The sequence below is a fragment of the Candidatus Zixiibacteriota bacterium genome (genome assembly GCA_017999435.1).
In the GTDB taxonomy this organism is placed as follows: Bacteria; Zixibacteria; MSB-5A5; order GN15; family FEB-12; genus JAGNLV01.
This window is the reverse complement of sequence record JAGNLV010000003.1, coordinates 57,672-173,014: the sequence shown is the minus strand read 5'-3', so window position 1 is coordinate 173,014 and position 115,343 is coordinate 57,672. Positions and strand designations below refer to the sequence as shown.

The following is a 115,343-nucleotide window of genomic DNA, read 5'->3' as shown; positions in this document are numbered from 1 at the left end:
TCGGCCGCTACCAGACGGCCGCCGTCGGTCGTCCAGTACACAACGTCCGTCCCGCCCTGGTTCAGCACGACAAACACGCCGAAGCGCGTGTCGCCGAACACGCCGGTGGGACCCATGTTGCCGATATGGCGCGACCAGAGCAAGGCGTAGGTGTTGAAGTTGTAAGCCAGGACCTCGTCGTTCGTCCCGCCGGTCACGAAGAGCACGGGATCCGGGTAACCGGCAATCGTGGTTACCGTCGGCGTGCACCGAATGTCGCCGGGAGCGAACGGACCCGCCTGCGGCGTGATCGTCGTCAGAAGGGCGCCCGAGATCAGATCGAACACCTTGTAGTTGTTCAGGAACGAACAGACCACCTTACCATCGTACACCACCGGGCCGGCAAAGCCAACCGGGGTGGCCGCGGGGTAGGCCCAATTCAATGTCAGATCGCACCAGGCATCCGACATCTGAACAAACGAGGCGTTCGAGCGATTGTACCCGTAGCCGCGCGTAAACCAGTCGGTCGGCGTGGTGCAGGTACGCTCGCTGTACGGAATGCAGCAATGCTCGGACTCAATGACCATCGCCAGGTCTTCGTACCCGGCGCCGAAGCCCCAGTCAACATACATGAGGCCCCAGTCGCCCCAGTACTCCGCATAGCCTTCCATGCAGCCGCCGCCGCCGGCGTCGGACAGCACGGAAATACCGGTCAGTGTGTCCGCAGCATCCGAAATCACGCCCACCCAGTAGTCGCCGACGACGGTGATGCCGCCCATGTCATACGTGGCCCAGTGCGTGACTGAAGCCGTCGGAGTCGGGGTGGCGATGCCGTAATCGGCCGGGTTGACGGTGAGGGAGCCGAGTTCAGCGCCCGGCGCGCCGCCCGCATCCGCCCACACCTTGATGTAAGACGGAGTCGTGTAGCGCGGCCAGCTGTACTGCGCGCGGTTCCAGTACCAGGCGATCGTCACTGCATCGACCCGGCACTCCTCGCCAACCGAGGAGAACTTCTGCGCCTCTCCGTAATCGCCGTAGCGATCCGGCAGCTGCCAGTAGTACGCAGTGCCGTTGTAGCAGTAGTTGATCGAGCAGTCGGAGTACTCGTCCTTGCAGAGGTTCGCAACCCAGTAGAACTGGGCGTCCATACCCCAGCCATCGAGGAACGAGAACCATTCGTACCCGGTTCCTCCATCGAAGTAGGACGAAGACCGCCCGCTTCCATCCGTACCATCAGACGACAAGCAGGACTCCCAGCTCGTGGCAAAGACGCCGTTGGTCCCGAAGGACACGTGGAAGTCGTTGGTCAGTACGAAGTTGGCCGGCATCGGGACATTCTGCAGAGCCGGGTACAAGGCATAGGTGCCGGCCGGCAGAGTCACCGTCGTCAGCAGATCGCCGGGAAAGCCGGCGTTGTCGTCGTAGACGCGGATGTAAATGTCATTGTTACCAACGGGATCGGTGACCGAGCCCCAGGTCGCGCCGCCACCATAGATGGCGATGTCGATCGAGGTAAGGGTCTCCGGCCCGCCCACGTCGAACTTCTCAGCGTACTGCTCGTCCCCGTAGACCGGGTGCGGCGCGCGCCAGAAGTACGCGACGTTCTCAATGTAAGCTTGTGAATAGCAATCGGTAAAGGGTATTTCGGCGCAACAACGTTCCGCTTGGATAAAGAACGAAACGTCGAGGCCCCAGTCGCCTAACATCGTCCCCCAGGAAGTCCCGTAGTACTCGCTGGCGCGTTCTTCACCGGCAAACGGACCATCAGCAGCGTCCGAAATGACGGCGACGACCGAACCGGCCTGATCGAGCTGCGTGAACCCGAGGTGATAGTTCACACCATCGGAGAACACCCAGTCCGCAGCGGAGAAGTCCGCTGAGAGCCAGTACAGACCGCTGCCGCCGGCCGGCGGAGTCGCAATATCCACCGAGTCGAGTTTGTTTCCTGGAAAGCCAAAACCATCGTCGTCCCAGAGGTAGACTCTCAGTGTCGGCGACCCAACCTGTGCGTCGGCGTACATAAGAAGCCAGGCCACCTTCAGAGTACAGTCATACCCGGCGTCGGCCGTGAAGCGCATGTTGAACAGGTCGTCCCCGTACGCATCCGGAATCGTCCAGAAGTAAGCGGGCGAACCGCTCGTGTAATCCTGGACGTCGCAGAAGTAATCCAGCTTGAGAGCCGGAACCTGCAGACCGGGCGGCAGGAGATGCTGCTCGAGAGCTTCTGCCGGTTTCTTGAACGCCGAATGCGCCGGCCCGGCCGTCGTGACATCATCCAAACGCGGATGGTTGGGCACGATCTTCTCGACCGGATTCAGAGCAGACGACGGCTTGGCTACGTCAGAAAGTGCTGTACCGCTAAGGCCTACGACCAGACCCAAGACGAATACTGCTATGAACAGTCTTTTTAACATTTATTTCCTCCTTAAGCAAGGAAACTGGATGATTTGTTTGCCAAAGACTGACGGCTTGCCGAGCATACCGATTCTAGTATCGGCAGCCATGAGGCATTCCGCCATGTTCCCGCCGGTTGGTCTAGGGAAACTCGGGAACAAATCTTTGACACTCAGCATCATCTTCTTCCTTCCTATCTCTTGGAGTCGGAGCTTGGGGCTCCGGTGGAGTTGTGTTAAAAAGAACTTATGCTTCTGGGCTCGCGAACTAATCTGGTCTGTGTATCAGTATGTCACCTCCTGTTGCCCTGCCACGTCAACAACGGTTGCCCGCCGCCTCGTGGAGATGTCAAGGTAAAGGAAATAGTGAGAAGACGATTGGACGCTGGCCCGCAGTAGTGTCGTAAACAGCTGTCCGGGAAGCTCCGCCCGAAAAGAACAGAACCACCCAAACAAGCATGACGGGACCACCGAAGTAGGCCCGAGGTGCGTTAACTACTGCAAATCCGGTAAAGAGGTTTCGCGCGGTTTGCCAAGCGACGAATTCATAGTGTGGCTCTCGAACTCACCACCGGGCGTGACACACGCTCGATGCCAAAATACGAAATCCTCCCGTTTTGTCAAGGCCTAAAACCCGCTCCGGGAGCCCAAAAACTGCACAGCCGGGAAGAAACGGGATACTTTTTGTGGTATCTCCCGCCAGATGTCCCCCGACCCCCCGTCGATTGCCATGTCACTTTCAGCGTCCCCCCGCCCCGCCCCCCGACTAACAACTTGACTTGACCCCGCCCGCCGTCTTCTTTCTCGCCATGCGCCTGAGTTCACTTAAAATCCGAAATTTCCGGGTCCTGAAATCGGTCGACCTGACTTTCGCGGACGAAGTGATCGGCATCACCGGCGGCAACGGCGCCGGCAAGTCCTCCCTGGTCGAGGCGATCGCCTGGGCCCTCTACGGCAACCAGGCGGCCCGCTCCAGGCGGGAAGAGATCAAGGCGGCTTTCGCTCGTCCCGAAGACTTGTGCGAAGTATCCCTCGAATTCCTTATTAATGACGAAAAGTACCGTGTAATCCGCCGCCTCGTCGGGAAATCGGAGCGGCCGGAAGTCGAGCTCTACCGGGGGGAATCCTCGGAGTCGGTCGGCGTCAACGAGACCCGGAAATACGTGGGGGAGCTGCTTGGTCTGGACTGGCGGGGTTTTCTGACCTCGTTTCTCGCCCGCCAGCAGGAGCTCAACGCCCTCTCCGTCCTGCAGCCGGCTCGGAGGAAAGACCATCTGGCCGGGATGCTGGGAATCGACCGGCTCGAGCGGGCGATTGTCCGGGTCAAGGAAGATGTGAAAATCGCGGGCGGGCAAACCGAGCTCCTGGCCCGCCAGGTGGCCGACGGAGAGAGCCTCACTACGGCGATCGCCCAGTTGACGGCCCGCCGATCCGAACTGGAAGGGCTCCAGTCCGCTGCTGCGGCCGAGAGGAAAGCGGCCGAGGAGGCGTTTGCCGCGGCCCGCGCCGAGTATATCAAAGCCCAGGAGACCCGGGCCGCCTGGAGCGAACTCGGGGCGGGGCTCGAGGCCGCCCGCAAGACCGCCGCCGCGCTGGCGGTCCGCCTCAAAGAACTCGAGGCCGACACCGTTCAGTTGGCCCAGGCGGACTCGGCCGCGGCCGAAGTCCGGGCCCGTATAGCCGCTCTTGAGCCGGCCCGGCGGGAACTCGAAGTCCTGTCCGAGGCCCGCGCCCGCCGCCAACTGCTCGACCAGATGGAGCGGCAGAGAACCGAACTTCAGGCGGAACTCGACCAGACCGCGCGGGCGGTCGAGGAATCGGCCCGCGCGCTGGCCGGGCTGGAATCCGACCTCGCGGCCATTCCCGCATCGATCACCGCCGCCGCCGAGGCCGGCAAAGCCGACCTCGACGCCGCCCGGCAGGAGTACGGCCGCCTGCTGGCCGAACAGAAGTCAATCGAGGTCCAGAAAGAGAAACTGGCGGCGCAGATGCGGTCGATCGCCAGCCTCGGCCCCGATTCCGTCTGCGACCGGTGCCTCCGGCCGTTTGGCGATGATCTCCCGGCGATCCGCCGGCACCTGGCCGAGGAGCTCGAGCAGTTGACCGCCGCCTTTGCCGGGCTCGGCCGGGAGCTCGCCTCCGCCGCCGCCCGCGGCACGCAGCTCAAACAGCAGGCCGAGGCGCTGGAGGCTCGCTCGCTGGCCCGGCGGGAACTCGTGATCAGGCGGGAAGCCGCCGCCCGGGAGCGCGAAGCGCTCTCGGCGCGTCTGGCCGAGCTCGGGCGGAGGGGAGAGGCGGCCCGGGTCAAGATCGCCGAAATCGGCGAGGTGGTGTTCGACGAGGACCGGTTTGCCCAGGCGCAGCAAGCGGTCGCGGCGCTCGAAGCCGAGCACCGACAACTCCACCGCCTCGAGGGGCAACTGGCGCGGCGGGAGGCGGTCACCGCCGCCCGCGCCCGCACCGACGCGGCGCTCGTCCAGGCCCAGGCCGAGGCCGATACCCTCCTGCAGCGGCGCGACGGCCTCGGCTACGCCGAGGAGACATTCGCCGCCTGCCGGGAACGGTTCGAGGCGGCGCAGGCGCGGTTCGAAACGGCCCGCGAGGCGGCCGTCGGGGCGGTCAAGGAATTCGAACTGACCGGCCGGGAGCTCGACGGCAAGAGGGAGCAACTGGCCCGCCTGGAGGCCGCCCGCGCCCAGCTAGACCAGTCGCGCGCCCGCCAGTACTACGGCGAGAAACTGGCCGGGCTGTTCGCCGAATTCCGCGAACTCCTCATCTCCCGCATCCGCCCGACCCTCTCCGATATCTCCGGCCGCCTGCTGGCCGAGATGACCGACGGGCGCTACTCGATGGTCGAGCTCGATGAGAAGTACAACCTGCAGGTGCTCGACGACGGGCAGTTTTACGGCATCGACCGCTTCTCCGGCGGCGAAAAGGATCTGGCCAACCTCTGCCTCCGCCTGGCGATCTCGGAGGCGCTGCTCCAGTCAGCCGGCATCGACCGCTCCTTCATTATCCTCGACGAGGTGTTCGGGTCGCAGGACGACGGGCGCAAGGAGCTGATCGTACAGGCGCTCACCAACCTCACTCACCGTTTTCCCCAGATATTCCTCATCACCCACGTGGGCGATATCCGGGACCGCGTCGAGTGCCTGATCGAGGTTGCGCCCACCGGGCTGGGGTGGTCGAAGGTGACGGTGCGTGGCGAGGAAACGGAAGCATAAAGCCCGGCTGGCCGGACGGCTGGCGCTCCTTTTGGTCCTGATCGCGGCGGTCCTGATAGTCCGCCGCTCGGACATCGGCCGCGACCCGGCGCCGGTCCCCCTCACCACGGTGGTGAAGATAATCGACGGCGACACCATGGTGCTCGGCAACGGCGAGACGGTCCGCCTGCTGGCAATCGACACGCCCGAAGACGGGGAGCCGCTCCACGACGAGGCGGCCGCGCTGCTCGCGCAAGTCGCTCTCGGCAAAGAAGCCCGCATCGTTTCTTCCGGCCGCCGGCGCGACACCTACGGCCGCCTCCTGGCGTACGTGTACGTCGACGATACCCTGCTGGTGAACCGGGTGCTTGTCGACAGCGGCCTCGCTTACGTCTACCTGTTCCGGGACACCGACACCGGGCGCCCCGAGACCGACCGGATCATCGCCGCCCAGCGAGCCGCGCTCGACCGCCGGGCGGGGCTGTTCGCGCTCCCGCGGGCCGCGGAGCCCTACTATGTCGCCGGCCGAACCTCCTACCGCTTCCATCGTCCCGGCTGCCCCTCGACCGCCGAATTCACGTCCGGCCGGGCCCGCACTTTTGCGACCCGCCGCGACGCCCTGGCCGAGGGACTCTCGCCATGCCGTCGCTGCAAACCCTGAGCGCCGCGCCCGGACGGCCGTTAAGGCCGCGGACCAATCGGTCGATTATCGCCATTGACAGCCTCTGTAAGGAGACTATCTTTCTCTTGGCGGCGGGTTCTCCCGCAACCCGCCCGCCGCGCTTCGTCCGATGCAGGAAACCAGAGCTGTAGTGTATAGCTATCAGGAGGAGGTCTTCATGTCTTTTCGCACGATCCTGCCGGTGCTGTCGGCGGTCGCGGTTCTGCTGGCGGCCGCGACGATGGCCGACGCCCCCCGCGTGATTTCCTTCCAGGGCCGGCTGCTCGACGACGCCGGGGCGCCGCTGCCCGACGGCCCGAAGAGCATCCGCATCATCATCTGGAACGACCCCGCCTCCACCCTCCCCTCCCACGAAGTCTGGAACTCCGGTCCGCTGACGGTGGAGACGGCGGGCGGGCTGTTTTCGCTCAATCTCGGAGAAACGCCGATGCCGCCGCTCGGGCCGGGGTTGTTGGCCGACAGCGGGCTCTGGATCGGGATCACGGTCGGGGCGGAGGCCGAGGGATCCCCGCGCATCAAGATGACTTCATCGGCTTTCGCCTTCCGCGCCACCCTTGCCGATACAGCCGCATACGCCGACGAGGCGAGCTATGCCGGTGAAGCTGCCCATGCTGACGAAGCCAACCGTGCCGGCGCCGCGGTTCAAGCGGACAGTGCTGGGTATGCCGACACGGCCGCGTACGCCTTTTCCGCGCCTGTATCGGCCGTCGACCACGGGAGCCTGGCCGGGCTCGCCGATGATGACCACCCGCAGTACCTGCGCGCCGACGGCGGCCGAATGATGACCGGGGATCTCGACCTCGGAAAGCACCAGATCCACAGTCTGGAGGCGGGGACCACGTCATCGGACGCCGTGCGCTATGACCAGGCGGTGAAGGATGGGGATGCCGCGGGCGGCGACCTGACCGGAACCTATCCGGCCCCCCAGTTGGCGGCCGATGCGGTGGGTACCGCGGAGATCGCCGCCGGCGCCGTCGGCACCAGCGAGGTGGCCGACAACTCCCTTACCGCCACCGACCTGGCGAGCAGCTCGGTCAGTACGGCCGAAGTAACAAACAACTCCCTGCTCCACGATGACCTCGCCACCGGAGCGGTCCGCAGCGATGAAATCCAGGACGGGGCGATCGTCAACGCCGATATCAACGCGGCGGCCGCCATCGCCCCGTCCAAGATCGCCGGAACGGCCTGTGATCTTGCGACGGACCAGGCCATCACGGGGAACAAGACCTTTCGGGCCGCGACGTATTTCTATGACAGCACGATGGCGGTCGGCAGTTACTCCGTTTTGATCGGGACCGATTCCATCACGCCGCAGTGGACATACCCGCTGCAGGTAAGCCGGAAATACTCCACTTCGAACGTGACCCACGGTATCGATGTCCACCTGCGCAACGAGGGAATCGGGAACATCTGGGGCTACTATTCCCGGGTTGGCGTCAACGACGCCAGCTCCGGTACGCGCAGCGGAATTCAGGTCACGGCGGGTGATTCCTCCAACACTGTGGGTACCAGTTACGGCGTGCGCACCTACGCCTACGGCGGCGACCAGACGTACGGCATCTACGCACGGGCCAACGCGGGCGACATCGTCAATTACGCAGGGCTGTTCAGCGGCAACGTCGATGTTATAGGAACGCTCTCCAAAGATGCCGGCGCCTTCCGAATCGACCACCCCCTCGACCCGGACAACAAGTACCTCCAGCACTCCTTCGTCGAATCCCCCGACATGATGAACGTCTACAACGGCAACGTGACCACCGATGCCCAGGGCGATGCCGCGGTGGCGCTCCCCGACTACTTCGAGTCCCTCAACAAGGACTTTCGCTACCAGCTCACGGTCATCGGCCAGTTCGCCCAGGCCATGGTTGCCAGCGAGATTTCCGGCGGCCGTTTCACGATTCGGACCGACAAGCCGAACGTGAAAGTCTCCTGGCAGGTGACCGGCATCCGGAAAGACCCGTACGCGGAGGCTCACCGCATCCAGGTGGAGGTCGAGAAGCCGCCGTACGAACGGGGTTCCTACCGCTTCCCCGAGGGCTTCGGCCTGGGGAGCGAGCGGTCGGTCGATCGGGCCAATGACGCGGAGTTGGAGAATTCGGCGCCGGCCCCGGCCGCGCAGTAAGATGTGCGCCAGCGCCATGGACAACGGCGGACCCGTCGGGGTCCGCCGTTCACTTTTTCCGGATGGGAATGCGGCTCAGTTGAGGAATGTCCAGCCCACGGTGACCTTGAAATCCGGGGCGTCGGCCAGGCCGATCTTCCCCACAATGAAAAACCGGTCGCCGCTGGCCAGACCGCGCTCGATGCCGCCGATCAGGTTCACGCCCAGCTCCGTCTCCGAATGATTCCCGACTCCTTCGATATCGAAGCTGTAAATGTTGACGCCGAGACCGCCGCCGAGATAGGGCGACCAGACGTCCCAATTCGACGCAAACCGGTAGAGGGCGTCGAAATTGATCGCCGCCAGAGTCACGTTGTCGCCGAAGCCGAGTTCGAAATTCGGCTCGAAGCGGATGTGCTCGGCGAAATTGCCCACGTCGACGTGGAGGCCGAAATGGACCTGGTCGGGGTCGACCGTGGCGCCCAGGCGTGGGCCCCAGCCGCGAAAACCGGGCTGATTGTATGATTCCTGGGCCAGCGCACCCGGGACGGCCAGCGCCGCCAGCAACAGGATCGCCAGGCTGCCGCACAAAGCGTTCTTCATCGTGATTCTCCTCCGTGAAGGATTGCTGGGGACTAGTATCGGCATTTCGCCGGCTGCCGTTAGAAGAATGTCCACCCGATCGTCAGCTTCAAATCCGGGGCGTCGACCAGGCCGATCCTGGCCTCCCCGAAAAAGTGTGCGCCGCCGCGCAGCCGCCAGTCGAGCCCGCCCAGCAGGTTGACTCCCGGCTCGACGTCGGAGCCGTCGCCCTCGTCGCGGTCATCGCGCCGGCGCGCCGAAACGCCCCGATCGAAATCGTAATAGTTGGCCCCGATTCCCGCCCCGAGATACGGCATCAGGCGCGGATCGCGGGTCCGAAGGAGACACACCGCGTCGAAATTGAGCGCTATCGCGGTGACGTTGTCCCCGAACCCGAGGTCGAATGCGGGGCGGAACCGCACTCCCGGTTGCGGCGGGCCGACCTGCAAGTGCACACCCAGGTGAATCTGATCCGGGTCAACCGTCAGGCCGACATGGGGTCCCCAGCCGAGCGCGGTCGTTCCCGATGGCCCCGTCGGAGCTGCCGCCCCGGCGGGCGCAAGGAGCATCAGCGCCGGGCCAAAACACAGGAAGATAAGGCGGGCCGTCATCATGGAGGATCTCCTTTCCGTCAATCTCGTTCGCGATTGCCGGGTTCTCGTCAGTCCGCTTGCAGGGAGAGAAGCGCGGCGTGGTACTGCCGATCAAGATACGGCGCAAGCGCGCCGGGCGCAAGGGGGGCGTCGCGGTTCGGGGGCGGTGCCCGGCGGCTCTTCGGACCTTCCCTGCCCAACCCTTGCACACCCCGCCGCCCGCGCCCGGCAAATTCCTCCTGCCCCCTCCAAAACTATAGGATTCTTCCGATATATCCCTCGATAGCAGATTCCGAACCAGACAGGGAGCCAGCCGATGCCCAATATTCTCGTGGTCGACGACAAGGACTCGATGCGCAACATGCTCGCGGAAACGCTCAGCGAAGAGGGCCACCGGGTCGACGCGGCCCTGGACGGCAGGAGCGCGATCGACCTGGTCCGCAACAAGTCCTACGATCTCGTCCTCACCGACCTGAAAATGCCGGACATCAGCGGCCTCGAGGTGCTCACCACGGTGAAGGAAGTGGACAGCGAAACCGCCGTCATCGTCATGACCGCCTACGGGACGATCGAGGACGCGGTGGCGGCGATGAAAGCCGGCGCCTACGACTTCATCACCAAACCCTTCGACACCGAGCACCTGTGCGTGCTGATCAACCGCGCTCTGGAGAACCGCCGCCTCATGGCCGAAAACACGCTGCTGCGGGAGGAGGCGATGAGCGGCAAGGAATTCGCCAACATCATCGGAAAGAACCACCAGATGGCCGAGGTCTGCGCCCTGGTGCAGAAGGTCGCCGGGTCGGACGCCTCGGTGCTGCTCCAGGGGGAGTCGGGCACGGGCAAGGAGCTTTTCGCCCGCGCCATTCACGGCCTCTCGTCGCGCGCCAACGGCCCCTACATCACCATCAACTGCGCCGCCATTCCGCGCGAACTGCTCGAGAATGAGCTGTTCGGTTCCGAGAAGGGGGCCTTCACCGGCGCCCACGCCCGGAAAATGGGGAAATTCGAGATTGCCAATACCGGGACGATCTTCCTCGACGAAATCGGCGACATGGACATCGCCCTCCAGGCGAAACTCCTGCGCGTCCTCCAGCAGCGCAATTTCGAACGCCTCGGCGGAACCAAACCGATCGAGGTCGACGTTCGCGTGATCGCCGCCACCAACATGGATCTCACCGAACTCATCCGCGCAAAGCGGTTCCGCGAGGATCTCTACTACCGGCTCTCGGTTTTTCCGCTCACCATCCCGCCGCTCCGCGAGCGTCTCGACGATCTGCCGCTGCTGGCCGATTTCTTCATCGCGAAATACTGCACCGAGATGCGCAAGCCGGTGAAATCGCTCACCCGTCCGGCCCTGGAGCTGCTCCAGAAATACCACTGGCCGGGGAACGTCCGCGAACTGGAAAACACGATCGAACGCGCGGTCATTCTCGCCGAGGGCAAGAAAATCACGCCCGACCACCTGGCTATCCGCCTCCGCCGCACGAGCGAAATCCAGTTGCGCGACGGCGCGGGGCTCAAGGAGATCGGCGCCCTGGCCCAGATGCAGGCCGAGCGCAGCGTCATCCTCCGCGTCCTTAAAGACACGCGCGGCAATAAACGCAAGGCCGCCCGCATCCTCAAGATCGACTACACCACTCTGTTCGACAAGATCAAGAAGTACGACATCGAGAGCGCCCTGAACGAATAGGCGCGTCCGCCGGTCGCTCCAGTAAAATGCGAAAGGCCCCGCCCTCCGGCGGGGCCTTTGTGCTGACTGCGCCAATTGCAGACCGTAGGTATGCGCCGACCGGCCGCCGCTGGCCGGCGGCGGAGTCGTCGCGCCGAAGCAGACGCCGTGCACCGCCGGTGCGAAAGGGGAGAGGTCGCGGACGCCGAACGTCGTGAACCTTCGGTGTCCCCAGATTGCCGTTCGGAGTCCCTGTGCAAACACAGTCGAGCAGGTGGTCGTCACGGACGGAGCCATCGTACATACGCGCGGTCGAATGCTCCCAAGGGAAGCTGCTCCCCGGCAGCCTCGCCAACAGCCGGCGCGTCATCCTGCGGCGGCGCTGCGTTCAACATCCTGCGTCCTTGCCGTTCCGATCCCGGTTGTCCGCGTTGGCGGCCGGTGCGAAGATTCCGCTTGGCGAACCCGCCTGCCGGCGGTAAATTGACAGATGTTTCAGGGGGTCGCGCAGGGTGACTTGGTGTCTGCTCGACAACCTGCCGCACATCCACAGACTCAGGAGGTCTCATGTTCACCACCGGCCGCATCCGTCGCTTGGCGGTGCTTGCCCCCGTGGCGGCACTGGCGCTGATTTTCGCGTGCAGCGATTCGGGGACCGACGGTCCCCCCGTCGAGGGCGACTGCACGACTCTCACCGCCCAGGCAAACGCCGCCCTGGCCGCCCTCATGCAGGGCGACATCGACAGCATCATCAATCACGGCGACTCGACTTTTCGCCCGCACGACGTCGACTTCAGCATTCCCCACGGCCTCTACCAGCAGGCCCTGGCGGCCGATCCCAACTGCGCGGACGCCAAGATGGGCGCGGCATTCACGGGCGTCCTCATGTTCATGACCGACGCCGACTTCAACAGCCTGGTGGAGAAATTCAAGCACGCGTACGACACGCTGACGTTCAATCCGATGCGCCCGAACAGCCTCGCCCCCGCGGTCGGTTTCGGCGGCGACATTCTCACCGATGCTATTCCCCTCAAAGCGGGGCGCTTCACCGGCCTGATCCCCTCGCCGCTCGAGCTCGATCGCGCGGCGCTGCGGCTGGCGGCGGTCGATCCCGACCTCACCGCTCTGCAGGATCGGCTCGAAGAGTCGCTCCTGCCGAAAATCCGGAGCGCGCGCACCCGCCTGCTCGACCTGGTCGCCGATCCCGACTACACGTTCGAGATCACGCCGGCCATGCAGGGCAACGAAGGCGCCGAGCCCGTCCTTCTCGACCGGTCCGACATCCAGCTCTTTATCGCCATGACCTACGCTGCGGAGGCGGGGCTGGAGGTCTTTTTCGCCCGCAACCTTTCCCTTTCGGCCTATACGACGGCCGGCGTTGAAGAAGCCCTGGCCCGCACTTCGGAGTTCCTCAGCCTCAAGTCCGGCGGCGTCGGCACGCAGCACATGGGCAACGCCAAGCAGTGCGTCCTCGATGCCGTCAACGCCCTCAAGACCGCGATCGGCTACCTCCGCGCCGAGATCGACACCTACCAGCCCTACGATTTCATCGAAGTGTACGAGGAAGACCGCGACGATCTGCAGGACGCCGAGAACGTCGCCGATTCCGTGCTCGACTACTTCACCGGCCCGCGCCCGCTGCAGGTGACCTTCAACCGCGAGTGGGAGTGTGTCTGGGTCGTAGACCACGATTCCTGTTACTGGGTCGAGGACACGCTGCTCCTCGATGTCGACATCGCCGAGTTCTTTGACAATCCGATCACCAACTACAAACTCTTCGTGCCTCTGTACACGGTCACTGTCGATCCCCTGAACGACCTGTACAAGGCCCACGCCGCCGCGCATTTCAGCCGTGCGCGCTACTGGACGGCGCTGGGCGCTCTCCACGGCATAACTGCGCCCAATGACGCCGCCTACTTCGGCTACCACCTGCCCGACGGTGATACCGATGAGTTCTACCGTTTCCTCGCCGAGTGGCCGCAGTCTCACCAGACCGTGTTCGGGTGGGACGACGTGGAAAACTGGTGCGGTCCGGGCGATACCAACCTGACGTGCTACTTCTCCCTCAATGCGCAGAACCGTTATGAAAGGTACTGGGACTCTCCCGATCAAATACTCGCGTGCTACGACTGGGCAGCCGCCGACTTCGGTTCGTGGACCTTCCCCAACCCGACCATGAACGGTCTGCTGCCGGGCATGACCTCGGACCGACTGAAGGAAATCTGGTCCGTCGACCTCGGCTTTCCGTGGTATCCCTCCCAGTGCGACACCCTGGGGTTCGACTTCTGAGGGGATTGACCTCTGATGGCCTCATGTGGCGATAGTGATGCCCGGCGCTGCGTGCCGAAGAGGAGCGCCCTGGCGGCGCTCCTCTTGAGCCTCCTGGCGGGTCCGCCCGCCGCCGCGGTGCGCCTGGACGGCTCGTCCTCGGGCTACCAGACCATGGTGCTCTTCCGCGACTCTCCCGGCGAGCAATGGTCGGTCGGCCGCTCGCGCATGGAGGCCGCGGTCTCGGCGGACCGTTTCGGCGCCGGCTGGCAACTGCGCCTCGGCCACACTGTTCCGACGGGCGAGCTGCGCTTCGGCGACTACTCCGGCCAATGGCCGGCCGCGGCGCCCGGAGCGGCCGACCGCTTTCTCGGCCGCGTCGGACCGCCCCGACCGAGCACCGACGTGGCGCTGGCGGCTCGCTTCTGGCGGCGGCGCCTCGCGGTCGAGCTCCCCTGCCGCTTTCGCTCAACCGGCGACCCCGACTGCCGTCTCGACGTCTCCTTTTCGCCGCTGGAGTCGATCCGGCTCGGCCTCGCCTGGGGGCGGGTGACGCCCGATCCCGGACCGATCGACCTGTTCTACGAGTATGACGACTCCGGAGCGCGGGCCCGCGCGGGCGGCCGGGTGCACTGGTGGAGCCCCGCTCGGCTCGCGCAGGCCGAAGCGGAGATCGCCCCTCTGCCGCACCTGCGTCTGCGCTCGGTTGTCCGCGACCTTGACTTCGCGCCCGCCACGCCGGCATTCGACGGTGAGCCCGACGGTCTCTACCGGGCCTGCCTCGAGGGTTCGCTCCATGACGGCGCGCTCGGCGCCGACTGGCGCCTCGCCCGGGGTTGGCTCGCCGCCTACACCTACCGGAGCCTCCGCCTCGATGCTCGCCTCCAGGGGTACGACGGCGGCGTTCCCTGGGCTTACTTCGGCATCGTCCGCGGCGATCTGCATCAGCACGTCCTGAGCCTGCAACGGGGCGATCGCCGTCTGAGTTGGGAGTGGGGGAGAGGCGACGGGGCCGTCCAGGGGAGCGTCAAACTGCGCCCCTTCCTCGAGGGGCTCTACCGGCTCCTGGGCGAGCGGCGGCACATCGTCGCCTCGGGCGCGATCGACTGGAAACATCTGGCCCTCGAGAGCCCGCTGGTCTCGCGCGGGTGCGTCTCCCTTCGGGGCGCGCTCGACTGGCTGCGCGCCGAGCCGAGGGTCGAGTGGGTGACCTGGCGCCCGGTGCTGGGGCTCGGCATCGACGACCTCCGCACCGGCCGCTGGGACCTTGTGCGCGCCGATCTGCTGAGGGTTCGCCTGCTGCAGACGGTGCGCCTCGGCGCGGTTGCGCTCGATCTCGACGTCTCTCAGTGGCTCCCCCTCTCTATCAGGCGCGCCGGCGGAGCGTCGGCCGGATCGGGCGCCCCCGGCCCGGCCGACGGGTCCGTCTCCGAATCCGCCGGCGGCGGTCTGTGGAGTGGCTTCTCGTTCGCCGCTCGCGTGCGTCTCATACGTTGACCCGCCCTGTTCGGCCGCGCCCCGCCCCCAAAAACCTGTTGACCAAAGTCCGATCAGCCCATACATTCTCCCCGATGTCATGCCTCGAGGTACCCGCGGGGGCGACGGCGGCTCGTGACAGGCGCGCGGGGGGATGCCGGAGTTCCCGTTCCGGCGGCCTGCGGGGGAGCGCGCTCCGGTGCGCCGACGACCGCCCGGCACCGCCGACCCACTCCGCCGCCGGATCCGTCCGGGTCGTTCGAGCGTAAAAGGAGACAGATGCAGACATCATCGCTAGTCAACCGGCGCGTTCTGCTTTTGAACCAGAACTACGAACCGCTCTCGGTGTGTTCGGCCAAGCGGGCGATCGTCCTGGTCATCGAGGGTAAAGCCGAGATGATCGAGTCGGCCGACGGTCTCAAGCTGCGCACCGTGCGGACCTCCTACTCCCTGCCCAGCGTGGTTCGCCTCTGGAACTTCCGCAAAGTCCCCCTCAAACGGATCATGCTCACGCGGAAAAACATCATTCTCCGCGACGACGGCCGGTGCCAGTACTGCGGCGCCAACAAGGGGCCGATGACGGTCGACCACGTCATTCCCCGGACCGAGGGGGGCAGCGACTCCTGGTCCAACCTTGTGTGCGCCTGTGAGCGGTGCAACAACCTGAAAGGCAATCGGACGCCGGAGCAAGCCGGGATGGGGCTGCTGCGAAGACCGACCCGCCCGAGTTACATCACGTTCATCCAGCGCAACTACGGGGTCGCCGACCAGTGGCGGCCTTACCTGTTCCTCGACTACAACAACGGAACGACATACACAACGTAGGGGGACCGGCAGGGCAGAGGTGGCGCAGTGCCTGATCTTCTCTGGCTCACCGACATCCATCTCGACTTCCTTGATACCGACGGCCGACGGCGGTTCTTCCGCCGGATTGGGGAGAGCTGCGCCGACGGCGTGGTGGTCACGGGCGACATCGGGGAGGCGGATACCGTCGAGGGGCACCTCGCCGAGCTCGCGGAGGCGGCCGCGCACCTGTCCGAGGTTCTGCCGGGAGCCCTCGCCCGGTACTCTCGTCTGCTCGTGTTGACCCATGTGCCGCCTTTCCGCGAGGCCTGCCGGTACGCCGGACGCATCGCGGATGGCGATCATCTGCCGCACTTCTCTTCGCAAGTTGTCGGCGAGGTTCTGGAGGCGCACCTGCGGGCCAACCCCTCCCGGTTCGCGACCGTGCTCTGCGGGCACACTCACGGCGGCGGGAAGGCGGAGGTGCTTCCGAATCTCACGGTGTTTACGGGAGCGGCCGACTACGGCCGTCCGCGGATCCAGAAGGTTCTTCATCTCTCCTAGCTCCCCGCTGCCCTCTTTCTGCACATTCGCCCGGACCCCGCCAAAATCGCCGCGCCGACCGTCCGATAATTCGGGAAAACAGCATTCCTTTTCACGATTGAGGATAGAGGTATGACGCACCCGCAAGGCCCCCCCCCTTACCCGACCCAGGCCTACACCGCCGGATACGGCGACGCGGCCGGGAGCTGCCACACCTACGCCGCCCCGCCGCCGCCCGGCTACGCCCAGCCGCTCTCGGCCCGCGGGCGAGCCGTCGCGACCGTCTACGCCCTCGGCGTCACTCTCCTGTTCCACCTGATCTCGATCCCGCTCCTGCTCTGGGAGAACAGCCTGGTCCAGCGCTACGGCATGGCGATCTGGGACGGCGGCATTGCGGAGGGGGAATTCGGCGCCTGGGGGCTCGTGACTTTCGGCAACGCCCTGTTCCTGATCGCCGCGACCGTCACCACGGTCGTCCTCTTTCTCATGTGGATCCACCGCGCCTACCGGGTGCTCGAAGTGAATAAGGTCGCCGGCCTGAAAGCGACCGCCGGGTGGGCGGTCGGCTGGTGGTTCATCCCGATAGCCAACCTGGTGAAGCCGTTCGAGGTGACCAAAGAGATCTTCGTGCGGAGCGAGCGGCCGCCGGCTGGCGGAGCGCCCTGGGGAGCCGGTCCGACGCCGGCCCCGGCCGGGTTCGTCGTGAGCACCGCCCAGTCGAGAGAATCCTCGTGGATCGTCGGCGCCTGGTGGCTGACCTGGCTGGCGGCCTCGTTCGCCACCAACCTCTCCGGGTTTTTGTCGGGGGCGTTCTACGGACTGGGCGGCAACAACCAGCCGACCGCGGAGCAGTATGTCCGCGGCAACCTGCTGGACATCGGCGCCACCGTGCTGTTCATTTTGGCGGGCGTACTCGCCATCATGGTGGTCCGCGACATCGACCGCCGCCAGCACCGCGCTTTCAGCCAGCAGCCGGCCCCGCTGCCTCCGTCGGCCTGGCCGCGCTGACCTGTGGAACCGGGGCCGGGCCCGTCGGATCCGAACTCTTATCGGCAGTGAGGTCTCTATGCCGGAGAGCCTGATCGCCCTTCTCGTCTTCGGCGGCTTTGCCGTCGTCTTTGTCGCCGTCATCCGGGCGGCGCGCGCGCAGCGGCGCGCCCGGATCGCGCGCCTCCAGCAGATCGGCTTCTTCGAATGGAAGGACCCCGACCAAACCCTCGTGGCGCGTTTTGTGCCGCTGATCAGCGGCGGCGGCAAGAAAGCCCCGATCGGCACCGTCCTGCGCCGCACCTCCGGCGCGGGGGAGATGTACACTTTCCTGCCGCACGGCGACACTTCTGCCGCGGGAGTGCTCATCGGACGGGTTCCCGACCTGGCCCTTCCCCGCTTCCGCCTGATGCGCCGTCCGCCGATAAACGGCAGACTCGGCACCTGGGTGGTGGGGCTGGTCACGAAGCTGATGGGGGGAGACCTGCAGCCGGTGGCGTTCGCTTCCCGGCCCGATCTCGCCGAGCAGTTCCTTGCCTTCGCGGAGACCCCGGCCGCGTTCGAATCATTCGCGCTGCGCCACTGGGCGGACCTGCTGAAAGGCGCCCCGGTCGGTTTCGGCCTCGCCGGCGATCGCGACCTGCTCGCCTTTTCCTTCCACGCCGACCTCGACCGGTCGGCCCGCCGCCGTTCCGCACTGCCGGCGCTCCCTTCGACAGTGACAATGACCCGGGACCGCCAAGATCTTTGCGCCCGACTGGCCGAGTCGGTGCGCCAGGCGGAGCAATTCATCGCCGCCGCGCAAACCTCGTGGTCGGCACACACAGTGTGACGCCGCGGCGGCCGAACGCGACTTCCCCACGAAGCCGGCGAGACAGCAGGGCTCCTCGGAAACGCAGTCGCACACATTACACGCATTGAATCCACGCACGAGCCCAGGGCGGCTCTCCGGAAAATGTTAACAGACTGCCTCGTTGCCTCTTAACATTTCCGCATCGATCGTCACCAAAATTGTCCTCGTTTGACACCTTCGCCGGTCGATTTTCGTAACACTCTTCCGCGAAATTCGTTATCTTACGGCGGAACTATGGCTTCTCGTTACTGACGAATGTAGGTGAGGTCCAATATGGCGAAAATGCGATTTTCCACGATGACGACGCGACTGCGTCGCAGCGAGATCCGCGAACTTCTGAAACTCACGCGGACCCCCGGAACGATCTCGTTCGGCGGCGGCCTGCCCGACCCGGTGGTGTTTCCCCGGGAGGCGGTCGAAGCGGCATCCAAGCGGGCTATCCGGGAACGCGGCGATCTCGCACTCCAGTACAGTCCGACGGAAGGGGAACCGTTCCTCAAGGAGCAGCTCGCGGCGTACATGCAGCGCCACGACGAAATCGCCCGCCCCGAGGACATGTTGGTTGTCTCGTCCTCACAGCAGGCGCTCGACCTGCTCGGCCGAATCTTCATCGACCCGGGCGACCCGGTCCTTATCGAACGGCCCACCTATGTGGGCTCGATCCAGGCCTGGCGGGCCCTCGACGCCGACTTCCAGGGAGTCGACATGGATGACGACGGAATCATCCCGGAGAAACTTGACGCCAAGATCCGGGAGCTGGTCGATGGCGGCCGCCCGCCCAAATTCATCTACGTCATCCCCGACTTCCAGAACCCCTCCGGAATCAACCTCTCGCTGGAACGCCGCCACGAGGTGCTCGCGATTGCCTCGCGTTACGATCTGCCGATTATCGAAGACAGCCCCTACCGCGAACTCCGGTTCTCCGGCGAGCTGATCCCGTCGATGTACTCCCTGGATACCGAGCGGCGGGTGATCCTCATGAAGACGCTGTCGAAGATTTACACGCCGGGATTCCGCCTCGGCTGGATTGTCGCTCCGCCCGACGTGCTCGACAAGCTCATCATGGTCAAACAGGGCGCCGACCTGTGCACCTCGGCCTATGTCTCGATCATCACCGGCTACTTGTTCGAAGACGGGGCGATCGAGCGACAGGTTGAGCGCTGCCGCGATCTCTACGCCCGCAAGGCCGACGTGATGCTGGCGGCGATGGAGCGCGAGATGCCCAAAATCCCCGGGCTCTGGTGGTCCAAACCGACCGGCGGCATGTTCCTCTGGCTGCGCATGCCGAATCACATGGACACCATGGAAATGATCCACGATGCGATCAACCTGAAAGTCGCCTACGTGGTCGGCACAGCGTTCTACACCGACGGCTCCGGCCGCAACGAGATGCGGCTCAACTACTCCTACCCGACCGAAGAGCAGATCGAACTGGGCGTCGAACGTCTCGGCAAACTCATCCGCATGCGCGTGCGCGGCGAAAAGCGCGCGGGAAAGACGCCTGCCGACGACACCGACGAAGAAGAGTGTGCGGCTTGCGCTGACACCGGCGACCGCACATCGGAGCAGGATAGGTAGGGACCATCCGCCGGTGATATCGGCCCGCTCACGCAAAGTGGCGGGCCGCCCGTCGGTCGAGGCGCCCGACGCCGCGCCGTCGGCCTAGGCGAGCGGCATCTCCACCTGCTCCCCCGGTCCGATCTCGCCGTAGCTTACCTCCCACTGCACGGAGAGCGCGGTCGTCTCCTCGCTGAACTGCCGCACGCTCGCCGCCGGCCGGAGCACCATCCCCGTCTCCTGGCGGCTCACGCACGGCCACCCGTGGCGGCTCACTGTGAACGTCGGGGGCTTGCCCTCGGCCGTCCGCCGGCCGACCAGGGCCAGGTGGCGCTCGATCCGTTCTCTCAACACCTGTCGCGAGACCCCCGGCGTTTCCCCGAGCTGGCGCAGCAGCGCCGGGCGCAGACCGAACTCGATTTCGTAGCCGATGCTGTGGCGTTCGTTCGCCGCGGCGGCCAGGAGGGTTGTCCCGGTCCCGACGAACGGGTCGAGCACGACATCCCCCTTGATCGAGAACATGTTGACCAGCCGCCAGGCGAGTTCGAACGGAAAGGCGCCGCTGCGCGAGCGCGCCGCCGAGGCCAGTTTCTGCGGCGCCCCGGTGAGATCCGACCAGACGTCGGAATACCACCGGTTGCGCTCCTCCCAGAAAATGGCGCTCTCCGCCCGCCGTCTCTGCTCGTCAGGACTGCGGAACACCCGCTTGTCCCCCTTGCGGAATATGAGGATGTACTCGTGCTCGAGCGTCACGTAGGCTCCCGGCGGGAGCATCCCCGAGCCCATGAATTTGTTCGGTGCATTGGTCGGCTTGCGCCAGATAATGTTGGGGAGGTTGTGCAGCCCGAGCCGGAGGAAGGCATCGATCACCCGGGCATGGTTGGGAAAGAGGCGGAACCCGGACCCGATACTGCGGGCGGCATCGCCGATATTGACGCACGCGATTCCCCCCGGCGCGAGCACGCGGGCGACTTCCCCCCAGACGCGGTCCAGCAGTTGGTGCATGAGGGCAAAGGCCGCCTCCCCTTGTTCCTGCCGGAGAGCATCCCCAATCCTCTCGTCCTGATCGCCGAAGCTGTTGTCCCACATCTCGATCATGGGGTATGGGGGGGAGGTTACGACCAGCGCGGTCCCCTCCTCGGGCAGATCAGCCAGGGCAGTCGCCGGGCGAAAGTGCACGACGTGGCGGGTGGTCGGGGCGCTCGACATGGACGGAAGATACCCCGGCCGCGGCAACGGCGAAACCGGTTTTTCCTCCGTCGTAAGATGTTGCGGACCGATCGGTTATCCCGCGACAGAATTTAGCCAAAGTTTTATTTGATTTCCCCTCGGCCCGCGCGTAAGCTCCGGCACCGGCGTATAACGTCCGTGCGTCGGTTATTAACATGGTGAACGTGAAAAGCAAAACCACGACCCGCCCGGCCTCCAAGAACAAGTCGGACACGACCCGCAAAGCGGTGTCGCCGGAGTCGGACCAGGCAGTCCGGGAGACGGTGCACGCCGAAAAGGAACCGGTGACCAAGCCCAGGCCCGCTAAGAAGGCCAAACCGGGCGCGGAGAAGGAAGTCATCCTGTCGGGGATGCAGCCGACCGGCTCGCTCCACATCGGCAACCTCGAGGGGGCGCTGCGCAACTGGATCGAGCTGCAGGACCAGTACACCATGTACTGCTGCATCGTCGACTGGCACGCCCTTACTGCCGTCTGGGAACACCCGGAAGTGCTGCGCGACAACATCTTCATGATGGCGGTCGATTACCTCGCCTCCGGCCTCGACCCGGAAAAGTGCGCCATCTTCATTCAGTCGGAAGTCAAAGAGCACGCCGAACTCCATCTGCTGTTCTCGATGCTCATCTCGGTGCCGACTCTGATGCGCCTGCCGACTTACCAGGAGAAAGCGGAGCACCTTGATTCCTACGGTTTCCTCGGCTATCCGGTGCTGCAGGCGGCCGACATCTGCGTCTACAACGCGCACAAGGTCCCTGTCGGCAAGGACCAGGCCAAGCACGTCTGGCTGGCGAACGATCTGGCCAAGCGGTTCAACCACTACTACGGTCCGACGCTGAACGAGCCGGAGGGGCTGTATCGCGAGATTCCGCTCATCCTCGGTTCGGACAATCGGAAGATGTCGAAGTCGTACGACAACCACATCCCGCTGGATTTCACGGAAGAAGAGACGGCCAAGCGGCTTCGGACATTCTACACGGACTCGCAGAAAATCCGCCTGGGCGATCCGGGACGGCCGGAGCAGTGCCCGATCTACCTGCTCCACCGCATCTACACGCCGGGGGCCGAGGAGTCGGTGGCCGCGCCCTGCCGGAGCGGGGCGCTGGGCTGTGTCGAGTGCAAGAAGCGGCTGGCCGATAATCTGAATGCCGCCCTGCGGCCGATCCGCGCCCGCCGCCAGGAACTGCTGCGGCGCCCCGGCGACGTGTGGGATGTCCTGGCCGACGGCGCGCGGCGCGCCCGCGAGCGGGCCGCCGAGGTCATGGAGAAGATCCATACCGCCATGAAATTGAACTACCGAAAACAAGGCTGAGGCATGAACGCACCATTTGCCGCACCCGCCGAAAACTACCGCGTCGACCTCCCCGTCTTCAACGGTCCGCTCGACCTGCTGCTCTACCTGATCAAAAAGGAAGAGGTCGACATCTACGATATCCCGATCGCCCGCATCACCCAGCAGTACCTGAAGTACATGGAGCTGATGAAGGAGCTCAATCTCGAGGTGGCGGGCGAGTTCGTGGTCATGGCGGCGACCCTCATTCACATCAAGGTCCGCCTCCTGCTCCCGCGTGACCCGGACCAGGCCGAGGAGGACGACCCGCGCGAAGAACTGATCATGGCCCTCCTCGAGTACAAGAAGTACCGCGAGGCGAGCGAAATCCTCCGCGAGAAAGCGATCATGGAGGAGCGCTACTTCGTCCCCGAGCTGCCGGTCGGGCGGCCGGACCTCAAGGTGGATCTCTCCCCGGGCACCACCCTCTTCGACCTCCTCACGGCCTTCCGGGAGGTGCTCGCTAACCGCTCCGATGAACAGGTCCACCGGGTCGACACTTTCGAGGTGTCGATCGAGGACCGCATCGGCCACGTCATGCGCATCCTGCGCGGGCGCGAGGCGGTGGCGTTCCGCGAGTTGTTCGCCGATCTGCCCCGCCGCATCGTCGCCGTCGTCACCTTCATCGCCCTCCTCGAGCTCGTGCGCACGCGCCGGATCGCCATCGACCAGTCGGAACCGTTCCGCGAGCTCCGCGTGTACCGGGGCGAGCAGTTCGATGCGCCGCAGCGGGAGATCGACATCGTCGACTTCAGCCGGCTCGAGGTGCAGGCGGCGGGATAGCGACCTATGAGCGAGGACGTCTTTAACGCCGCGGTGGTCGAAGCGCTGATCCTGGCCTCTCCCGAACCGCTGCCGGCCCGCAAAATCGCCGAGCAGCTCGAAGACCTGACGCCGGCGCAGGTCGGCCGGGCGGTCGCCGCACTCAACGACCGCTACTTCCAGGCCGGGGCCTCCTTCCGGATCCGCGAAATCGCCGGCGGCTTCCAGTTCTACATCCTCCCCGAATTCACCGGCTACGTCGAAGAGATGTTCACGCGCCGCCGCAAAATGCGCCTCACCCGCGCCGCCCTCGAAACCCTCGCGATCGTCGCCTACCGCCAGCCGGTCACCAAAGCCGAGATCGAACACATCCGCGGCGTCGCCTCCGACGGCGTGCTGCAGAACCTGCTGGAAAAAAACATGGTCGCGATTCGCGGTCGCGCCGCCACCGTCGGGAAACCGCTCCAGTACGGCACCACCGACGAATTCCTCAAATTCTTCGGGCTGGCCGGCCTTGACGATCTGCCTAAGATGAAAGAAATCGAGGAATTGATCCGGGCCGCCGAACCGGACAACGGCGACCAGCTCAGTTTCGAGACCTCGGTGCTCGACGTGGCAATGGCGCGGAAACTCAACGTGGCCGACGGCACCTTCGACCCGCAGACGCGGGAGGCCGACCCGCAGGACGATGACCGGCCGGCGCCCCCGCCCGGCGCGCCGGACAACCTCGGCGCGGAGCCTCCCGGGGCGGACGATGCCGACGCCGAAGACGAGCTCGGCGACACCGCGCTCGAAGAGGCCGCCGAGCAGGATGAGTCCGACAGCGACGCGGGCCGGCATCCCTGACAACCCGGGCGGCCGCCGGAGGGCTGCATCAGTGATCAGGATCAACAAATACCTCTCGCAATGCGGGGTCACCTCGCGGCGGGGCGCCGAGGCGCTCATCAAGGAGGGCCGCGTCGCCGTCAACGGCCGGCCGCTCACCGAGGTCGGAGCCGTCATCGAGGAGGCGACCGATGAGGTGCGGGTCGACGGCGAGGTCGTCGCCCCTGTCGAGCAGCAGGTCTACATCGTTCTGAACAAACCCGCCGAGGTGATGACCACGCTGCGCGACCCGTTCCGCCGCCGCACAGTCGCCCGCTTCCTCAAGGGTGTTCCCTGCCGGGTCTATCCGGTGGGGCGGCTCGATTTCGACGTCGAGGGCGTGCTCCTGCTCACCAACGACGGGGATCTCGCCTACCGGCTCACCCACCCGAAATACGACGTGCCGAAAGTGTACGAGGCGAAAGTGGAGGGGAAATTCCAGCGCGTCGACAGCGAGGGGATCGCGCGTGGGGTCGCGCTCGAGGACGGGGCCATCGGCCGGGCCGCGGTCACGGTGCTGGAATATGCGCGCCGCACCACCCGCGTCCGCCTGACGCTCACCGAGGGACGCAAACGGGAGGTCAAGCAGTTATGCGCCGCGGTCGGGCACCCGGTCGTCTACCTCGAGCGCGTGGAGTTTGCCGGGATCACGGCCAAGGGGTTGGCGCGCGGCAGATGGCGGCACCTCACGGCCGCGGAGATCGAGCGCCTCAAAAGCCTGGTCGGCCTGAAATAGCCCCCCCGATACTCCCGATGGTCCGTCCCGCCCGCCGGGCGGCAGACCGCCCGTGCGGCCGGTTCTACAGGTCGGAGGGGGACGGGGGGATGCTGCCGCGGCCATCGGAGAACGTCCGGCCGCTGAGTTCGGCCAGCCGCTGCCAGTGCACCGTCGGGGCCTCTCTGCGGAAGGAGAAGACGAACGGTCCGAGCGGCACGACGTCGTACTGATCGCGCAGCCAGGGCGCGGCCGCGGTTGCTGAACCCCACAATTGCACGATGACATCGGGCTGCAGAACGCCGATCGAGTAGGCATAGTCCCACTTCATGTGGCCGGGGAGAAACTCGCCCCAGCGGCGAAACGGGGGACGTTCGGCGGCCGAGCCGTGCGCCAGCCGGCGGTCGGTCTTCCCGAGGAGGTCAACGGTCGGGCGGCCGGAGAAGTACGGGATCGCTCCGGCCCAGGTCACGGCGATGGTGGCGTTTTCGCTCGTCAGCTCTCTGACCAGATTCGCCCGGCGCACCATGTTGGCGTTGTCCGTCCAGTGCAGGGGGCGGCTGGTCAGCGCCCACTCGGACAGGGAGGCGGGACCGCGGAGCATGTTGAGCAGCACCAGACAGACGGCGGCGGCCGCGACAAACAGTCTCCGCGCCGGCCTGCTGAGCGACCCGCCGTTGCCTTTCCGCTCGGGCCGCAGGCGCGCCGCGACCGTCGCGAGGGCCAGGCTCAGGGCGACGAAGAGGAGCGGCATGGCTATGCTGATGAACCGGTTCGCGCCGCCCCACCAGTCCCAGACATCGCCGCCGACATAGACGCTGTAGGCCGCCTGGGCGAGGATAACGGCGAGCAGCAGAAGATAGGCGCGGTGGCGCAGCCACCGCACGGCCAGCAGGGGCGCCGCAAACGGCAGCCAGTATTGCCGGTTGAGGAACCCGACCAGCACCTCCCACCCGTGCGCGATCCGCAACCGGGCCGGGTAGCCGGTCATTTTCAGATAGTACGTATTCGGGAGGAGGTCGCCGTAGTACCAGTAGCGCAGCGCCGTCTGCGCGGCGAGCAGGCCGCCGACGCAGAGCGCGCTCCACCGCACCACCTCTCCCCGGCGCGCCGGGAGCGCCCAAAACACGCCGGCGGTGAGGACGGCCGCGGGAATGGCTGCGTCAATGCGCACGAGCGTCAACCCGCCGAGCAGCGCGAAGAGCGGCCAGAGAGCGCCGCCCCCCTGCAGGGCCCGCGCCGCCAGCCACATCGCGAGCGTGACCCCGAACGCCAGCAGGCCCACCTCCATTCCCTGCAGGTTGTAGGTGTTGAGGGGCAGATAGAATGCGGTCAGGGCGACGGCGGCGAGCGGGACCAGGGGATGGTGCGGACGCAGCGCCTCGGCCAGCCGCTTCACCGCGACCAGCGTCGCCAGCCCCAAAAAGAGGCCGGAGATCTGGATGACAAGAGAGATCTTGGCTGCGCCCACCGGCAGCAGGTGCACCAGCGCCATGTAGAGCATCCACAGCGGATTGGTGTACCCCTCGACCGGCGCCGCGCCGGCGTTGAACACCGGGCCGTACCCCCGGATGAGGTTTTCGGCGTAGCGCATCGAGATCATGGCATCGTCGAGCAGCGTGAAATAGCGCGTGCCGTCGATGACGAAACTCGTGCGGGCGATATAGATCGCCGCGTAGAGGCAGTACGCCCCGAGAACGGCGGCATACCAGGCCCGATAGGTGGTTGTGTGTCGGCCCATACCAAAAATACGTACGCTGCGCAAAGACGGCTGTTGGCACCGGCGGCCGCCCTTCGGACGCCGCCGCCTGTCACCATTATCGGCCGGTATGGGCGGGAGCTTGGGGACAAAACGGGGCGCCCTACAGGCGCCCCGCCAAATGATCGGTTGACCGGAACGAGTCTAGTACTCGTCGGAGTGACGCCACTCGGCGTCCTCGAGCCACTCTTTCGGGCGGCGGAGGAAGTGGATGACGTTGTCGAGGGTTACGAAATGCTTGTGCTCTTCATCGGCGATCCGGTTGAGGATCGTGCGCTTGCCCTCGGTCTCGACCTGCGTGGCTTTGTCGCGGTAGAACTCCTCGCTCCGCCGCTCCACCTCGCGGGCTTCGACCCAGGCTTTCTCGACGTCTCCGGCGAAGGTGAAATCGCGGCCCGCGGCTTTCAGGTCCTCGAACACGTTGCGCGCGGTGGCGAGAATCGGCGTTGCGCTCCCCTCTTTGTACTCCGCCGCCTGGCCGTCGCGAAGCGCCTTAAAAATGTGGAAATGTTTGAGCTCGTCGTCGGCGAGCTGCTCCCAGATCTGCTTGAACTGCTTCTGGTCGGCCTTGGCGGCCTGGCGAAGGTAAAAATCGCGGCCGTCGGTTTCCATCTTCATGGCGTATTCAAAAATGTCCGTCACCTGCATCGCTGGCATCTCCTTTGGGTTTCAGGCCCGGTCAATTCTGCCGGAGGGTACGAAAATCGCGGGTGGAAGTCAACTGCCATGCGCCGCGCCGGCCGACCAGGGATGACAGCTCGCGTCTGCGGCGTCTGTTGAAAGCCAAGGGGTTCAAGAGAATCGGCCCCGCCCCGCGCCTTTTGCCGTCGGCGCCGCCCACGGATGGGGAAGCAGTCGAAAGCCACCCGCCGTCGAAACGACACTCACTCGGGCAGGCAGGCCGAGGGCGGCGGGCCGGAGCGGAAGAGATACGCGATGAGCATGGTCAGGTCAGCCACTCTGATAACACCGTCTCCGGTGGCGTCGCCGTGGGCCGGGCAGGCCGGGGGCGGCCCCCCGCGGAACAGGTAGGTGCTGAGCGCCGTGAGATCGCTTACCTTAATGAAACCGTCGCTGGTGAAATCGCCGCGCAGGGTGCAGCACGGCTCGTCCTGCCACCCGGCGAGGCGCGCCAGCAGCCACCAGAACGCCTTGCCCTTCCGGTAGCAGTTGTAGCAGTGCGAGTGGGCGCAGCCGTCGCACGGCGGGCAGGGGTTGACGGTGCACCAGGCGGCGCACCATGCGCAGTCGTCGGAGCCCTCGGGATAGTACGCGCCCTCCGGGTCGTAGCTCTCGATGTCGGCAAAGTCGAACAGCGCTTTGTCGTGCAGCGTGCAGTAGCTTCGAATCTGATCGTTGCGGAGATAGAGGTTGCCGGTCGGGCCGGTGCCGTCGAGATGCCCCGTCATATAGACGAAGGTGACGCCCGGGTACTCGCTTTCCAGCGCGGACATCTCACTCAGGTAGAGGTCGATTCCCTCCGGCGTGTTGGTCGACACGCCCCCGCACCACGACCACACGACCACATTCGTCGCATTGCCCGGTTCATTGAGATGGCTGCGGGTCGCCTCGGCCCAGGCCAGGTCGCCGGTGCCTCCCAGATCAGTCCAGAGCTCGGTGATAGCGAGTGTCCCCGCGCCTTCGTTGAACCGATAGAGGGTGTCTTCGGACCGGATCATCTGCATTCCGGTGACGATCTGGCTCCCGTGCGATGTGTGGCCGTAGAAAATCCGGTACTGGCTGCGCACCTGCTGGATGACGGTAGCCGGGATTTCGCCAAACGGGGCCACACTGGCGTGGTCGGCGGTGATGGCGCCGGCGCCGCCGGGCGCGGCGAGCATGAGCGCGACCGCGGCCGCGATGAGGCGAGGCAATAGGCACTTCATACGACATCCCCTTGTCATGACGGCGGTCCCTTACCGAATGCACTATAGTCAAAAGATAGCGTCCGGACGCCGCCCTGTCAATCGGATAGACGGCGCCGGCGGCGCTTTCCGCGCCACTTGCCCTCACCCGCCCGTTTGCCTATACTTGGCCCGATGAAATGTCACTGCGGATACGCCGCGTGCCGATTTCCGGCCGCCCTGTGGTTTGCTCTGCTGGCCGGGATTCTCGCACCCGGCGGGGGCGCTTGCGCGCAGGCGGCGGGGTCGGTCGCTGCGCCGGTGGAACGGGCGCACTTCACCTACTACTTCGATCAGCCGCACTACATCGACCTGGCCGATACGGCCCTGGAGCGGGCCCGGCGACAGCTGTTCGGGCTGGTGCGCGATACCTTGACCTACAGGGCGGATGTCTATCTGGTCGATAATGCCGACAAGTTCCAGGGTCTCGTGCGGGGGCGTATCCCGGACTGGGGGGCGGCGGTGGCGTACCCGTCCAAAGGGCGGATCGCGGTGAAATCGCCGGACAAGTTCAATCTCGGCAAACCGCTCGCGCAGTTGCTCACGCACGAATATGCCCACCTCGTCATGGCGCAGCGGACGGGGTTCCACGAGGCGCCGCGCTGGTTTGACGAGGGGCTCGCCCAGCGGGTGTCGACCGAGTGGTCGTGGCTGGACAACGTGGCGATGAGCAAAGCGGCCGTGTTCGGGCAGTATCTCCCGCTGGCCGAGATCGAATTGATGAACCGCTTCAACGAGGACAAGGCCCACGTTGCCTACGCCCAGTCGCTCGTGGCGGTCAACTATTTCTTCGACGCCTACGGGGTGGCGGCGGTCAACGTGTTCCTCGACGCGGTACGCGAGGGGGCCTCGTATGACGCGGCCCTCATGCGGGCGACCGGATCGGACTACGCCGGGTTCGAGGAGGAGTTCCGCAGGTACTGGAGCGGCCGCTTCAACCTCGTCACCCTGCTGGCCGACATGATGTGGCTGTGGTTTGCCCTGGCGGTCATCGTCGTGGTTGCGGCCTTCCTGAAGTACCGCAAGCGCCGGAGCTACTACCGGAAGTGGGAGCGGGAGGAGCGGCTGCAGTCGACCGATTTCGACTACGGCGATCCGGACAATCCCGAGGAGGTCGATGACGACGAGCCATGGAAAAGCTGAGCTACGAGTTCGAATATCTGCTGGCGGCCGCCGGGACCGGGCTTGCACAGCGGCTGTCGCCGGCGGCGGCCGACCGGTTTGCGGTCACGCTCGGCGATACCGTCCATGCGGTTTGGACGACGCGCCGGGAGATCGCCCGGGAAAATCTGCGGCAGGCGCTGGGGCCCCGGATGGCCGAGCCATTAATCCGCGCGACCGTTAAGCGTGTCTTTGAGAATATGGCGCGGTCGTTTATTGAAGTCTCCCGGTTCGAGCGACTCGGGCCGGACGGGGCGCGGGCGATTATCGTCGGCGACGGTCTGGCTCACATCGAACAGGCGCGGGCGAAGGGGCGCGGGTGCGTCTTCATCACCGCCCACTACGGCAACTGGGAGCTCTTAGGGAACTGGCCGGCGCTGATGGGGCACCCGACGGTGCTCTTGGTGGGGGTGCAGCACAACCCGAAGATCCACGCACTGTTCAACCGGTTCCGGCAGACGCTGGGGATCACGACGATCGAGACGGGGGTGGCGGCGCGCGGTGTGCTGCGGGCGCTCCGCGAAAACAAGGTAGTGGGGATCGCCGGCGACCAGCACAGCCACACCGGGCTGCGCATCTCTTTTTTCGGCCGCCCGGCGACCGCCTCGCGCGGGCCGGCGCTGTTCGCTCTCAAAGCCGGGGCCCCGCTGTTGCCCTACATGATGCGGCGGGAGAGCTATGACCGCCACGTCATCACCGCCGGCGAACCGATCTACCCGCCCGGCGGCGGCGACGAGGAGAAAGATGCGGACGAGATGACGCTCCGGCTCCACCGGTTCTACGAGGCGGAGATTCGCAAGTACCCGGACCAGTGGATGTGGACGCACCGGCGGTGGAAAGCGGCCGAGGGGGAGGAAAAGGCGGCAACCTTTCGGGAGCATATGCAGTAGAAACCGGATAAGCGGCATGCCCGGCGCCGCAGGGCGCCGGGGGATGATGACAAGCAAGCGACTAACATAGAGGTCGGCGTGAAGAAGTACATTTACATCGGTATCATCCTCGCCCTCGTGCTCGGGGGCTATCTGGCGGTCAACGCGATCTTCACCCCTGCGGTGGACATCCCGACGGCGACCGCCCGGCGCGGCGACATGGTCATCTCGCTCAACGAGAACGGGACGGTCAATGCGAAACGGGCGATGACCCTCTCCTCGCCGCGCATTCGCAGCCTCACCATCACCTGGCTCGCGCCCGAGGGATCGACCGTGAAAGAGGGGGATCCGGTGATCCGGTTCGACGCCACGCAGCAGCTGGCGGACCTCCAGGAGAACCAGTCGAGCCTGAAGATCGCCCAGACGGCGCTCGAGCGGGCAAACAAGGAGTACACGATCCAGGAAAAGCAGCTCACCCTCGATCTGGAGAAGGCCCGCCGCAACCACCTGGAGAAGAAGCACGAGGCCCCGCTCATCGCCGAAGAGGCCAAGATGGAGCTCGATCTGGCCGAGCTCAATTTCCAGGCCAAGCTCGAACAACTCCGGTCGGACGTGCAGAAGGCGGAACTCGAGGTGCAGCGCGCCCAGGAGAAGGTCAACCAGGCGCAGCGCGAACTGGACCAGATGACGGTGGCCGCGCCCATCCCCGGACTGGTCGTCTACCTGGAGATCTGGAAAGGCAGCTCGATGGGCAAGGTGCAGGAGGGAGACGCTCCCTGGCCGGGCCAGGGGCTGGTCAACCTTCCCGACCTCAGCGACATGATGGTCGAAACCACGGTCTCGGAGGTAGATGCGAACAAGGTCGACACCGGGCAGGAAGTGGTCGTGACGCTCGATGCGTTCCCGGAGGTGCAGTTCCAGGGGCGGGTGGCGCAAAAATCGACCCTGGCGCGGAAGAAGGAGCAGAACTCCAAAATCAACGTGTTCGATATCGAGGTGGACATCACCCAGGAAGACCCGCGGCTGAAACCGGGGATGTCGGCCGCCTGCAAAATCGTGGTCGATAGGCTTCAGGACGTCGTCTCGGTGCCGCTGGAGGCGGTGTTTGAGCGGGATGACACGACGGTGGTGTTCCTCAAGGACAAGAAGAAGCGGCCGGTGGCGGTGGGCCGCCGCAACGACATGTTCATCGAAGTGCGCGACGGCCTGCGGGGGGGCGAGGAGATCTGCCTGGTCGACCCGACCGTTCAGGAGCAGGGACTGCCCGGAGACCGGGCGACCGAGCCGGAGCTCAACCGCGACCGCACTGCCGCGCCATCGGCCCCGCCGGCCGGGGGCGAAGGGCGCCGGACGGGCGGCGGGAGGCGCGGCGGATCATGAACTTCCACCGCATCTTCCAGATCTCCTTCGACTCGCTGGCCGCCCACAAGCTGCGGACTTTCCTCACCATGCTCGGCGTCATTTTCGGCGTCGGCGCGGTCATCTCCATGCTCTCGATCGGCGAAGGGGCCAAGCAGGAGGCGCTGCAGCAGATCTCGATCCTCGGGATCAACAACATCATCATCAACGCCAAAGTCCCCGAGCAGGGGCTGTCCTCCGATATCGGTCTCACGCGGTCGCGCGGGCTGACGCTCGAGGACGGCCGTAACATCGCCGAGTTCAAAGCCCTCGTCGCCAACATCGTCCCGCAGCGGTTTGAGCCGATCGCCACGATCTACCACGGGTCGGCGGAGGCCTCGGTGCGGGTGGTCTCCACGGTCCCCGACTACGTGAAGTCGTCGTCGGTCGAGGTGCAGACGGGGCGGTTCATCATCGACCTTGACCAGGCGGAGTTCGCGCAGGTATGCGTGCTCGGCGCGAAAGCCAAGCGGGCGCTGTTCGCGTTCGAGGACCCGATCGGGCAGTCGGTGAGGATCGGCGATTTGAATTTCACCGTGGTCGGGGTGATGGCCGACAAATACATCGGGCGGGGGAAGGTGGAGGGATTCGAACTGAAAAACCTCAACGAGGACGTGTACATCCCGTTCTCCACGGCGGTCAAGAAGCTCCCGCGCGAGCTCGAGGGCGGCACCGAGATCCAGGGCGGCGGCGGGCGCATGATGATCACTTCCACCTCCGAGTACCAGTGGTACCAGACGGCCGAGATCGACCAGCTCACCGTCACCGTTGCCGACCTCAAGTACATCGAGGCGGCGACCAAGCTCGTGGAGCGGATCATCGAACGCCGCCACTTCGGTGTCCAGGACTACGAGATCGTGGTGCCCGAGTCGCTCCTGCGCCAGACCGAGAAGACGCAGCGGATATTCAACATCGTGATGGGCGCGATCGCGGGCATTTCGCTGCTGGTCGGCGGCATCGGGATCATGAACATCATGCTCGCGACTGTGCTCGAGCGGACGCGCGAGATCGGCGTCCGCCGGGCGGTGGGGGCGACCCGCCGCGACATCATGCGCCAGTTCCTCATCGAGGCCGTGGCGATCTGCCTCGTCGGGTGCGTGGTCGGAGTGGCGCTCGGGCTGATGCTCTCCCGCGCCATCTCGTTCTACGCCGACTGGCCCACGATCGTCTCCCCCTACGCGATCGTGCTCGCGGTGGGCGTCTCCACCGCGGTCGGCGTCATCTTCGGCCTCTACCCGGCGGGCAAAGCAGCTAAGCTCGACGTGATCGAATCGCTTCGGTACGAATAGCCGCCGGGGGAGGGCGGACGGCAATCGGCAGCCACAGAGGAGACAGGATGCAGATATGAGCAGATACGGAATGCGCAACGCCGCACTGGGCCTGGCCGCGGCCGGGCTGATGGCCGCCGCGACGCCGGCGCGCGAACTGACCTATGACGCGGCCATGGAGATCGCGCTGCGGCGCTCCAGCCGCGTCGAAATCATCCGCGGCAATCTCGAGGTGGCGGAGAGGAAGTACCAGGCCGAGAAAGTGAACTTCCTCCTCCCCGAGATCTCCCTCAACGGGACGCTCCCGGGGTACTCGTCGGCGGAGCAGTACACCTACCCCGATGGGTTCGGGGGCACCAAGCAGGTGGGGCTGCGGAAGTCGCTCGACATGAACACGTTTATCGGACTGAACCAGAACCTGATCACCGGCGGGTCGCTTGATATCCGGGCCTACCTGCAGGGGAACGAACGCCATTTTCCCCAGACCCTCCGGCTGGAAACGGGCGAGGGGGTTTTCACCGCCAACGAATCCGAGCGCACCGGCCGGTTCTCCTTTGCCCTCCAGCAGCCGCTCCTGCAGCCGTCCGAAGCGAAATTCACGCTCAACAACCGCAAGGATGAGTTGTCGCTCGCGCGCCTGGGCCGGCAGGAGGAAACGGCGACGCTGAAGCAGGAGGTGGCCCAGGCCTACATCGGGGCGCTCCAACTGCAGATCGACAAACAGATCGCCGAGGAGAAACTCCGCTCGGCCCGGCTCAAGGCGGACATCGACTCCGTGAAACTTCAGGACGGGATTCTCTCTGAGGAGCAGTGGCTCGAGACCTCGTCGGCGCGGCTCGATGCCGAGCTGGCGGTGTACGACGTCGAGAGCAATCTCGCCAAACAGATGCAGACGCTGGCGGTGCTGCTCGACATGGAGGAGTACCAGGACCTCGAACTGGCGGCGCCGCCGGTCGAGGCGCCGCTGACCCCGGAGGAACAGGAGCGGCTGCTGGCGGCCGCGGACCGGTCGGTCCCGATTCAGCGGGCCGAGTTTGACTACGCCAAGGCGAAGCGGGCCGCCGACTACTCGAACGCCTCCAGCGGCATTCGGGGGACGCTGACGGCGAGCTACGAGAAGGACGCCGGGGACATCGAAACCACGTACGACGGCTTGCCCCAGACGGAGACCAGCACCCTCAATCTCGATACCTGGGAGGTCAAGCTGGAGTTCTCGTACCCGCTCTGGGACGGCGGCTCGGGATCGGCCGAATCGCGCGCCTCTGAGCTTGAGGCGCAGAAAGCCAAGATCGAGCTCGAGCGCCAGCGGAAAATCGTTCGGGCGGACATCCGCAACCTCACTGAGGGCCTCGACGTCTCCCACCGAAAGCTGTCGATCCTGCAGAAGCAGGTCGACCTGACCGCCGAGCGACTCGGGATCGCCAGGATGCGTTTTGAGAACGGCGAGATCTCCGAGGTGGAATACATCGAGAGCAACGTGGCGCATCTTGATGCGCGCAAGAAGTATCTCGAGGAACTGCAGAAATATCTCGTTGACAGGTACACGCTGGAAGGCAAGTTTACGGGCTGATGGCCGAGAAGATCGTCATCCGCACGCCCAACCACCTCGGCGACTGCATCATGGCTCTGCCCATGATCAGTCAGACGAGAGAAGCCTACCCGGGAGCCGGCGTCACCCTCGTGGCGCCGCGCCACCTGGCGGCCCTCTACCGGCCGAACCCCGATATCGACGGCATCCTTGAGCTCCCGCCCGAGCATGTCCACGGTCTGATGGCGGTGATGAAGGTGAAGGATCTGGTCTCTCCCCACGCCTTCGACCTGGGCTACATCCTGCCGCCCTCGTTCGGGGCTGCGGCGGGGTTCAAGCTGGGCGGCGTCAAGGAGCGGATCGGGTACATTGCCGACGGGCGGCGGCTCCTGCTGACCCGGCCGCTGGCGCTGCCGGCGCCGCTCAATTCCAAACACCGCAGCGAGCTGTATTTTGACCTGCTCCGCCGCGGCGCGGGCAAGGAGCTGCCGTTTGTGAAGCCCAAGCTGTTTCTGAGCGACGCCGATGTGGCGAGCGGGATCGAACTGCTCGGCGGGTTCGGCCTGGGCGCCGACGATCCCTACGTCGCGGTGGCCTTCCGGGCGGTGGCCGAATCGCGCCGCTGGGGCGCCGAGCGGTACATCGAGCTCCTCAAGCGCCTGATCAGCCGGCATGGGCTTCGGGTGGTGCTGGTGGGTTCGCCCGACGACCGGACGGAGGGGGACGACATTGCCGCGGCGACCTCCACCAAGGAAGTGATCAACCTGGCGGGAAAGACCACGATTCGGGAGGCGGCGGCTGTCCTGTCGCGGGCCAAGCTGTTCGTGGGCAACGATTCCGGCCCGGCCCACCTCGCCGCCGCCGTCGGCGCGCCGGTCGTGGTGCTGTCCGGCGCCGACGACCCGAAAGCCACCACGCCTCTGGCCGCCCGCAAGAAACTCCTCTATCTAGAGCACCTGCCGTGTATCTCCTGCGAACGAAACAAGTGCCCGCTGAAGGGGGCAGAGCGGATGCAGTGCATGACGGGTCTGTCGGTCGATTTGGTGGCCGCGGCCGCCGGCGACCTGCTCGAAAACGCGGCCTAGCCGCCGATCCGTCAAAACGCCCCTAACTGCGGCGATGGATCGCTCGTACCATAGTCGGTATGATAATTGACCTCCGGTCGGTGATTGGTGCGGCGGCGATTCCCGCCGATGAAACGGCAGCGGCCGGCGGGGCGCTCCGCCGGACCCTCGACCTCATCGGCCTGGCCGTCTCCGACCTCGTCCAGCCCGGAGCCCGCGTATTCCTCAAGCCCGACCTGGGGGATCCTTCGCCGACAACCGAGCGCGCCTGGAGCGATCCGCAGCTCGTGGCCGCGGTCGCGCGGGTGTTTACCGAGACCGGCGCAAGCGTGCTCGTCGGGGATTCGCCGTTTGTCGACGGCACTCCGGTTCGGCGGCGCTGGGCCGAGGCCGGATTGCTGGCCCCGGCTGGCGCGGAGGGTTTCACGCTGGTGGATTTGGAGGCGGCGACGACACGGGTGGCGGCGGTGCAGGACACCGTCTACTTCGTGCCCGAGGTGCTGGTCGAGGCCGACCTGGTGGTAAACCTCGCGCGGCTGCGCCCGCACCCCTGGTTCGGGGCGGCCGGGGCCCTGACCAACCTTCTCGGCGTGCTGCCGGGATTTCAGAAGATCCGCCACCTCGTCCGTTCCGGCGCGGACGGCGGGTACGGGCGGGTGCTGGCCGATCTCTGCGCCGTTCTCCAACCCGGCCTCACCATCCTCCAATTCGACCTCGAGCCGAAGGATGCCCCGGTCTGGGGAATCCTGGTCTCGACCGACGGGGTGGCGGTAGATGCAGCGGTGGCGCAACGGACAGGGGCCGAAGAGGAGGCGTGGCCGCACATCGGACCGGCGGCCGATTCGGGCCTGGGGGTCGGCTGGAGGGAGGGGATAGAGATTGTGGGAACTGCGTCGGTGCCGCCGGCGGTTCCGGAAACAGGTAATCCCCGCTTGGTGAGACAACGTGTGATGCGATGGTTCGGCGGGTTCACGGAGCCGTTGCTCTGGACCCGACCCGAGCTTGACGGTGCGCTCTGCGACGGGTGCGGCGAATGTGTGAAGAGCTGTCCTACCAAGGCGTTACGGCAGTGCACCGGCGAAAGCCTCCCGGCTGTGGAGGCGCGTCTTTGCGTGGGGTGTTGGCACTGCCGGGCTGTCTGTGCGCAGGGGGCGGTGGTCGCCGGGCAGTCGTCCTTGGCGCGGTTCCTGACCGCCTCGAGACGCAGGAACTGCGCTTTTTAACATATTGCTTGACAATATGGTAGGCGAATCTTAATATGCTGGTGGCAAATTGTGCGCTTTAAGACCGCACGATAGAGGTCGGAAATATTTTCTCCTGTCGCAATTTACGCGCTCGACAGGAGCTGAGATTCACGGAGGCAGTGCGATGATGAGTTCACGTTCAACAGCCGGTTTGCTGGTCCTGCTGATCGCGCTCGGTTGTATGTGCGGCGTACAATTCGTGCGGGCCGAGGGCCCGTTTGACGTCGACAACGCTACCGGCGGCAACAAGACGCTCCCGACGAGCACAATTGGCCATCCCCAGCCGGGCGACCCGTCGGGAGACGACGGTGTGACGGCGCCGACGCGGGCGGCCAGTGTCGTCGGAGGAGATTGGTTCACCGGCTTCATCCTGCGGGTGTCGTTCAACTACGCTTTCGATCATTGGATCGTGAAGCCGGCGACGACTCCGAGGCAGAACGCGGCGCTCCCGGCGGCTTTCCGCGGCCGCTAGCCGCAAGGCTCGCCGCGTCGCTGCTGCGGGCAGCGGGGCGGCGCAACGCAGACACGAATTAGCGAGATTCGGACTGATGAAGCAATCCTCACCAGAGATCTCCTTCGATAATCGCCTGCTGGCGATCGAGGAGCAGTTCCGCCAGCGCAAGTACTCGGCGGCGCTCCACGATCTGTCGCTGCTCACCGAGGCGGCTTTCGTCGAAAGCCCGCCGGAGTACGGGCTGTACCTGTCGCTGGCGGCCGACGGCTCGTACTACGAGGGGAATTACCGCAAGGCGATCGAGCAGGGGCTGGCGTCGGCCCGGCTTTTGGCCGGCTTCCCGCTCAACCGCCGCTACGGCAAGGTCCAGCTGATTTTGTCGAAGGCGTACGTGGCGGTCGGCGACCTGAAGAATGCCGACGCCCGGGCGCGGGACGCGCTGGCCGCCTATCGGCGGGCCGAGGACGTCCTCGGGCAGGTCGACGCCCTCAACTCCTCCGCCCGCATTTCCTACATCCGTTGCGACTACCACGCGGCGATCGAATCGCTCGAAGAAGCGATCGGCATGATCGACGACAATCCGCGCAAGCTCGCCCAGGTGACGGGGAACCTCGGGATGTTGCTGGTGCACGTGGGTGAGTGGGCCAAGGCGGCCGAGGCCCTCCGGAAAGCCCTGCAGGTCAACATCGACAACCGGTTCGAGATCCAGCAGGCGATCAACCTGCTGTCGATGGGGATCCTGGCGCTGGTGCAGCGCCAGTTTGTGTCGTCGCGCCGGCGCTTCGAAGAGGCGCTCGACATTATCGAACGGCACGGGCTCAAACGCGAGAAAGTGATCGCCCTCAAGTACGCCGGCGAGCTGGCGTTCGAGAAGGGGGACACGTTCAAGGCCAAGGCGCTGCTGACCAACGCCTACCAGTCGGGGCTGCTGCTCTCGCCCGATTCCGCCCTGGTGTCGCAGGCGGGACGGCGGCTGGCCGATGTCGAGCTGGCTCTGGACAACCTCGACGACGCCATGAAGCACGCCCAGAAAGCTCTCGAGCTGGCTATGGCGCTGGGGGAGAAAGTCGAAGTAGCGCTGGCGCGGCGGGTGATTGCCCAGGTGTTCGCCGCCCGCGGCGACTTCGCCGAGGCCGTCGACAACATCCGCCTGGCCACCGATCTCGTGCGCAAGGTCGATGATCCCTACGAACTCGCCCGCACCCTCCTGGTGCAGGCCGACATTCTCATCCGGGTCGGCGATGAAGACGCGCGGGTGATCCGGGCCGCCTTCGAGGAGGCCGGCCGCCTGTTCAAGCGCCTGCGCCTGGACTACTGGATCGCCGAGACCGAGTTCAAGACCGGCGTGTACGCTTGCCAGCAGGGAGATCTCTCGGGCGGGTTCCGCCGCCTGAACCGGGCCGAGAAGCTCTATCTGAAGCTTGAGGAGAATGCCCGGGTGCGCGCCGTCCACCACTTCCTCCAGTCGCTCTCGGAGCAGGCGGTGGCGCTTTCGATTTCCCAGGAAAACGAGTTCAAGATTTTCGGCAACCTCATCGGTCCCTCCGAACTGTCCGACCTGAAGTCCAGCCAGCTCGAGGACATCCTGACGATCCTGCTGAAAAAGACCGGCGGGGACCGCGCCGTGATCTTCGCGCCTGAGGCCGACGGGGAGACCGTCTACGCGTCGCTGGAGCTGACGGCGTTTCAGAAGAAGCGGTTTGCGGAGAATTTCTCGGCCCTGCTGGGAGAGGAGATTTCGCGGACGCGGCCGACCCTGAATCTCGACTGCCGGCGCGACCCGTTTATCAACGAACTGCTCGCCGACATTCCGGCCGTGGTCGCCAGTATTCTCGTGGTGCCCTTCCGCATGTCGGCGGGGCAGACCAGTTTCCTGTACGTCGACCGGCTGACCTCCGACAGCAGCCTGAACCCGTTCAGCCAGAGCGACCTCAATTTCGCCGTCGGTTTCAGCGACCTGATCGCCTTCCGGTGGGCGGAGATTGAGAAGAACCGCCTGCTGGAGGACAACCGCCGGCTCAAGAGCCAGTTGATGGAGCAGGCCGCCTTCCCGAACATCATCACCCGCAACCACAAGATGCTCGACGTGCTGGCCCAGGTGCGCCAGGTGATCAACTCCAACATCTCGGTGGCGATCGAGGGGGAGACGGGGACGGGGAAGGACCTCGTGGCGCGGGCCATTCACTACAATTCCAACCGGCGGGCGCGGCGGTTCATTTCGGTCAACTGCGCGGCGCTCCCGGAGACGCTGCTGGAGTCGGAGCTTTTCGGCTACAAGCGCGGGGCGTTCACGGGGGCCGACCGCGACAAGCCCGGCCTGTTCGAGGAGGCCGACGGCGGCACGTTTTTCCTGGACGAGATCGCCGACATGCCGCTGTCGATTCAGGCCAAGATCCTTCGCGTGCTCGAGTGCAAGGAGCTTGTGCGGCTGGGCGATTCGGTCCCGCGCGGGGTCGACGTCCGCATCATTTCGGCCTCCAACAAGGACCTCAAAGAGCAGATGGACCGCGGGCTGTTCCGCCAGGACCTGTACTACCGGCTCTCGGCGCTCAGTTTCCGCCTCCCGCCGCTGCGCGAACGGCGCGAGGACATCCCCCTGCTCGTGACCCATTTCCTCGATGCGACGGGCAAGGAGGTCGACCCGGAGGTCATGCGGATGCTTCTGTCGTATGACTGGCCGGGGAACGTGCGCGAACTCGAGAACGAGATCAAGCGGCTGGCGCTGCTGGCGGGCGACCGCCGGGTGATCGGCCCGGACATCGTGTCGGGCAAACTCCGCGCCGTGGCCGAGCAGGTCGAGAGCGCCCTGCCGGCGCTCCAGGCCGGCGCCGATGTCGAGTTCACCGAGACCTACTCCCTCTACGACTACCTCGCCGAGCACGAGAAGCAGTTCATCATCCGGGCCCTGAAAGAGAAGGGCGGGATCAAGAAGCATGCGGCGGCGATTCTCAACATTCCCGAGTCGACGCTGCGGCTGAAGATCAAGCAGTACAATATCGATCCGAAGCACCTGGACGCCGTGAACTAGCGTCCGGGCCGGAGGCAAGACAAGAGACGGCCGCCCCACTGTCGCCGGTGGGGCGGTTTTTTGTCGGGCGCCGACCCAGACCTTGACACGCGCGGCGCAGGTTCGGTATTATGGCGGGCGGCGCGCCGGCTGCCTGCCGGCGTGTCGCAGAACCGCAATCCACGGAGGTGCCCGCCTGAATACCAGAGCCTACACCCGCTATGTCTTCACCCTCGGGGCGCTCTTCGCCGCCTGGGTCGTGCTCTGGGGATTCGCCCCGCTCGATCGCCACGACTGGGCTTTGGAGAACGTGCTCGTCCTCCTCGTGGCGCCGGTGCTCGTGTTGTCCTACCGGCGTTTCCCTCTCTCCCGCGTCTCCTACACGCTGCTCTTCGTATTTCTCTGCATCCATGAAATCGGGGCGCACTACACTTACGCCGAAGTGCCGTACGACGCGTGGTTCAGGAGTCTATTCGGCGCCGGGCTCAACGCCCTGCTCGGGTGGGACCGCAACAACTTCGACCGCATCGTGCACTTCTCCTATGGCCTCCTGCTGGCCTACCCGATCCGGGAAGTTTTCTGCCGGGTGGCCGCCGCGAAAGGCTTCTGGTCGTACTTCCTGCCGCTGGACGTGACGATGTCGACGTCGATGCTGTTCGAGCTGTTCGAGTGGTGGGCGGCCGAGCTGTTCGGCGGAGACCTGGGGGTGGCGTACCTCGGCACGCAGGGGGATGTGTGGGATGCACACAAGGACATGGGGCTGGCGACCACCGGGGCGGTGATCGCGATGCTGGTGACGGCGGCCATCAATCTCGCCATCCAGTCCGACTTTGCGCGCGAGTGGCGGGAAAGCCTGGCGGTGAAACACCGGCGGCCGCTTGGCGAAGTCGAGATGGCTCGCCTGCGCCGCAAGAAGCAGCGCCGCCCATCGCCGTGAGGGTCGGAGCGACGGTCCCGCCGCGGGGTCTTTTGGACCCAGGGCGCCGGCGAGGGCTTGTTTGGCGCGTCGCAACGCCATATCATGCGGCATGATCCGCGCGCTCTGCTATACCCACCCGGCCCTCGATCCCTTCCGCAATATGGCGGTCGACGAATGGCTGTTCGCACAGGCGCAGCGGCGGCCGGGGATGGTCGTCCTGCGGCTCTACACGTGGCGCACGGGGGCGATCACGTTCGGCTGCAACCAGCGGCTCGACCACGCGGTGGTCCACGAGGCGCTGGGCGGCACGCCGCTCATTCGCCGGGTGACCGGGGGACGGGCGCTCTATCATGATCCGACCGAGCTCACGTACGCGGTGGTGGTGAACGCTGAGGGTCTTCCGCCGGGACCGCTGGTGGGATCGGTCGCCCGCACTTCGGCCGCCATCGCCGAGGCGCTCACCGCTTTTCTGGCGGAGCTGGGGATCCGGTCGCAATATCTGCGATCTTCGGTCGGCGGCGGAAGTCATCCCGCCTTCTTTCACACGGCCCCCTGTTTCGCCTCGGCCGCGCGGCACGAGGTGGTGGCCGACGGCCGCAAGCTGGCGGCGTCGGCGCAGCGCCGCATGGGGCATACACTTCTGCAGCACGGCGCGATCAAGCCGGGCGGCGTCGCCTATCATCCGGCGCTCGATGGCCCGGTATGTCCGCCCGAACGCACGGTCGCCCCTGATCCTGTTTGGGCGCAACATCTTCATACCTGGAGCGGAATCTTCTTCGCGAGCCTCGGGCGCAGTCTCGGCGTCGCGTGCGATGAAGCGGTGCTGTCGGAGGACGAGGAGCGGGTGCTGGATGGGTGGGCGGAGGCGGTCCGCGAAAAAGCTCTGGAGCGGCGCGATTGCATTAAACAGGAAGCGGTTGAGGGCGGTCTCTAGTGCGACCGACGCCCTGTGCGCGGGGAAAAAATCGCTTGACTTCCCTGGCGCGCCAAGGCTAATTTCCGGTCTTAAGTGGGTGTCCTGAAAGGCTCCTGATCGCCGGCGCCCACGCTGTTTTTGAGAGCCGAGGAGTCGGGTCCGCACCGATCAGGTATCGGCCAGCAAACGTCGACAGCACATCGCCTTGTGACTCGCCGGCGCTTCCGACCGCCCGCCGACCCGAGACTGTTGGGTAGTAAGAAAGATTTAGTGTTGATAGGCTCGAGGAGGAACTCTCATGTTTCGTAGTTACAGGCGGCGTCTCCTCACATGCACCATCGCAGGACTCGTTCTGCTCGCCGTGTTCGGCGGGGAGGCTTTCGGTGCCGCCACGGGCAAGATCGCCGGTACGATCACGGACAAGGAGACCAAGCAGCCCGTCATCGGCGCCTCGGTCCTCGTTGTCGGCACCTCGCGCGGCGCCCAGACCGACCTCGACGGGAAGTACACGATCTTCCAGGTGGAGCCGGGAACCTACACGCTCCGGATCAGCCACATCGAGTACCGCACGGTCGAGGTGACCGACGTCGCCGTCAAGGCCGACATCACCACCGAGCAGTCGATTCAGATGGAGCAGACGGCGACCGAGGTGGAGGCGGTGCGTGTCGTCGGCCAGAAAGACAAGCTGGAAATCAAAGAGGTCTCCAACCAGGTCACCATCACCAAGGAAGAGATCCGCACGCAGCCGGTGACGACGGTCGACGAGCTGCTGACGCAGGTGGCGGGCGTGGTCACCAATAGCCAGGGTGAGGTGTTCATCCGCGGCGGCCGCGCCGGCGAGGTGTCGTACATTGTCGACGGCGTGCCGCTGGACGATCCGCTCGGGGCCTCGGGCGCGCAGATGTCGCTCGTGTCGGGCTCCATCCAGGAGTTCACCGTCATCAAAGACGGGTTCGACCCGGAGTACGGCGATGCGCTCTCGGGCATCGTGAAACTCACCACCCAGACGGGCTCGCGCGACAAAACCAATTTCGACTTCCAGTACATCACCGACGATTTCGGGAACAAGGACCTCAACAAGTACTCGCGCAACAATGACTACCTGCGCATGGCGCTCTCCGGTCCCGATCCCTTCGTCAAGAACAAGATTCTCCCGGCGCTCGGCCTGCGCTTCCTCGAGGACCAGGAGTTCACGTACTACTTCTATGCCGAGATGGACAAGAACGACGGCATCTACCAGTACGAGGACTACACCTCGCCGACCACGGCCCGGCAATACGGGGATTTCAACCTCCTCGGGTTCCAGATTCCGGAGCGGCTGAACAACCGGTACTACTACATGGCGAACCTGAAGTTCCGGCCGCAGCAGAACCTCCGCTTCATCCTCTCCTACAAGGAGTCGCTGCGCCGCCTCACACTCTTCAGCTGGGCCTACCGGTACACGCCCAACACGGCGCCGGTGTATGAGGACCAGTGGCGCACGGTCTCGCTGGAGATCTCGGGATCGATGTCCAAGGACATGACGTACGAGGCGGTCTTCTCGTACTACTCGACCTACAAGCAGCAGAAGCCGGGCGACCCGAAGAACCCCGGCAAGGGTCTTGACCCCGACGATTTCCCGGCCGATGACGAGTGGGAGTACTACGACGACGACAACGGCAACGGCCAGTACGATCCGCCGGAGCCGATCATCAATCTGTACCCCGACACGATCAGCTACGGCGAGGGATTCACCGGGCCGCGCTACAACGGCGGCGAGTACGGCGTTGATTTCCGGAACCAGTTTTACGACGTCTTTGAGCTGTACGACCAGCAGAACAGCACGTACTGGGGCACCGGGTTTTCTTTCAACGACAACAATTTCGCGGACACGCTCGAGGGCGAGCCGTTCATCGATCTCAACGGCAACGGCGTGTGGGACCAGGGCGACTACCTGCACGATAAGAACGGCAACGGCGTGCTCGACAACTACCGCGTGAGCAACGTCGGCGCCGCCCAGGCCGAACCGTATGTCGACGGCGACTCGATCCTGGGCGAGCCCTACTACGACAATAACAACAACGGCGTGTACGAAGAGGGCGTCGACGGATTCGTGATGAGCACCGGGCCGGACAACCAGGACTATAACCACAACGGGCGGCGCGACGGTCCGAACGACAAGTTCACCGGCGGGCGCGTCATCCTCGGACCGAACGGGGACACCGTGCGCGTCGAACCCCCGACCCCGTATATCGACCGCAACGGCAACGGCATCTACGACGGGCCCAATTTCCAGTACGACTACGGTGAGCCGTTTACGGACATCAACGGCAACGGCAAATGGGACGCCGGCGGGACCTCGAGCTTCCTCGCGCCGGGATCCTACGACGACGACATCGAATGGTACTACCGCGAGAGCAGCACACTCCGGGGTGACGTCAAGGTCTTCCGCCAGATGGGCAACCACGAGTTGAAGGGCGGCATCGGGATGTGGCGCTACGACTTCACCCTGCAGGATATCAAACGGCCGTACGTCCGCTACAACGGCCGTCCCGACAGCGGGCCGTTCCCCGACCGCGGCGCCTTCCGCGACATGTACAGCTACCAGCCCTGGGCCGGTACTGTCTACCTGCGCGACAAGCTGGAGTACGGCTCGATGATCGCGTCGCTCGGCCTGCGCTGGGATTTCTTCATCCAGGACATCGACGACCTGATCCCGGTGGCCGAGAACGACGACATCGGATCGGGCGTCATCCTGGGCGACCGGCAGAAACTCTCGCCGCGCATCGGGTTCTCCTACCCGATCTCGGACAAGGCGAAGGTCCACTTCAACTACGGGCACTTCTACCAGATGCCCGACCTCGACGCGATGTACGCGCGCAACACGACCTCGATCCAGCAGGACGCGGTCATCGGCAACTACAACCTCGACTACATGAAGACCGTGCAGTACTCGTTCGGCGTCAAGTACGCCATGAGCGAGTACTACAACATCGACGTCTCCGGCTACTTCAAAGACGAGTTCGACAAGATCAACAGCGCGTTCGTCGTCATCGACAACTTCAACCGCCAGCAGTACCGGAACAAGGACTACGGCCGCAGCCGCGGGTTCGAGGTCGAGCTGGAGAAGCGGGGCGGCGGTTATGTCAACGGGATGATCGCCTACACCTACGGCTTTGCCTACGGCAAGGCGTCGGAGGCCTCCCGAACCTACCAGACGAGTTTCGAGCTGTCGCGCGAGCCGCTCGACGAGGCGCCGCTGGACAACGACATCCGGCACTCGCTCAAGGGGAACATCCAGGTGACCGTGCCCAACACGGTGAAGCCGCGGCTGTTCGGGATGCCGATTCCGAACGGCTGGTCGCTCAATCTCCAGTCGATCATTGAGAGCGGTCGCCCCTTCACGCCGGACCGCTCCTACCCGAACGTGGCGACTGTGGGCGGCGAGGACATTCAGCGGAATTCGCTCCGCATGCCCTCGACGGTGCTTTTCGACGTGCGGTTCACCAAGGACTTCCAGTTTGCGGGGGTTGACCTGAGCTACATTCTGTGGATCGAGAATATTTTCGACACCCGGAACGTGGCCGAGGACGGCATTTATACGAACACGGGCCGCGCGGACACCCGCCAGAACCAGAGCGGGATCATCCGCGGCGGCACCGAGTACGATGCCAACCCGTACAACTGGGACTACGGCCGGCAGGTCCGGATGGGAATTCAGATCAACCTGTAAGTCATGGGATGAGGCAAGTTGTTGCTGCAAATAAAGAGGATGCCATGCTAAGACACGAACATACACGCGCGCTTGGCCGGACCCGGGGGATAGCCCTCTCGGGGGCGGTCCTGGCGGCGGTCCTGCTGCTGGTCTCTCCCGGTGACGTACGGGCCCAGGCGAAAGTGGGCACGACCGGCGCCCAGTTCCTTGAGATCGGCGTCTCGGCGCGCGCCATGGGGATGGCGGAGGCGTTCACGGCGCTGGCCAACGACGTCTCGGCCGTCTACTACAACCCCGCCGGCCTGGTCTACCTGTACGGGCCGGAGGGGCAGTTGACGTACGTGCGGATGCCCGCCGACGTCAACTACGGCTACGCGGCCATCGGTCTGCCGCTCGAATCGATCGGCGGGGTGCTGGGAATCAGCGCCTATCACCTCAACTCCGGCGAGATCGACGAGATCGACTACTACGCGATCCCCACCGGGCGGACGTTCTGGTGGAAGGACTTTTCGCTCGCCGTGAGCTATGGCCGCTACCTGACGGACCGGTTCTCGGTCGGTTTCACCGTGAAGTACATCGGTGAGTTCGTTCACGACTACTCGGCCAACGGGTGGGCGGCCGACGTCGGCACGGTGTACAACACCGGTTTCCGGAATTTCAAGATCGCCATGGCCATCACCAACTTCGGCCCCGATCTCAACATGATCCGGGACGACTTCCCGTTGCCCATCAACTTCCGGTTCGGCGGGACGATCGATGCGCTGCAGACCGACAACTACGTGCTGTCGGTGGCGGCCGAGGGCTGCCACCCGTCGGACAACCTCGAGAAGTACAACAGCGGCGCCGAGCTGACCATCCGCGACATGTTCATCCTGCGGGCCGGCGGGCGGTTCAACTATGACGTGGACGGGCTCACGTTCGGCGGCGGGCTGCGCCTGCCGTTCGGCGAAGAATCCGAAATCCGCGTCGACTACGCCTACCAGGACTTCGGCGTGATGGACGAAGTGCACCGATTCACCATGAGTTTCGCGTTTTAGCGGGAGGCAAGGCAGCAGATGAAGACAGTTATGAGATATCGAACGATGCGTGCACTCCTGACAACGCTGGTGCTGGCCGGAGTGGGGGGCGGGGCGGCGCTTCTGGTGGGCGGCTGCACGGATACGCTGGACGGTGAGCGCTTCGCGAATCAGAAGCCCATCGTCCACTTCGCCAACATCCCGCCGGAGGGCCAGACCTTCTCGCGGAACCCCGTGGTCTACTGGTATGGGTCGGACGCCGACGGGCTCATCGACTACTACCGCTACCACGTCGCGACCGAGGCGGAAGTCGGTTTCGACAGCCCCGAGAACTACATCCAACGGGTCTCAGATGCCGCGTGGACGCACGTGGACGTCGACCCGGCGGCCTCGGATCCCCAGACGACGCACCAGATCCCGCTGGCGGCCGACAGCGCCAACCCGGTGCGCTCGTTCGTGGTCCAGTACGTGTTCCTCCAGGCGTTCGACATGGAGGGCCTCGGCTCCGACATCGTCTACCGCCGTTTCGCGCGCAACGACAATCCGCCGAACACCGGGATCAACGACATCAGCACCAAGATTCCGTTCGTCAACGCCCCGCGCCCGGGCGGCATCGTGACCGGCATTGCGCTGGACTGGATGGCTAACGACTCCGTCGACTACCCGAGCGACCCCCCGCGCTTCGAGTTCCAGTGGCGCCTCTACGGACCGTACACGAACGACGAGATGATCGCGATGGAGGCCCAGTTCGTGCAGACCGTGTTCCAGAGCGTGGACGGTTTCGTGTACCGCCAGGGCGAGTATTTCAAAGTCTGCGACACGACCTTCGTGTCCGGCAATCCCGACCCGGTCATCGATTGTGATTCGTTCCTGGTCGGTACGGATGAGATCGACGTTCGCCTCGGACGGACCTTCAAGAATTACTTCGATTTTGAAGACGCCGACTTCGTGAACAACCCGGTCTACTACAAGGTGGTGGACAGCTCGTGCTACCGCGATCCGGAGTGTCTGAAGAGTCTGCCGGATTCGCTGGATGAGACGGCCTGCCCGTGCCTCGACACGTGGGTGCCCGCACTCAGCCAGTCCAATTCGCGCGAGTGGGCGGGTCGCGACACGCTCTACAACGTGTTCCGCCACACTCCGACCGACTCGACGGTGGAGCGGCAATTCCTCTTCTGGATCCGCTCCCGCGACGACGCCAAGGTGCCCGACCCGACGCCGGCCTGGAAGGCGTTCCCGGTGGTCGAACCGAAGTTCGAGCGGGACGTGCTGGTATTTGACATGGCGGCTTCCGCCCAGCCGATCGCGGTCCGCAAGGCCGACGGATACCTACCGGACAACACCACCGACCCGAGCCGTCCGCGCAGTTACCTGTTCTGGCGCGACATGCTCCTGAACTGGAACCCGGATTTGAATTTCAACGAGTACGACTACATCTATCAGGGCCGGTCGTACAACAACACCAACTACACCAATGGAATCCCGCTGGTGAAGCTGCTGCAGTACAAGGTCGTGGTGTTGTACAACGATCACATCGTGGCGCCGCCGATCACGAAAGAGGGCTACATGAAGCCGGTCATCACGGGTCTGGATGCCGGCGTGAATGCCTGGTCGATTTGCCGCTCGGTCGCGGGCGGCGATGGGAACAAGAGCCACATGCCCCCAGGCGACCCGCAGTTGATCTTCAACCAGGTCAGCAACAAGTGGGCCATGGCATACAAGCGGTACTTTGCGGTGAACAGCGGCTTGTACACCGGGTGGTTCCAGCACGCCAACCGGCTGCGGGACCCGCGCCCCAATGCGCCATGGGCTCTGCCCGCATTCGATGTTCAGGATTGCATCGGCGCCTACAGCCTGCAGCCGGCGCAATGGCCCGATATCGAGTATGACTCCGCGCTTGTGCACGATCTCTACGAGTGGGGGTCGCTGGTCCCGGATACCTCCACGCCGGATCCCTCGGACCGGATCCAGTACTACTACAACAAGAAGCTTCCCTATCTGCCGGAGATCAACTGGTGCCAGGCGCGGTACGGGGCGGAGATCATGTATCTGTACAAGTCGTACTACCGGTCGCGGGGCGTTGCCCATCCGCTCGGTGTGTATGAGGGCATCTCCGGCTCCTTCAACTTCGATTTCGAAGGGGCGCCGTGCGGCCACCGCTACAGCACCGGCCTTTACCGGACGGTTCACATGAACCTGACGCCGTTTGCGCTCAAGCGCGGGCCGAACCCGACTTCCGGTCCGGTCGCCCAGCTCTTCAGGGCTGTCATGGATTACCTCTACGATCCGAATATCCAGCAGCCGGTCGCGAAGCTGCGGTATCATGATGCGGACCCGACGGCGGCGGCGGATCTCTCCGTCGAGCGGGATCGCTACTGGAAGCGCTGCGACCAGGAAGCGTACGAGAAGGGTCTGGATCTCAGCGCCCACGCGCTGGCCAATCTGCACCGGCGCTGACCGGCCGCCGTTATTTGACCGTTACCGAGACCGGAGCCGTCGGCTCCGGTCTCTTTTTGTTTATTGCCGGGGCGCCAGGCGGCGGTCGAGCTCCCGGAGTTCCGGGCGGTTGGGGAAGCGGGCGAGCGCCTCGCGGAGGGTGGTTCGCGCCTCGTCGATGCGCCCCGCTGCGGCGCAGGCGCCGACTAGGTTCACCCAGGCCTCAGCCAGGCCGGGGTCGAGTTCCACCGCCCGGCGCGAGAATTCGACAGCCTCCCCGAAGCGGCTAGCGAGAGCGGCGAGATAGCCGAGCTGGTAGGCCGCCTGGGCGTGCTGCTCGCGCATGCGCTCGCGGCTGTGACGGAAATTGGGAGCGAAAGCGGCATCGTCCATCTCGATCGGCGGCGGCGGCGCGGACAGGGCCGCCAGGAGCGTCGCGCGCGCCGTCTCGGCCAGCCCGCGCTGCGTGAGCAGAATGCCGGCCTCGTTGAGCAGGTAGACGTCGCCGCCCGTGCGCGCCGCAGCGGCCTGAACCTCGGCGACAAGCTGCTCAGGCGCTGTCGTATCCGCCGCGAACACGGCCCGCAGCCAAACGAGATTGGCGTCGTAGTCGTAGGGGCGGAGCGCCAGCGCCCGCTGCCCCTCCGCTTGCGCGTCGGCGAAACGCCCCTCGAGCAGGGCCAGCGAGGCGAGGTTGGTCAGAGCCTTGGGTCGGCCAGGGTGGAACCGGGCCTCCCGCTCCCAGGCAGCCCGGGCCGCAGCGGCGTCGCCCAAACGCAGCCAGGCGTTGCCCAGATTCAGGTTCACTTCGGGGTAGGTGGAGTCGACCGCGGCCGCTTCGGCCGAGAGTTCGAGCGCGCGGCGGAAGTCCCCCTGTCCGTAGGCGTAATTGGCGGCGCTCATGATCGCTTGGGGAGACACACCGGACGGGAGCGACACCAGTGGCAGGAACGACAGCCCGGCGCCAACTGTCAGAGCCGCGGCCGGCAGCACCAGCCCCCGCCGCCGCCGAACAGCCTCGGCCAGCCCGAACACACCGGTTGCCGCCAGGATGAAATACAGCGGCAGCACCGGCAGGCGGAAGCGGCTGTTGAAGAAGAACAGCGCCGAGGCGGCGACATACAGCAGGAGGATAAGCGCGATCAGGCGAAGACGGGCGTTGGTCCGCAGCGCCGCGGCCAGACCGGCCAGAGCCAACGCAAAGAGCAGACCGAAACTCAGCGGATTGTAGCGCAGCAGCGGGATGAGCGCGAAGAACGGCCCGAGCGCGCGGTTGTTGGAAATCTCCCGGTGCGAGATGTTCCAGTAGAGCTTCTCCGCATAAAGGCGGAGAAACGAGAGGGGATGGGCGGCGATCCACGTGCGGGCGCGCTGCGCCCAGTAGTCGGAGACTTCGCCGGGTGCGAGCGGACGGCCGGCGGCCTGCTCTGCGATATGCACGACATCCCGAATCTGCCAGTTGAAACCCAGCGGTTCGGGCAGGACCGCGGAGACGCCGTCGGCCTCAGGGTTGTTGCCGATGTACAGGTTGATGCCTCCCTGCGAGGCGATCAGCACCGGATCGCCGGCGACCGCGAGGTTGCGGATGAAGATCGGTCCGATCGCAATCGCCAGGCCGAGGCCGACCGCGAGCGCTGTGCGCAGGAGCGGCGCCAGGCCGCGCCGGGCGCACAGGGCGACCCCCGCGACCACGACCAGGAGCAACAGCGCGGTCGGTCGCGTGATCGCCGCCAGACCAAGCGCCAGTCCGAGCCAGAACGCATCCCGCGCCCGGTGCGTTTCCCGCCACACGAGCAGCCGCCATACCGAAGCCTGCAGTAGCAGCAAAAACAGCGGGTCGAGCAGCAGTTCGGACTCGAAGTAGAGCGCGGTCGGCCACACGGCGTGGAGACCGGCCGCCAAGAGACCGACGCGCGACGACACCGCCCGCCGACCGAGCACGTACGTCAGCGCCACCGATGCCAGGCCCACGGCCAGACCGAACACGCGGGCCGTCCAGAGCGAAACACCGAAGACGGCGTACAGGGCGGCCAACACGAAAACATAGAACGGGGCGCGGAAGTATGTGGTGGCGCCGAGGATATTCCCGGCCGCGATATCCTGCGCCCAGTGGTGGTGGAAGCAGTTGTCGACCGTGAGCATGGTCCACTCAGGCAGCCCGGCGTACATGGCCAGGTAGCAGACCCGCAGCCCGGCGGCGACCAGCAGAATCAGCCCGAGCGAGGCGGGAAAACCGCCCTGTTGCCGGTGTGGAGCCATCGGGACAATATAGAACCCGCCGCTGGAATCAGCCTGTAAAAAGTTGCCGAGTGTGCACCCGCCTGTGCATCGGACTGCACCGGCCTTTCACCTGTGCAAGTGGTCAACCGCTCGCCCCGCTCGCGCGACCCCAGCGCCTCCCCCGAAAGTCGTTGCGGTAATAGCGATTAGCTCGCCCTGAGGGTGAGTCGGTGCAGCCGGTTGCGGCCCCCTCATAAGCCGGGGGGCGGCATAACCGTTGCTCTAAGGGTCCCCGGACTTTGCCGGAGGAGAACCCATGAAGGAACTTGCAGCCTACACGCTCTCGCTGTTCGCGGGTCTGATCATGCTGGGGCTGAACACCGGGGCGGCCGCCGCCCAGCCGTCGCTGGCGCCGGGGCTCGCCGAACTGATCGACCGCGGAGCGCCGCCGGACAGCATCGTGCACGTGGTCGTCTTCCTCGAGACGGAACGCACCGCCGCCGCGTCGAAAGCGTCGGCCGCGATGCTTGCCCGGGGAGATCAAATCCGGCAGGTCACATCGGCGCTGAAGCAGGCGCGGGGGCGGGGGGACCGGGCGGTGGCCGCGCTGCTCCGGCAGCACGCCCGCTCGACCGTCGCCCGTTACTGGATTGCACCGGCCTACGCGGCAGCGGTGCCGGCGGCGGTCCTCCCGGAACTGGCGGCGATCGACGGCGTGAGCCTCGTGGTCGAAGATGCGCCGGTGAGCCTGATTGCGCCGGTCGAGGAAAAGGCTCCGACGGCCGGTCTGGCGGCGACGGTTGCGCAGCCGCTTGTGCAGCTCGGAGTCCCCGCACTGTGGCAGAAGGGGTTGACGGGGCGCGGGCGGCTCATCTGCTCGTTCGATACGGGAGTGAAGTACGATCACGCGGCGCTCCTGCCGAAGTGGCGGGGCGCGCACGTTCCGCTGAGCGCGGCCTGGTTCTCCAAGGTGGCGCCGACAAGTCTGCCGGCGGACGCGGTCGGCCACGGTACCCACACGATGGGCATCATGGTCGGCTCCGACGGGGCGGACACGATCGGCGTGGCCCCGGACGCGGAGTGGATCACGGCCGGCGTGATCGACCAGGGACGGCCGCTCTCGACCACCATCGCCGACATTCTCGAAGCTTTCCAGTGGGCGCTCAATCCGGACGGGGACACGATGACGACCGACGATGTGCCCGACGTGATCCTGAACAGCTGGGGGATCCCGAAAGGTCTCTTCACGCCGTGCGACCGGACGTTTGCCGCGGCGATCGAGAACGTGGAGGCGGCCGGCGTGGTGACGGTGTTTGCGGCCGGCAACGAAGGGCCGAACGCCATGACGCTGCGCAACCCGGCCGACATGGTGCTCAGTCCGCTGAGCGCCTTCGCGGTCGGCGCCGTCGATGCCAACAACGCGGTCGCGAGCTTCTCCAGCCGGGGTCCGGCATCGTGCGACCAGGTGTCGGTGAAGCCGGAGCTGGTCGCCCCGGGCGTGAGTATCCGGTCGTCGTACAAAGACGGCGGGTACAAGGTGCTCACGGGCACCTCGATGGCCGCGCCGTTCGTGGCCGGACTGGTGGCGCTCGTCCGCCAGTATAATCCCAACGTGTCGGCCGCCGACATCAAGAGCGCCTTTATCGCGGCCGCCCGCGACCTGGGGCCGCTCGGAGAGGACAACAGCTACGGCTACGGGATCGTCGATGCCGCGCGGCTGCTCCAGTACATCCCGGATCCGGTGGCGCCCGATTTCTCCATCAGCCGGGTGGCGGTTTCGGGCGACGGGCTGGCGGTGCCGGGCGAGCGCTTCGACCTGGCGATCACGCTGCGCAACCCGGCGGCCAATATTGTCCGGGCGACGGCCACTCTCGCGGCCCCGGCGGCCTCGGGCGTCACAGTCGAGTCGGGGGAAGTGATCTACCTGTTCGGCGGCGACCTGCTGAGCGCGGTCAACGGGGCGCCGTTGACAGCGACCTTCAGCGATACGCTCTATCATGGCCAGACGGCGGCCTTCACTCTCTGCGTCCGGTACGAGTACAATCTCGCAGAGCACACGGACACACTGACCTTCACGCTCCCGGTCGGGGTGGCGCCGGCGGGCAGCTTCGCCACCCACCGGACAGCGCAGATGGACTTGACGGTGTCGGATTTCGGCATGTTCGGGCTGGCGCCCGGCTCGATATATAATGTGCGGGGGGAGGGGTTCACAGTCGGCGGCAGCGACAACCTGCTGTACGAGGCCGGCGTGATCATCGGGCGCAACGCCCTTCAGCTCTCCACCGGCGTGCGGGGCGCCGACGGCGGGTTCGCCGCCTCCGATTTCCTCCCTGTCGCGCCGCTCAGCGAGGAGTGGGTGGACCTGGACGGCGGCCGGCACCGGACGGCCGAGTACGACGACCGCGGGGCGGAGATCTCGATTCCCATCACGGTCCGGCAGGAAACGGTGAGCTACCCGGGGATGGACCACAGCAGCCTGCTGGTTGTCAAGTTTCGTCTCAAAAACACGAGCATCGAACCGCTCACCAACCTCCGCTTCGGCCTCTTGGCCGACTACGACCTGGGCGGCGCGGAGACGGTGGCCTACGATGCGAATCTCAACATGATTGTGACGGCGGGCGCCGATGGTTCCCGGGCGGCGCTGATGGGGCTGGACGGGGCGGTTTCGTTCAGCGCCTTCGCCAACCAAGCCGGCGCAAAAACGGGCTTTTCGGGCGGGGAGTTATATGATATACTATCCCGGTCCGGGGTGGATCTCGGCGAGGCGTCCGGTGACGATCGTTTTGTGATCGTCGGCGCCGGACCGTTTTCGATCCCGCCAAGGGATTCGGTCACCATAGCTCTGGCCTTTGTCGCAGGCCTCGCGGAGGCGGATTTCGAAGCCGCGGCGGCAGCGGCCCGCCGGATGTACGACGAGGCGACAGCGGCAGCGGACGAGCGGCCGGACGGTCTGCCGGCAGCCTTCGAACTGCACCAGAACTACCCGAACCCCTTCAACCCGACCACGCGGATTCGTTTCGATCTGCCGAGGGCCGCCGAGGTGTCGCTGAAGATCTACAACACGCTGGGACAGGAAGTGACGGTGCTGCACGAAGGGCCGCTGGCCCCCGGGCGGCACGCGGTCGACTGGGAAGCGGCGGGGGATCTGGCCAGCGGCGTGTACTTCTACCGCCTGACCGTGGGCGACACCCAGCAGACGCGGAAGATGGTGCTTCTAAAATAGTCCCGGAATATCGATTTTCCGGGAAACGAACGGCGTGCGGCGGAGTTTACAGGGTAAGTAGAATTCATACACCGCGATAAGGACAGCGAAGGTTCCCCGTATGACACGTGTGACGTTCATTTCCCTGTTGCTGCTCGCCCTGGCCGGTTCGGCGGCAGCTGTGGCCCCGCACCCGGAGGCGATCGAAAAATGGAAAGCCGAGGGAGTGTGGAAGGAGAAGGTCGACGCTTGGCAGGCGTTCAAGGCGCGCGGCGGCTGCGCTCCCAATGAGACACCGATCTGGCAGCCCGGCAAGGAGCCGCGGGCGATGGCCGCCCAGGCCGGTCCGGACACGGTGAAAGTGATCGTGCTCCTGGTGGAATTCACCGACAACCGCATGAGCGGCGGGTACGCCAACGGCACCAACGCCGTGTTCGACTCGATCCTCTTTTCGGACAGCACCATCGACACCGCCGGCGCAATCATCAACCCGACCGGATCGATGACCGACTACTACCGCGAAGTCACCTATGGGGGCCTGTACCTCGCCGGGGACATCTACGGTCCGTACACGGCGCCGAATACCTACGCCTACTACGTCGGCTCCGACGACGGCCTCTCGCGCAGCGCCGAGCTTGTCTATGATCTCACGAACCTCGCCGACCCGGACATCGATTACACCCAGTACACCAACGGCGACAACGACGTCGACGCAGTTATCGTCATCCACGCGGGCCGCGGCGCCGAGGAAGGAATCTTCGGCATCTGGTCGCACAAGGCGTCCATCAACGCCACGCGCGACGGCGTGCAGGTGAAGTACTACACGATGAACCCGGAGGAAGCGGGGGACCACCTCTCCGCCATCGGGGTCTTCTGCCACGAGTTCGGCCACGTGCTGGGGCTGCCGGACCTCTATGACGTCACCTACGCCGAGGGTTCCAGCGGAGCGGGGCACTGGTCACTCATGGGGAACGGGAACTACCTGTTCGGGTCCAAGCGGCCGGCGCACCTCGACGGGTGGTGCAAGGCGCAGGCCGGGCTGGTGACGATCATCGACGTGACGCAGAACATCAAGCTGGCGGCTATCCCGGCCGTGGAATACAACCCGGTGGTCTACCGGCTGAGAAACGCGACCACCGGGAGTTCGGAATACTGGCTGATCGAGAACCGCCGCCAGACGGGGTTTGACACGAACATCCCGGGATCCGGCCTGTGCATCTGGCACTACGACGCCGGCACGGCCGCCGGTACGGGCAGCAACCGGTACCCGCCCTACCGCATCGCGCTGGAGCAGGCGGACGGCCAGTTCCAGCTTGAGTACGCCGGGAGCTCCGGCGATGCGGGGGATCCGTTCCCCGGCGCCACCGGCAACCGCAACTTCCACGACTACAGCACGCCGGCCACGAATCTCAACGACGACCTCTCGCCGCTCTACGGCCTCGTGTCGCGTATCGGCGTGTGGGATGTCTCCAACGCCGATTCGGTCATGTACGCCGAACTCGACATCGAGTACTCGCGGCCCTGGATCGTCGAAGCCTCGAGCGGGTTCGTCTTCAACGATGACGCGCCGCGCGGGGACGGCGACGGCGTCGTCGAAGCCGGCGAAGAGATCCACTTCTACTGCTACATCCGCAATTTCATGCGGTACTCCTACAATGTGCGGGCGGCGCTCGCCAGCGGGTCGCCCCGGATCGAGTGGGTGACCCCGGCCGTCTCCTTCGGCACGAACCTGCTGGTCGACATCCAGTACAACACCGATCCCATCATCTTCCGGGTAAAGGACAGCCTGACGGCGGCGATTGACACGTTCACGGTGACGATCGTGACCGACTCGCTCCCCGGCGGGACATTCGGCAGCGAGTTTGTCAAGGAGTTCCAGTTCTCCAAACAGGTGGGCGCCACCCAGGTGCTGGTGGTCGACGACGACAACGGGGCTGAGTACCAGCAGGAGTATGTGGATGCGCTGCGGGGCCGGGGGATTCCCAGCCGGGTGTGGAATGTCCAGTCCCAGGGCTCGCCCGACTCGCTGGCTCTGAGCGGCTATCGGATCGTCTTCTGGCACACGGGCATCGATACCTCGACCGGCGCTTTCAGCGCGGCTAATGTCGCCGCGATGAAAGGGTACCTGAACGCCCCCGACCATCATCTGTGCCTGGGGACCTACGCGCTGGTAAAACTGGCCGCCCTCGACAACGCCTTCGTCGCAGACTACCTCAAGGCGAGCCATGCCGGCAATCTCTACTTCCCTCAGTATCTCGGCGTCCCCGGGACAGCCATCGGCAACGGCACGGAGTACCGGCCGATCACCGGCGCGCCGAATGCGGCGGCGGCCAACGCTTATATGAATGTGCTCAGCGGCGGCCAGAGCATATTCACCGGCGGGCCGAGCGGACAGATACGCGGCATCGCCTACGCGGGCCCGACCTACAAAACCGTGTTGCTCACCTTCGCCCCCGAGCTGCTCAACGACAACGCGGGCGGTACGACCATGCCGAAAGACACACTCATCAGCCGCATCCTCGCCTACTTCGGCGGCCAGGCCACGTCCATCCACGACGGTTCCCCGTTCCCGGTCATGCCGTCCTCGTTTACCCTCGAGCAGAATTACCCGAATCCATTCAACCCGAGCACCACGATCCGGTACACGCTGCGGAGCACCGGAGCGGATTTCCGGTCCACGCCGCGCACGAAACTGGCGGTCTACAACGCCCTCGGCCAGCGGGTGGCAACGCTGGTCGATGAAGTCCAGATTCCGGGATCCTACGCGGTCGATTGGGACGGGTCGGACGGAAGAGGGCATCGGGCGGCCTCCGGAGTCTATTTCTACCGCCTCGAACGGGGTGACGAGGCCCAAACAATGAAAATGGTTCTCCTTAAGTAGAGCAAAGTTGCACTACCGAAAAAGAAGCAGCCGCCGGCCCACCCCGGCGGCTATCTTTTTGCAGTAGAATAGGATATATTCATGTGAAAAATGCCACTTAGCCGCTCGATTTTCCTTGACATCAGGCCGAAAGAGAGTAATATATGCTGATGAAATTGAAAATCGTTTTCAGTTGAGTGGAATGATCGGCACAAGGTTGCGCCATGCGAGAGTTCCTTCGCACCAAAGGTTTCAAAATGACGCCCCAGCGGGAGCTGGTTTTCCGGGCGTTCTTTGAACTCGGCGACCACGTGACGGTGGACGAGCTGTTCGAGAAAGTGAGGCGCCAGGACCGCTCGATCGGGTACAGCACCGTCTGGCGGAACCTGAAACTGATCTGCCGGGTGGGGCTGGCGGAGGAAGTGAATGTCGGCGACGGCGTCACGCGGTACGACCGGGTGACGCACGTGCCGCACGGCCACCTGTACTGCCAGGAGTGCCGCAGGCTGACCGAGTTTCCGGTGGAGGAAATCGTGGCGGTGCTGGCCGGGGTGGCCGAGCAGAACGACTTCCGCGCCGATAGTTTCAAAATCGAGATCCACGGGTACTGCGAGGAATGCCGCGAACGGCGCCGGCGGGCGCTCGGTTCGGGCGGCGGCGCCGCGCCGCCGAAGTGACGGGTTCGGGGACGGGATGAGGATGCAGCCATGACGTACTTGAGCAGAATGAGTCCCGGCCAGCGTGGACGGATCGTAGGATTCGTCGACGACAGCCCACTGGCGCGCCGCCTGCTGGAGCTGGGGATTATCCCCGGGCGCCTGATCACCTACCTGCGGAACGCGCCGCTCTCCGATCCCATGCAGGTGCAGGTCGGTTCGAGCTGCCTGACCCTGCGGCACCAGGAAGCCTCGCTGGTGGCAGTGGAGCCGGAGGAGTAACCCCGCCATTTCCCAAGGGAGAGGCCATCCTTCGGGGAGGTCGCATGCCGGCGCCCGAGATTACAAAGACCCGTGAAATCGCCATTTGCGGCAATCCGAATTGCGGCAAGACGACGATCTTCAACGCCATCACCGGTCTCGCCCAGCAGGTGGGCAACTACCCTGGCGTGACGGTCGAGCGGATCCGCGGGCAGTTCGCCCATGGCGGCCGGCGGTACGTGCTGGCCGACATCCCGGGCACCTATTCCCTCTCGGCGTTTTCTCCCGATGAATACATCGCCTGCGCCGCACTCACGGGCAGCCTGGATGCCTCGCCGGCGCCCGATGCGATCATCTGCGTGCTCGACGGGACCCAGCTCGAGCGGGGGCTCTATTTCCTGCTCCAGGTGCTGGAGATCGGCCGTCCGACCGTGGCGGCGGTCAACATGGTGGATATCGCCGCGAAGCGGGGGCTGACGATCGACTACGCCGCGCTGGAGCGGCTGACCGGCGTGCCGGTCGTGCCGGTGGTCGGCAGCCGGGGGGAAGGCATCGCGCGGCTGGTTGCGTTGGCCGCGCAGGCGGCGGACGCCCCGCCGCTCCCGCCGCGGCGGCGCTACCGGGCGGAAGTGGAGAATCTGATCGAGCGCCTGCAGGCGACGCCGGGCAACGGCCACCGGTCGCGCGCCGAGTATTTGCGGATCGTGTTTGATGCCGACGGACCGGCGGAGCGGCGATTCCTGGCCGCCGCCGGCGGCGCGGGTCGGGCGTTGCTCGAGCGCGGGCGCAGTCTGATTCGCGAGCGGGCCGGCACGCTTGCGGCGGCCGAGACCGCACCGCTGACGGAGGCGGCCGCGGAGCTCTACCGCCAGGCGGTGCGGGCCGCCGCCAGCCCTCGGCCCTCGCGCTCGGGGCGGATCGACCGGTTTCTCCTCCACCCCGTCCTCGGACCGATCGTGCTGGTGACGGCGATGATGTTCGTGTTCCAGTCGATCTTCTCCTGGGCGGAGCCGTTCATGGACCTGATCGACGGGCTTTTCGGACGGCTGGCCGCGGCCGTCGAGAGCGCCCTGCCGGCCGGGCCGCTCCAGTCGCTGCTCACCGACGGCGTGATCGGCGGCGTCGGTTCGGTGCTCGTTTTCATCCCCCAGATTGTCATTCTCTTCCTGTTCATCGCTCTGCTTGAGGACAGCGGCTACATGGCGCGGGCGGCCTTCCTGGTGGACCGCATGTTCCGCTGGTGCGGGCTGTCGGGCAAGTCGTTCATCCCCATGCTCTCCTCGTTCGCCTGCGCCGTGCCCGGTATTCTCGCCACCCGCACGATCGAGGACCGCAAACTCCGCTTCATCACAATGATGGTGGCGCCCCTCATGACCTGCTCGGCCCGCCTGCCCGTGTACGCGGTGATGATCGCGGCCTTCATCCCCTACAAGACCTGGCTCGGGGTGATCAACCTTCAGGGCCTGGTGCTCACCGTGCTCTACCTGCTCGGGATCGCGGTCGCCGTCGCGGTCTCGTTCGTCCTCCAGCGGCTCGTGTTCCGGGCCGAGCGCGGGACCTTCCTCATGGAGATGCCGTCGTACAAAGTCCCGACTCTCCGCTCGCTCGGCATCCGCGTAATCCACCGGGCGAGGTCGTTCGTGGTGCGGGCGGGGACGGTGATCCTGGCGATCACGATCCTGATCTGGGCGCTGTCGTATTTCCCGCGCGACTCCCGCCTCGCCGAGAGCTACGCGGAGAGGATCGAGACGGCGGCGACCGCGGCCGAGGCGCAGACGCTGGCGAACGAGCGGGCCGGCGCGCAGCTGCGCAATTCCTACTTCGCCCGCATCGGGCACGCCGTCGAACCGGTGTTCCGGCCGCTCGGGTGGGATTGGCGGATCACGATGGCGACCCTGGCGGCTTTCCCGGCCCGGGAGGTGATCATCGCGACGCTCGGGACGATTTTTAATCTCGGGGCGGAGGTGGACGAGGAGTCGTCCTCGCTCATCGAGAAGATGCGGCAGGCGGCATGGGAGTACGGCCCGGAGGCCGGCCGGCCGCTCTTTACACCGGCCGTGGCGCTGTCGATCATGGTGTTCTTCGCCCTGTGCTGCCAGTGCGGGGCGACGCTCGTGACGATCCGCAAGGAAACCGCTTCGTGGCGGTACCCGCTGGCGGTGTTCGGCTACATGACGGCGCTGTCGTATGTGACGGCGCTGGCGACCTATCAGGTGTTTAGCCGGGTGTGGTACTAATGGATATGCTGTGGCAACATGTCGCGGTGGGGGCGGCGCTGGTGGGGGCGGCGGCCTACCTCGGGTGGTATTTCCGGCGGAGGGCGTTCCGGAAGAAGTCGCCGTGCGACTCATGCGGTTTGATGAAGATGGCGGAGCGGCGGGCGGGGCGGGGCAGGTAGGCCTCGGAGCAGCCGCGCGCAGGAGGGGCGGTCGCCGCACGGATTCGGGGAGGCGCGGGAAATCGACCCGGCGCCCGTGTTCCCTCCGGGCGAGGGCCAGGTAAGCGTGAAGGGCCGCCGCGCTGTGCTGCACCTCGCGGCCGTGCGCTCCGGCAACCGGGACTTCCGTCAAACCGGATTGTCAGCAACGCGGGGCAACCGGCCATCGGAGCGGAAGGCGCTCGAATGACTGATTGACCTGGTTCTTCCGATCCCCCTATATTCCCCCCATGTTTCACGCGGCGCCGATACTTTTGGGGCAATACCGTCCGGTCGATTCCTACCTGCACAAGCTCGACGCCCGGGCCAAGATGCTCCCGATCACCGTGGTCCTCGTATTCGGCCTGCTGTCCGACTCATTCATGTTCTACGCCGTGATCCTCGTGGCGCTGGTCGCGGCGCTGCTCGGCTCGGGGGTGCGGGCGGGGCAGTTGGTGCGGAATTTCAAACCGATCATTCTGCTGGTGGTGATCACCGCGGCCTACCACCTGGCCTTCTCCGGCGGCCGGTCGGAGATCTGGTGGGCGGCCGGGCCGATCCGGATCCGGGAGGAAGCGGTGCGCCAGGCGGGATTCTTCTCGCTGCGGCTGGTGCTTTTTGTGTCGATTGCGTTTCTGTTGACGCTCACGACCGCCCCCTCCGAACTCGCCGACGCTATCGCGCAGCTGCTCCGGCCTCTCGAACGGATCCGCGTGCCGGTGCAGGATCTCGCACTCATCCTGTTCATGGCTATGCGGTTCATCCCGGTCCTCTATGACGAATTTCAGGCCATCAAGTACGCCCAGATGATCCGGGGCGTGCGGTTCACGGGCTCAATGATAAACCGCATCCGCAAGACTGTCAGCATCATCATCCCGGTCTTTGTGGCGGCGCTCCAGCGGGCGGACGACCTGGCGCTCGCCATCGAGGCGCGCGGGTACAAGGGCGGAGTGAAGAGGACGATCTATACACGGTTGCGGTTTGAGACGCCGGAGTGGGTGTTCGCGCTTGGCGCGAGCGGCGCGGTGGTGATCTTGTGGGCGCTGACGAGATGAGCGCAAGAGGGCGGGCGGCAGGAAGCGGGGCGCGACCCGGAGCCCGCCGCCTCGAGCCGGTTCTGTGCGGCGACGGATAGCGAATGGCTGAACGCAACATCAGACTCACGCTCGAGTACAAGGGGACCGCGTACGCGGGGTGGCAGATCCAGGCGGGGCAGCCGACCGTGCAGGGGGAACTAGTTGCCGCAATCCGCAAGACAACGGGCTGCGACGTGAGCGTTCACGGCGCGGGGCGGACCGATGCCGGCGTGCACGCGCTCGGCCAGGTCGCCAATTTCCGCATCGACCACCGCCTGGCGCCGGACCGCTACAGGGACGCCCTCAATTACTACCTCCCCGCGGATATCCGCATCCGGGAGGCGGCCGAGGCGCCCCTGTCGTTCCACGCCCGCCGGAGCGCCAAGGCCAAGCGGTACCGCTACGTGATCGCGGGGGAACGCTCGGCGCTGTGGCGGGAGTACCGGTGGGAACTCGCGGGGCGAGAGGCGGCCGGGGCCTCTCCTGAAGCGGCGGGCGTCTTACCGCCGGCCGATAGTCTTGCCGGCCCCGGGCCGGGGGACAGCCCGGCCGCTCCGGCGCCCGCGTTGCGTTTCGATCTCCTGCAGCAGGCGGCGGCGCTCATTGTCGGCGAGCACGATTTCGCCCCGTTCTGCGTGACCGCCTCCCGCAAGGAGGATAACCGGTGCCGGATCGACCGGGCGCACTGGTACCGGGTCGGCCCGCTGCGGGTGTTTGAGATTCGCGGGAACCGGTTCCTGCACAATATGGTACGGAGTCTTGTGGGGGCCATGGTGAACCTCGCCGCCGAGTCCCCCGACCGCCACCCGGACAACTTGACTTTGACCCGGTTTGCCGATATCATACAAGCTCCGAACCAGCAGCGCATCGTGTTCACGGCGCCGGCCCGGGGGCTGTACCTCGTGTCGGTACACTACTGAAGGGATGATCAGATGAAGTTTTTCATCGACACCGCCAATATCGCGCAGATCAAGAAGGCGCACGCCATGGGCGTGCTCGACGGCGTCACCACCAACCCCTCGCTGGCGGCCAAAGAAGCCGCGCCTTACCGTGAGCTTCTCGCGGAGATCTGCCGGATCGTGCCCGGGCCGGTGTCGGCCGAAGTGATCGCCACGGATTACGACGGCATGATGGCGGAGGCCCGCGAACTGGCGAAAATCGCCGACAACATCGTGGTGAAAATCCCGACCATTCTCGACGGTCTCCGCGCGATCAAGAGCCTGAAGGAGGAGGGGATCAAGACGAACGCGACGCTCATTTTCTCCCCCTCGCAGGCGCTGCTGGTGGCCAAGGCGGGGGCGACCTACGCCTCGCCCTTCATCGGGCGGCTCGACGACATCTCGCAGGACGGGATGGAACTGATCGAGCAGATCGTAGCCATCTACGCGAACTACCTGTTCGAGACCGAGGTGCTGGTGGCCTCGGTCCGCCACCCGATGCACGTGGTGCAGGCGGCGCTGATCGGGGCCGGGGTGGTGACGATGCCCTACGACGTGATCGAGAAGCTGATCCGCCACCCGCTCACCGACCTCGGACTGGCGAAATTTCTCGCCGACTACAAGAAAGCCGGCAAGTAACGCCCATGATTGAACGGTACACTCTTCCGGAGATGGGGGCGCTGTGGACCGACGAGGCCCGGTTTCGCACCTGGCTGGAGGTCGAGGTGGAGGCGGCGCGGGCCATGGCCCACTACCGGGTGATCCCGGCGAAGGCATTTGCGACGATCGCCGAGAAGGCGAATTTCGACGCCGCCCGCATCCGCGAAATTGAGGCCGAGGTCAACCACGACGTGATTGCGTTCCTCACCTCGGTGGCCGAGCATGTCGGCGAGGACGCCCGCTACATGCACTTCGGCATGACCTCCTCCGACATGCTCGACACGGCGCTGTCGCTGACACTCAAACGGGCGGCCGCGCTGATCGACCGGAAGATCGATACGGCGCTCAAGGCGGTCCGCAAGCTTGCATTCAAGCACAAGACGACGCCGATCATGGGCCGGACCCACGGTGTATTCGCCGAGCCGACCTCGGTCGGGCTCAAGTTTGCGGTCTGGTACACGGAACTCGACCGGGCCCGCCAGCGGGTGCGCGCGGCGGCCGACGGGGTGGCGGTCGGCAAGATCTCCGGGGCGGTGGGGAATTTCGCCCACCTCGACCCGAAGATCGAAGCGATGGTGTGCCGGCGGCTCGGCCTGAAACCGGCGCCGGTCTCGACCCAGGTGGTGCAGCGCGACCGCCACGCCGCGCTGGTGACGGCGCTGGCGCTCCTCGCCTCGTCGCTGGAGAAGTTTGCCACCGAGATCCGTCTCCTCCAGCGCACCGAGACGGGGGAGATGATGGAGGGGTTCAGCAGGAAGCAGAAGGGGTCATCGGCGATGCCCCACAAGAAGAACCCGATCACGGCCGAGCGCATCTGCGGCATCGCCCGCCTGTTGCGCGGATACGCGCTGAGCGCGATGGAGAACATCCCCCTCTGGCACGAACGCGACATCGCCCACTCCTCGGTCGAACGCGTGATTCTCCCCGACGCCTGCATCATCACCGACTATGGTCTGCAGAAATTCATCGAGATCCTCAACGGTCTCGTGATCGACGCGCGGCGCATGCGCGAGAACATCTACTACCGCGGCGGCGTCGTCTTCTCGCAGCAGCTCCTCCTCAAGCTCGCGGGGCCGGTCGGCTCGCGCGACACCGCCTACCGGATAGTGCAGCGCAACGCGATGAAGGCGCTCGAGACGGGAGAGTCGTTCCGAGACCTGGTCAGGCAGGACATCGAGATCCGCCGGTACCTCTCGGAGAAAGACATCGACCGGAGTTTCGACCTGGAGTACTATACGAAAAACGTGGACCGCATATTCGAACGGGTGTTTGGGAAGTGATTGTGCGCGACGGTTGGCCGTTTCTTGTGATCGGAGCGGCGCTCGTGCTGGCGACGGCGGCGGGGGCGGTGCGCTGGAGCAGCCTCGGGCTGCTGGCGGCGGCCGGCCTGTGCGCTCTGCTTACCCTGTTCACCGCCTATTTCTTCCGCAACCCCCCGCGGGTTGTTCCCGATGACCCGCGGGCGGTGGTCGCCCCCGCCGACGGCAAAGTCGTGCTCATCACTCCCCTGGAGGATCACCCCGCCCTCGGCGGCCCGGCCACGCGCATCTCGATTTTCCTGAGCGTGTTCGACGTCCACATCAACCGTATCCCGACCGCCGGCGCGGTCGACTACGTGAAGTACAACCCCGGTCGGTTTTTCGCGGCCTTTGCCGACAAAGCATCCGAACTCAACGAGCAGACCGAGGTCGGCCTGACCACGCCGGGGGGGGCGCGGCTGGCGGTGGCGCAGATCGCCGGGCTGATCGCCCGCCGCATCGTCTGCCGGCTCCGCGCCGGGGACACGGTGCGCACCGGCGCGCCGTTCGGCATGATCCGTTTCGGGTCGCGGACCGATCTCACGATTCCCGCCGCCTGGGAGGTGACGGTGCGCCGCGGGGAGCACGTGAAGGGCGGGGAGACGATCATGGCGCTCATGCCCGCGGCGGCCGCCCGGCCTCCCGCGGACGGGTTCGCCGACAGCCCAAGGGAGGCGCATGACAGCCTATAGAGGTCTGGTCCCCGGCACGTTCACCATGGGGAACGTCGTGGCCGGGTTCCTGTCGATTCTCTCGGCGTTCGAGGGTCACCTGATCGGGGCCTGCTGGTTCATCGTGCTGGCCGGGTTTCTCGACGCTCTCGACGGCAAGGTCGCCCGGCTCTCGGGGACGACCAGCCAGTTCGGCATCGAGCTCGATTCGCTGGCCGATTTCCTCTCGTTCGGGGTGGCGCCGGCGGTGCTCGTCCACGCGGTCAAGCTGAACACGCTGGGCCGATGGGGATGGATTATCTCGATCGTCTATATCATGGCGGCCGCCTACCGCCTGGCCCGCTACAATCTCATGGCCGAGTCGGAGGAGAAGAAGGATTTCCTCGGTCTGCCGGTGCCGGCGGCGGCCCTGACCCTGGCCGCCTACATCATTTTCAGCGACCGCGTCTGGGGCCAGCTCGAGTACAGCGAGTGGCTGGTGTCGATGATCATCCTGTTCGCCTTCCTCATGGTCTCGCAGGTGCAGTACGACGCCCTTCCGGACCGCTTCGACACCCGCGCGGCCCGGGCCAAACTGGCGCTCCTCGTGGCCGCGGCGGTGGTGACCATATTCCTCCCGAGACTCTTGTTGTTTCCGCTTCTAGCCCTCTATATATTGCAGGGCATGGTGCGAGAACTCTACCGCTTGGGCCACGCCGGGGTCGGCCGGGTGACCGGCCGGCAGAACGGGCCGGGCGACGAGCGGCCCCGGTACGGACGGCGAAAGACGGACAGGATGGATCAACATGGCGAGCAGTAAGAAGGCGACAGTGTACGTGCGGTTGAAAGAAGGCGTGCTCGATCCGCAGGGCACGACCATCCACAAGGCGCTGCACCAGATGGGGTACCAGGACGTTCTGTCGGTGCGGACCGGCCGGTTTTTCGAACTGGAACTCCGCGCCGACGCCGCCGACCTCGACCGCACCATCAACGAAGTGTGCACCACGCTGCTGGCCAACCCGGTCATTGAGAGTTTCACGGTGGAGAAAGCGGGATGAAATTCGGCGTCGTCACTTTCCCCGGCTCCAACTGCGACTACGATGCCTACGCGGCGGTCCGCCACGTGCTCGGCGAGGAGGTCAACTTCCTGTGGCACCGGTCGCATGACCTGATGGGCAGCGACGTGATCATCCTGCCGGGCGGTTTCTCCTACGGCGACTACCTGCGGGCCGGCGCCATCGCCCGGTTCTCGCCGATCATGGAGAAGGTGATTCCCTTCGCCCGGTCGGGCGGGATGGTGCTGGGGATCTGCAACGGGTTCCAGGTGCTCACCGAGAGCGGCCTCCTCCCGGGGGCGCTCTTGCGCAACGCCCACCTCCGCTTCGCCTGCCGCTACGTGTACCTGCGGGTCGAGCACACCAGCAGCCCCTACACGCGCGCCTGCCTGCGCGGCGAGGTGCTCAGGATCCCGATCGCCCACGGCGAGGGGAACTACTACCATTTCGACCGCGAGATCGGGCGGCTGGAAGACCGGGGGCAGGTGGTGTTCCGCTACTGCGACCGGGAGGGAAACACGACGCCGGCGGCCAATCCTAACGGCTCACGCAACAACATCGCCGGCATCGCCAACGAGGAAGGGAACGTCCTCGGGCTGATGCCGCACCCGGAGCGGGCGGTGGAGCCGATCCTCGGCTCGTCCGACGGACTGAGAATATTCGAATCGATCCGAGCAACGATCGGAACAACGGTGCGGACCTGATGAAGAAACGCGAGGTTACCTTTATCCTGGTGGCGCTCATCCTCGGCGCCGTCGTCGGCGGCCTCCTCGGCGACATCGTCGCCGGTTTCCTGCCGGAGGACTCGGAAGTCGCGAAAGTATTCGGCAAATCAATCGAGATCGGGGTCAAGACGATCCAGGTCGACTTCTACGCCATCGCCTTTACGTTCGGCCTGATGCTCAAAGTCAATTTCATGTCCGTGCTTGTGCTTCTGCTCGTCATCATATACTTTAGGTGGTGGTATCTCTAGACACGGCCACCGGAACTCTGGAAAGTGAGCGGTTAACATGCCGTTTGGAATCGGTTGGGCGGAACTGCTGGTCATCTTCGCGATCGTCCTGCTCCTGTTCGGGGCGAGGCGGTTGCCGGAGATCGCCCAGGGCCTGGGCAAAGGCATCCGCGAATTCAAGCGGGCCATGAAAGACACGACCGACGAGGTCAGGGGTTCGCTGGACACCGAGGGTACGCGGGATTACAAGCGCGCCATTCCGGGCAGCGCCGACCGCGAGGCCCGCCGCGACGACCGCGAGCGGGACGATCGCGCGCGCGACACCCGCGAACAGGGCGACCGCGAGCGGGACGACCGCCCCGACGACCCCCCAGACCGCCGGCGCTAGCCCGGGCCGAGCGGAGAAAGCGGTAACAGCCATGAGCAAGACATCGTTCACACAGGCGGATGCCGAGAGGATTGCGAAGGTGGTGGCGGCCAAGTCGGTCGGATTCGAGACCGACCACTACCGCTTCAAACTCGACAACCCCGAGGAGCGGCGCTCCCTCGTCCTCGAAGTCTATCCGGAAACGTCGCTCGGCAAACAGCGCGGGATGCTCGTGGTCGTGTACGCCGGCAACTCCCACCTGCAGTTGCACAACTGCACCGGGTACGTGGTATCCGAGGATCTCGGCGAGGTCACGTTCGTGGCCGAAACGTCCGAGCGCCTCTCCGGGCTGGTCGTCGAGCGCGGCGCCGCCTGCTCGCAGTACGCGGCGATCAACCGCGACCTCATTTCCTCCGATTTCACGCAGCTCGGCGTGGCCGTGATGCTCTCCGGGGTGGCTCTCTCGCTGGCCGAGGAGATTCTCGAGGAGCGCAAGAAGAACGACCGGTGAGGCGGCCGGGACAGAATCGGCGCCGGCCGAAGCCCCGGAGGCTTCGGCTTTTTCGTGCCGCGGCGGCGGACTCATGCGGGTCCGCCCGGACCATCGCCGCGCCGCCGGACACCCGCCGCCGCACCTTTCCGCTTGCATCCCGGATCGGATTCCCCAAATTGCCCCCATGTACCGGCTGTCCATTGACAACCTGGCCAAACGGTTCGGGTCCCGAAAGGTGTTCCAGGACATCTCGATCGAGCTGGCCACCGGCCAATCGCTGGCGGTGATCGGCCCCAACGGCTCGGGCAAATCGACCCTTGTGCGCTGCCTGCTCGGGCTCCACCGCCCGAGCAAGGGATCGGTGGCGTACTACGAGACCGGGGACGGGGAGGGGGCCGGCCGCCGGCTGGGCGAGGAGGAATTCCGGGCGCGGGCCGCCTTCGTGTCGCCCTACCTCAATCTCTACGGCCAGTTGTCCGGAGAGGAGAATATCAGGTTCTTTGCCGCGATGCGCGGGCTCCCGCTCACCGGCAAGCAGATCAACGCCCTCCTGGCGCGGGTGGGCCTCGAAGGGCGCGGGGAGGACCTCCTCTCCGAATACTCCTCGGGCATGGCCCAGCGTCTCAAGTACGCCGTGGCTCTCCTCGGCCGGCCGGATTTCCTCTTCCTCGACGAGCCGACCTCTAACCTCGACGAGGCGGGGAAGCAGATCGTGGCCGACATCGTGGACGGGTGCCGCGCACAGACCATTATCGTGATCGCCACCAACGAACCGGAGGAGTACGCCCTTGCCGAGGTCCAGTGCCGGGTTGGCTAGTAAGTCGCTCGCGGTCTTTGCCAAAGACATCCGGCTGGAGTTGCGCAGCCGGTACGCGCTCAACGCGATTCTCATGTTCGGGATCACGACGCTGGCGGTGGTGTCTTTCTCGCTGGGGCAGTCCAATCTGCCCCCTCAGCTGCTTGCGGCCCTGTATTGGATTGTGATGTTCTTCTCGGCCGTGTCGGGGCTGGCGCAGGTCTTTATCCGGGAGGAGGAGTCGGGGACCGCCCTGGCGCTGCGACTGGCTGCTCCCTCCGATCCGGTGTTTGTCGGCAAGTTGCTGTTCAACTTCATGTTACTGGCGGTGATGACGGTGATCATCACCCCCCTGTTCTTCATTTTTACCGATGCCCCGACCGATGGTCTGCCATCGTTCCTCTTAGTGCTCGTGCTCGGCGTGCTCGGTTTGTGCGGGGCGACAACGCTGGTGGCGGCGATCATTGCCAAGGCGGCGGTGAAGGGGGCACTCTTTGCGGTGCTGTCATTTCCGGTGCTGGTGCCGCTCTTGCTCACGGTGGTGCGGGCGACGCAGAAGGTTTTCGACGGTTATGCGGCGGCGGAGATTCTGACCGAACTGCAGTTTTTGCTGGCGTTTGCCGTGGTGATGATCGTCGGATCCGCCCTCCTGTTCAAATTCGTGTGGCAGGAGTAAATGGAGGGGGACCGGTCGCCGTGCGGGAAAAGCCCCCGGCCTGGCGCGGGCCGGGCAATCGTTGACTAAAGGGCTGAATTTTATTGATTATTGTCGGCCCGCGCGTATCTTAGGCCGTACAAACAGGTTGATAGGATTGAAGATACCTCATGTGGTGGAAACTGGTCATATTTGCGGCGATGTCGGGGATGATCATCGCCGCTTTCACCACCCCCGCCCCCCAGCAGCAGATCGGGGAGTCCTCGCGGATATTCTATTTCCATATCCCCCAGGCCTGGGTGTGCGTGCTGGCGTTTGCGGTATCGATGCTCTACTCGATCCGCTATCTCCGGACGCGGCGGCTCGAGGACGACGACCGGGCGCTCGAGGCCGCCCGGCTGGGATTCATCTTCTGCATCCTGGCGACCGTGACCGGGTCGATTTTCGCCAAAGTCACCTGGGGATCGTTCTGGAACTGGGATCCGCGGGAAACTTCGATCTTCATCCTGCTGTTAATCTACGGAGCCTATTTTGCGCTGCGCGGCGCGCTCGAAATTGAAGAGCGGCGGGCGGCGCTGGCGGCGGTGTACAGCATATTCGCTTTCCTGACGGTTCCGTTTCTGGTGTTCGTGGTGCCGCGGATGGTGCCCTCGCTGCATCCGACCGACTCGATCGTGAATGAGAACATGAAGTTCACGATGGGGCCGGCGGTGCGGATGATCTTCTTCGGCTCGCTCGGGTTGTTCACGGCCGTGTTTTTCTGGCTGTTCAGCCTCGGGCGGCGGGTGGCGCACCTGCGGCGAAGGCAACTGGAGTACGAGGATTAGACGCTGATGGACGGCAATTACATTGCGCTCGCGGTGGCCCTGGCGGTCTGGGTAGGGCTGTTCGTTTATCTCATGCGGGTCGACAAGAGGGTCCGCAAGCTGGAGGAGAAATCGAAATGAACGCCAAGTACCTGATCGGCGGAGTCATCGTCGTGATCTTTATGGTCTGGGGGGCCTCGGCCTTCTTCAAGACCACCATTCAGTACGTGTCGATCGAGGAGGCCAAGGCGGCCGACCGCACCGTCCAGGTGCTGGGGAAGATCGATTTCGAGGCCGTGAAATACAACGCCGCGGACTCCCGCCTCGAGTTCGCCGTGTACGACGCCGAGGCGGCCGATCCGCACGCGGCCGCGCGCATGAATGTCGTGTACTACGGAGTGGTGCCGGGGAATTTCGATCAGGCCACCCAGGTCGTCCTCAAGGGCAAGAGCGAGAACGGCCATTTCGTCGCCAACCAGATGCTGGTCAAGTGCCCCTCGAAGTACCAGGGGGAAGGGGGCGACGAGTACCAGGATATTCAGAAGCACAACCAGGCGGTCGAGAATTCCGGGGTCTAGCGGATGACGCTGTACTTGTCCGGGCACTTGCTGATTCTCTGGGCGTTCGCCGCCAACCTGGTGGCGGGGTACGGCTATTTCATGGCTGCGCGAGGACGGACGTCCTATGAGCAGCTCGGACGGCGCGCGTATCTCGTGCTGGCCGCCGCCACCGTGCTCGCCTCCGCCCTCCTGTACTACCTCTTCTTCACTCACAATTTCGCCTTCAAATATGTCTTCGAGTACTCGGACAGCCGGCTCCCCTTCTTCTACCTGGTCTCGTCGTTCTGGGGCGGGCAGGAGGGGACCTACCTGCTGTGGCTGCTGTTCAGCGTGGCGATCGGGTTCGCCGTGCGGCGGACAGCGGGGCGCTACGCCTCGTGGGCGATGGTGTTCTATGCGCTGGTGAACCTGTTCTTCACCGGCATGATGCTGAAAGTATCCCCCTTCGCCCTGCTGGATTTCTCTGCGGCCGACGGGGCGGGGCTCAATCCGCTGCTGCAGGACCCGTGGATGGTGGTGCATCCGCCGGTGATGTTTGTCGGGTATGCTCTCACCGGGGCGCCCTTTGCGCTGGCGCTGGCGGCGCTGGTGCGGCGCGATTTCAGCGAGTGGGTGCGCCGCGCCGCGCCATGGGTCGTCCTCACCGTGCTGTTCCTCGCGGCCGGCAATATCCTGGGCGGCTACTGGGCCTACAAGACGCTCGGGTGGGGCGGCTACTGGGCCTGGGACCCGGTCGAGAATTCCTCCCTCATCCCCTGGTTCGTGGCGCTGGCGCTCCTGCACGGCCTGGCGCTGGAGCGCCGCACCGGCGCGTTGCGCCGCACCAACCTCCTGCTCGCGGCCTTCACGTTCTGGCTCGTCGTCTGCGGCACCTTCATGACCCGCTCGGGCGTCCTGTCGGACTTCTCCGTCCACAGCTTCGTGGACCTCGGTCAGAACGAGTGGCTCATTGTCTTCCTCCTGTTGTATGCGGGGGTCACGCTCGGGGTGTTCCTGCGCGGGATGCGCAGCACCGGCTACGTGCCGATCAATTTCAACTTTTTCGGCCGCGAGTTCTCGCTCGTCGGGGCGATGCTGCTGCTGTTCGCCTTTTCGCTGATCGTCCTGTTCTGGTCATCGCTGCCGATCCTGACGAAGATTTTCGGCGCGCAGCCGCGCGCGGCCGACATCGCCACCTATAACGCTTTCGCCCTTCCGATCGCGGTGCTTTATGCCCTCTTGCTGATCCTCTCGCCGCTCTCGAGCCACCGGCCACAGGCGCCGGCAAAGTGGCGGATTCACCTCACTGCGGGCGGGTTGGTCTCGCTCGCGGTCGCCCTGATGCTCTTCGTCCTGCACGAGGGGTCCGGGGTCGCTTTCGTGGTCGCAGGCACGCTCGTGGCCACCGGCCTCACCGTCGCGTTCGGCCAACGCGACCTGCGCGGGAGTCTGATTCCCGCGGCGGCGCTGTTCGTGCTTGCGCTGGCGACCGCGCTGGCGCTGGGCGTGCGCGACGGCCTCTACCTGCTGTTCTTCGCCACCGCGGCGGCCGCGGTCGGGTCGAACGCCGCCGCCGTGGCGCGCCGGCTGCCCGGCGAGTGGCTGAAAGCCGGCGCCCACCTCACCCACTTCGGTTTCGGCCTCATGCTCCTGGGCGTGCTCGCCTCCTCGGCCTTCTCGACCGGCGAGCGGGTCACGCTCCCGCAGGGACAGCCGAGGCCGGCCTACCATCTCCAGGTCAGCTACGAAGGGATGCAGAACGACATCAAGTGGCCGCACAACGAGCTGATTCTGAAGGTGGTGGACGACGGCCGGGTCGACGAGGGGCGGCCGGAGCTCTACTTCTCCGAGCGCATGAACGGGTACATGAAACGGCCGTACATCCGGCGCGGACTCCTGTACGACCTGTACTTCTCGCCGCAGGACATCAAGCAGCAGGAGGGGCAGGACGGGCTGTTGATCGGCAAAGCGGAGAAAGCCTCGGCCGGCGGATACGAATTCTCGTTTCTCGGTTTTGACATGGGCGACCACAGCGGGGGCGGTGAGATGACCGTGACCGCGCTGATCGCCGCCGCCCGCGATGGCCGTGTCGACACGCTCCGCCCGGCCGTGACCATGGCCACGGCCGACGACGGCAGCACCGCGCTGCAGGATCTCCCGGCTGCGTTCGGCTCCGGGGACTCGACTTTCACGATGTCGATCACGCGCATCCACGCCGACGCGGGGGCCGTCGCGGTCGCCATCCCCGGGCTCCTGGCGCCGGGAGCGGGCGATGAACTGCTGCTCGATGTTTCGAAAAAGCCGCTGATCAATCTGGTCTGGATCGGGACGACTCTCATTCTGCTGGGAACGCTGGCAGCGTGGCTGCGGCGCCGCCGTCAGACCGCGCTCGCTGCCGAGAGCGCGGCGAAGGGTCCCGGCGCCGAGACCGGAGACCGGCCGGCTGTTCCATTCACGCGAAAACAGAACTGATCCCGCTGGGGGAGTGACGAAAGTCAGGCGCCGCTCGCTCCGGCTGCTTCTCGGTGTTCGCCGGGCTGTCCCTCTCGGCGCGCCTCTCCGGCGGATCTACGTGCGGCTCGGCGGGGTGGGGCGGACGGTGTACCCCTGCTCTTGGAGGAACTGCACGGCCTCGGCGTAGTTGCGGAAGGTGCGGGAGATTTCCTTGGTCGCCCCCTTATCGAACATGCGCTGGAGCTGGTTGTAGGTGATGGTGTTATTGATGACGTTCACCGACCACTGCATGTTGTGGCGCCGGCACCAGGCGAGGTGTTTGCCGACAATGTCGATCACCTCGGGGTAGCTGGTTTTCCAGTTGGAGAGGTCGATCAGTTTGGCCCAGGGGCGGTCAATAATCGGTTTGACTTCTTCCTCAAAATCCGCCCGGTAGGATTCGGCGGTCTTGATGCGCCAGACCCCGAAGATTTTTTCGTAGACGATGCGATTGGCCTCGTCGACCTCGATATCGTATTCGAAACTCCACCCGCTCATGGTAAACCGGATCCCTTCCTTTTTGGAGCCACACTCTCTGCGATTTCGGATACTGCCGTGCCGCGCCCGGAGCCGGGACGGGTGATACTCGCTCGCATCTTAAACGCCGCGCCGCCGGATAGGGTTCCGCCCGACGTTTGGTCGCCTCCTCAAGGGCCCCTGAAAGTTCTCAACAAATCAGTGCTGCTGAGAGAACCGAGTTGGTCTCAGTTTACCTCATTGCCAGCGCCAGTTCAACAAAAAAACGCCGTCCGAGTCCGGGGTAGTCGCCGTCCCCCGCGGTGAACCCAAACTGGTCGGGGCGGCGCCGGTCGGTCAGATCCTCTCCGGAGATATGCATCCGCAGCATCGCACTCAGGCGAACCCCGAGTTCCGCGGCCGCCTCAACCACCGGATCAATCGTCTTCGGGGCGCCGCCATAGAGGTACAGCACCCGTTCCGAGGTGCCGTCGAGGCGCGCCGCCGCGTCGAAACGTCCGCTGCGCCAGGTCATCCCAACCCGCCATTTCCATTCGGGGACATACGGCGCCTCGCGCATGGTCCGGCCGTCGGCAGCCGTCTGCTCGGCCGCCTGGTACACGGCCGAGCCGCGCCACGACAGACCGCGTCGGAGCGCGATCGTGCAGGTCGCATCGAGTCCCTGCGATATGAACCGGAGGAAATTCTGCGGAACCGAGCGGTAGCTCGCCGGATCCCACACGTACTGGATGAGGGAGTCGATCTCCTGGCGAAACCAGGTCAGAGAGAGGCGAACGGGGAGAGCGGCGGGCTCGAGCGCCATCGTCGCGGCCAGCGTGCGGGCCGTCTCCGGGCTCAGATCGGCATTCCCGGCCGTGTAGAGGTCATCGGCGAACTGCTCGGCCAGCGAGGGGAGGCGGAAAGCATACGCGTAAGCGAGCTTGAGCCGCAGCGCGTCACCCGGCTCGGCCACCAGCCCGAGGTTGTACGAGGGCTGCGGCCGCCGCCCCGCTACCAATTGGAGCCGGCCGCCGAGGTCGACATGGACGCGCCCGGCCCGGCCCATCTGCGCGTTCCCCCACAGATCCACCTGGTCCTGGCCGGCGTCGTACGAGGCGAACGTGTCGTAGCTGGAGACCGCGGGAGCCCCCGGGCCGTCGATAGCCGCGGCCTCGCTGCGCTCGGCGTTGGCGTACTGCAGCGAACCGCTCAGCCAGTCGACCCCTCCGGCCGCCGCGAGCGGGCCGAAATTGTGCCGGTGCCGGAGATTCGCCCCGGCCGAGCGCTTGTCGTAGACGGTTTCGGTCCGCACGTCCACCGAATCGGTGGTCGCAGAGAACAACAGGTAGTTGTAGAGTGACCGGTAGGTGAGCTTCTTTTTCTCCCAAAACAGCCCGATCTGCGTTTCGCCGGCCCGCTCGTCGACGAGGCTGTACTGCAGATCCACCGAATAGTGCTCGTCCTCCTGCCGGTCGGTGAGGCTGGAGGATTCGGGATCGCCATAGACGGGGATGAATGACGGGTCCGGGACGGGGCCGGGGGCGCCGAGGGAGTCGCGGAAGTAGCGTGCCGCGAGGGCCAGGCGGTGCGCTCCGGAGAGTAAGTCGGCGCGCGCACCGGCGATGAGCCGTTCGACGCCGGAGTTGGGGCGGCGGTTGTCGGCGGCGGTGTAGTCGGTCCAGGCGCCGATCCCGAGCGCGCCCAGCCGCCGCGCGGCACGGGCCGCAACGCCGCGGGCGCCGAACGACCCGACGGTCGTGTGCGCCTCGAGGCGGTCGGCGAGCGCGGTCGGCGCGATCAGGTTGACCACGCCGCCGACGGCATCGGAACCGTAGAACGCCGACTGCGGGCCTTTGACAATTTCGATGCGGGAGAGCTCGCTCGGGCTGAACTCGGCGAGGTTGAACCCTCCGAGCGAGTAGTCTTTGACCGGCCGGCCGTTGTACAGCAGCAGCAGGTGGCGGTTGAAAGCGCCCCAGTTGGAGACGGTCGCGAGCGCCCCGAACCCCCCCTGGGTGCGCACATCCAGCCCGGCGGCGCCGTCGAGTCCCGAAGCCAGCGAAAGGGGCGCCGCGGCCGGATCAACGGTGATCACCTCGGTCGGCCAGGCCGACCGCGTGTCCGAGGAACCGAACCGGTTGGCGGTCACGACCACCGAATCGGGCAGGGTGTAGGGGGAATCGAATGATCCCTGAAAATTGTCGGCCCCGGCTCCCATCGCGCCGGCGGCCAGAAACGCGCAGGCTAAACAAAAACTGCGCCGCATGGCAACCTCCACCGGTTGCGGCCGCGCAGTGCCTCGATCTCGTCAGCCCGCGCTGACAGCAACCGCCTGAGATGTGGTCGCGGCAGGTTTCCTGGCTTCGGCATCCAACCCTCGCCGGGCGCCTTCCCCGCGAATCCGCGAGTGGCCTGGTGCCCGGGAAGTAGCCGTTACAGTAGCGGGGCTGCGACGGACTCGCACCGTCTTCCCTATTACCCGTCCCTCTGGACGGCACCGCAACGTTGACGCGACTATCGTAGCGACGGGAGGGGCGGCTGTCAAGCGGAAAGCGGAGAGGTTGGCCTACCGGTGCACGTAGATGCGGCCGCGCCGGTAATCGATTGTGATCTTGTGGCGGTAGAGAAAGGACGCCCCGATGAGGCCCTCAAAAGCGGCGTCGCGCAGGCGGGCTTTGATCGGGGAGATATCGGCGATGCCGACAGCGACGCTGTCGGTGGTGATGAGGCCGCCGAGCGACAGGCGGCCGAGAATCGTCCGCTCGGCCGCAGCGGGCACCCCGAGCCGTTCGGCGAGCGCGGGGGAGACGGCCACGTACGAGGCGCAGTAATCCAGCGCCATCGGCGCCGTCGCCGAATCGTCGAACGTCGCCTGGACCACCACGAGGTGCCCCTTGGTCTCGAACGGCACCGAGGGAAGTCCGCCGGACTGGAGAAAATCCGGCTCGGTCTGCTGGAGAATGAGGCGGCGGTTCGGGTAATCGACCGTGACGTAGAAGCGGCGCAGCAGGCTGTACCCGATGAGGCCGTCAGGAGGATCGGCCCGGTCATCCTTGACCAGCGCCCCGATGTCCATCACGATCGCATCGAGGTTGTACAGGCGTTCGTCGCCGATCTCCAGCGAGCGCACCTGGCCGGCGATCGCCGTGCTGTGGCCGTCGATCCCCACTACCGCGCGGCTGGGGCGGCCGGAGGCCAGGTTGAGACCGTGCGCGGCGGCGAAGGCGCTGTCGATGTAGAAATGATCGGCCCCCGTATCGATGCCGAACCGGCCTTTCGCATGGCCGTCGATCACCGCCTCCACCTCGACCAGCCCCTGCAGCGGATCGAAGCGGACCACGCTCGCCGCCGCGGCCGCTGCCGGCACCGCCGCTGCGAGAAAGAGCAGGCTCAGGCGTCTCATATCCGGAAGAAACAGGGCCGGGGCGGGCCGGGGCAAGCGAAAACGCCGGGGAGGGGGGATCAGCCGGACGCGGCCGGCGACCGGTCGCACACGCGCCGGAAGACGCGCAGGAAATTGCCGCCGAGGATTTTCCTGATGTCGCTCTCCGAGTAGCCCCGGGCGGCGAGCTCGGCCGTGATGCGCGGAAGCCCGGAGCAGTCCTCGAGCCCCCGGGGCATCGACGGCACGCCGTCGAAATCGGAGCCGAACCCCGCATAATCGGCGCCGACCAGCCTGACGATGTAATCGATGTGATCGCACACGGCGGCCACATCAACCGGCGCCAGGGAGTCCACGCGGGCGGCCACCTCCCGGTAGATGCGGCGCCGCTCGGCGCGCCGCAGACTGTCGGCCTGGCTGTCCGCGCCCTCGGCGCGGGAGAGGGCCGCCAGCGAGTCGAGCGTCGGTCTGTAAATCCGCCACAGGGAATCGGAGACTCGGTTCCACTCGTCGGACAGGTAGCCGTTGTAGAAGTTGACGCCGATCAGTCCGCCGGCGGCCGCAATGGCGCGGATCTGGTCGTCGGTCAGGTTGCGGTCGTGGTCGCACAGCGCCCGTACGCACGAGTGCGAGGCGATCACCGGATCGGCGCTGATTCGAAGCACCTCCGCGACCGCCTCCGGGTGGGCGTGGGAGATGTCGATGATCATCCCCAGCCGGTTCATCTCCCGCACCACCTCCCGCCCGAAATCGGTCAGTCCCACGAAGGCCGGTGCGGTGTCGGCCGACGAGATGCACCAGGCGTTGGAGGCCGTGTGCGTGAGCGCCAGGCAGCGCACGCCGCGGTCGGCGAAACGGCCGAGGTTGGCCAGGTCGTTGGCGATCGCCACGCCGTTCTCGATGCTCACCAGCGCGGCCAGCCGCCCGGAGGCGATGATCTCCTCGGCCTCGGCGGCGGTCCGGCACAGCCCCACCCGGTCCCGGTGCCGGGCGATCTGGGCCAGGAGCGAGTCGATGAGCAGGTCGGCCGCGGCGACGCAACTGTCGGTCGGAAGTTCGGTCGGCAGCCAGCAGGCGAACACCTGGAGGTCGACGCCGCCCTCGGCGAGCCGGGCGAGATCCATGTCGCCGTCGCCGCGCTCGTGGGGCGCGCCGATGTCGAATCCGTCGCGCATCCGCAGCGGCGTGTCGGAATGGAGGTCCGCCACCAGCGCCCGGCGGTGGAGGGCCTCGGGCGACGGCGCGCCGCCGCACCCCGCGAGGACGAGTCCGAGCAGTCCGCACATCACAGCCGTGCGCATCGTGAGTCCTTTCCGGTCGGCGCGGGCCGGCCGCGTCAGAATGTGCCGGTGACCCCGAGTGCGATCACCACCAGGTCGCTCTCGGTGGTGACGATGTCGTAGGTCACCTGTTCTTCGATGATGTCCTTGTGCCGCGCGTACTCGACTTCGCCGCCGCGCAGGTAGCGCGCGCCGAGGTCGAGCAGGAGGGCGAACGGCTTGCCGCCGGACTGGCCCGAATGCAGGCGAATCATAACGCCCCCGCCGACGCCGTAAGTGAACGCCGCATCATCGTGGTCGGTCGAGCTCGCGATATCCTCCGACTCGTCTTCGTCCTTGACGCTGGTCTCCATCCAGAAATAATCGAATCCGGCGAGCGCATCGGCGTAGGGGCGGAAGTCCCCTTTCCGGTACTGCGTGCGCAGGAACAGGAGCCCCTGGAACATGTTGTTGCTCGTCGTGACTTTGACCCTGACGTCGGGGATAGTTCGGGAGAACGGTTCGCGCCGCGACTCGCTGCCGAAATTGAGAAATCCCAGCGACAGCCCGAGACCGAGGGGGGACCGCGGCGGCGACCAGAGGAAGTGGCCGCCGATCCCGTAGGCGTTGTCGCCGACGAGGTCGTCGAACTGGCCGGTCGGCAGCCCGGCCAGGAAATGGAGGCCGGCCTGGAAGTTCTGATCCTGGGCCATCGCGGGCGGGGCGCCGGGAGCGACCATCGCCCCCGCAACCAGCAGACACGCGCCGATCCCAATCAGCCGTCGTGCGGGCATATCGTTTTCCTCCAACAGGTGTTTGTGAGTCGGACGTTTCGCCCAAGAATAGGTCGGAGGGGCGGCCAAGGAAAGAGAAAACAGGGCGCGGTCGGGCCGCGCGACGGGGGGCGACCGGCGGCGGAATCTTTCCTTGACTAGTCCGTTTAACCCTGATATCATCAACCAATTAGCTCGAAAGGGAAAGGGTCCGACCGTGGTGTATGGGGTTATTCTCGCGGGCGGCCGCGGCGAACGATTCTGGCCGCTCTCGCGCATCGAACGGCCGAAACAGTTTCTCCGGCTGACCTCGAATAAGATGATGCTCGAGGAAACCATTGACCGGGTGCTCCCGCTTATTCCGCGCGACCGCATCCGCATCGTCACCGGCGAAGAGATGCGGCCGTACATCCTGCAAAACTGCGCCGCCATCTCGGACGAGCACATTCTGGCCGAACCGGTCGGACGCAACACGGCGCCCGCGATCGGGCTGGCGGCGGCCCACCTCGCCAAGGAGGATCCCGAGGCGGTCATGGTCGTGCTGTCGGCCGATCACCTCATCCGCCCCGCCGAGAAACTGCTGAAAATCCTCCAGGCCGGAACCGCCATCGCCGCCCAGGAGGACAGCCTGATCACGATCGGCATCGTCCCCACCCGGCCGGAGACCGGTTACGGCTACATCAAACTCGGCGACCTCTACAAGCTCCAGGACAGCATCCCCGTCCACTACGTCTCCGGTTTCACGGAGAAGCCGCGGGCGGCCGTGGCGCTCGACTACTACTACAGCAACAAGTACCTCTGGAATAGCGGCATGTTCATTTGGTCGGCGCGGGCGATTCTCGAGGCGATGCGCAAGTGCCAGCCGGATCTCGGCCGGCTCCTCGACGACTACTCCCGCCATATCGGGACGCCCGGGCAGACCGAGGCGTGCCGCGGGCTCTACGCCGAGGCCAACGGCATCTCGATCGATTTCGCCGTGCTCGAGAAAGCCGACAACGTCCTGACAATCAAGGCCGACATTATCTGGGACGATGTCGGCGACTGGCGGGCGCTCGAGCGGTACAAACAGAAAGATCGCGACAACTGTGTCATCGTCGGCGACGCGGTCACCCACGAGTCTTTCGAAACGACGATCTACAACGACGGTGACGGTCTCGTGGCCACGCTCGGCGTGTCCGACCTCATCATCGTGAAGGCGAACCACATCACTCTGGTCGCGCACCGGACGCGGTCGCAGGACATCAAGCAGCTGCTGGCGAAGATTAATGAGTCGGAAGAGTACCGGAAGTATCTGTAGCCTGCTGGCGCTGGCCTTGCTGCTCGGCTCCGGCTGCCGCTGGCAGCAGCGGACGTTCGGGGCGGGGGCCGCGGAGGCGGCGGCGCCGGGCGACACCCTGCGTTTCGACCCGCTTGACCTTCCGCAGGACCGGGAGATTGTGCCGGCCGCGCACCCGCCGGCGGCCGCCAACCGGCGCAGCGAAACGGTGGTGGTTGGGCCGGATGCCGGCGCCGTCGACGCCGCCGACAGCGCCGCCCTTCGCGCCGCCGACAGCACCGCGGCGCTCGGCGGCCAGGTGTTCAAGGTGCAGTTGTTCACGAGCAAGCTGTTCGCCGAGGCCCGCCAGGCGCGGCGGGTGGCCGAGGAAATTTTCGACCGCCCCGTCACCATGGACTACGAAGTGCCGTATTTCAAGGTGCGGGTCGGCGCGTTCCCGGACCGGTACCAGGCGGAGAGCTACGCCCAGCGCGCCCGCACCGCGGGTTACCCGGATGCCTGGGTGGTGGCGGCGGCCGCGGCGGTGCGCCGGGCCGCGCCGCTCTACGATGAAACCAGCCGGCTGCCCGCGCTTGGCGACTCGACCGGCGCCGATACGCTGCCGGCCGGCGGGGGGTCGCCGGATGGCGACTAGGCCGCGGGTGGAAGAGATCGACCCGCAGGCGCCGGCGCGGGAATTGATCAACGAGGCGGTGACGGTGCTGGACGGGGGCGGGCTGGTGGTGGCGCCGACCGAAACGCGCTACGGTCTGCTGGCGCGCGCCGACCGCAAGATCCCCGCCGACCGACTGGCCCGCGCCAAGCGCCGCGCCTCCGAGAAACCGATTTCGATCTTTGTCGGAACTATCGAGATGATCACCCACTATGCCGAACTGCGGCCGACCGCCCTGCGCCTCGCGCGCATCTTTCTTCCGGGTCCGCTCACCCTCGTGCTCCCGGCCGTGGGATCCTGGCACCCCGTCATCGCCCCGGTCGGCAAGATCGGCGTGCGCGTCTCCGCCTCGCCGGTCATCCAGGCGATCATGGAACGGGTCGAGTATCCGGTCACGGCGACCTCGGCCAACATCTCCGGCGACGAAGAGAACGAGACGGTCGAGCAGATTGTGGAAATCTTTGGCGATGAAGTCGATTTATACCTGGACGGCGGTCCGCTGACCGGGATGCCCTCGACCGTAATCGACTGCACCATTGTGCCGCCGGCAGTGCTCCGGGAAGGGGCGATCGACCCGGCGGAGATCGACCGCGTAGTAAGGGGATGAGCATGCACGAACCATTTACCGTTCTGTTTGTCTGTACGGGCAACACCTGTCGCTCACCGATGGCGGAAGCGGCGTTGCGCACATTGCTGCAGAAGCAGCGGCCGGGCGCATTTGAGGTGATCTCGGCCGGCGCGTCGGCGGCAACTGGCTACCCCGCAACGATGTACGCGATTGAAGCGGCGAAAATCTGGAACTGCGACCTCTCCGGACACAAATCGCGACCCCTGACCGCCGACCTGATCGACCGCGCACACCTCATCTTCGGCATGTCCGCCCGCCATGTCCAGGAAGTGGTCCGGATGCGCCCGGCGGCGAAGGACAAAACCTTCCTGCTGAAAAACTTCCCCGACCCCGGCCCGACCGGGGAGGAAGTCGAAGATCCCATCGGTCAGGCGCTCGACCGCTACAATGAAACCTTCCTCGAAATCGGCGAGTATTTGGGCAAACACCTGCCGGAAATAGTAAAAAGGATCGACGAGAAGGCCAATGCCGCGAAAGACTAAAATCCAGGTGACTGTCGTGGGAATGCTCATCCTCGCGGGGCTCGCCCCGCTGATCTATTTCACCGCCGCCCAGATTGAAGGGGCCGCGGCCGGCGACTCCGCCTACGTCGCGGCCGAATCCGCCGATTCCCTCGACCGGCCGATCGACAACGTCGCTTTCGGCGTCGGCGAACGCCTTCAGTTTGATGTCGGTTACGGTTTCATCAACGCCGGATCCGCCTCCATGGAAGTGGCCCGCCTCATTGAATACGAGGGCCGCCCCTGCTACCAGATCCAGACGCGGGCGGAGTCGAACAGCTTCTTCTCGACCTTCTTCCGCGTCGAGGACCGGGTGGAATCGATCACCGACGCCATCGGCCTGTACCCCTGGCGCTTCGAGAAGGATCTCCGCGAGGGGAGCTACCGGGCGAACCGCCAGTACACGTTCAACCACCGCGAGGGCGCCGTCTACTACGGCAAAGACACCGTCGCCGTCCCGCGCTTCTGCCAGGATCCGCTGTCGGTTCTCTACTACGTGCGGACGCAGCCGCTCGAGGTGGGCAAGTCGCTGTATATCGACAATTTCACCGATGGGAAGCTCTATCCGCTCGAGGTGCGGGTTCTGGAGAAGGAGCGGGTCACGGTGAAAGCCGGCACTTTCGACTGCGTGGTCGTCGAACCGATCCTCCAGGCCTCGGGCGTGTTCAAGCATGAGGGGCGGCTGAAAGTGTGGCTGACCGACGACCGCGTGAAGATGCCCGTGCTCATGAAATCCAAAGTGATCGTCGGGTCCATCAGCGCCGAACTGACCGACTTCGCGCTCGGCGACATCGACGAATTCTGATCATGGCCGCCAAGAAGCCACAGCCCGCCCCGGCCGATCTGACGCGCGTCGCGCGCATTCCCTATGCCCGCCGGGCCAACAAGACGACCATCGAGGCGCTGGGACGGCCGATGGCCGAGACCGACGGCGCCGATTTCTTCGAGTCCCTGCCCGGGTTCCTCAAGGCGGCCGATCTCAAAGAATTCATCGCCCTCGTCGCCGAGGCCCGCCGGAAAGGCCGGCCTTTCCACCTGCTTCTGGGCGCCCACCTGATCAAAGTCGGCCTCTCGCCGATCCTCATCGACCTGATGCGCCGGGACATCGTCACCGGTTTGTCGTTCAGCGGGGCGGGCGTCATCCATGATCTTGAGCTGGCGTTCTTCGGCGGGACCTCCGAGGATGTGCAGGCGGGGCTGGCCGACGGCAGTTTCGGCATGGTCGCCGAGACGGGGGACCTCTTCGCCGGGGCGGTGGCGCTGGCGGCGGCGAACCGGGTCGGGCTGGGCGCCGCGGTGGGGCGGTTCATCACCGAGCGGCAGGCGCCGCACCGCGCCCTGTCTCTGTTTGCCGAGGCCTACCGGCTGGGCCGGCCGGCCACCGTCCACGTCGGCATCGGCACCGACATCGTCGCCCAGCACCCCAATTTCGACGGCGCGGCGGTCGGGGCGGCCTCCCATCTGGACTTCCGCATCCTCTGCACTGTCTGCGGCGAAATTGACTCCGGCGGGGCTATTGCAAATATCGGGTCAGCGGTTATATTGCCGGAAGTTTTTCTCAAGGCGCTGACCGTGGCCCGCAACCTCCGCGGCGGCGCCGGGAGGCTCGTGACCGCCAACTTCGACATGATCGCGCACTACCGTCCGGCGGTAAACGTGGTGAACCGGCCGACCGCGCTCGCGGGCAAAGGGTTCAACTTCGTCGGACACCATGAAGTGATGATCCCCCTGTTGGCGTGGGGCCTCCGCCGAGCCTGCGAACAGTAACGACGACGGAGTTGGTAATGGCCAAGCTGGTGGAATGCGTTCCGAATTTCTCCGAAGGGCGGCGGCCCGAAGTCATCGATGCGATCTGCGCCGCCATCACCTCGGTTGACGGGGTCGTGCTTCTCGACAAGGAAATGGACAAGGACCACAACCGTGCCGTGGTGACCTTCGTCTGCCACCCCTCCAGGGCGGTCGATGCGGCCTTCGAGGGATACAGGATAGCGGCCGAGCTGATCGACATGCGCACCCACCAGGGGGAACACCCCCGCATGGGCGCCTGCGACGTCTGCCCCTTCATCCCGATCTCCGAGATGGAAATCGAGGAGGCCGTCGAGCTGGCCCACAAGCTTGGCAAACGGGTCGGCGAGGAACTGCAGATCCCGGTGTACCTCTACGAGGACGCCCGCACCCGGCCGAGCCGCAAGAATCTCGCCAACGTCCGCCAGGGGGAATACGAAGGCATCCGCGACACTATCGCCACCGACCCGGAACGGCAGCCCGACTACGGCCCGGCGCAGATGAATCTCCGCGCCGGCGCCACCGCCATCGGCGTCCGTTTCCCGCTGGTCGCGTTCAACGTTTATCTCGGCACCAACAACAAGACCGTGGCCGACCGGATTGCCGATGCCGTGCGCTCGCTCACCGGCGGCTATCGCTTCGTCAAAGCCCTCGGTTTCGACATCAAGGCGCGCAACCAGGTCCAGATCTCGATGAACCTGGTGAACTACACGAAAACCCCCATTTTCCGGGTGTTCGAGACAATCAAGTCGGAGGCCGACCGCTACGGCGTACCGGTCACGTCGTCGGAGATCATCGGCCTGGTGCCCAACGACGCCATCCTCGCGGTCGCCGACTTCTACCTCCGCCTGGAGAATTTCTCCAAGAACCAGATCCTCGAGGAGAAGCTCAAGATGGCGGGCGGCGGCGGGAACGCCGCCGAGGTCCGGGAGAGCTTCTTCGACCAGGTGGCCTCGTCGGCCCCGGCCCCGGGCGGCGGTTCGGTCTCGGCCGCGGCGGGCGCGCTGGCGGCCGCGCTGGCGGCCATGGTGTCCCGCCTCACGGTCGGCAAGAAGGCCTACGCCGACGTCAAGGACGAGCTCGCCGGGGTGCGCGACCGGGCCGACGCCCTCCGCGCCGAACTCGAGCAGCTCATAGTCGAGGACGAGCAGGCGTTCGGCGCCGTGATGGCCGCGTTCAAGCTGCCGAAGGGGACCGACGAGGAGCAGGCGCAGCGGGAGGCGGCGGTCGAGGCGGCAACCAAGCATGCCGCCGAGGTGCCGCTGACCGTGATGCAGAAATCACTCGAGGTGCTCCGGCTGGCCCGGACAGTCGCCGCCAAGGGGAACCAGAATTCGATCACCGACGCCGGGGTGGCCGGGCTGATGGGGATGTCGGCCATCGAAGGGGCCGGGTACAACGTCCGGATCAACCTGACCAATCTCCGCGACCAGGATTTTGCCCGCCGCCTGCGCGAACAAACGGCCGCCATCGCCGCCGAGGGCAGAGCGATCGCCGGGGAGATCCGGAACCTGGTCGAGGCGAAGCTGTAGATGGTGCGCCGGTTCATCGACCTCCACCTGCACACCGACTGCTCGGACGGCCTCTACGCGCCCTCCGAGGTGGTGCGCATGGTGCGAGAGGCCGAGCTCGCGGCCTTCGCCCTCACCGACCACGACACCCTGGAGGGGTACCGCGAGGCGCGCAAACTCCTCCGGCCCGGCGACCCGGAACTGATCCCGGGGCTGGAGCTGTCAGTCGAGAGCGCGGGGGGGGAGTTGCACCTTCTGGCGTACCTGTTCGACCCGGAGGACGCCGCGCTCGGCGAGGCGCTCGCCGCGTTCCGCGAGCGCCGGAACCGGCGGGCGAGGCAGATCGTAGAAAGGCTGAACGAACTGGGGATCTCCCTGAGCTACGAGCAAGTGGCCGCAACGGCCGGAAAGGCGGCAGTGGGCCGTCCGCATATCGCCCAGACGATGCACGAGCGGGGGCTGGTGACGGCCTACCAGAGCGCTTTCGACAAGTACATCGGCGGCGGCAAACCCGCTTATGTCCCGAAGCAGAACTTCACGCCGGCGGAGGCGATCCGCGCCGTTCACGCGGCCGGCGGCGTCGTCGTTCTGGCCCACCCGCAAATTGATGAAACCTACCGGCACCTCGAGCTGCTGGCCGGGCTCGGCCTGGACGGCATCGAAATGCACCACCCGTCGCACCAGCAGCGGCACACCGAGCAGTTCCGCCACCTGGCCGAACGCCACCGTCTGCTCGTCACCGGCGGCTCCGATTTCCACGGGCGCGAAGGGCGCTACGGGGCGATCGGATCGCAGCGCGTGCCGGCCGAGTATCTCGATGCGCTCCGGCAGCGGGCGCAGGCACGAAAGGATACCCTGTGAGACACAGCATAGCCCTGGTCCTGGCGCCGGTCCTCCTGGCCGGCCTGGCGGCCGCCGAGCCGATGTCGCGCGCGCGCCAGGAGGAAATCATCGACGCCTACCTCTATATCACCGGGCGGGCGCCCGCTCCGGCCCAGGCGCTCGGCGAGGGGGTGCAGTTGACCCCGGACGGCGCGCCGATCGTGAAGTGCGGGATGGCGGTCGCCGCCGATTTGCTCAACAACCGCAGCCGGATCGACAAGGAACTCCTGCAGGCGGCCGGCATCGACCAGTCGCTGCGCCCCGTCCTCCGGCTCGAGGAGACGCTCGTCAGCCCCGATCAGCGGTTCAAAGTCCACTACACCCGGGTCGGGGACTCGGCGGTCATCCTGACCGACAACAACGGCAACTCCATTCCGGACTATGTCGAGGCCACGGCCGTCATTCTCGACAGCGTCCACCACAACATCGTCGGCGTCCTGGGCTACCCGGCGCCGCCGCGGGACGACTTCTACGCCGGCGGCGGGGACTCGCTCTACGACGTCTACCTGCTCGACATCGGGGCGGGCGCCTACGGATACACGCAGCCCGAGGAGTTGACCGGTCCCGAGTCCATGTGGGCGACCTCGTTCATGGCGCTGGATCGCAACTATGACGGCCTCCCCGACTACGCCGGGCGGCCCCTCGATGCGATCCGGGTCACGGCCGCACACGAGTATTTCCACGCCGTGCAGTTCGCTCTCGATTATTTTGAGGGGACTGTCTACCTTCAGCCGACCGACACGGTCGTGGCGCGGTACTGGATGGAGATGTCGTCGGTGTGGATGGAGGAGAAGCTCTACGACGACATCAACGACTACTACAACTACCTGCCCTACTTCTTCGCCGACCCCCGGCTGTCGCTGCAGCAGTTCAACTCGTACTACGATCTGCAGCCGTATGCGAACGGCATCTGCCCGATTTTCCTCGAGCAGTATTACGACGACACGTTGATCTACGCGATCTGGAAAGGGTGCGAGGAGCTGGGGCCGGGCCCAGATTTTCTGACGGCGGCCAACGCCGAGATCGACACGTTCACGGCCGGCGCCCAGCAGTGGCCGCAGGCGATGCGCGAGTTCCGCATCTGGAACTGGTTCACCGGAACGCACGCGGACCCGGTTCCCCAGTATGTCGGCTACGAGGAACGGCAGGCCTACCCCGAGCTGAATCCGGCCAGGCTCATGCGCACCGCCACCTATCCGGACACGGTGCCCGCGAATGACAACCCGCTCAACCCGCTGCACAACGGCGCGGCGTATATTCTCCTTGACAGCACCAAGTTCGTGCCGCCCGATACGACCTACTGGAACTGCACCAGCGTGCTCGATTCTGCCTGCACCGATTCCACCGAAGTGCCGCAGACGGCCGACTGGGATTTCTTCCGCATCGGCTGCGTCTCCCGCGACACGACCTACTGGGTCTGCAACTCCTGGTCCGATTCGGTGTGCGGCGGGCGCGTGCGCCGGAGCGTTTCCCAGGATTGGGACTTCTCGATCGTAAAGTGTTCGACGATTGTGAACGGAATCGACACCAGTTACGTCGAGCTGCTGCCGCGCTACTACAAGTGCACGCTCTGGGTCGACACGCGGTGCGACGATTCGGTTCAGGTCGACGGGCAGTCGGGGTACGACTGGATCACGATCGACAGCACGCTCCGTCTCGACCTCTCGCTCGGTTCGGCGTCGCCGCCGCTGCCGCAGCCGTGGGGCATCGCCATCATGTACTACTTCGTGGACTACCCGGATTCAGTGGAAATTGATCGGTTCACGCTTCTGGACGGCAGTGTGACGCGCCTGTTGTTTCCCAACCCCGACCGCTACAGCCGCATTCTGGTCGCCCTCTCGCCGGCGACCTACTCGCAGGACGAACGGCACTATCGCACCTATCCGAGCATCGCCATGCGCGTGGGCTACCTGGCCGCCGCTAATCTCGTCCCGCCGGAGCCGGTGCCGGTCAAACCGGCGGTGTGGTTCTACCCGTATCCCAACCCGGTCAACCCCGCTCTGCCGAATCACACCAACGTCGCCTTCCGCTTCACCGTGCCGTTCGGCGAGTACGGCGAACCGGAGACGACCGACCCCGAAATCGTGGTGGACCTGTTCACGGTCGCCGGGGAGAGGGTGCGGACGCTGTCGGGAGCGGAGCCGGTCGGGGAGACCGCCGGCATGTACGAGGTGCACTGGGATCTGCGCAACGACGCCGGCCGGGACGTCGTCTCCGGCGCCTACGTCGCGGTCGCGCGCCTTTACGAATCGAGTGCGCGCAAGAGGGTGCTGGCGGAGAGCACGACAAAGGTTGCCGTTATCCGATGATTTCGCGGCCGCTGGTGATCGCGCGGGTGGCCGTGAGTGCGGCGCTCGTGTACGTGCTGTCGTGGGGGACCTCCTACCTCCCGAATGTCAACCTCGTGTTCTTCATTGTCTTCTCCGCCGGGCTGCTCTGGGGGGCGGTTCCGGGAATTCTCGTGGGCGCAGTGGGCATGGGCTTGTGGACGATGTTCAATCCGTACGGTCCGGCCGCGGCGCCGGTAGCCGTGGCCCAGGTGGTCGGAGCGGCCGGCTCGGGAGTGGTGGGAGCGCTCTTCCGGCGGTCAGTCGGGCGGGGCGGCCCGTCGTGGCGGACGACCGGCGGGCTGCTGGCCGCGTCGGCGCTCTGCACGGTTCTTTTCTACCTGCCGGTCAACCTCGCCGACGCCTGGGTCTTCCAGCCCTTCTGGCCGCGTTTCGTCGGCGGCGCCCTGTGGGCGGGCATCTCGCTGGCCGCCAACGCCGTGATTTTCCCGTTGCTTTTCCCGGCCGCCCGCTACTTATATGACCGAGGATGGGCCGTTCAGTGACACGCCGCGCTCTCCTGGCCATTCTGGTGCTCTGCGCCGGCGCCTGTGTCGGGCAGGAGGCTCCCGGCGATACCGCCGGGGTCGCCCCCCGTGACACCGCCCAGGTTCTCGATACCGCCGCCGCCCGCCCCGCCGACTCCGCGCTCGCGCCGCCGGCCGATTCCCTCTCCGCCGCCGAGCGGGCCCGGCAGTCGTTCGAGGAGCGCTACCGCCAGCACCAGGAAGAATCGATGCGGGCGCAGCGCCCGCCGTCTTTCTCTCCCTTCGACTCGCTTGTCGACTATTTCACCAGCCCGCGGATGAACATGCGCAAGGCGGTGGACCGCTCCTGGTACCATGATGCCGGCGACTACTTCCGCCTGGATCCGTCCTTCTTCGTGCTCAGCCACCAGGTTGTTCCGATGCGCTCGACCGTGGCGCCGTTCGGCCTCATGAATGACCGGCTCAATCTCATCGCCTATGGCCACCGTCTCGGCCCGTATGAGCACATTGCCGAGCCGGACGGCATGGTCGACATGAACGCCGTCCCCACGGCGCTCGACAACGACATCTTCCTGTTGGCCGGACCGGTCGGGAAGCTGTTCGGCGGTGCGGGCGCGATCGCCTCGCTGGTCACCCGGCCCTACCGGCCGGCGGACCGGAAGTACCACAGCGCTTTCCTGGTCAACCAGGGCGGGTTCGGGTACGCCCACGTGCGCGGACGCCTGAGCAAGCTGTTCAGCGACGGCCGGACGGTCGATGCGGCGGTCGAGTACCGCAACGCCGACGGCGTGTCGCCCGGGCGCGAATCGGACCAGTACAGCTACTACGGCGATTTCTATTTCCCGCTCCTCGGTCGCACCGGCCTGCGCACCTGGGGGTGGCTCTACGACACCGAGGGTCCGCTGGCGGTGCGCCCCGATGTCGGCGGAGCATCGCTCGAACGGGATCGGTTCAACCGGACCGCGGAGGCGATGTTCACCAACGACAACGAGGCCGGTACCCGGCGGTATGAGTTCGGGTATCGGCACGAGCGCCACGGTCTGGCCAACACCGGCCGGACGGCGGCCCCGCTCAAGCACCGCCTCAACTGGACCGGCCACGGCGGGTTCCTGCACGGCGACTGGCTGGCCGGCCGCCATCTCGTCTCGGTTTCGCTCGATGGTTCCTTTCTCGAGTACGACTCCGGCGGCGAGAACATCGAGCGGCTGAGCGGTTCCTTCGCTCTCCGCCTGGCCGATCTCTCGCCCGGGTGGCGGTATGCTCTCACCGCCGAGATCGGCGTCGTCGAAAATTACCCGCTTCTGCCGGGGGGAACGGCGACGGTGTTCCGGGACGGTCCTCACGGGATGGTGCTGCTGGCGGTCGGGTTCGCCGGCCGCGCGCCCAGCCTGAACGAGCTGCATCTTCCGGCCCGGCAGTCGCCCCTCTACGGCGGGTCTGATCTCTACGCGGAGGAGGGGGACGAGCGTTTGAAGCGGGAGCGGCAGCTCGTGGGTTCGTTGGTGCTCGAGCTCGGCACCGTCCGCAATAACGTCAATTTCGCGGTGACCGGCGGTCGCATCTTCGACGGCATCGAGTGGGCGCCCGAACCGGCCGCCGCCGCGCTCGTTTTCCGGCCGGTCAACACGACCCTCGATTTCGTCACCGCGACAGTCACCCCGCGCCTCAGCCTGGGTGAGTTCGCCGCCTTTCGCGGCGGCGTGTCCTACCACTGGCTGGACTACGAGAAGATCGAGGACCGGGCGTACGCACCCGAATACCAGGCCTTCTCCGGGCTGGAACTCCACGTGGCTTGGCCGCAGCGGAGGCTCAACCTCTACGCCTACGGGGAGGTCGTCTACACCGGGCCCTATCAGGGGTACGTGGAGCAGAACCTGGGCGAAGATCCGGTTTTCAACGGGAAGCTCTCGTTCATGCTCAACGACGACTACCGCATGCATTTTGTCTTCGAGAATGTCCTCTCGCGTGCGTACAGCCAGCGGGACTACCTGGTTTTTCCGGGACGGTACTTCTATTTGGGATTTGAATGGTCCTTTTTGGACTGACCGTGCGCCCGGCCGGCGGCGCGTGAAACCTCGGCGCAGAAGGTGCTTGCCCGACCGCCGGCGGCGCCTATCTTGCGGGGTCGCGGTCAGCCGAAAGCGGCCGCAGAACCATTGAATCAACGGGTGGTGTGTGAAGAGAAGTATGCTCAGGAGAGACGACGCGGTGCTCGCGGTGGTGGACGTGCAGGGGAGACTGGCGACCCTCATGCATGACAAGGAGACGTTTTACGAAAACGTCGCGCGAATGATCAAAGGAGCGAAGGTGCTCGGGCTGCCGATCCTCTGGACCGAGCAGCTCCCCGACAAACTCGGCGACACTCTCCCGCAGATCGCCGAGCATCTGGCCGGCGAGGCCCGGCTGGTCAAGCGGACCTTTTCGTGCTGCGGCGACGAGAACTTCCTGGCCCGCCTCAAAGCGACCGGCCGTCGGCAGGTGCTCCTCACCGGTATGGAGACGCACGTGTGCGTGTACCAGACGGCGATGGATCTGCTGGCGGGCGGTTACGAGGTCTACCTGGTGAGCGACGCGGTCTCCTCGCGCACCGCGGCCAACCGGGCCGTCGGGATCGAGGCGATCCGGGAGGCCGGCGGGCGCATCACGAGCGTAGAAATGGCCCTCTTCGAAATGCTCGTGGTCGCGCAGGGGGATCAATTCAAACAGGTCATACAAATCGTAAAGTGATCGGAGCCTCCGGCGGGCTGCGACAGGACGCCGAAGGGCGGTTCAAGCAAAGGAGTAACATGCGGACAATGCGGATGCTGATGGTGGCCGGGGCGGTCGTGTGCCTGGCCGGCGGGATGGCGCGGGCCGACGCGTACATCAAGAACGTCACCGAAACCGAGGCCATGCAACTGGGCGGGCAGACCCGTCCGGCATCCTCGGACACGACCGAAATCTGGGTGTCGCCGTCCCGGGCCGCCATGGTCATGGGGGGCGGCCAGAAGTTCATTGTCGATGCGAAAAAGCAGACCCTTTGCTTTGTCCGCGCCGACCAGAAGGTGTATGCGGAAATCCCGGCCGGCGCGCTCGGCAAAATGCTCGACAGCACGGCGGCGGCCGCCGCCGCCGCCGACCCGGCCGCCGACTCCCTGCGCCAGAAACTCGGCGGTCTCATGGGCAACATGACCTACACCGTCCAGCGCACCGATTCGACCAGGAAAATCGACCAGTGGAATACCCGCAAGTTCATCATCACGATGACCCTCGGGATGGGGGCAACGGTCACGAGCGAAGCCTGGGCCACGACCGACGCCAAGATTGACTGGAGCATGTACCGCGCCCTCATGCTCCAGGCCATGGCCTTCCTCCCCAATGCCGGCGACATGTACAAAGAAGGCATGAAGATCGAGGGCATCGCCGTCCTCGTGAACGTCTCGACCGCCATGATGGGTATGGAGATGAAGTCGGTCCAGCGACTGCTCGCGTTCGAGGAAAACAAGCCGGCCCCGGCCGGGGTCTACGACATCCCCGAGGACTACCGCAAAGAAAACAGCCCCTACCTGATCCTTGGTCAGTGACGTCAGACGCGCGCCTGGGGAGAACGAGACTCCGGGGCTCTGCCTGTGCGGCGGAAAGAACCATGACCGGGAGCAATGCGAGCGGGGGGCGCGAAATCTGCGCCCCCGCAGCGGCGCGCACCGGCCGAGGCCCAAGACGCAACCGGGTCGAGGACCCGCCGGTTGGGAGGGACTCTCCAAGAGGCCTTCGGGGCCGGCGAGCGCGGATGTACCGCTTGTGCGATGTAACTCGAAGGCGGCGTGCGGGATTCCGATCGTTCATGTCATGCGATGACAGGCGGCGCGCCCTGAGTGTTTTTCGGTCAAAGAGAACTCCGACAACGGCGTGAGGAACTTTTGACTGCGACCGGCCGTTATAGCAGGTGAGCAGTGAAGTAGCGCAGATTTTTTCTTGACAAAGGGATGAACTTTCTGTTAATCAGTTGTTGACAAGGGCGTGAAAAAGCTTATAATGCAGAGGCAATAGAAAAGCCCCCTAGAAACCCTGCCTGTCCCCCCTCCCGTGTGCTCAAGCCCAACAGGCAGGGTTTCCTCCTTTATGTGAAGACCCTTCGGGATAATCCGAAGGGTCTTCCCGTTTCCGGCGCGATCGGGGGTCCGGCTTTCAATTTGGCTTTTTGACCGTTCTGCATATCTTGATGGTATGAAGCGCGCGTGCGCATGCCTTCTGCTTCTCGTGCTCGCCTTGGCGGCCGGCCGCGAATCGCGCTCATCGCCGGTGCCGCCGGCGAGTCTGGAGATTCCCGCGCGGCCCGATTCGAGCCTGCTGCCGTACGAGGTGGAGGTCAGGCGGAAGATGGCGCCGGATCCCTCGGCGCCGCAGGTCGTCACTCCCTTTCAGATTCACCGCGGAGGACCGCGGCCCGGCGACAGCATCCTGGTCGTGTTTGCCTACAATCCCTCCGTCACCACCGACAATCCCGCCATGTTCTCCTACCAGGATCTCACGACCGGCCACGTCATCAACGACAACCCGGTGCGCCTGACGATCGCCGACTTCCGTCTCTGCCCGGACGCCGCGCGCGGCGACACGGTGGTTGTGGGGGCCGGGTTCCGCCGCGATTCCGCATTCGCGGTGAAATTCGGACCGGCGGAGGATTCGGTGGCCTGGCTGTTTCTGGCCGCGGGCGAGGACCATACGGGCGACGGCCACTGGCAGCCGTCGATCACCTGCGTCGGTCTCGCCGATTACGACTACGACGCGCGGCACGAGATCCTCTTCTACCTCAACGCTGTGCGCGATCTGGTTCCGCGTGTCCTCGTGTGCATCGAGGTGGAAACGTTCGCGGTGGAGTGGACGCTGCCGGTGGCGACCGGAGTCATGGCCGGGCAGGTCCATCTGTGGGGGAACCCCGCCGATCCGGGGTTGATTTTCGTCTCCTACAATTCGAAGCAGGGGGTTTCCGACAGCCTCTTCAGCGACAGTTGGGCCTATGTGACGGCGGTTGATCGGACCGGCCGCGTGCGGTTCAACCGGGTGATTGCGGCCGAGCACGGCGGCATCGCAATTATCCCGGCCGAACAGCCGGGCGAGTACTATCTCGGGCACTCGACCCCCCTCACAGAGCCCGCGGATACGCTCGCCTTCTTGCAGCCGGTCCGCCGGGTGTCGCGCATCTCGACCGACGGCGCCGTGCTCGATTCTTCGCCGCCCCTCTCTGCTCCCGTGCGGGCTTTGTGGGTCCCGCCCGGCGCCGGCGACTCGGGCGTGTGGGTTTTGACCCAGGACGGCACGGTCAGCCGTTTCGATCGCCGCCTCCGCCTGATGGCCCGCTCCGCGCCTTCGCACCTGCGTTCCTTCCAGGGAACCATCGACTTGCCGGGGCGGAGCGAACCGGCCTGGCTGTTCGGGTCGGAACTCGGCGCGGTCGTCATGACCGCCGACCTGAAGCCTCTCGCGGTGCTCCCGGCGGTCGGCGAGTACCGCGCCCTCATCGCGTTCGATCCGGAGGCCGAGCGCGCATCCTATGTCTTCTCCGGCGGGGGCGGCGCCCTGATCGCCGAATTTGACCATCGCCCGCTCTGGTCGGTGGCGAGCAATTTCCTCTGGCGCTACCACTTGCACCTCTCGGCGGTCGCCATCGCCCTGCTGGTCACGCTGGTGATTGTCAATCGGCGGCGACTCCAGGTGCAGCGGCTGCTGCGCCAGCGCGAGGCCGACTTTCTCGCTTTCTGCCAGGCGTCGCCGGATCTCGTGTTCCGGATCAATCGGGACGGCGTCATCACTGATTTTCATGCCCGCGAGCACGCCGATCTGCTGTTGCCGCCCGAGGTTTTCCTCAACCGCCCGCTCTCCGAATCCCTGCCGCCGGCGGTAGCGGGTCCGGCCATGGAGGCGATCGGGCGCGCCCTCGACACGGGCGCCATGGAGAGCCTCGAGTACGACCTGGACCAGGGCGGCGAGCGCCGGCACTGGGAACTGCGCATGGCCCCGGTCGATGACTGCCAGGTGCTCACTGTGATCCGGGACTGGACCGACCGGGCGCGGGCGGAAAACGAGTTGCGCGAATCCGAGGAGCGCTTCCGCATGTTGTTCCACGGATCGCGCGACGCCTATGTCATTGCGGACGCCGAGACCGGGAAGGTCATCGATCTCAACGCCCGCGCGGAGGCGCTGATTGGCCGGCCCCGCGACCGCCTGATCGGCCGCCATGTCTCGGAGATGGCGCCGCCGGATATCCGCGCCAATTTCGGGGAGCGCTACAAACGGCACCTGGAAATCGCGAGCACCGGCAAGTGGATCAACGGAGTCGTCTGCGGCGAAGACGGCCGGCGCTGCCCCGTCGAAATAAGCCACACCCTGATTGAGATCGGCGGCCGCTCGGTTCTGCACACGACGTTGCGCGATGTCAGCGAGCGCTTGGCGACTGAGGCGGCCCTTCGCCGCAGCGAAGACCGCCTGGCGGCGCTCGTCGCCAACATCCCGGCCGCAATCTACCGCTGCCTCCCCGGCGAGGCGCGGCTGATGGAATTTGTCAGCAACGAGATCACCACCGTCACCGGTTACGAGAGCGCGGTTTTTGAGCCGGGCGGCGGCACCCCCTACGCGAGCATCGTGCATCGGGACGACCGGTCGCGCGTGAGCGAGGTGATCGCCGCCGCGGTCGCCGGCCGCCGGCCGTTCTCCGCGGAATACCGCATTGTCCGCGCCGACGGCGAGGTGCGCTGGGTCCACGAGCGGGGCCAGGCCGTCGCCGGCCCCGATGGAACGGTCGCCTTTCTCGACGGCGCGATCTACGACATCACCGAGCAGCGGGCCGCTATCGACGCCCTCCACGAGAGCGAAGAGAAGATGCGGGCGCAGTACAAGGGCATTCCCGTGCCCACGTACACCTGGCAGCGGGCGGGCGACGACTTCGTGCTGGCCGACTACAACGACGCGGCGGTCGCGATCACGGGCGGCACGATCGCCTTGAAAGCCGGCATCCGGCTCTCCCTGCTGTACGCCGACCGGCCGGACCTGCGCGCCGACATCGCCCGATGCTTCGACGAACAGACGACCATTCGGCGAGAAATGGACTACACCTTTCAGTCCCTCGACCGCACCGTTTCGCTCATCGTCCACTACGTCTACGTGCCGCCCGACCTCGTGATGGTGCACACCGAAGATGTCACCGATCGGGTGCGCTCCCGGCAGCAGCTGGCGACCCGCCTGCGCTACGAGGAAGGCCTGGTGGGGTGTTCGCTGACGCTGCTTCAGACGCCCGTATCGGCGGGGGCGCTGAACGATGCGCTCTACCACCTGCTGACGGCGCTCGACTCCTGCCGCGTGTACGTCTACCAGAACTTCACGGATCCCGAGCTCGGCCTGTGCGCGCGGGAGGTCTACGAAGTGTGCCGGCCGGGTGTGAGACCGACGCTCGGCCGGCCGGAGCTTCAGCGCCGCCCCTACGCGCCGCAGTTTGCGTCCATGCGGGACCGGCTGGCTGCCGGTCGCCCGGTCGGCGGCGTAGTGGCCGAGATGAGCGAGCCCGTGCGCTCCGTCAACGCCCCCTGCGGCGTCCTCTCCGTCCTCACCCTGCCCGTCTTTGTCCGCGGCCAGTGGTACGGCTTTATCGGTTTCGACGACACCCGCTCGGCCCGGCGATGGAGCGAGGAAGACGTCCGGCTGCTGCGGGCGGCGGCCGCGATGGTCGGGTCGTACCTGGAGATGATCGAGGCCAACCGGGAACTGGCGGCCGAGCGGGATTTCACGCGGATGGTCCTGCAGACCGCCAACAGCCTGATCTGCTGCCTGGACGAGCGGGGGTGCATCACGGTGTTCAACGACGAGCTCGAACGGGTCACGGGCTACCGGCGCGAGGAGGTGCTCGGGCGGTCCTGGCACGAACTCTTTCTGCCGGAGCACTTTCACCACCCCGGCCTCGTCCGTTTCGGCCAGTGGGTCCGCGACCACCCCGCCGACCGCTACGAGCGGGCGCTCCTGACCCGCACCGGCGAGGAGCGCATCATCCTGTGGTCGAACTCGATGCTCGAGGACCCGCACACCGGCGCGGTCACCGCCATCGCCATCGGCCATGACATCACCGACCGCAAGCACATGGAAACAGCCGTGCGCGAGAGCGAGGAAAAATACCGCGCCGTCATGGAGCAGAGCGCCGACTTCATCTACCTCGCCCAGGCCGACTCGGGGCGCATCATCGAGGCCAACCGCTCGCTTCGCGAGATGCTCGGCTATTCAGTCGAAGAAATGTGCGGAATCTCGCTCTTTGACTTCGTCGACCACGATTCCGGCGAGGTTCGGGAAGGCTTCCGGAAGGTTCTCGCCGGGGGACTGCCCTTCCTCCGCGAGCGGTACTACCGCACCCGCGACGGGCGGCGCATCCCGGTCGAAGTCGGCGTCAACGAGATCGTCTACGGCGGCCACAAGGTCCTGTGCATCGTCTCCCGCGATATCTCCGAGCGCAAAGCCGCCGAGGAGTCCGTGCGGCAGCAGGAAGAGAAGTACCGTCTCCTCGTCGAGAACGTCCGGGCCTCGATCATTCTCGTCGATGCCGAGGGCTACTTCCTGTTCGTCAACCAGAATGCCGCCCAGGCAGTCGGCCGCCGTCCGGAGGAACTCATCGGCCGGACCGAGTGGGATATCTTCCCCGAAGATCTGGCCGACCGGCAGATGTCCAACGTCCGGCGGGTGATCGCCGAGGACAAGGAGTTCATCAGCGAGGCGCCGGTCTACCTCAGGGGCGAGTGGCGGTGGTTCTACAACAACGTGCAGCCCTACCGCGACCTCCGGGGGCGCACGGTGGCCGCCCTGGTCATTGCTCACGACATCACGATGGCGAAGCGGGCGGAAGAGGCGCTGCGCGAGAGCGAGGAGCGCTTCCGCGAGCTGGCCGATCTCTTGCCGCAGACCGTCTTCGAAACCGACGTCGTCGGCCGCCTGACCTACTCCAACCGCCACGGCTTTGAGTCCACCGGGTACACATCGGCCGACCTGGAGGCCGGCCTGACCGTCGACCAGCTCTTCCTTGAAAGCGACCGCGCCGAAGTCCGCGCCAACTTCGCCAAACGTCTGGCAGGGGAGAACCCCCAGCGCTACGAGTACACGCACCTGCGCAAGGACGGTTCCACTTTTCCCGTACTCATCTACTCTTCGCGCATCGTGCGCGACGGGCTGCCGGCGGGACTGCGCGGTGTGGTGGTCGATATCACCGAACGCAAGCGGGCCGAGGAAGAGGTCCGGCGGGCGAACCTTCTCCGCTACCAGCAGATGCGCGAAATCGCCGGCGGCGTCTCCCACGAAATCTACAACTCTCTCTATCCGGCGATCGCCACCCTCGAGAAATTGCGGGGGCTGCTGGCCGCTTCCGACACGACCGATCTCGCCCGCACCGAGCGTCTCATGCAGTTGGCCGATCGCGCCGTCCGCCGCGCCATTTCCCTGACAGAAACCGTCACCCAGTACGCCCGGCTGGAGTCCCAGCGCCGGGTGGAGCGGGTCCGGCTCGCCGGCGTCATTCAGGAGATCGTCGAGCAGAACCGCCACGCCGCCGAGGAACTGGCGGCGACCATCACCGCCGACATCCCCGCCGATCTCTTTGTCACGGTCGGCAAATCGCACCTCTACAGCCTGTTCAACAACCTCGTGATCAATGCCCTCGACGCGGTCGCCGAAGTAACGGAACGGGCGGTGTCGATCGCCGCCCGGCCGGACGACGGCCGGGTGCGCATTGTCGTCCGCGACACCGGACCGGGGATTCCGTTCGAGATCCAGCAGCGGGCCTTCGAGCCGTTCTTCACCACCAAGCTCGACCGTGGGACCGGCCTGGGGCTGGCGGTCGCCAAACGGATCGTGGAGCTGTATGATGGTCAGATCGGTCTTGAATCCGCGCTTGACAGAGGAACCACATTCATTATATTGCTCCCAGGTGGCAGTCACTTGTAAGCAGTTGTCTACCAGTGTCTAAGAGCGGACAGATTCTCATCGTCGACGACGACCGCATGGTTCTCGAGGCCATGCTGGAATCGTTCACCGATGATTACGCTGTCCTCACCGCGCTCTCCGGCCAGGAGGCGCTCGAGCGGATCAAAGAGCACCCCGAGATCGACACCATCATCCTCGACATCCGCATGGCCCGCATGGACGGCCTGAAAGCCGCCAACCTCATCAAGGACATCGCCCCCGAAATCCCGATCATCTTCCACACCGGGTTTGCGGGAAATTACTCGGAGGAGGATATCGACCGCGACTACCACCCCTTCGACTTCATCGGCAAGAACGAACCACCCTCGCGTCTCCGGCGGGCGGTCAAGAACGCCGTGCAGTACCACCGTCTGGGCAACACGGGAAGCGACTTGATCGATGCGGCGCGAGAGCGCTACGGTATGGTGGGGAAGTCGCGCGACATGCGCCAGATCTACCAGCGGATCGAGCAGATCGGCCCGACCACGTCGAAAGTCATGATCCTCGGCCCCACCGGGAGCGGCAAAGAGCTGGTCGCCCGCGCCCTCCATGCCCGGAGCCGCCGCGCCGACCGGGAGATGATGGTCGTCAACTGCAGCCAGAAAGACCCGACCATGGTCGAGTCCGAACTCTTCGGCCACACCGAGGGGTCGTTCACCGGGGCGGTGGCCAACCGCGTCGGGTATTTCGAAGCCGCCGACGGGAGCACGCTGTTCCTCGATGAGATCGGCGAACTCGATCCCGCCACCCAGGCGAAAATCCTCCGCGCTATCGAGTATGGCGAGGTCACCCCGGTGGGCACCTGCGTGAAGCGCAGTGTCGACGTCCGCGTCATCTGCGCCACCCACCTCGACCTCGAGGAACAGGTGCGCAGCGGCGCTTTCCGGATGGATCTCTACTACCGCCTCAAAGGCGTGACGATCCGCCTGCCCGCGCTCCGGGAACGCCGGGAGGACATTCCCGAGCTCCTCGACTACTTCATCGAGCGGACCTGCCGGATCAACGGGGTCGGCCTGAAAGTGTTCGAGCCGTCGGCCCGCGCCCTCCTCGTCGAATTCGACTGGCCCGGCAATGTCCGGCAGCTCTCCGACACGGTGGAGTCGCTCATTCAACTTTCGCCCGGTTACTACATCACCTACCACGACGTGGCCAACCACCTCGGGTACGAGAGCAGCGCCGCCCCCAACGGAAACTCCGGCCTGGCCGAACAGGTATGGGAATTCAAGCGGATGAAGATCGTGCAGGCGCTCGACCGGGCGCGCGGGAACGTGATCGCGGCCGGTGAGGAGCTCAAGATCGATCCGGCCAACCTGCGCAAGATGATCAAGCGCCTTAACATCGAGTCGTGATCGTGGGGGGACGGCGCGGCGGGAAATGAAAAAGCCGGTGGCGGGCAAGGCCGCCGCCGGCTTCGTGTTTGTGCCGCGCGGTCAGCAGGCCGCCGGAGCCGGCCCGCCGCGGAAGAGGTAGTTGATCAGCAGGGTCAGGTCCGACACCTTGATGGCGCCGTCGGCGTTGGTGTCGCCGTGCGGGAGACAAATCGGCGCGACCCCGCCGCGGAAGAGGTAGTTGATCAGACCGGTGAGATCCGACACCTTCACCGCGCCGTCCTCGTTGAAATCCCCCCGCAGCACGCAGCAGCCGCCCGACCCGAAGTCCTGCCAGAAACCCTGGTTCACCCGGTAATTGGCCGACGATCCGGCGCCGGCGGCCGTCTGGCCGACCGTCCCGCTCAGCCGGTAATTCGTCGACGAGCCGTTGCCGCCGCCCGCGGCGATGACCTGCCAGTCGATTCGCTCGCCGGCGGCCGAGGCGGACACCGCCCCCATCAGCACGAGGCCGACGGCTGCGAGGAGGACGCGTTTGTACATGCCTGTAACCCTTATGACGAGGTGCGTATCTTCTTGCGTACGTCTTGACGTCGGCGACTATCCGGTATGAACGACCCTGCCGAGCAGCGGCGGCCGACGGGCGCTTTCTGCTCTCGTCTCAAGTAAGGCAATCGCGCCGAAAAAGCAAGCAAAACCTGTCATTCCGGGGGCGGGGGAGAAGGATCGCCCCGGGTTTTGGGACGCCGAATCTGCGTTCGGGCCGCCCCCCGCAACAAAAGCCCCTGCCCCTCGTCTCAAGCGGTAGGTCTCTGGTCATGGAGGACGGTTTCGCGCACCCCGGACAGCCGGCGGGCCGGGGGGCATCAGCGGAGAATCCTGCCGCCGCCGGCCCGCTTTTGGCCGGTCGGTCGCCGGCCTATCCGTAATCGATGTTGACTTGGGTGTCGAATATGATATATTGAACCTGTACCCCCGATGATCCGCCGAACCGCCGTGGGGTGCTAGCTGGAAAGGAGTGGCAATGGGGCATCGTGTACCCACGCCCCGGGAGAAGACCTCCTCACCACTCGCAGTATCTGTACACGCTAACGTAAACTTGTGGCCATACATGATCAACCGTTAACGGAGAGAGAAATCATGAAAGCGCGCAACGTTCTTTGCCTCGCGGTGGGCGTCTGCCTGCTGGCGTTGGTCGGGCTGGTGCAGGCCGAAACGGCCCCGCCCTCAGCTGCGCTCAACACCAAGGGCCTGGCAATCGGCCAGGTTCGGACTGTCCATTTCGGCGGCCCGCAGACGCTGAGCATCGCGGGCGAGCAAATGACCTTCACCGCGCCGGAGCCCGCTCCCGAGCAGGATCCGGATTTTGTGTACACCCTGACGGACAAGCGGCAGGGGGGCGAAAACATCGCCACCGCCTTTGTCATCCCCGGTATGCCCTTCACCGACACCGGGACCACCGTCGGGTACGCCGATGACTACTCCGAGGCCTGCGACGGCGTGAACTACAGCCACGTGGGCGACGTCGTCTTCGCCTACGCCCCGCCGGTCAAGCAGCTGGTCGACATCAAGCTGTGCAAGTCCGACTACTACACGCGGCTGTGGGTGTATCAGACCGACGAGACCAACATGATCGCCTGCAACCGGTTCAATACCCCGGCCGTTTGCTCTCCCAACCCGCGCTCGGCGCTCATGGATGTCCAGATGCTGCCCGGGTTCACTTACTACATCGTGGTCGACGGCGACCACCAGGTCACTCCGAACGAGGGCCAGTACATCATTGAGTGCTCGGCGACTCTCGTCCCCGACTCGGTCGACCGCTGGCCCGCCCTGGCCGACAACGACAACGGCCTGCTCCTGCTCGGTTACTCCAACAACAACGGGGTGGACTCGCAGATGTTCTGGCAGGAGTCGCTCGATGACGGGCTGACTTTCGAACCGGCCGGCTATTGGACCAACCCCGGCTGGCAGAAGTACGCCTCGGTCGACTACTGGGGGCAGGATTCGATCGCCTACGGGACGTTTGTCCCCAGCCCGCTGAACAACAACGGCGGTTCGACTTATCTCCACCGCTTTTACAACATCGCCAATTCGGCCGGGTGGAGTCTGAGCTACTGGAACTGGACTTCGTACGGCTGGCGGAACATGCGGATGGCCGACATCGCCTGCGATGACGGCTTCATTTTCAGCCCGAACCCCGGCGATCACCGCTTCGGCGTCATCGCAATGGTGCACAGCAGCACGTACTCCAGCGGCGGCGTTGTAGTCGGCACCGATGCTCCGCACCTCTTCTACCAGACCGATTCCTCCAACTACGCGACGATCAGCTGGTACAACAACCTCAACGGCTGCCGTTCGACCACCTGTGACATCGACCGCGTGACCAAGTACTCCTACGCCGTCTACGACTGGCTCGATACGAGCAAGACGCCCGACCAGTGGGCGCTGTTCATTCGCGGCGACGTTTTCGGCAACCCCGACGACACCCTCTTCAGCGGCGGCGTGACGTACAGCCTCGACCCGGGCGAGCACATCGGCTACCCGGCGGTCGCGGCCAACAACGGCACGGTGCTCGTAGCCTGCGAGTTCTACACCGAAGCCACCCCGGCCGACCATGACATCATCTTCTTCTATTCCGGGGCGGCCGACGGCGCCTACGACAACATGCTCTCGGGCGTGGTGGTCGCGACGGCAGACGACGAGCGGTATCCGGAGATCCAGCACGTGACCGGCAATACCTTCATCGTCTCCTACATCGCGAACAACCAGTTGTACATGACGGTCACTGAGGACGGCGGCACGACCTGGAGCACGCCCAGCGTGATCAGCGGCGCCGACCACGTGGTCAACGAATACCGCGCGGCCGACATCGCCGACTTCGGGAAGAAGATCATCTGGGAGTACCAGCCGAACCATCCCGCCGACACCACCATCATGCTGCACTGGGCCGAGACCGGCGTCGTGCAGGATGCCGACGGTGACGGCGTTCCGGATGAAGACGACAACTGCCCGGCGATCGCCAACCCGCTCCAGGAGGACGCCGATCTCGACGGCATCGGCGACGTGTGCGACGCCTGCACGGACACCGACAACGACGGCTACGGCAACCCCGGTTATCCGGCCAACACCTGCGCGCTGGATAACTGCCCGAACGTGGCGAACCCGGGCCAGCAGGATACCAACGGCGACGGTATCGGCGACGCCTGCTGCTGCCTCGACAACCGCGGCAACGTCGACGGCGATCCCGACGATCTCATCAAGGTGGGGGACCTCACCTACCTGGTTGAGTTCCTCTTCCGCTTCGGCCCGGTGCCGCCCTGCCCGAACGAGGCGGACATTGACGGCGACGGCAATACGAAGGTGGCCGACCTGACCTACCTGGTCGCCTTCCTCTTCCGGTTCGGTCCGGCGCCCGCGACCTGTCCGTAAGGCGGTCGTTGCGGGTACGAACCTGCCGAATACGATCAGCCGCCTCCCCCTGGGGAGGCGGCTTCTTTTTTGGCCGGTCGGACGGCAGCAGGGGCGGCCGAAATTGCTTGCCATATCTCCTCCGGTAGTGTATCTCACGAAGAGAAGCCGCGGTGAGCGCGGCGCCCTCGCGGGAGCGGGCAGGAGGATGCCCGCCGACGGATCGCGGGCGCGGGCGATCAGGCGGCGGGGAGAAGCACGAAGCGAAAAATGGCCTCTCCCGGCCCTTCGCGGGCGTTGCGCCGGCATTGTGGTCTCCGGTCGGCCGCGGCGGGGCGGCCGGGCACGGGACCGGTAAGGGAAACGAGTTCAGTATGGCTAAGACGGTGACCAACAGCGAACTGCGCTTTGATGTCGGCGCCAATCCGATCCGCTACTGCGGCATGCAGAAAGTCTATCCGTTCAGTCGCGACCGGGTGGTCGAAATCAACCTGCACCACCAGCACGTTCTGGAGATGTACGATCTCGAGCTGGTCGGCGGGACGGCGATTTGCCTGGCCGACCGCCTCAACGAGCGCTCCAATCTCGGGGCGCTGCGCAATCGCAAACTGCGCGAAGCGGCCGTGGCCTCGGCGGCCCTCTCGGCCGTGGCCGTCAGTCTGCACGGACGCGGGAGCCTCGCGGCCCTGCCCAAAGACAAGCAGACCAAAGAGGTCGCCAACGAGCTCAAGCGCGCCAACGACCGCACCTCGGCCCAGGTCATGGCCGAGGTCCTCCAGACGACCACCGAAACCCTCTCGATCGGCGAGGAAGTCCTCATCGAGTCGACCATTACCGAAGGTGTCCGCGCCAAACCGGGTAAAGAAGTCGGCGGCAACCCGACCATCGCCGTCGGCGCCCTCTTCGGCAAAAAGGAGCACCGCGCCCGCTACGGCCTCGACCTGGGCAAGGATGTGACGCTGCTCTCCATGGGCAACGACGTGATCGACGGGACCACCAAGTCGGTCAAGGGTCTGCATTCGTCGATGACCTGCATGTTCCTCATCGAGTCGCAGGTGAAGCGGCACCTCCCCGATATCTACGTGCAGCGGTGGATGGGCGGGGCGCACTTCGACGAGTTCAACCCGCGCGAGGGGACGCTCCTGGATGCCGCCCGCGTGATTGCCGACAGCTACGGCTTTGCCGATCTCAGCGAACTCAGCGCCTTCTTCATCGACCGCTCCCGCCACTACCCGGCGTGGGATACCCTCGGCGCGGCCGGGATCGGCATTCCGTACGACGCCGACGGCGACCTGTTCCCGGCCCTGCTGCTCGGACTGGAGGGGATGCGCTTCCCCAACGGGCGGCACATGAATTCGATGATCGGGGAAATCGGCGGGTCGGCCGAGTGGGTGGTCGGCGCGCTGCCGCTCGTCTGGCGCGGCGGCCAGGCCCTCGGCATGCTCACCAGCCACTCCTCCCTCTCCCGCCGCGACCTCTCGCCGGAAGATCTCTGGAACAGCCGCTTCCACTACACCGAGGACGAGCTCATCATGATCCAGGATGCCCGCTTCCAGCAGAAGCCGTATTTCTCGGTGAAGGACATCATCGAGAACCCCCACGCCGGCGGCATCAGCGCCTTCGGCGCCATCACCGACAGCGTCTACCTCCCGTTCATGAAGGGGGTGCAGTTCGATCCGGACAAGGGGAAGATATCGGTGTGGACGCTGGTGATCAATTCGCTCGGGCTGATGGAAGTGTGGGAGATGCACTTCGCCTGCCGTACCTCGCTCGCCCACACCAGGGCTTTGATCGCGTCGCCCAAGGAGCGGCTGGCCGGGCTGCGCGGGAAAGCGCTCGAGGCGGCCATCGGCAAGATGCTCGACGACCCGCGCGAGGAACGGCGCTACCGGATCTTTTTCAACAACGAGTACTACCCGGCGCTCGTGCCGATCCGCGAGAAAGTGGCGCTCTTGGGGCAGGCCCTCGAAGGGCTGATCGCCCGCGGCGCCCTCAACGACCAGGACCGCGAGATTATCGACCTCACGGCCCGGCTCGCCCCCGAGTGGTGGGTCGAGAACGGCCGATAGCCGCGTTCCCGCCCCGACCCCAATGACGACGCCCCTCGGTCAGTGACCGAGGGGCGCATCTATTTGGTGCGGATGGCCGGACTCGAACCGGCACGGGTCGCCCCACTACCCCCTCAAGATAGCGTGTCTACCAATTTCACCACATCCGCAAGCGATCGCGATGTCAAAGATCGGTCGGAGCGCCAACGCCCGCGCCGGCGCGTCCTGCTACTGCCCGTCGCCCGGCGCCGTCTGCTGCCCCTGGCCCGGCTGCGTGCCGGGATTGGGGTTGACGTTGAGGAGGGAGTCGGCCGAGGGCTGCTGTTGTTGCGTCTGCTGCTGTTGCTGCACAGCCTGTTCGCGCGCGCGCTGCGCCTCGCGGGTGACGACCGACTCAGTCGGACCGGCCGTCGTGCTCTGGCTGCGCAGGCCGGTGCGGCTCGACGACATGAAGGCCAGACCGATGCTGTTCACCATGAACAGAATCGCCAGCACGGTCGTGGCCTTGCTCAGAAACGACCCGGCGCCGCGGCCACCGAACACCGCTCCCCCCAGCCCGCCGCCGAACGCCGTCCCCGCCAACCCTTCGCCCTTACTGGACTGCAAGAGCACGACGATGATCAGCGCCACGCAGACCAGGACGTGAAAGACTACCAGTGCGATGAAGAACAAGAAACCTACCTCCGTTATCGGGCCGCGTTAATGATCGCCAGAAAATCGGCCGCCTTCAGCGACGCGCCCCCGACCAGGGCGCCGTCGATATCCGGCTCGGCCAGCAAGTCGGCGGCGTTGTCCGCTTTCACCGATCCGCCATACAAAATCGGGATCCGGTCGGCGCTCGGTTGGCCGTACTGCGCCGCGAGACGATCCCGAATAAAAGCATGCACCTCCTGAGCCATCGCCGGCGTGGCCGTTTTTCCGGTCCCGATCGCCCAGACCGGCTCGTACGCGATCACGATTCGTTCCAGCGAACCGGACTCGATCTCCGCGCAGGCGATGCGCACCTGAGCGCCGACCACTTCCTCGGTCCTGCCGTTCTGTCGCTGTTCGAGTTCCTCGCCGACACATACGATCGGGATCAACCCTTTGCGCAGCGCCAACTTCAGTTTGGCATTCACCGATTGGTCGGTCTCGCGGTGGTACTGCCGCCGCTCAGAATGGCCCAATATAACGTGGGTGGCGCCGACTGTCAAGAGCATGTCGGCCGAGATTTCGCCCGTGAAAGCGCCGTTCTCGTGCGCCGACATGTCTTGGGCGCCCACCTTTATCGGACTGCCGTGTAACAGTTTAGCTGCCAGGTGGAGGGACGTGTAGGGAGGGCAGACGAGCGCCTCCGCCCGCTGGGGATCCCAGCGGCCGGTCAACAACGCGGCCAGCAGTTTCTCCGTCTCCGGAATCGTGCCGTTGCACTTCCAGTTCCCCGCCAGCAGCTTTCGGCTTCTCATCGCCGCACCGCCTCGGCTTTGCCGGCGTTGGTGAGCGCCGCCACCCCCGGCAGTTCCTTCCCCTCCAGGAACTCCAGCGAGGCGCCGCCGCCGGTGGAGATGTGGGTGAGGCCGTCTTCGACCCCGGCCTCCTTGACCGCCGAGGCGCTGTCGCCGCCGCCGACCACGGTGATCGCGCCTTCACCGGTGCGCCGGGCGAGCATCCGCGCCACCGCGAATGTCCCCTCGGCGAACGGCCGGTGTTCGAACACGCCCATCGGTCCGTTCCACAGGATCGTGTTCGCCTGCGCGAGCTTCTCCTCGAAGAGCCTGATCGTCTGCGGACCGATATCCAGCCCCTTCAGGCCGTCGGGGATCCGGTCGATCGGGACCGTCCTGGTCTCGGCCGTGTCCGAGATCTCCTGCGCGACCACGGCGTCAACCGGGAAGACGAGCTCGGCCCGCGACTTCTTGATCTTCCCAAGGATCTCCTTCGCCAGCGCGACTTTGTCCTCCTCCAAGAGCGAATCGCCGATCGGGTACCCCATCGCCTTGCTGAAGGTGAAGGTCATGCCGCCGCCGATGAGGAGCAGGTCGACTTTGGCCATGAGGTTCTCGATGACGTCGATCTTGCCGGAGATTTTGGCTCCGCCGAGAATGGCCGCAAACGGCCGTTTAGGGTTCTCCAGCGCCTGGCCGAGGTACTGCAGTTCTTTCTCCATGAGCAGGCCGGCGATCGACTGGCGGAAATAGCGGGTGACGCCCTCGGTCGAGGCGTGGGCGCGGTGGGCGCTGCCGAACGCATCGTTCACGAAGGTGTCGGCCAGCGAAGCGAGTTTCTGCGCGAACTCCGGATCGTTCTTCTCCTCCTTGGCGTGGAACCGCAGGTTCTCCAGGAGCACCACGTCGCCGTCTTTCATTTTGTTGACGACGCTGGCGGCCTCGGGTCCGACGCAGTCTTCGGCGAACGTCACCTCCCGGCCGAGCAGTTCGGCCAGCCGCCGGGCGACCGGCCGAAGCGACATGCCGGCCACCGGCTGCCCTTTGGGACGGCCGAGGTGGGAGGCGAGGATGGCGCGGCCGCCGTCGCCGATGATCTTCCGGATCGTCGGGAGCGCCTCCCGGATCCGCCGGTCGTCGGTGACCCCGCCGTTATCGAGGGGGACGTTGAAATCCACCCGCACGAGGACTTTCTGCGAGCGGAAATTGACTTCGTGTACGGTGACTTTTCGCATTGCTGCTCCTTTCCGTCTTCCCCAATCACAGCATCATGAGCATCATGTCGACCATGCGGTTGGAGAAGCCCCACTCATTGTCGTACCAGCTGAACACTTTCGCCAGCCGCCCGTGCACCATCGTCAACTGGCTGTCGAACACCGAGCCGTGCGGGTTACCGATCACGTCGACCGACACGATCGGGTCCTCCATGTACTGCAGCGCGCGCCGCAGAGCCGGCGATTCCGCCGCCTTCTTCATGGCCGCGTTGATCTCCTGCACCGTGGCCTCCCGCTCCAGCGTCACTGCGAGATCCACCAGCGAGGCGTTCGGGGTGGGGACGCGGATGGCGCAGCCGTCCATTTTCCCCTTGAGCGCCGGGATCACCTCGGCAATCGCCTTGGCCGCGCCCGTGGTCGTCGGCACCATCGACAGGGCCGCCGAGCGCGCCCGCCGCAGATCTTTGTGCGGCGCATCCATGAGCCGCTGGTCGGCCGTGTACGAGTGGATCGTCGTCATGAACCCGTTGACGATCCCGAAACTCTCCAGCAGAACCTTCGCCACCGGGGCCAGGCAGTTGGTCGTGCACGATCCGATCGAAATGACGTGGTGCTTGTCGCGGTCGTAGAGGTCCGAGTTGATCCCCGGGATAAAGGTGCCGTCGTGGCCCTTGGCCGGCGCCGAGATGAGCACCTTGTGGGCGCCCGCCGCGACGTGCTTCATCGCGTCGTCCTTCTTCGTGAACTTCCCCGTGCACTCGAGCACCACGTCGACTTTGAGCTCCTTCCACGGCAACTGGGCCGGGTCGAGCACCGCCATGACCGGAATCGTCCGCCCGTCGACCTTCAGGTTCGTCCCCTCGGCCTTCACCTCGCCGGGGTAGCTCCGGTGGACGGAATCGTACTTGAGCAGGTGTCCGAGTGTGGCGGCATCGGTGATATCGTTAATCGCGACAAACTCAATGCTGGTGTCCTGAGCGGCCCGAAACACGAGGCGCCCGATACGTCCGAATCCGTTGATGGCAACTCTCATGGTCTCCTCCTGCTATCCGTTTCGTCTTTTGCCGGTCTATATAGATATTTGATTCCGATGGAAACGGCAAGGCCGTCATAGTCCTCAATCGTCATGAGCGGCTTGCCGAAAGGAATGGGACAATACTTGGCGTTGATTTCCAGGCCGATCTGCGAGGCGATCGGCCAGTCGATGCCGCCGCCGACCGCATAGCTGATCTTCGCGGCCGTCTCCTCGTCGATATTCGGGTAGTAGTAGCCCTCGGGGACCGAGGTGAACTGCACCGAGCGCCGCCCGACATATAGCCCGCCGCCGGCCGTCAGATACGGCTGCACGCTGGCGCCGCCCCCCGCCAGCGGATACACCTTCGCCTGCAGCAGCCCGGCGTACACCAGCACGTTGCCCACGTTGGTTTGGTTGCCGGCGGTGAACGTGACCGAGCCGCGGTTGAGGATCGCCAGCGAAAGTTCGCCCATGAGCGCGGGTGTGAGCCGGTGGGCGTAAAACCCCTCGAAAAGGAAACTGGCGTCGTGAAAATTGGTCTTGAACACTTCTTCGCCGCCGCTGGTCTCCCCGCGGGCCGGCGGCATGTCGCCGAGGTTGAACCACGGGCCCAGCCGCACGCCCGCCTGGTGGGACTGGAGGAAGAGCTGCGAGGTGGTCGGTTCCTCGCCGGCCGCCCGCGCCCCGCCCCAGGCCGCGGCCGCCAGCACCGCGAACACGAGCGCCGCGATCCCGCCGCGCCCCCGTCGGCCGTGCACCGTCATCGTGCGACTCCTTCCCGCGCGCCGGGCGGGTAAAAGTACACCCGGCTCGCGCGGTAGTCCAGCAGCACCCGAAACTCCTGCAGCACCAGATTGCCGATATTGCCCGCCAGCTCCGTACTCCCCGCCAACCCCTGGGTCGATTCGGGAATGACCACCGGCACATCGGACAGCACCATGCCGCCGATGCGAAACGCCGGCACCACCGCCGAGCGGGTGCGCGCGGTTCCCCCCACCCCGCCGATCGGCCGATCAACGGAGGCGAGGTTGGTCAGGACCGTGTCGAGACGGTGATCCTGAAAAAACCGATCGTGCAGCACCAGCCCGACCGAGTTGCCGAGGTCGATGATGAAGTCTCCTTCGACGCCGCCGACCGACGCCGAAATCGTCGGGACGAGCATGGTCAGGTGAAAATCGACCGCCGTTCCACCGGCGGGCGCGGTGAAGGCAGCCGGGTTGTACGCGGTCAGCGTCGAATCGGAGTAGTCAATCAGCACCGGAAAACGGGACAGGAAGTCATGGCCCAGGATACCCCCTGCCTGGGCGCCCGGCGGCGGTTCGATCCCCAGCCGGTCCCAGTCCATCGCCGCGGCAATCTGGTCCACCAGGGTGAGCGAGCCGATCGTAATGGAGTCGGTCCGCACCAGAGGGACTTCCTCGAACCCGCCTACCCCTTTGGCGGGGACCGACCCGACCGATGTCAGTCCCAGCGGCGCGGTCAGCGCATCGTTGAGCAGGTTGGCCGAGGCCCCGGAATCGAGGATGAACCAGGCGACCGTCGCGCCGTTGACCGCGGCGGGCAGCCACACGTGCCCCCGGTAGTACGTGAAAGGAATCACCACGGAATCGGCGCCTGCGGCGAAGCGGTAGTCGACCGGTTCCGCCCCCGGCAGGTCGAACAGCGCGGGATCGACCTCGACGTTGAACGCCACGCTCTCGGTTGTCATCTCCGTATATAACGCCGCCTCGGGGAATTCGGTCCGCGCGGAGTGCGCCAGCGCCACCCCCGCAACCGTCCGGTAATCGGACAGCCGCGTCACGCCCGTGAGGTTATCGAGCCGCTGCACGACGTACGCCGGCAGGGCCGACTGCCCGTCCAGCAGCATGACGACCGTGTCGTCCGGCCGGGGATAGAGGGCGACCCGAAGCCACGAGGTGTCGGCGATCGTCGTGTCCCCCAGAAACTCGGAGCGGCCGGGCAGACGACCGGAGATGATAAATGAATACGAGGCCAGGTAGACCTGTTCAATCAACTGGCGCTTCTCCATCCCTTCCACTTCCGACACCCGGCCGTTGTGGTCGCGCTGCCAGGCGGTCCGGCCGTCAAAGGCTGACACCAGCGTCATCCCGCCGATCCGGATTTCCATATAGAATCGGTCCGGGGCGGCATAGACCTGAGTGTAAGTCCCCTCCAGACCGTTGATATCGGCCTTCCCCTCCGTCCGGTAGGAGGTCATGGCGGCGAGCGTGCGGTACGCCTCCGGCCCGCCGACCGACTGCACCAGGAGCGAATCCACATCGACCGCTCCGGCCGCGGCCGCGACGACAACTGCCGCCGCTGTCAGCACCAGGCTGCCCATAACGGTCCGTTGTCTTGTACACCTGTCCACGATGCACGTATACGCTAAATCGGCGCCGGGCGAAAGCTAAAATGTCGCCGGGAAAATCGAATCCGGAATGGTGCCGGTGCGGCGATGATTTTCCCGGAAGATCCGCGGCCCGTCGGACGGCCGGGGATGATGCCGCGATCTGTCAGCGCCGCTGCCGAACGGGGGAAGACTGCCCGCCCGCCGGTCGTGTGACCGGCCCCCTCCGATCGTCAGTTCTGGATATACTTGCCCAGAATCTGGTTCATGCGCGACGTCATCTGGGAGTTCGGATACACCTCGGTGGCGCCGGCCACCTTGGCCGCTTTCATCTGGTCCTTCAGCAGGTTCGGCGAATAACACACGATCGGGATCTGCTTGGTGGCGCCGTACGAGCGGAGCTTGTTGATCAGCGCCGGCGCTTCAATCCCGTTCAGATTCAGGTCGATGATGATGAGATCAGGCTGGAGGTCCTGGGCCTTGCTGAAGATTTCCTCCGATCTGATGGCTTTGATCCCCTCGGCCTTGAGAGAATCCAGCGCCGTCATGATCTTGGAGGTGAAGATCATGTTGTTGGCAGCGATAATGACTCTCTTACTCACTGTGTCAATCCATTGTTACGGTTTCATCCCTAACCCAGGGAAGAGCCATCCCCGGTAACCCCTGACCGGGGCAATATACACTATCCGGCGGGCGAAGTCAAACCGGGAGCCGTAGAAAAGTGGTAACTGGTTGTCAGCCAGATAGATCACATGCCGCCGGTGGCACCCTCCGCCATCCGTGATGCCCTCGACCTTCCCCGCCCGTCTGCGGCTGCGCCTTTTTGTTGATTTCCCGATTCTTATCCCGTACTAAGAAGTTCGTGAAACATACGAAGATACTGGCCACCTTCGGTCCAGCCATCGACGATCCCGATCGGCTTCGGGAGCTCGTCTCGGCCGGCGTCAACCTGTTCCGAGTCAACTGCTCCCATGGCGAGTCCGCCGATTTCTGCCGGGCCGCCGCCACGATCCGCCAGGCCACCGCCCGGGCTTGTTTCCCGATCGGCCTGTTGTTCGATATTTCCGGGCCCAAATTGCGCCTGGATCGCTTTGAGGGGAGCCTCGACATTGCCGAGGGGACCGAGCTCACCCTGGTCGCCGACCGGACAGACCTGGCCCATCGACTGATCGCGGTCAACCATCCCGCCGTGATTGCCTCGCTGCGTGTCGACGACCGGCTGTTCATGGATGACGGTCAGTTTCTCTTTCACGTGACCGCACGGACTGAACAGGCCGTGACCGTGCGGTCGCACAGCTCCGGAAAGTTATTGGGCGGCAAGGGAATTAACCTTCCCGGCGTGCCCCTGCCGATTCCCACGATCACCGCCAAGGACCGCCAAGATATCGAGACCGCGGTGCGCTGCGGCGCCGACTATATCGCGCTCTCGTTTGTGCGCTCGGCCGACGATGTCGTTCAGGCGCGGGAACTCATCGCCGCCGCCGGCGGTGGCCCGAAGGTTATCGCCAAGCTCGAGAAGCGCGAGGCGATCGACCGGCTCGACGAGATAATGTCGGCGGCCGACGGGGTGATGATCGCGCGGGGGGATCTCGGCGTCGAACTGCCGCCGGAGGTCCTGCCCCGCCTGCAGCGGCATATCATCAAGGTCGCGAACAAGTTCCACAAACCGGTGATCGTCGCCACTCAGATGCTCGAGTCGATGCGGTTCAATCCGCGGCCCACCCGGGCAGAGGTTAACGACGTAGCCTCGGCGGTGCTCGACTTTGTCGACGCCGTCATGCTCTCGGCGGAAACGGCCACCGGCAAATTCCCGGTGGAGGCGGCCCGCATGATGACGCAGGTGATCACCGCCACCGAGGAGGCCCTCCCCGCCGCAAGTGCCGTCCGGGTCGAGCGAACGGTCACCGATCCCGTCCCGCAGGCGATCGCCGACGCCGTCAGCTTCGTTCAGGAGCAGGGAACCGCCCGCGTCGTATTCGCCTTTACCAGCTCCGGCTTCACCGCCCAGCTCATCTCAAACTTGTTTTCGCCGTATCCGATTATAGCTTTGACTTTGAATCGCTGCGTGATGTCGGCCCTGTCGCTCCACCGCTCGGTGTATCCGGTGTTGGTGGAGCAGCCGGCTTCGTTTGATGAGATCGCGCGTCTGGTGAGCGCGATCGGCCGCGCCTACGCCGGCGTGCGGCCGGGCGACCGCGTGGTAGTGACCGGCGGTGCGCCGTTCGGCCAAATGAAACCGACAAATTTCATGATGATCGTGACCATTCTGGACGAAAGGGAATCCGGGTAGAGAAGTATGTGGCACATGTGCAGCCGGCTGTGCCGGCACTCCGGGCGGGCCGCCGTTGTCGTCCTGCTGCTTGCCGGTCTGAGTTTCACCTCGGCCGAGGCGAAGGGCGACCACGAGATCTGCATCACCTTTGACGAGCTCCCGGCCGCCCAGGGGTTCTCGTCCACCGCGCCCGACCAGGTCTTGCGGCCGATCCTCAAGGCGCTCAAGAAGTACGATGTCAAAGCGGCCGGCTTCGTCGTCGGCCAGAACCTTGAATCCTCATTCGATCTGCTCGGCCAATGGCTCAACGACGGCCACTGCCTGGGCAATCTCACGTACTCCTACAGCGATCTCAACGAGGTCGGCGCGGTCAATGTCGAAGCTTTCATCGCCGACATCGTCGCCGGGCAGCAGGCGATCGAGCCGATGCTCGAGGGGTTCGGTCAGCAGCGCCGCTATTTCCGCTACCCCTTCCTCCACTACGGCACCTCCCTCGAAATGTACCGCGCTGTCGCCGGGTACCTCGACGCCAACGACATCGCGGTCGCCCACGCGAGCGTCATCGTCGATGACTACCTCTACGACCTCGGGCTGCAGAAAGTCGGCGGCCGGCCGACCGACAAAGAGTACGAACAGCTCATGAACGAATACGTCAACCATGTCCTCGATCAGATCGAAGCCGCGGAGGTGTTGGCCAAGGAGATACTCGGCCGGCCCTGCCGCCAGATCCTCCAGTTGCGCGCGAACCAGCTCAACGCGATGTACCTCGACGTCATGCTCCAGGCGATCAAGGACATGGGCTACGAG

92 protein-coding genes, 1 tRNA gene and 1 riboswitch (2 of these 94 cut by a window edge) are annotated in these 115,343 nt (G+C 65.5%); of the genes, 71 read left to right on the top strand and 22 right to left on the bottom strand.

Features of this window, described 5'->3' with window-relative positions; translation table 11 throughout:
- On the bottom strand, positions 1 to 2,276 hold the start of the coding sequence (locus KA261_08885) for a PQQ-binding-like beta-propeller repeat protein (protein MBP7697912.1). The gene continues 2,635 nt to the left of window position 1, outside the view; the window shows 2,276 of its 4,911 coding nt (coding positions 1-2,276); it begins with the start codon at positions 2,274 to 2,276; its stop codon lies beyond the left edge, outside the window.
- An 875-nt stretch (positions 2,277 to 3,151) separates the two neighbouring features.
- Here KA261_08885 and KA261_08880 point away from each other — a divergent pair.
- The 3 genes from KA261_08880 (at position 3,152) to KA261_08870 (ending at position 8,379) form a co-directional block, all read left to right on the top strand.
- On the top strand, positions 3,152 to 5,596 hold the full coding sequence (locus tag KA261_08880; GenBank protein ID MBP7697911.1) for an SMC family ATPase: 2,445 nt from the start codon (positions 3,152 to 3,154) through the stop codon (positions 5,594 to 5,596).
- The gene (locus KA261_08875; protein MBP7697910.1) at positions 5,574 to 6,236 is read left to right on the top strand and encodes a thermonuclease family protein; all 663 of its coding nucleotides are present in this window, start codon (positions 5,574 to 5,576) and stop codon (positions 6,234 to 6,236) included. The genes KA261_08880 and KA261_08875 overlap by 23 nt, the downstream gene beginning before the upstream one ends.
- Before the next feature lie 178 nt (positions 6,237 to 6,414).
- Positions 6,415 to 8,379 carry a hypothetical protein gene (locus tag KA261_08870; GenBank protein MBP7697909.1) on the top strand — a complete coding sequence of 655 codons (1,965 nt, stop codon included), beginning with the start codon at positions 6,415 to 6,417 and terminating at the stop codon, positions 8,377 to 8,379.
- Positions 8,380 to 8,454: 75 nt separating this feature from the next.
- Here KA261_08870 and KA261_08865 read toward each other — a convergent pair whose 3' ends face one another.
- Both KA261_08865 and KA261_08860 read right to left on the bottom strand, forming a co-directional pair.
- Positions 8,455 to 8,961: a hypothetical protein gene (locus KA261_08865; GenBank protein ID MBP7697908.1), complete on the bottom strand. Its 507-nt coding sequence runs from the start codon at positions 8,959 to 8,961 to the stop codon at positions 8,455 to 8,457.
- 59 nt (positions 8,962 to 9,020) lie between these two features.
- Entirely contained in the window at positions 9,021 to 9,551 is a 531-nt protein-coding gene (locus tag KA261_08860; protein MBP7697907.1) for a hypothetical protein, read from the bottom strand.
- A gap of 298 nt (positions 9,552 to 9,849) precedes the next feature.
- On the opposite strand from KA261_08860, the gene KA261_08855 reads away from it, so the two are divergent.
- From KA261_08855 to KA261_08820, 8 genes are all read left to right on the top strand, one after another.
- Complete coding sequence (locus KA261_08855) at positions 9,850 to 11,223, top strand: sigma-54-dependent Fis family transcriptional regulator (GenBank protein MBP7697906.1); 1,374 nt, start codon at positions 9,850 to 9,852, stop codon at positions 11,221 to 11,223.
- Between the two features lie 546 nt (positions 11,224 to 11,769).
- Complete coding sequence (locus tag KA261_08850) at positions 11,770 to 13,491, top strand: hypothetical protein (protein MBP7697905.1); 1,722 nt, start codon at positions 11,770 to 11,772, stop codon at positions 13,489 to 13,491.
- Positions 13,492 to 13,506: 15 nt separating this feature from the next.
- Positions 13,507 to 14,967 (top strand): hypothetical protein, encoded by a 1,461-nt coding sequence (locus tag KA261_08845; protein MBP7697904.1) that lies wholly within the window; start codon positions 13,507 to 13,509, stop codon positions 14,965 to 14,967.
- A gap of 258 nt (positions 14,968 to 15,225) precedes the next feature.
- Positions 15,226 to 15,771 (top strand): HNH endonuclease, encoded by a 546-nt coding sequence (locus tag KA261_08840; GenBank protein ID MBP7697903.1) that lies wholly within the window; start codon positions 15,226 to 15,228, stop codon positions 15,769 to 15,771.
- 27 nt (positions 15,772 to 15,798) lie between these two features.
- Complete coding sequence (locus KA261_08835) at positions 15,799 to 16,293, top strand: hypothetical protein (GenBank protein ID MBP7697902.1); 495 nt, start codon at positions 15,799 to 15,801, stop codon at positions 16,291 to 16,293.
- Positions 16,294 to 16,404: 111 nt separating this feature from the next.
- A complete protein-coding gene (locus tag KA261_08830; protein ID MBP7697901.1) occupies positions 16,405 to 17,280 on the top strand; it encodes a DUF4328 domain-containing protein in 876 nt (291 codons plus the stop codon).
- 58 nt (positions 17,281 to 17,338) lie between these two features.
- Complete coding sequence (locus KA261_08825; GenBank protein ID MBP7697900.1) at positions 17,339 to 18,091, top strand: hypothetical protein; 753 nt, start codon at positions 17,339 to 17,341, stop codon at positions 18,089 to 18,091.
- 294 nt (positions 18,092 to 18,385) lie between these two features.
- Positions 18,386 to 19,690 (top strand): PLP-dependent aminotransferase family protein, encoded by a 1,305-nt coding sequence (locus KA261_08820; protein MBP7697899.1) that lies wholly within the window; start codon positions 18,386 to 18,388, stop codon positions 19,688 to 19,690.
- Positions 19,691 to 19,774: 84 nt separating this feature from the next.
- Here the strand turns inward: KA261_08820 and KA261_08815 are convergent, their stop codons facing one another.
- A complete protein-coding gene (locus KA261_08815; GenBank protein ID MBP7697898.1) occupies positions 19,775 to 20,878 on the bottom strand; it encodes a site-specific DNA-methyltransferase in 1,104 nt (367 codons plus the stop codon).
- A 176-nt stretch (positions 20,879 to 21,054) separates the two neighbouring features.
- Here KA261_08815 and trpS point away from each other — a divergent pair, with 176 nt between their 5' ends.
- From trpS to KA261_08795, 4 genes are read left to right on the top strand one after another with little or no spacing between them, the layout of a single operon-like run.
- Positions 21,055 to 22,206 (top strand): tryptophan--tRNA ligase, encoded by a 1,152-nt coding sequence (gene trpS / locus KA261_08810; protein ID MBP7697897.1) that lies wholly within the window; start codon positions 21,055 to 21,057, stop codon positions 22,204 to 22,206.
- Between the two features lie 3 nt (positions 22,207 to 22,209).
- Complete coding sequence (locus KA261_08805; GenBank protein ID MBP7697896.1) at positions 22,210 to 23,007, top strand: segregation/condensation protein A; 798 nt, start codon at positions 22,210 to 22,212, stop codon at positions 23,005 to 23,007.
- A 6-nt stretch (positions 23,008 to 23,013) separates the two neighbouring features.
- Positions 23,014 to 23,832 (top strand): SMC-Scp complex subunit ScpB, encoded by an 819-nt coding sequence (scpB, locus tag KA261_08800; GenBank protein ID MBP7697895.1) that lies wholly within the window; start codon positions 23,014 to 23,016, stop codon positions 23,830 to 23,832.
- Positions 23,833 to 23,863: 31 nt separating this feature from the next.
- Positions 23,864 to 24,586 (top strand): rRNA pseudouridine synthase, encoded by a 723-nt coding sequence (locus KA261_08795; GenBank protein MBP7697894.1) that lies wholly within the window; start codon positions 23,864 to 23,866, stop codon positions 24,584 to 24,586.
- A 64-nt stretch (positions 24,587 to 24,650) separates the two neighbouring features.
- Here the strand turns inward: KA261_08795 and KA261_08790 are convergent, their stop codons facing one another.
- The 3 genes from KA261_08790 to KA261_08780 form a co-directional block, all read right to left on the bottom strand.
- Positions 24,651 to 26,306 (bottom strand): hypothetical protein, encoded by a 1,656-nt coding sequence (locus KA261_08790; protein ID MBP7697893.1) that lies wholly within the window; start codon positions 26,304 to 26,306, stop codon positions 24,651 to 24,653.
- A gap of 162 nt (positions 26,307 to 26,468) precedes the next feature.
- Positions 26,469 to 26,972, bottom strand: coding sequence for a ferritin family protein (locus KA261_08785; protein ID MBP7697892.1), 504 nt, complete (start codon positions 26,970 to 26,972; stop codon positions 26,469 to 26,471).
- 236 nt (positions 26,973 to 27,208) lie between these two features.
- Positions 27,209 to 28,210 carry a hypothetical protein gene (locus tag KA261_08780; GenBank protein MBP7697891.1) on the bottom strand — a complete coding sequence of 334 codons (1,002 nt, stop codon included), beginning with the start codon at positions 28,208 to 28,210 and terminating at the stop codon, positions 27,209 to 27,211.
- Between the two features lie 153 nt (positions 28,211 to 28,363).
- Between KA261_08780 and KA261_08775 the strand changes: the two genes are divergently transcribed.
- The 14 genes from KA261_08775 to KA261_08710 all read left to right on the top strand — a co-directional run bounded on the left by KA261_08775 (position 28,364) and on the right by KA261_08710 (position 49,223).
- Positions 28,364 to 29,371, top strand: coding sequence for a hypothetical protein (locus KA261_08775; protein ID MBP7697890.1), 1,008 nt, complete (start codon positions 28,364 to 28,366; stop codon positions 29,369 to 29,371).
- Positions 29,359 to 30,279 (top strand): lysophospholipid acyltransferase family protein, encoded by a 921-nt coding sequence (locus tag KA261_08770; protein MBP7697889.1) that lies wholly within the window; start codon positions 29,359 to 29,361, stop codon positions 30,277 to 30,279. Before KA261_08775 ends, KA261_08770 begins: the two co-directional genes overlap by 13 nt.
- Before the next feature lie 78 nt (positions 30,280 to 30,357).
- Positions 30,358 to 31,638, top strand: coding sequence for an efflux RND transporter periplasmic adaptor subunit (locus tag KA261_08765; GenBank protein ID MBP7697888.1), 1,281 nt, complete (start codon positions 30,358 to 30,360; stop codon positions 31,636 to 31,638).
- A complete protein-coding gene (locus KA261_08760) occupies positions 31,635 to 32,945 on the top strand; it encodes an ABC transporter permease (protein ID MBP7697887.1) in 1,311 nt (436 codons plus the stop codon). The genes KA261_08765 and KA261_08760 overlap by 4 nt, the downstream gene beginning before the upstream one ends.
- 55 nt (positions 32,946 to 33,000) lie before the next feature.
- Positions 33,001 to 34,494, top strand: coding sequence for a TolC family protein (locus tag KA261_08755; GenBank protein MBP7697886.1), 1,494 nt, complete (start codon positions 33,001 to 33,003; stop codon positions 34,492 to 34,494).
- Positions 34,494 to 35,537, top strand: coding sequence for a lipopolysaccharide heptosyltransferase II (waaF, locus tag KA261_08750; GenBank protein MBP7697885.1), 1,044 nt, complete (start codon positions 34,494 to 34,496; stop codon positions 35,535 to 35,537). The genes KA261_08755 and waaF overlap by 1 nt, the downstream gene beginning before the upstream one ends.
- Positions 35,538 to 35,596: 59 nt before the next feature.
- Positions 35,597 to 36,739 carry a DUF362 domain-containing protein gene (locus KA261_08745; GenBank protein MBP7697884.1) on the top strand — a complete coding sequence of 381 codons (1,143 nt, stop codon included), beginning with the start codon at positions 35,597 to 35,599 and terminating at the stop codon, positions 36,737 to 36,739.
- Positions 36,740 to 36,887: 148 nt separating this feature from the next.
- Positions 36,888 to 37,232, top strand: coding sequence for a hypothetical protein (locus KA261_08740; protein ID MBP7697883.1), 345 nt, complete (start codon positions 36,888 to 36,890; stop codon positions 37,230 to 37,232).
- 76 nt (positions 37,233 to 37,308) lie between these two features.
- Complete coding sequence (locus KA261_08735) at positions 37,309 to 40,242, top strand: sigma 54-interacting transcriptional regulator (protein MBP7697882.1); 2,934 nt, start codon at positions 37,309 to 37,311, stop codon at positions 40,240 to 40,242.
- A 175-nt stretch (positions 40,243 to 40,417) separates the two neighbouring features.
- The gene (locus KA261_08730; GenBank protein ID MBP7697881.1) at positions 40,418 to 41,158 is read left to right on the top strand and encodes a DUF2238 domain-containing protein; all 741 of its coding nucleotides are present in this window, start codon (positions 40,418 to 40,420) and stop codon (positions 41,156 to 41,158) included.
- A gap of 61 nt (positions 41,159 to 41,219) precedes the next feature.
- Positions 41,220 to 42,074: a hypothetical protein gene (locus KA261_08725; GenBank protein MBP7697880.1), complete on the top strand. Its 855-nt coding sequence runs from the start codon at positions 41,220 to 41,222 to the stop codon at positions 42,072 to 42,074.
- Between the two features lie 280 nt (positions 42,075 to 42,354).
- Positions 42,355 to 45,768 carry a TonB-dependent receptor gene (locus KA261_08720; GenBank protein ID MBP7697879.1) on the top strand — a complete coding sequence of 1,138 codons (3,414 nt, stop codon included), beginning with the start codon at positions 42,355 to 42,357 and terminating at the stop codon, positions 45,766 to 45,768.
- A 44-nt stretch (positions 45,769 to 45,812) separates the two neighbouring features.
- A complete protein-coding gene (locus tag KA261_08715; GenBank protein ID MBP7697878.1) occupies positions 45,813 to 46,787 on the top strand; it encodes a PorV/PorQ family protein in 975 nt (324 codons plus the stop codon).
- A gap of 45 nt (positions 46,788 to 46,832) precedes the next feature.
- Positions 46,833 to 49,223, top strand: a complete 2,391-nt coding sequence (locus tag KA261_08710) for a hypothetical protein (protein MBP7697877.1) — start codon at positions 46,833 to 46,835, stop codon at positions 49,221 to 49,223.
- A 60-nt stretch (positions 49,224 to 49,283) separates the two neighbouring features.
- Here the strand turns inward: KA261_08710 and KA261_08705 are convergent, their stop codons facing one another.
- Positions 49,284 to 51,461 (bottom strand): glycosyltransferase family 39 protein, encoded by a 2,178-nt coding sequence (locus tag KA261_08705; protein ID MBP7697876.1) that lies wholly within the window; start codon positions 51,459 to 51,461, stop codon positions 49,284 to 49,286.
- Positions 51,462 to 51,738: 277 nt separating this feature from the next.
- Here KA261_08705 and KA261_08700 point away from each other — a divergent pair, with 277 nt between their 5' ends.
- The 23 genes from KA261_08700 (at position 51,739) to ccsA (KA261_08590) (ending at position 73,574) form a co-directional block, all read left to right on the top strand.
- The gene (locus KA261_08700; GenBank protein ID MBP7697875.1) at positions 51,739 to 54,645 is read left to right on the top strand and encodes a S8 family peptidase; all 2,907 of its coding nucleotides are present in this window, start codon (positions 51,739 to 51,741) and stop codon (positions 54,643 to 54,645) included.
- 100 nt (positions 54,646 to 54,745) lie between these two features.
- Entirely contained in the window at positions 54,746 to 57,505 is a 2,760-nt protein-coding gene (locus KA261_08695) for a M6 family metalloprotease domain-containing protein (protein MBP7697874.1), read from the top strand.
- A gap of 203 nt (positions 57,506 to 57,708) precedes the next feature.
- Positions 57,709 to 58,161, top strand: coding sequence for a transcriptional repressor (locus KA261_08690; GenBank protein MBP7697873.1), 453 nt, complete (start codon positions 57,709 to 57,711; stop codon positions 58,159 to 58,161).
- Between the two features lie 30 nt (positions 58,162 to 58,191).
- The gene (locus KA261_08685) at positions 58,192 to 58,422 is read left to right on the top strand and encodes a ferrous iron transport protein A (protein ID MBP7697872.1); all 231 of its coding nucleotides are present in this window, start codon (positions 58,192 to 58,194) and stop codon (positions 58,420 to 58,422) included.
- Between the two features lie 44 nt (positions 58,423 to 58,466).
- Positions 58,467 to 60,638, top strand: coding sequence for a ferrous iron transport protein B (gene feoB, locus KA261_08680; protein MBP7697871.1), 2,172 nt, complete (start codon positions 58,467 to 58,469; stop codon positions 60,636 to 60,638).
- A 5-nt stretch (positions 60,639 to 60,643) separates the two neighbouring features.
- Complete coding sequence (locus KA261_08675) at positions 60,644 to 60,799, top strand: hypothetical protein (GenBank protein MBP7697870.1); 156 nt, start codon at positions 60,644 to 60,646, stop codon at positions 60,797 to 60,799.
- Between the two features lie 269 nt (positions 60,800 to 61,068).
- Positions 61,069 to 61,872: an energy-coupling factor transporter transmembrane protein EcfT gene (locus tag KA261_08670; GenBank protein ID MBP7697869.1), complete on the top strand. Its 804-nt coding sequence runs from the start codon at positions 61,069 to 61,071 to the stop codon at positions 61,870 to 61,872.
- A gap of 83 nt (positions 61,873 to 61,955) precedes the next feature.
- The gene (gene truA, locus KA261_08665) at positions 61,956 to 62,813 is read left to right on the top strand and encodes a tRNA pseudouridine(38-40) synthase TruA (protein MBP7697868.1); all 858 of its coding nucleotides are present in this window, start codon (positions 61,956 to 61,958) and stop codon (positions 62,811 to 62,813) included.
- Positions 62,814 to 62,825: 12 nt separating this feature from the next.
- Positions 62,826 to 63,470, top strand: a complete 645-nt coding sequence (gene fsa, locus KA261_08660) for a fructose-6-phosphate aldolase (protein MBP7697867.1) — start codon at positions 62,826 to 62,828, stop codon at positions 63,468 to 63,470.
- Between the two features lie 5 nt (positions 63,471 to 63,475).
- Positions 63,476 to 64,771 carry an adenylosuccinate lyase gene (locus tag KA261_08655; protein ID MBP7697866.1) on the top strand — a complete coding sequence of 432 codons (1,296 nt, stop codon included), beginning with the start codon at positions 63,476 to 63,478 and terminating at the stop codon, positions 64,769 to 64,771.
- A 2-nt stretch (positions 64,772 to 64,773) separates the two neighbouring features.
- Complete coding sequence (locus KA261_08650; GenBank protein MBP7697865.1) at positions 64,774 to 65,481, top strand: phosphatidylserine decarboxylase family protein; 708 nt, start codon at positions 64,774 to 64,776, stop codon at positions 65,479 to 65,481.
- Positions 65,468 to 66,259: a CDP-diacylglycerol--serine O-phosphatidyltransferase gene (gene pssA / locus KA261_08645; protein MBP7697864.1), complete on the top strand. Its 792-nt coding sequence runs from the start codon at positions 65,468 to 65,470 to the stop codon at positions 66,257 to 66,259. The genes KA261_08650 and pssA overlap by 14 nt, the downstream gene beginning before the upstream one ends.
- Positions 66,246 to 66,497 carry a phosphoribosylformylglycinamidine synthase subunit PurS gene (gene purS, locus KA261_08640; protein ID MBP7697863.1) on the top strand — a complete coding sequence of 84 codons (252 nt, stop codon included), beginning with the start codon at positions 66,246 to 66,248 and terminating at the stop codon, positions 66,495 to 66,497. The genes pssA and purS overlap by 14 nt, the downstream gene beginning before the upstream one ends.
- Positions 66,494 to 67,198, top strand: a complete 705-nt coding sequence (gene purQ, locus KA261_08635) for a phosphoribosylformylglycinamidine synthase subunit PurQ (protein MBP7697862.1) — start codon at positions 66,494 to 66,496, stop codon at positions 67,196 to 67,198. Before purS ends, purQ begins: the two co-directional genes overlap by 4 nt.
- Positions 67,198 to 67,467, top strand: a complete 270-nt coding sequence (locus tag KA261_08630) for a DUF4321 domain-containing protein (GenBank protein ID MBP7697861.1) — start codon at positions 67,198 to 67,200, stop codon at positions 67,465 to 67,467. Before purQ ends, KA261_08630 begins: the two co-directional genes overlap by 1 nt.
- A 37-nt stretch (positions 67,468 to 67,504) precedes the next feature.
- Positions 67,505 to 67,834 (top strand): twin-arginine translocase TatA/TatE family subunit, encoded by a 330-nt coding sequence (locus tag KA261_08625; protein MBP7697860.1) that lies wholly within the window; start codon positions 67,505 to 67,507, stop codon positions 67,832 to 67,834.
- Positions 67,835 to 67,865: 31 nt separating this feature from the next.
- Positions 67,866 to 68,324, top strand: a complete 459-nt coding sequence (locus tag KA261_08620; protein ID MBP7697859.1) for a hypothetical protein — start codon at positions 67,866 to 67,868, stop codon at positions 68,322 to 68,324.
- A gap of 166 nt (positions 68,325 to 68,490) precedes the next feature.
- On the top strand, positions 68,491 to 69,123 hold the full coding sequence (locus tag KA261_08615) for an ABC transporter ATP-binding protein (protein MBP7697858.1): 633 nt from the start codon (positions 68,491 to 68,493) through the stop codon (positions 69,121 to 69,123).
- A complete protein-coding gene (locus tag KA261_08610; GenBank protein ID MBP7697857.1) occupies positions 69,095 to 69,778 on the top strand; it encodes a heme exporter protein CcmB in 684 nt (227 codons plus the stop codon). Before KA261_08615 ends, KA261_08610 begins: the two co-directional genes overlap by 29 nt.
- A gap of 149 nt (positions 69,779 to 69,927) precedes the next feature.
- A complete protein-coding gene (ccsA, locus tag KA261_08605; GenBank protein ID MBP7697856.1) occupies positions 69,928 to 70,584 on the top strand; it encodes a cytochrome c biogenesis protein CcsA in 657 nt (218 codons plus the stop codon).
- Positions 70,585 to 70,590: 6 nt separating this feature from the next.
- Positions 70,591 to 70,704, top strand: coding sequence for a CcmD family protein (locus KA261_08600; GenBank protein MBP7697855.1), 114 nt, complete (start codon positions 70,591 to 70,593; stop codon positions 70,702 to 70,704).
- Positions 70,701 to 71,141, top strand: coding sequence for a cytochrome c maturation protein CcmE (locus KA261_08595; protein MBP7697854.1), 441 nt, complete (start codon positions 70,701 to 70,703; stop codon positions 71,139 to 71,141). The genes KA261_08600 and KA261_08595 overlap by 4 nt, the downstream gene beginning before the upstream one ends.
- 3 nt (positions 71,142 to 71,144) lie before the next feature.
- Positions 71,145 to 73,574 carry a cytochrome c biogenesis protein CcsA gene (ccsA, locus tag KA261_08590; protein ID MBP7697853.1) on the top strand — a complete coding sequence of 810 codons (2,430 nt, stop codon included), beginning with the start codon at positions 71,145 to 71,147 and terminating at the stop codon, positions 73,572 to 73,574.
- Positions 73,575 to 73,670: 96 nt separating this feature from the next.
- Here ccsA (KA261_08590) and KA261_08585 read toward each other — a convergent pair whose 3' ends face one another.
- From KA261_08585 to KA261_08565, 5 genes are all read right to left on the bottom strand, one after another.
- Positions 73,671 to 74,093: a hypothetical protein gene (locus tag KA261_08585; protein MBP7697852.1), complete on the bottom strand. Its 423-nt coding sequence runs from the start codon at positions 74,091 to 74,093 to the stop codon at positions 73,671 to 73,673.
- A 211-nt stretch (positions 74,094 to 74,304) separates the two neighbouring features.
- A complete protein-coding gene (locus KA261_08580) occupies positions 74,305 to 76,317 on the bottom strand; it encodes a TonB-dependent receptor (protein ID MBP7697851.1) in 2,013 nt (670 codons plus the stop codon).
- A 63-nt stretch (positions 76,318 to 76,380) separates the two neighbouring features.
- A riboswitch (cobalamin riboswitch) is annotated at positions 76,381 to 76,568 on the bottom strand.
- A gap of 49 nt (positions 76,569 to 76,617) precedes the next feature.
- Positions 76,618 to 77,454 (bottom strand): aspartyl protease family protein, encoded by an 837-nt coding sequence (locus KA261_08575; GenBank protein ID MBP7697850.1) that lies wholly within the window; start codon positions 77,452 to 77,454, stop codon positions 76,618 to 76,620.
- A gap of 59 nt (positions 77,455 to 77,513) precedes the next feature.
- The gene (locus KA261_08570; protein MBP7697849.1) at positions 77,514 to 78,734 is read right to left on the bottom strand and encodes a dipeptidase; all 1,221 of its coding nucleotides are present in this window, start codon (positions 78,732 to 78,734) and stop codon (positions 77,514 to 77,516) included.
- Between the two features lie 35 nt (positions 78,735 to 78,769).
- The gene (locus tag KA261_08565; GenBank protein ID MBP7697848.1) at positions 78,770 to 79,486 is read right to left on the bottom strand and encodes an outer membrane beta-barrel protein; all 717 of its coding nucleotides are present in this window, start codon (positions 79,484 to 79,486) and stop codon (positions 78,770 to 78,772) included.
- Between the two features lie 196 nt (positions 79,487 to 79,682).
- Between KA261_08565 and KA261_08560 the strand changes: the two genes are divergently transcribed.
- From KA261_08560 to KA261_08490, 15 genes are all read left to right on the top strand, one after another.
- A complete protein-coding gene (locus KA261_08560) occupies positions 79,683 to 80,762 on the top strand; it encodes a mannose-1-phosphate guanylyltransferase (protein MBP7697847.1) in 1,080 nt (359 codons plus the stop codon).
- The gene (locus KA261_08555) at positions 80,731 to 81,375 is read left to right on the top strand and encodes an SPOR domain-containing protein (GenBank protein MBP7697846.1); all 645 of its coding nucleotides are present in this window, start codon (positions 80,731 to 80,733) and stop codon (positions 81,373 to 81,375) included. Before KA261_08560 ends, KA261_08555 begins: the two co-directional genes overlap by 32 nt.
- A complete protein-coding gene (locus KA261_08550; protein ID MBP7697845.1) occupies positions 81,365 to 82,000 on the top strand; it encodes a threonylcarbamoyl-AMP synthase in 636 nt (211 codons plus the stop codon). The genes KA261_08555 and KA261_08550 overlap by 11 nt, the downstream gene beginning before the upstream one ends.
- The gene (locus KA261_08545) at positions 81,997 to 82,503 is read left to right on the top strand and encodes a low molecular weight protein arginine phosphatase (protein ID MBP7697844.1); all 507 of its coding nucleotides are present in this window, start codon (positions 81,997 to 81,999) and stop codon (positions 82,501 to 82,503) included. The genes KA261_08550 and KA261_08545 overlap by 4 nt, the downstream gene beginning before the upstream one ends.
- Positions 82,487 to 83,326, top strand: coding sequence for a DUF3108 domain-containing protein (locus KA261_08540; GenBank protein MBP7697843.1), 840 nt, complete (start codon positions 82,487 to 82,489; stop codon positions 83,324 to 83,326). The genes KA261_08545 and KA261_08540 overlap by 17 nt, the downstream gene beginning before the upstream one ends.
- 2 nt (positions 83,327 to 83,328) lie before the next feature.
- The gene (locus KA261_08535; GenBank protein ID MBP7697842.1) at positions 83,329 to 84,288 is read left to right on the top strand and encodes a hypothetical protein; all 960 of its coding nucleotides are present in this window, start codon (positions 83,329 to 83,331) and stop codon (positions 84,286 to 84,288) included.
- Between the two features lie 17 nt (positions 84,289 to 84,305).
- Complete coding sequence (gene ftcD, locus KA261_08530; GenBank protein ID MBP7697841.1) at positions 84,306 to 85,838, top strand: glutamate formimidoyltransferase; 1,533 nt, start codon at positions 84,306 to 84,308, stop codon at positions 85,836 to 85,838.
- A complete protein-coding gene (locus KA261_08525) occupies positions 85,839 to 86,678 on the top strand; it encodes a PHP domain-containing protein (protein MBP7697840.1) in 840 nt (279 codons plus the stop codon).
- Positions 86,675 to 89,008: a hypothetical protein gene (locus KA261_08520; protein ID MBP7697839.1), complete on the top strand. Its 2,334-nt coding sequence runs from the start codon at positions 86,675 to 86,677 to the stop codon at positions 89,006 to 89,008. The genes KA261_08525 and KA261_08520 overlap by 4 nt, the downstream gene beginning before the upstream one ends.
- Complete coding sequence (locus KA261_08515; protein ID MBP7697838.1) at positions 89,005 to 89,532, top strand: hypothetical protein; 528 nt, start codon at positions 89,005 to 89,007, stop codon at positions 89,530 to 89,532. The genes KA261_08520 and KA261_08515 overlap by 4 nt, the downstream gene beginning before the upstream one ends.
- A complete protein-coding gene (locus tag KA261_08510) occupies positions 89,529 to 91,559 on the top strand; it encodes a hypothetical protein (protein MBP7697837.1) in 2,031 nt (676 codons plus the stop codon). Before KA261_08515 ends, KA261_08510 begins: the two co-directional genes overlap by 4 nt.
- Before the next feature lie 142 nt (positions 91,560 to 91,701).
- Positions 91,702 to 92,241: a hydrolase gene (locus KA261_08505; GenBank protein ID MBP7697836.1), complete on the top strand. Its 540-nt coding sequence runs from the start codon at positions 91,702 to 91,704 to the stop codon at positions 92,239 to 92,241.
- Between the two features lie 59 nt (positions 92,242 to 92,300).
- Positions 92,301 to 93,077, top strand: coding sequence for a hypothetical protein (locus KA261_08500; GenBank protein ID MBP7697835.1), 777 nt, complete (start codon positions 92,301 to 92,303; stop codon positions 93,075 to 93,077).
- 643 nt (positions 93,078 to 93,720) lie between these two features.
- Complete coding sequence (locus tag KA261_08495; GenBank protein ID MBP7697834.1) at positions 93,721 to 99,462, top strand: PAS domain S-box protein; 5,742 nt, start codon at positions 93,721 to 93,723, stop codon at positions 99,460 to 99,462.
- A gap of 14 nt (positions 99,463 to 99,476) precedes the next feature.
- On the top strand, positions 99,477 to 100,829 hold the full coding sequence (locus KA261_08490) for a sigma-54-dependent Fis family transcriptional regulator (GenBank protein ID MBP7697833.1): 1,353 nt from the start codon (positions 99,477 to 99,479) through the stop codon (positions 100,827 to 100,829).
- 81 nt (positions 100,830 to 100,910) lie between these two features.
- Here the strand turns inward: KA261_08490 and KA261_08485 are convergent, their stop codons facing one another.
- Positions 100,911 to 101,351 (bottom strand): hypothetical protein, encoded by a 441-nt coding sequence (locus KA261_08485; protein MBP7697832.1) that lies wholly within the window; start codon positions 101,349 to 101,351, stop codon positions 100,911 to 100,913.
- An 891-nt stretch (positions 101,352 to 102,242) separates the two neighbouring features.
- Here KA261_08485 and KA261_08480 point away from each other — a divergent pair.
- Together KA261_08480 and KA261_08475 are read left to right on the top strand one after the other, a co-directional pair.
- Positions 102,243 to 104,237, top strand: coding sequence for a thrombospondin type 3 repeat-containing protein (locus KA261_08480; GenBank protein MBP7697831.1), 1,995 nt, complete (start codon positions 102,243 to 102,245; stop codon positions 104,235 to 104,237).
- Positions 104,238 to 104,590: 353 nt separating this feature from the next.
- Positions 104,591 to 106,285, top strand: coding sequence for a fructose-bisphosphatase class II (locus tag KA261_08475; protein MBP7697830.1), 1,695 nt, complete (start codon positions 104,591 to 104,593; stop codon positions 106,283 to 106,285).
- A gap of 64 nt (positions 106,286 to 106,349) precedes the next feature.
- On the opposite strand, the gene KA261_08470 is transcribed toward KA261_08475, so the two are convergent.
- The 8 genes from KA261_08470 to KA261_08435 form a co-directional block, all read right to left on the bottom strand.
- Positions 106,350 to 106,434 (bottom strand) — tRNA-Leu (locus KA261_08470).
- Positions 106,435 to 106,492: 58 nt separating this feature from the next.
- A complete protein-coding gene (secG, locus tag KA261_08465) occupies positions 106,493 to 106,927 on the bottom strand; it encodes a preprotein translocase subunit SecG (protein MBP7697829.1) in 435 nt (144 codons plus the stop codon).
- A gap of 23 nt (positions 106,928 to 106,950) precedes the next feature.
- Positions 106,951 to 107,709: a triose-phosphate isomerase gene (locus KA261_08460; GenBank protein MBP7697828.1), complete on the bottom strand. Its 759-nt coding sequence runs from the start codon at positions 107,707 to 107,709 to the stop codon at positions 106,951 to 106,953.
- Positions 107,706 to 108,923: a phosphoglycerate kinase gene (locus KA261_08455; protein ID MBP7697827.1), complete on the bottom strand. Its 1,218-nt coding sequence runs from the start codon at positions 108,921 to 108,923 to the stop codon at positions 107,706 to 107,708. The genes KA261_08460 and KA261_08455 overlap by 4 nt, the downstream gene beginning before the upstream one ends.
- Positions 108,924 to 108,948: 25 nt before the next feature.
- Positions 108,949 to 109,935, bottom strand: a complete 987-nt coding sequence (gene gap, locus KA261_08450; protein MBP7697826.1) for a type I glyceraldehyde-3-phosphate dehydrogenase — start codon at positions 109,933 to 109,935, stop codon at positions 108,949 to 108,951.
- Positions 109,932 to 110,681, bottom strand: a complete 750-nt coding sequence (locus tag KA261_08445) for a hypothetical protein (GenBank protein MBP7697825.1) — start codon at positions 110,679 to 110,681, stop codon at positions 109,932 to 109,934. Before KA261_08445 ends, gap begins: the two co-directional genes overlap by 4 nt.
- Positions 110,678 to 112,258, bottom strand: coding sequence for an aspartyl protease family protein (locus tag KA261_08440; protein MBP7697824.1), 1,581 nt, complete (start codon positions 112,256 to 112,258; stop codon positions 110,678 to 110,680). Before KA261_08440 ends, KA261_08445 begins: the two co-directional genes overlap by 4 nt.
- 239 nt (positions 112,259 to 112,497) lie before the next feature.
- A complete protein-coding gene (locus KA261_08435) occupies positions 112,498 to 112,866 on the bottom strand; it encodes a hypothetical protein (protein MBP7697823.1) in 369 nt (122 codons plus the stop codon).
- Between the two features lie 260 nt (positions 112,867 to 113,126).
- Between KA261_08435 and pyk the strand changes: the two genes are divergently transcribed.
- Complete coding sequence (gene pyk / locus KA261_08430) at positions 113,127 to 114,554, top strand: pyruvate kinase (protein ID MBP7697822.1); 1,428 nt, start codon at positions 113,127 to 113,129, stop codon at positions 114,552 to 114,554.
- A 6-nt stretch (positions 114,555 to 114,560) separates the two neighbouring features.
- Positions 114,561 to 115,343: the 5' portion of a polysaccharide deacetylase family protein gene (locus KA261_08425; GenBank protein ID MBP7697821.1), read on the top strand. It continues 132 nt past the right edge of the window; 783 of the gene's 915 nt are visible here — the first part of the coding sequence; its start codon is at positions 114,561 to 114,563; its stop codon lies beyond the right edge, outside the window.

Excerpts from the sequence above, each read along its gene's own strand:
- KA261_08505 (MBP7697836.1), top strand. The coding sequence starts at position 91,702 with ATGCTCAGGAGAGACGACGCGGTGCTCGCGGTGGTGGACGTGCAGGGG.
- KA261_08850 (MBP7697905.1), top strand. The coding sequence starts at position 11,770 with ATGTTCACCACCGGCCGCATCCGTCGCTTGGCGGTGCTTGCCCCCGTG.
- KA261_08525 (MBP7697840.1), top strand. The coding sequence starts at position 85,839 with ATGGTGCGCCGGTTCATCGACCTCCACCTGCACACCGACTGCTCGGAC.
- KA261_08865 (MBP7697908.1), bottom strand. The coding sequence starts at position 8,961 with ATGAAGAACGCTTTGTGCGGCAGCCTGGCGATCCTGTTGCTGGCGGCG.
- KA261_08715 (MBP7697878.1), top strand. The coding sequence starts at position 45,813 with ATGCTAAGACACGAACATACACGCGCGCTTGGCCGGACCCGGGGGATA.
- gap (MBP7697826.1), bottom strand. The coding sequence starts at position 109,935 with ATGAGAGTTGCCATCAACGGATTCGGACGTATCGGGCGCCTCGTGTTT.
- KA261_08540 (MBP7697843.1), top strand. The coding sequence starts at position 82,487 with ATGCCGCGAAAGACTAAAATCCAGGTGACTGTCGTGGGAATGCTCATC.
- KA261_08440 (MBP7697824.1), bottom strand. The coding sequence starts at position 112,258 with ATGGGCAGCCTGGTGCTGACAGCGGCGGCAGTTGTCGTCGCGGCCGCG.
- KA261_08840 (MBP7697903.1), top strand. The coding sequence starts at position 15,226 with ATGCAGACATCATCGCTAGTCAACCGGCGCGTTCTGCTTTTGAACCAG.
- KA261_08475 (MBP7697830.1), top strand. The coding sequence starts at position 104,591 with ATGGCTAAGACGGTGACCAACAGCGAACTGCGCTTTGATGTCGGCGCC.
- KA261_08695 (MBP7697874.1), top strand. The coding sequence starts at position 54,746 with ATGACACGTGTGACGTTCATTTCCCTGTTGCTGCTCGCCCTGGCCGGT.
- KA261_08460 (MBP7697828.1), bottom strand. The coding sequence starts at position 107,709 with ATGAGAAGCCGAAAGCTGCTGGCGGGGAACTGGAAGTGCAACGGCACG.
- KA261_08755 (MBP7697886.1), top strand. The coding sequence starts at position 33,001 with ATGAGCAGATACGGAATGCGCAACGCCGCACTGGGCCTGGCCGCGGCC.
- KA261_08480 (MBP7697831.1), top strand. The coding sequence starts at position 102,243 with ATGCCCTTCACCGACACCGGGACCACCGTCGGGTACGCCGATGACTAC.
- KA261_08580 (MBP7697851.1), bottom strand. The coding sequence starts at position 76,317 with ATGCGGCGCAGTTTTTGTTTAGCCTGCGCGTTTCTGGCCGCCGGCGCG.
- KA261_08735 (MBP7697882.1), top strand. The coding sequence starts at position 37,309 with ATGAAGCAATCCTCACCAGAGATCTCCTTCGATAATCGCCTGCTGGCG.
- KA261_08855 (MBP7697906.1), top strand. The coding sequence starts at position 9,850 with ATGCCCAATATTCTCGTGGTCGACGACAAGGACTCGATGCGCAACATG.
- KA261_08575 (MBP7697850.1), bottom strand. The coding sequence starts at position 77,454 with ATGAGACGCCTGAGCCTGCTCTTTCTCGCAGCGGCGGTGCCGGCAGCG.
- KA261_08775 (MBP7697890.1), top strand. The coding sequence starts at position 28,364 with ATGAAATGTCACTGCGGATACGCCGCGTGCCGATTTCCGGCCGCCCTG.
- scpB (MBP7697895.1), top strand. The coding sequence starts at position 23,014 with ATGAGCGAGGACGTCTTTAACGCCGCGGTGGTCGAAGCGCTGATCCTG.
- KA261_08820 (MBP7697899.1), top strand. The coding sequence starts at position 18,386 with ATGGCGAAAATGCGATTTTCCACGATGACGACGCGACTGCGTCGCAGC.
- KA261_08785 (MBP7697892.1), bottom strand. The coding sequence starts at position 26,972 with ATGCAGGTGACGGACATTTTTGAATACGCCATGAAGATGGAAACCGAC.
- KA261_08745 (MBP7697884.1), top strand. The coding sequence starts at position 35,597 with ATGATAATTGACCTCCGGTCGGTGATTGGTGCGGCGGCGATTCCCGCC.
- KA261_08595 (MBP7697854.1), top strand. The coding sequence starts at position 70,701 with ATGAACGCCAAGTACCTGATCGGCGGAGTCATCGTCGTGATCTTTATG.
- feoB (MBP7697871.1), top strand. The coding sequence starts at position 58,467 with ATGCCGGCGCCCGAGATTACAAAGACCCGTGAAATCGCCATTTGCGGC.
- ftcD (MBP7697841.1), top strand. The coding sequence starts at position 84,306 with ATGGCCAAGCTGGTGGAATGCGTTCCGAATTTCTCCGAAGGGCGGCGG.
- KA261_08545 (MBP7697844.1), top strand. The coding sequence starts at position 81,997 with ATGAGCATGCACGAACCATTTACCGTTCTGTTTGTCTGTACGGGCAAC.
- KA261_08670 (MBP7697869.1), top strand. The coding sequence starts at position 61,069 with ATGTTTCACGCGGCGCCGATACTTTTGGGGCAATACCGTCCGGTCGAT.
- KA261_08720 (MBP7697879.1), top strand. The coding sequence starts at position 42,355 with ATGTTTCGTAGTTACAGGCGGCGTCTCCTCACATGCACCATCGCAGGA.
- waaF (MBP7697885.1), top strand. The coding sequence starts at position 34,494 with ATGGCCGAGAAGATCGTCATCCGCACGCCCAACCACCTCGGCGACTGC.
- KA261_08710 (MBP7697877.1), top strand. The coding sequence starts at position 46,833 with ATGCGTGCACTCCTGACAACGCTGGTGCTGGCCGGAGTGGGGGGCGGG.
- KA261_08535 (MBP7697842.1), top strand. The coding sequence starts at position 83,329 with ATGGCCGCCAAGAAGCCACAGCCCGCCCCGGCCGATCTGACGCGCGTC.
- KA261_08625 (MBP7697860.1), top strand. The coding sequence starts at position 67,505 with ATGCCGTTTGGAATCGGTTGGGCGGAACTGCTGGTCATCTTCGCGATC.
- KA261_08860 (MBP7697907.1), bottom strand. The coding sequence starts at position 9,551 with ATGACGGCCCGCCTTATCTTCCTGTGTTTTGGCCCGGCGCTGATGCTC.
- ccsA (MBP7697856.1), top strand. The coding sequence starts at position 69,928 with ATGTGGTGGAAACTGGTCATATTTGCGGCGATGTCGGGGATGATCATC.
- KA261_08770 (MBP7697889.1), top strand. The coding sequence starts at position 29,359 with ATGGAAAAGCTGAGCTACGAGTTCGAATATCTGCTGGCGGCCGCCGGG.
- KA261_08555 (MBP7697846.1), top strand. The coding sequence starts at position 80,731 with ATGAGTCGGAAGAGTACCGGAAGTATCTGTAGCCTGCTGGCGCTGGCC.
- KA261_08620 (MBP7697859.1), top strand. The coding sequence starts at position 67,866 with ATGAGCAAGACATCGTTCACACAGGCGGATGCCGAGAGGATTGCGAAG.
- KA261_08780 (MBP7697891.1), bottom strand. The coding sequence starts at position 28,210 with ATGAAGTGCCTATTGCCTCGCCTCATCGCGGCCGCGGTCGCGCTCATG.
- purS (MBP7697863.1), top strand. The coding sequence starts at position 66,246 with ATGGCGAGCAGTAAGAAGGCGACAGTGTACGTGCGGTTGAAAGAAGGC.
- truA (MBP7697868.1), top strand. The coding sequence starts at position 61,956 with ATGGCTGAACGCAACATCAGACTCACGCTCGAGTACAAGGGGACCGCG.
- purQ (MBP7697862.1), top strand. The coding sequence starts at position 66,494 with ATGAAATTCGGCGTCGTCACTTTCCCCGGCTCCAACTGCGACTACGAT.
- KA261_08495 (MBP7697834.1), top strand. The coding sequence starts at position 93,721 with ATGAAGCGCGCGTGCGCATGCCTTCTGCTTCTCGTGCTCGCCTTGGCG.
- KA261_08655 (MBP7697866.1), top strand. The coding sequence starts at position 63,476 with ATGATTGAACGGTACACTCTTCCGGAGATGGGGGCGCTGTGGACCGAC.
- KA261_08515 (MBP7697838.1), top strand. The coding sequence starts at position 89,005 with ATGATTTCGCGGCCGCTGGTGATCGCGCGGGTGGCCGTGAGTGCGGCG.
- KA261_08565 (MBP7697848.1), bottom strand. The coding sequence starts at position 79,486 with ATGCCCGCACGACGGCTGATTGGGATCGGCGCGTGTCTGCTGGTTGCG.
- KA261_08675 (MBP7697870.1), top strand. The coding sequence starts at position 60,644 with ATGCTGTGGCAACATGTCGCGGTGGGGGCGGCGCTGGTGGGGGCGGCG.
- KA261_08825 (MBP7697900.1), top strand. The coding sequence starts at position 17,339 with ATGCCGGAGAGCCTGATCGCCCTTCTCGTCTTCGGCGGCTTTGCCGTC.
- KA261_08805 (MBP7697896.1), top strand. The coding sequence starts at position 22,210 with ATGAACGCACCATTTGCCGCACCCGCCGAAAACTACCGCGTCGACCTC.
- KA261_08790 (MBP7697893.1), bottom strand. The coding sequence starts at position 26,306 with ATGGGCCGACACACAACCACCTATCGGGCCTGGTATGCCGCCGTTCTC.
- trpS (MBP7697897.1), top strand. The coding sequence starts at position 21,055 with ATGGTGAACGTGAAAAGCAAAACCACGACCCGCCCGGCCTCCAAGAAC.
- KA261_08500 (MBP7697835.1), top strand. The coding sequence starts at position 92,301 with ATGCGGACAATGCGGATGCTGATGGTGGCCGGGGCGGTCGTGTGCCTG.
- ccsA (MBP7697853.1), top strand. The coding sequence starts at position 71,145 with ATGACGCTGTACTTGTCCGGGCACTTGCTGATTCTCTGGGCGTTCGCC.
- KA261_08705 (MBP7697876.1), bottom strand. The coding sequence starts at position 51,461 with ATGGCTCCACACCGGCAACAGGGCGGTTTTCCCGCCTCGCTCGGGCTG.
- KA261_08445 (MBP7697825.1), bottom strand. The coding sequence starts at position 110,681 with ATGACGGTGCACGGCCGACGGGGGCGCGGCGGGATCGCGGCGCTCGTG.
- KA261_08585 (MBP7697852.1), bottom strand. The coding sequence starts at position 74,093 with ATGAGCGGGTGGAGTTTCGAATACGATATCGAGGTCGACGAGGCCAAT.
- KA261_08870 (MBP7697909.1), top strand. The coding sequence starts at position 6,415 with ATGTCTTTTCGCACGATCCTGCCGGTGCTGTCGGCGGTCGCGGTTCTG.
- KA261_08740 (MBP7697883.1), top strand. The coding sequence starts at position 36,888 with ATGAGTTCACGTTCAACAGCCGGTTTGCTGGTCCTGCTGATCGCGCTC.
- KA261_08615 (MBP7697858.1), top strand. The coding sequence starts at position 68,491 with ATGTACCGGCTGTCCATTGACAACCTGGCCAAACGGTTCGGGTCCCGA.
- KA261_08845 (MBP7697904.1), top strand. The coding sequence starts at position 13,507 with ATGGCCTCATGTGGCGATAGTGATGCCCGGCGCTGCGTGCCGAAGAGG.
- KA261_08570 (MBP7697849.1), bottom strand. The coding sequence starts at position 78,734 with ATGCGCACGGCTGTGATGTGCGGACTGCTCGGACTCGTCCTCGCGGGG.
- fsa (MBP7697867.1), top strand. The coding sequence starts at position 62,826 with ATGAAGTTTTTCATCGACACCGCCAATATCGCGCAGATCAAGAAGGCG.
- KA261_08550 (MBP7697845.1), top strand. The coding sequence starts at position 81,365 with ATGGCGACTAGGCCGCGGGTGGAAGAGATCGACCCGCAGGCGCCGGCG.
- KA261_08690 (MBP7697873.1), top strand. The coding sequence starts at position 57,709 with ATGCGAGAGTTCCTTCGCACCAAAGGTTTCAAAATGACGCCCCAGCGG.
- KA261_08760 (MBP7697887.1), top strand. The coding sequence starts at position 31,635 with ATGAACTTCCACCGCATCTTCCAGATCTCCTTCGACTCGCTGGCCGCC.
- KA261_08685 (MBP7697872.1), top strand. The coding sequence starts at position 58,192 with ATGACGTACTTGAGCAGAATGAGTCCCGGCCAGCGTGGACGGATCGTA.
- KA261_08485 (MBP7697832.1), bottom strand. The coding sequence starts at position 101,351 with ATGTACAAACGCGTCCTCCTCGCAGCCGTCGGCCTCGTGCTGATGGGG.
- KA261_08600 (MBP7697855.1), top strand. The coding sequence starts at position 70,591 with ATGGACGGCAATTACATTGCGCTCGCGGTGGCCCTGGCGGTCTGGGTA.
- KA261_08455 (MBP7697827.1), bottom strand. The coding sequence starts at position 108,923 with ATGCGAAAAGTCACCGTACACGAAGTCAATTTCCGCTCGCAGAAAGTC.
- KA261_08630 (MBP7697861.1), top strand. The coding sequence starts at position 67,198 with ATGAAGAAACGCGAGGTTACCTTTATCCTGGTGGCGCTCATCCTCGGC.
- pssA (MBP7697864.1), top strand. The coding sequence starts at position 65,468 with ATGACAGCCTATAGAGGTCTGGTCCCCGGCACGTTCACCATGGGGAAC.
- KA261_08815 (MBP7697898.1), bottom strand. The coding sequence starts at position 20,878 with ATGTCGAGCGCCCCGACCACCCGCCACGTCGTGCACTTTCGCCCGGCG.
- KA261_08700 (MBP7697875.1), top strand. The coding sequence starts at position 51,739 with ATGAAGGAACTTGCAGCCTACACGCTCTCGCTGTTCGCGGGTCTGATC.
- KA261_08830 (MBP7697901.1), top strand. The coding sequence starts at position 16,405 with ATGACGCACCCGCAAGGCCCCCCCCCTTACCCGACCCAGGCCTACACC.